Raw genomic sequence first — 109,357 nt, 5'->3', positions numbered from 1 at the left:
CGCCTTCGAGAACAAGTGGGCGTCCGCCGAGTCCGAGCGGCGCAAGCGCTACGGCGAGCACGCGCTCGGTCAGGCGCTCATCGCGCTGGCCGAGGTCGGGCTCCCGGCGATCATCCGCCCCTCCTTCACGATGGGCGGCACGGGCGGCGGCATCGCCTACAACCGCGAGGAGTTCCTCGACATCGTGGAGCGCGGCATCGATGCCTCGCCCACGAACGAGGTGCTGATCGAGGAGAGCGTACTCGGCTGGAAGGAGTACGAGATGGAGGTCGTTCGCGACAAGAACGACAACTGCATCATCGTCTGCTCCATCGAGAACATCGACCCGATGGGTGTCCATACCGGCGACTCGATCACGGTCGCGCCCGCGCTGACGCTCACCGACAAGGAATACCAGGTGATGCGCGACGCCTCGCTCGCGGTGCTGCGCGAGATCGGCGTCGAGACCGGCGGCTCGAACGTGCAGTTCGCGATCAACCCCGAGAACGGGCGCATGATCGTGATCGAGATGAACCCGCGCGTCTCACGGTCCTCGGCGCTCGCCTCCAAGGCGACCGGCTTCCCGATCGCGAAGGTCGCCGCCAAGCTCGCGGTCGGCTACACGCTGGACGAGATCGCCAACGACATCACGGGCGGGGCGACGCCGGCCTCGTTCGAGCCCACGATCGACTACGTCGTCACCAAGATCCCGCGCTTCGCCTTCGAGAAGTTCCCGGGCGCCGAGCCGACGCTGACCACCGCCATGAAGTCGGTGGGCGAGGCCATGGCGATCGGGCGCTGCTTCGCCGAATCCCTGCAGAAGGCGCTCCGCTCCCTGGAGACGGGCCTCACCGGCCTCGACGACATCGAGATAGAGGGGCTGGGCAAGGGCGACGACCACAACGCCATCAAGGCCGCGCTCGGCACGCCGACCCCGGACCGCCTGCTGAAGGTCGGCCAGGCGCTGCGCCTCGGCGTCAGCCACGAGGAGGTGCACGCCTCCTGCAAGATCGATCCGTGGTTCCTGGAGCAGCTCCAGGGCATCATCGACTTGGAGAACCGGGTGAAGGCCCACGGCCTGCCCGGCACCGCGGGCGCCTTCCGCCAGCTCAAGGCGGCGGGCTTCTCCGACGCGCGCCTCGCGGTGCTGGCCGGCCTTGAGGAGGCGGAGGTGCGTGATAAGCGCCGCGCGCTCGGCGTGCGCCCGGTCTTCAAGCGCATCGACACCTGCGCGGCCGAGTTCAAGTCGCCGACCGCCTACATGTACTCGACCTACGTGGCGCCGTTCGCCGGAACGGTCGTGGACGAGGCGCTGCCCTCGGACAAGAAGAAGGTCATCATCCTGGGCGGCGGGCCGAACCGGATCGGCCAGGGCATCGAGTTCGACTATTGCTGCTGCCACGCCTGCTTCGCTCTGAGCGACGCCGGCTACGAGACCATCATGGTCAACTGCAACCCGGAGACGGTCTCGACCGACTACGACACCTCGGACCGGCTCTACTTCGAGCCGCTGACCGCCGAGGACGTGCTGGAGATCATCGAGACCGAGCGGCAGGCGGGCACGCTGCACGGCGTGATCGTGCAGTTCGGCGGCCAGACACCGCTCAAGCTCGCGCGCGCCCTGGAGGCGGCCGGCGTGCCGATCCTCGGCACCTCGCCGGACGCGATCGACCTCGCCGAGGACCGCGACCAGTTCAAGCGGCTCCTCGACAAGCTCGGCATGAAGCAGCCGAAGAACGGCATCGCCTACTCGGTCGAGCAGAGCCGGCTGGTCGCCGCCGACCTCGGCCTGCCCTTCGTGGTTCGCCCGAGCTACGTGCTCGGCGGGCGCGCCATGGCGATCATCCGCGACGAGACGCAGTTCGCCGACTACCTGCTCGACACGCTGCCGAGCCTGATTCCCTCCGAGGTCAAGGCCCGCTACCCGAACGACAAGACCGGCCAGATCAACACGGTGCTGGGCAAGAACCCGCTCCTGTTCGACCGCTACCTCTCGGACGCGGTCGAGGTTGACGTGGACGCGGTCTGCGACGGCCAGGACGTCTTCATCGCCGGCATCATGGAGCACATCGAGGAGGCGGGCATCCACTCCGGCGACTCGGCCTGCTCGCTGCCGCCGCGCTCGCTCTCGCCGGAGATCATGGCCGAGCTGGAGCGCCAGACCAAGGCGATGGCGCTGGCCCTGAAGGTCGGCGGCCTGATGAACGTGCAGTACGCGATCAAGGACGGCACGATCTACGTGCTGGAGGTGAACCCCCGCGCCTCCCGCACGGTGCCCTTCGTCGCCAAGGTGATCGGCGAGCCGATCGCCAAGATAGCCGCGCGCGTGATGGCGGGCGAACCGCTGGCCAGCTTCGGCCTCAAGCCGAAGGTGCTGCAGCACATCGCCGTGAAGGAGGCCGTGTTCCCCTTCGCGCGCTTCCCCGGCGTCGACGTGCTCCTCGGACCGGAGATGCGCTCGACCGGCGAGGTGATCGGTTTGGATGCCGGCTTCGGGGTCGCCTTCGCCAAGAGCCAGCTCGGCTCCGGCACGCAGGTGCCGAAGGCCGGCGCGGTCTTCGTCTCGGTGCGCGACGGCGACAAGGAGCGGATCCTGCCGGCCGTGCGCCTCCTGAAGGATCTCGGCTTCACCGTGCTGGCGACCAGCGGCACCCAGCGCTTCCTCGTCGAGAACGGCGTGCCGACCGAGCGCATCAACAAGGTGCTGGAAGGCCGCCCGCACGTGGTGGACGCCATCAAGAACGGCGAGATCCAGCTCGTGTTCAACACCACCGAAGGGGCCGGCGCGCTCTCCGACTCCCGGTCGCTGCGCCGGGCGGCCCTCTTGCATAAAGTGCCGTACTACACCACTCTAGCCGGCGCGATGGCCGCGGCCGAAGGGATCCGTGCCTACCTCGAAGGCGATCTCAAGGTCCGCGCCCTGCAGGAATATTTCGCGGCCTGAAGCTCCGGCTCGCCGGCCGCGAACAGCCGATCCGACCTCTGGCCCGGAGGGAGCGACACCGCTCCCGTCCGGGCCTATTCATTGTGGCGTGAGACGATGAGCATAGACAAGGTTCCGATCACGACCCGCGGCTACGCAGCCCTCGAGGAAGAGCTGAAGCACCGCCAGCAGGTCGAGCGCCAGCGCATCATCCAGGCGATCTCCGAGGCCCGTGCTCTCGGCGACCTGTCGGAGAACGCCGAATACCACGCCGCCAAGGAGGCGCAGTCCCACAACGAGGGGCGTGTGATGGAACTCGAGAGCATGATCGCGCGCGCCGAGATCATCGACGTGACGAAGCTCTCCGGCAGCAAGATCAAGTTCGGCGCCACCGTGCAGCTCGTGGACGAGGACACGGAGGAGAAGAAGACCTACCAGATCGTGGGCGAGCCGGAGGCCGACGTGCGCTCGGGCCGCGTCTCGATCACCTCGCCGATCGCCCGCGCGCTGATCGGCAAGGGCGTGGGCGACACCGTCGAGGTCACGACGCCCGGCGGCGGCAAGTCCTACGAGGTCGTCGCCGTCCGGTACGGCGGCTGAGCGGGCGATGGCGGGATCTACCCTGAGGCGATTCGCGGCGCTCGTCGCGGGCTCGGTCGCGCTCGGCCTGAGCCTGCTCGCGCCGGTCAACGCGCAGCCTGGCGCCGATGCGGGCCAGTGGACGCCCGCCTTCTCGGACGTGCAGGTCGACGTGCGCCCGCTTCTGGCCCAGGGCGGCGGCCTGCCGGCCGAGGCCCTTCGGGCGGATCTCACGGCTGCACTGCGGCGCAGCCTCGCCGACCGTATCGGCGGGCGCGGCCCGCGCCTCGTGGTGCGGATCACCGGCCTGTCGCAGCGCGCCTATGTGGGCGGCAATGTCGGGCGCGGCGGCCTCGGCGGCGGCAACCAGAGCGACTATCTCGACGGCGAAGCCCTCTTGGTCGATCGCGGGGGCACCGTGATCGCTCGCCACCCGCAGCTCACCGCAATGCCGTCGAGCTACGGCGGAGCGTGGTACGACCCGGCCAACGAGCGGCGCCGGATTGCGGTCATCGCCGACATCTACGCCCAGTGGCTGGGCCGCGAGCTGCCCGGCCGGTGACAGTTCAGCTGGAAACCGAGGCGGTGAGCGGCGCGCTCGCCGGCACGTACGCCTGGATCGTCACGGACGGCAAGGCCGGAGACGAGAACCAGTGCGTCGGCATCGCGGAGACGCTGGGCCTCGCCTACGAGCTGCGCCGCGTGCCCGCCAACGGTGTCTTCGGCTGGACCGCGCCCTGGGGGCCGATCGACCCGCGCCAGGGACCGCATCGCCGGAAAGGCGCGCTGGCCGGCCCCTTCCCGGACATCGTGATCGCCTCCGGGCGCAGGTCCGTGCCCTACATGCGGGCGGTGCGCCGCGCCACGGAGGGGCGCACCTTCACGGCCTTCCTGAAGGATCCGCGCACGGGCCAGGACAGCGCCGACTTCATCTGGGTGCCGGACTACGACGACCTGCGCGGCGAGAACGTCTTCACCACGCTGACCGCCCCCCACCTCGTCACCGCGGCGCGGATCGCGGCGGCGCGTGCCGAGCCCGACCCGCGGCTCGCCGGGTTGGAGCGCCCGCGCGCGGCCGTGCTGATCGGCGGCGACAGCCGGCACCTCAGCTACCGCAAGGCCGACATGCTGCGGCTGACGAACGACCTGCGCAAGCTCGCGGGGAGCGGCTGCCGCCTGATGGTCACGGTCTCGCGCCGGACGCCGAACCCGCTCCGGGATTCTGTGAAGGCGCTCGCCCACGAGACCGGCGGATTCCTCTGGGACGGCACGGGCCGCAACCCCTACGTCGCCATGCTGGCGCTCGCCGACGCGATTGTTGTGACCTCGGACTCGGCCAACATGGTGAGCGAGGCGGTGAGCACCGGCGCGCCGGTCCTGCTCTTCGACCTACCGCGCACCTATATCCGGCACAGGCGGATGTTCGCCGGCCTCGCGATCGCCGGGGCGCTGAAGCCCTTCACCGGGCGTTTGGAGGCGCTGAGCTACAAGCCGATCGACGCGACCCCGGTGATCGCGGCGGCGCTCGCGCGCCGCTACGCGGAGCATCGGTCGGCGCGACCGGCGGCATGAGGTAGGCTGGCGCGAACCGGCCCGCCGCAGACTTCGAGGACTCTCATGGCCCATACCCACGCCAAGCTCGTGATCATCGGCTCCGGCCCGGCCGGCTACACGGCGGCGATCTACGCGGCCCGCGCCATGGTGGAGCCGCTGCTGATCTCGGGCTTCCAGCCCGGCGGCCAGCTGATGATCACGACCGACGTCGAGAACTATCCGGGCTTCGCCGAGGCCATCCAGGGCCCCTGGCTGATGGAGCAGATGCGCGCCCAGGCCGAGCATGTCGGCACGCGGATCGTCTCGGAGTACATCACCGCGGTCGATCTCAAGACCCGGCCGTTCCGCCTCGTGGCCGATTCCGGCGAGACCTATTCCTGCGACGCGCTGATCATCGCGACCGGCGCCCAGGCGAAGTGGCTGGGGCTGCCCTCCGAGGCGAAGTACCAGGGCAGCGGCGTCTCGGCCTGCGCCACCTGCGACGGCTTCTTCTTCCGGGGCAAGGAGGTAACGGTCGTCGGCGGCGGCAACACCGCGGTCGAGGAGGCGCTGTACCTCGCCAACATCGCCAAGCGGGTGACGGTGGTCCACCGCCGCGACGGATTCCGCGCCGAGCGCATCCTGCAGGAGCGTCTGTTCAAGCACCCGAACGTCGAGGTGGTCTGGAACCACGCGGTCGAGGAGGTCTGCGGCACCGAGAAGCCTGCCCCCACCGTGACCCATCTGCGCCTGAAGGATGTCACCACGGGCGCGATCCGCGAGCACCGAACGGACGGCCTGTTCGTAGCGATCGGCCACCAGCCCGCCACCGCGATCTTCGAGGGCCAGCTCCCGATGCGGCAGGGGGGCTACCTCACGGTGCGGCCCGGCACGACCGAGACCGAGATTCCGGGCGTCTACGCGGCAGGTGATGTGACCGACGACGTCTACCGGCAGGCGATCACCGCGGCCGGCATGGGCTGCATGGCGGCCCTGGAGGCCGAGAAGTTCCTGGCGAACCTTGAGATCGGCGAGAAGCCGCAGCAGGCCGCGGCCGAGTGATGCGCGCCCGGCGGGACTCGCCCTGTCCCGCCGTCCACCGGATTTGTGCCGCAACCCACAAAAACCTGCCTGCACGCCTTGCGCGGATCCGCGTCCTGCACGCATGAGTTATGTGCTGGCGACAGGGCCGCACCGCGGCCCTGCGGCACCGGCATGGGCGCGGTCGGCCGACCGTGCCGCTCGCGTTGCTGGATTGGGACCGCGCCGTCGCGCGGGCGTTCTGGGCTGGTGGGGGCTGCTCGCCGTGGATTGGGACAAGATCCGGATCTTCCTCAACGTCGCCGAGGCGGGAAGCTTCACGAAGGCGGGCGACGATATCGGCCTCAGCCAGTCCGCGGTGAGCCGCCAGATCAGCGCCCTGGAGCGCGAGTTGAAGGCGCCGCTGTTCCACCGGCACGCCCGCGGACTGATCCTCACCGAGCAGGGCGACCTGCTGTTCCGCGCCGCGCGCGACATGAAGCTGAGGCTGGAGAACACGAAGGCCCGTCTCGTCGAGACGAGCGAGCGTCCCTCCGGCGACCTCAAGGTGACGACCACGGTCGGCCTCGGCTCGGCTTGGCTCTCACAGCGGGTCGCCGAGTTCCTCGACCTCTACCCGGACGTCCGCATCGAGCTGATCCTGACCAACGAGGAACTCGACCTCGCCATGCGCGAGGCCGACATCGCCATCCGCATGCGCCGGCCCGCCCAGCCCGACCTGATCCAGCGCCGGCTCTTCACGGTGCACTACCACGCCTTCGCGAGCCCGGATTACATCAAGCGCTTCGGCGAGCCGAAAACCTTCGAGGATCTCGACAACCATCGCCTTGTCTCGTTCGGCGGCAACGAGCCTTCCTACCTGCTGGCCGCCCACTACCTGGCCGATATCGGGCGCGAGGGCCGCGAGCGCCGTCCGGTGCACTTTACTGTCAACAACGTAGCGGCACTGCAGAAGGCGATGGAGACGGGCTGCGGGATCGGCATTCTGCCGGACTACGCGGTGGATGGCGGCGACGCCCTGACCCAGGTGCTGCGCGACAGCGAGATGCCGACGCTCGACAGCTACCTCGTCTACGCCGAGGAGATGCGGACCGTGGCGCGCGTGCAGGCATTCCGGGACTTCCTCGTCACGAAGGCCCAGCGCTGGACGTATTGATCCTGCGGCTCTCCCGCGCCCACTGGAGAGAAGCGGGAGAGCCCGCGCGTCACACGAACAGCCGCTCCTTCTCCAGCCCCTTGTAGAGGCCGGCGACCTGCTCGCCGTAGCCGTTGTAGATCAGCGTCGGCACGCGCTGGTCGGTGCCGAGCACGCGCTCACTCGCCTGACTCCAGCGCGGGTGCGGCACGGCCGGATTCACGTTCGCCCAGAAGCCGTACTCGGAGGATTGCAGGCCCTCCCAGAAGGTCTTGGGCCGTTCGGCCACGAACGAGACCTTGGTGATCGACTTGATCGACTTGAAACCGTACTTCCACGGCAGGGCGATCCGGATCGGCGCACCGAACTGCTTCGGCAGCGGCTTGCCGTATACGCCCGTGACCACGAAGGCGAGATCGTTGCCGGCCTCCGCCAGCGTCAGCCCCTCGACATAGGGCCAGGGGTAGAAGAACGCGCGCTGGCCCGGCGCCATCGCCTTGTCGAGGAAGGTCTCGAAGCGGACGTATTTCGCCCCGGAGGTCGGGTTCGCGAGCGCCAGGAGCTTCGCCAGCGGAAATCCTGTCCAGGGCACGGCCATCGACCACGCCTCGACGCAGCGGTGCCGGTAGAGCCGCTCCTCGAGACCCACCTTCCGGATCAGGTCATCGACACCGATCTCGAAGGGCTTCTCCACGAGGCCGTCGACCTTGACGGTCCAGGGGCTCGTCTTCAGGGCCTCGGCGGCCGGCATCACGGTCTTCGAGGTGCCGAACTCATAGAAGTTGTTGTAGTCGCCGCTGTAGCGCTCCGGCGTCACCGCACGGTCGAGCGTGTAGGCCCCGTTGCGCGGCGCCGGATAGGGGCCGCCCTCGGCCGCGACTCCGGGCCGGCCGGCGAGCATAGTGCCGGCCGCGAGGCCCGCGGCGCCGCCGAGCAGAGCGCGGCGGTTCAGGAAGACCGATTCGGGCGTGGCGCGGCTCTCGGGGATCTCCCAGCCGCGGCTCTGCTTGATCAACATGGGGCACGTCCTCCGCGATACCTCGCCCCGGGACATCGCGCCCCGGAGGGCGCGGGACAAGCCGGGGATCGGGGGCCCATTCGTCGCGGAGGACGCGCGGGTTACGCGGCCGGAACGTCGTCGCGCAGGGCCCGGCGCAGCACCTTGCCGACATTGGTCTTCGGAAGGGCCTGCCGGATCACCACCTGGCGCGGCACCTTGTAGCCGGTGAGCTGCGAGCGCGCGTAGGCGCGGATCGCCTCGACCGTCAGCGACGGGTCGCGCAGCACCACGTGGGCCACCACCATCTCACCCGCATCCGGGCAGGTCGCGCCGACCACCGCGCATTCGAGGATGCCGGGATGGAGCGCCAGGACGTCCTCCACCTCGTTCGGGTAGACGTTGAACCCGGAGACCAGGATCATGTCCTTCATCCGGTCCACGATCCGGACCTGCCCGTCCGGCTGCATCACCGCGACGTCGCCGGTGCGGAAGAAACCGTCCGGCGTCGTTACCTTGGCGGTCTCGTCCGGGCGGTTCCAGTAGCCCTTCATCACCTGGGGCCCGCGCACGCAGAGCTCACCGGGCACGCCGAAGGGCACCGGCATCCCGTCGGCGTCGCGGATCGAGACATCGGTCGAGGGTACGGGGAAGCCGATCGTGCCGCTCCACTCTGGCAGTCCGTAAGGATTCACGCAGACCACCGGCGAGGTCTCCGACAGGCCGTAGCCCTCCACGATCGTGGATCCGGTGATCTCCTTCCAGCGCGTGGCTACCGATTTCTGCACCGCCATACCGCCGCCTACGACGTAATCCAGCTGCGAGAAGTCGAGCAGTGGGAAGCGGGGGTGATTGTTCAGAAGGTTGAACAGAGTGTTCACGCCCGACATGTGCGTGAAGCGGTGCTTCGACAACGTTTTCACGAAGCCGTCCGCGTCGCGCGGATTCGGGATCAGCAGGCAGGTGCCCCCAGAACGGATGAAGAACAGGAAGCAGCAGGTCAGCGCGAAGATGTGGTAGAGCGGCAGCGCCGTCACCATCACGCGCACCGGGGCGTCCGGATCGGTCGCCCGCAGCCAAGTCTGGCTCTGCACCACGTTGGCCAGCACGTTCCGGTGGGTCAGCATCGCGGCCTTGGCGACCCCCGTGGTGCCGCCGGTATATTGCAGGAACGCGAGATCGCCCTGCGCCACAGATACCGACCGCAACGGCCGGCCGCGGCCGGCCTTCAGCGCCGCGGTGAAGCGGGTAGCGAGCCCCTGAGGCAGGGCATAGGCCGGCACCGCCTTCTTGATATGGCGCGCCGCGAGGTTGATCAGCGCGCCCTTGGGCCCCAGCCCGTCCCCGGGGCCTGCGATCACCACCCGATCGACGGAGAGGTTCGGCAGCGCCTGCGCGACCGTGTGGGCGAAGTTCTCCAGCACCACGAGGGTGCGGGCGCCCGAATCGTTGAGCTGAGCGGCGAGTTCCCGCGGCGTGTAGAGCGGGTTGACGTTGACGACCGTCGCGCCCGTCAGCAGCGTGCCGAACAACGCCACCGGGTAGGCCGGGACGTTCGGCATCATGATGGCGACCCGGTCGCCCTTGGCGATCCCCTGCCCTTGGAGCCACGTGGCGAACGCGCGGGCGAGCGCGCCGAGCTGGGCGTAGCTCAGCGAGATGCCGAAGCAGATCACCGCCGTGCGGTCGGCAAAACGCGCCGTGCTCGCCTCGAACATGTCGACGAGCGTGCCGAGCCCGTCCACCTCGATCTCCGCCGGCATGTCGGCCGGATATGATGCGAGCCACGGCTTGACGGCTCTCTGTTCCTCGATCACGGCGTACTCCCTGAACCGCGGCTTCGTGCCGGCCGCGCTGTCTTCAAGATCGCTCCCCTTGCTGGCGAAAGTGGGCGATATGCCGGCCGCGAACAAGCTGCGGCGCGGGGCGGCTTGGGACAGAGCGGGGGAAGCGTCGGCCGGCGCTCAGGGGGCCCGGACGGCGAGCACCGCGACGAGCGCCAGAGCCAGGACCAGCGAGACGAGCTTCCAGAACAGGACCGGGTTTCGCTCCAGCAGCGCCGCATTGCGGACGCCGGCGAGCGACGGATTCGGGTGTCGCAGGTCGTAGGTGAAGGCCGAGAGCGCCTCGTAGCGGAGCGCCGGGTTCGGGTGGACCGCCTTGCGCAGGGCCCCATCGACCCAGACGGGCAGGCCCGGCCGCGCGGCCGAGAGCGGGACGTAGCGCAGCCGGCGCGCCCGCGCCTCGGTGAGCGCGCGGGCGGCCTCTGCCCCATAGGGCAGCTGCCCGGTCAGCATCTGGTAGGCGACGACACCGAGCGAGAATACGTCGGAAGCCGGCGTTCCGGGCTGGCCCGCGAGGTATTCGGGGGCGCTGTACTGCTGGGTCCCGAGCACCTGCTCCTCGGGCGCGGTCTCGGCCACGCCCGCAACCCGGGTCGAGCCGAAATCGATGATCCGCACGGTGCCGTCGGCGTCGATCAGGACGTTCTGCGGACGTAGGTCCTGGTGCACCATCTCGCGCCGGTGAAAGGCCTGCAGCCCGCGGGCGATCTGCTCGACGAGGCCGCGCACCGTCTCGAGGTCGGGCGCCGAGTTGTCGCGCATCCACTGCGCCAGCGTGCATCCCTCCACGTAATCCATCGCCGCGTAGAGGTGGCTGCGCCGGCGGGCCTGGGGTTGCGCCTTCAGCACGTGCGGGCTGTCGATGCGCCGGGCGATCCACTCCTCCATCACGAGCCGGCGGAGCTGCGCGGGGTCGTCGCGCGCCTCGGTGGACGGAACCTTGAGGGCGATCGTCGCGCCGGTCTCCACATCCTCCGCGAGGTAGACGTGGCTGCGGTGGCTCGCGTGGAGCGCGCGCAGCACACGGTAGCCGTCGAAGGTCGTCGGCGGATCGAGCAGGGGCGCCGGTGTCAGATCCTCGACGCGCCCGGCGAGATCGAGCGGACCGGCCTCGGGTGCTGCCTCGATACGCACGATCTGCACGGTGAGGTTGTCGTCGCTGCCGGCCTCGTAGGCATGTCTGACGATTTCGCGCGCAGCCCTGTCCAGATCGGCGGCATGTCGCGCGATCAGGCCGGTCTGTGTCTCGGGCGAGACGTGCTCGTGCACGCCGTCCGTCGTCATCACGAAGACGTCGCCCGGCTCGGTCCGCACGCTGGCGTGGTCGATCTCGACATGGGCGCCCGCGCCGAGCGCCCGGCCGAGATAGGATTCGTGCTCGGAGAGGACGAGGCGATGGTCCTCGGTGAGCTGCTCCAGGGAGCGGCCCGCGACCCGGCAGATCCGCGCGTCGCCGACGTGGAAGACGTGGGCCGTGCGTCCCTTGAGGACGAGGGCGCTGAAGGTGGTGACGTAGCCGCGGTCGCGCTCGTGCCGGCTGCGCCGCGTCTCGGCGTGGAGCCAGGAATTGGCCGCCGCGATCACGCGCTGCGCGGCGCTCTTCACCGACCACGTGTCGGGCGTGTCGTAGTAGTCGGTGAGGAAGCTCTTGACCGCCGTCTCGCTGGCGACGTGGCTCACTGCGCTGCTGCCGATCCCGTCGGCGATGGCGAGGGCCGCGCCTTTGAGCGCCAGCGCCGGCTGCTCGGGGATGAGTGCCCCGTGAAAGTCCTGGTTGGCGTCCTTGCGGCCCGCCTCGCTGTACTGGCCGAGGGCGAGCCTGAGATCGTTCGGCATGCTGGCGGTCGCGCGCGAGGGTACCCGTGCCCTTGCGGCGCGGGCCCCCGTCGGGTCAAGCGCGGATCAGGCGGCGAGGCGGCGCGCCTCGCCCGGGACGGCGCGCTTGGGCGCGGTGCGGACGTGGGTGGTGTAGAGGGTCAGGCCCGTGAAGGCGAGGCCGCCCACGAGGTTGCCGAGCACGGTCGGGATCTCGTTCCAGAAGAAGTAGTCGCCGATCGAGAAGTTGCCGCCCATCATCAGACCGAAGGGGAACAGGAACATGTTCACCACCGAGTGCTCGAAGGTCATGTAGAAGAACACCATGATGGGCATCCACATGGCGATGACCTTGCCGCTCACCGTGGTCGAGATCATCGCGCCGACGACACCGGTCGAGACCATCCAGTTGCACAGCATGCCGCGCATGAAGATCGTGAACCAGCCGCCGACGCCGTGCGCCGCGTAGCCGACGGTGCGGCGCTCGCCGACATGGGCGATGAACTCGCCGACCTTGTCGGCCGGCGCGGTGAAGCCGAAGGTGAAGACGAAGGCCATCATGAAGGCGACCGTCAGCGCGCCCATGAAGTTGCCCAGGAAGACGAAGCCCCAGTTGCGCAGCACGCCGCCGACGGTCACGCCCGGCCGGCGATCGAGGAGCGCGAGGGGCGCCAGCACGAACACGCCGGTGAGCAGGTCGAAGCCCAGCAGGTAGAGCATGCAGAAGCCGACCGGGAACAGGGCGGCGCCGAGGATCGGGATGCCGGTCTGCTGCGTGATGGTGACGGCGAAGACCGCCGCGAGCGCCAGGATCGCGCCGGCCATGTAGGCGCGGATCACGGTGTCGCGGGTCGACATGAAGATCTTGGATTCTCCGGCGTCGACCATCTTGGTGACGAATTCGGAGGGCGCGAGGTAAGCCATACGGGTTTCCTTGTGGCGGCCGGAAATTCGAGAGGTTCGCGATCGACCCCGCCTGGATGTCAGGGCGTCTCCGGTCCGACGTGCTGTGCGACGGGGCGGGGCTGCCCGCTCCGGTCGGCCGCGCAAATGCAAGAAGCGAGCCTGTCGTCGGCCGATGCTCCGCCTGGGGAGCCGAGGCGCGACGGCATCGCAGGACGCGGCATCGGACGTCGCCACGTCAGCTGCGATGCCGGCAGCGTCCAGGAAGCGTGATCCGGGCCACGATACGAACCGAGGCGGGGCCTCTGAAGGCTGGGATGTTCCTGAGGATCGAGCCGCTTGGCGGCATTTGCTTCTTCGGGCTCCGGATCACCTTCCATTCCCGTCCCTGGCGTCCCGGCGGCAGGCTACCCGCAGCTTCGAGGCCACCATCGATGGGCCCGACGTCACATCGGCCGCAGGCGGTCCTTGAGCGCGGTTCTGCGCGCCGGTTCGGGCCGGACCGTGCGGAACAGGCAGACGAGGGCGTGCGGCAGGGTCGCGGCAAGGACGACGAGGCCGGCCCGGAGAGCCTCCTCGGCCGTGAAGGGCCGCCGTGGCCAAGGTCCGATGCCGGCCTCCCGGGCGAACCCGAGAATCGCGGCGCCGAGCCACAGGGCGAGGAAGCTCAGAGCCGCGGTCACGAGGATGCGCCGAAGGCGCCGCCCAAACCTCTCCGGGGCGCGGCGCCGTAGCGTCGCCAGCGCGATCGGCAGGCCCATGGCGAGACCGAACACCAGGGCCGCGACCGCCGACCCGATGGCGTAGGCGCCCCAGAGCGGCGTGTTGGTGAGGAAGGCCATGCTGCCGCTGCCGAAGCCGGCACGCAGCACGAGGCCGCCGAAGGTCGGGTAGAGCGAGACGATGAGCAGAGCCGCGAGTCCGGCGAGGCCGAGCAGCCCCCGCCGGACCGGCGAGGCCGGCCCGGGAGCGGCGACCGCGCAGACGATCCGCACGAGCCCGTAGACGAGGGCGAAGGCGAAGAGCGGGTAGCGGTCGAGGAAGAAGCCGTAGACGAAAGGCTCGACGGGCGCCGGCAGGGCCGAGCGCTGGCTGAGGCCCGTGGCCGCCACGAGCGCCAGGGCGGCGAGCGCCGTCGCGACGGGGGGGGCGGCCAGAAGAATGGGTGCTCCGCGCATGACTCGGGTACTCTACAGGTCCGCAGGGCAGGACACGAACCCGTGTCATACCCCCTCACCCCGTTGCGGGGGAGGGAAAGAAGCGGGGCAGCCCCGCTCTCAGGCCCTAGCGCCCCTCGTAATTGTCACGCACCAGACGGTCGAGCAGGCGCACGCCCCAGCCGGCGCCCCAGCTGCGGTTGATCTCGTTCGGGGTCGAAGACATGCCGACGCCCGCGATGTCGAGATGCGCCCAGGGCGTGTCGTTGACGTAGCGCTTGATGAAGGCCGCCGCCGTGGCCGCGCCTCCGTGCCGCCCGCCGGTGTTCTTCATGTCGGCGAATTTCGAGTCGATCGCCTTGTCGTAGGCCGGGATCAGCGGCATCCGCCAGACCTTCTCGGCGGTCGCCTCGCCGGCCGCCGTGATCTTGGCGGCAAGGTCGTCGTCGTTCGAGAACAGGCCGGCGATGTCCTGGCCAAGCGCCACGATGATCGCGCCGGTGAGCGTGGCGAGGTCGATGATCGCCTTCGGCTTCTCGGTCTGCTGCACGTGCCAGATCACGTCCGCCAGGACGAGACGGCCCTCCGCATCGGTGTTGATGACCTCGATGGTCTGGCCCGACATGGAGGTGACGATGTCGGACGGCCGGTAGGAGGCACCGTCCGGCATGTTCTCGACGATGCCGATGGCGCCGACCACGTTCACCTTGGCCTTGCGGGCGGCGAGCGCGTGGAGCGTGCCGACCACGGCGGCGGCCCCACCCATGTCGCCCTTCATGTCCTCCATGCCGCCGGCCGACTTGATCGAGACGCCGCCGGAATCGAACACCACGCCCTTGCCGATCAGCGCCAGCGGCGCCTCGCCCGGCCGGCCGCCGTTCCAGCGCATCATCACGACGCGCGGCTCGCGGACCGAGCCCTGCGCCACCGCGAGCAGGGCGCCGAAATTCAGTTCGCGCAGGCGCGCCGGCTCCAGAACCTCGACCGCGACGCCGAGCTTGGCAAGCTCCGCGGCGCGGGCCGCGAACTCGGCCGGCGAGAGCACGTTCGGCGGCTCGTTGATCAGATCGCGGGCGAGCGTGACGCCCTCGGCGACCGCGCGGGTCTCGCCCGCTGCCGTCTCCGCCTCGGCGTGGCCCGCCAGCATCAGGGTGAGCGTCGAGCCGGTCTTGTCCTCGGCGTCGGGCTTCTTCTTCGTCTTGTAGCGGTCGAATGTGTAGGCCCGCAGGCGCGCGCCGAGGGCGAAGTCGGCGGCGTCGCGCGCGGAGAGAGCGGCGCCCGGCCAGTCGAGCACCACGCGGGCGGTGCGGCCCGAGACCTTGCCGGCCGTGAAGCCCCCGAGCACCGGCCACTCGATCTTGGCCCGGTCCTTGTCGGAGCCGAGCCCCACCACGACCAGCCGGTCGGCTTCGACGCCGGCCGGCGCCGGCAGGGAGAGCGCGGTCAGATGGCGGCCCCGGAACTGCTCGGAGGCGGCGGCCCGCGCCACGAGGTCGGCGCCGGCCGTGCCCAGAACCTCGCGGGCGGCCTGGCCCAGCGCGAGGTCGTCGCCGACGAACACGACGAGGTCGCCCCCGCCGGCCCGGCTCACCGGAGCGAAGGTGATGGTGATGCCGTCCGCCATGTGGTTGCTTTCCGAGCTTGGCTGCTGTTCCTGGCACGGGGCCGGCCCCGCGCGGGAGCGTCCCTGCGTTGTCCGCCCTGTGTAGCCGCTGAGGCGGAGAACGCAACGCGGCGCAGATGCTCTTGAAACCGCCTCACTTCGCGCGCCATGCCGGTGGCGCGAGCCGGCAAAGGAAGGTCTAGGGGCGAGCGGACGCGATGACCCAGATCGAGCGCTACATCTTCCGCATCGCGCTCGGCGCCTGCCTCGCCTGCCTGATCGGGCTCACCGGCACGATCTGGGTGACGCAGGCGCTGCGCGAGCTGGACCTGATCACAGCGAAGGGGCAGACGCTCCTGATCTTCCTGTTCGTAACCGGGCTGTCGCTGCCGACGCTGGTGGTGGTGATCGCCCCGATGGCGCTGTTCATCGCGGTGATCTACGCCTTGAACCGGCTCAACGGTGATTCCGAGCTGATCGTGATGTCGGCGGCGGGCATGAAGCCGCGGGCGATCCTGCGCCCCTTCCTCACGCTCGCGCTGTTGGTGAGCTTCCTGGTCGGCTTCCTGACGATCGTGGTCATGCCAGCGAGCTTCCAGGAGCTGCGCGACGTGATCACGCGGGTGCGCGGCGACTTCATCGCGAACGTCGTCAAGGAGGGGCAGTTCACCAGCCTCGACAACGGGTTGACCTTCCACTTCCGCGAGCGCGGGCAGAACGGCACCCTGCTTGGTCTGTTCATCCAGGACGCGCGCGAGGCCGGCAAGAACAAGGTCTACCTCGCCGAGCGTGGCAACGCGGTCGAGGTCGACGGCCAGAGCTACCTCGCGCTCGAGAAGGGCAGCGTGCACCAGCAGCAGAAGGACAGCCGCGATTCCTCGATCCTGACCTTCGAGCGCTACACGATCGACCTCGCCGCCTTCGCGCCGCCCGATTCCGAGGTGGTCTACAAGCCGCGCGAGCGCTCGACCACGCAGCTCCTCTTCCCCGACCGTGACGAGGTCTACTTCAAGATCCAGAAGGGCCGCTTCCGGGCCGAGCTTCACGACCGGCTCTCCTCCTGGCTCTATCCCCTCGCGCTCGCCTTCATCGCCTTCGCGGCGCTGGGCGACCCGCGCACCACCCGCTCGGGGCGTGGCGTGGCGGTGGCCGGAGCGGTGCTGGCGGTGGTGCTCCTCAGGATCGCCGGCTTCGCCGCCGTCAGCGCGGCCGCCCGCAGTCAGGCCGCGGTCGCGGCCGTCTATGCGGTGCCGCTGGCCGCGATCGGGCTATCGGCCCTGGTGATCTTCCACGGACCGAAGGTCCGGGCCTTCAACGCGCGGCTCGCCGCGCTCGTTCGGGGACTCGCTCCGCGCGTCCCCCGCCTCGCGCGGGGCTAGACCAGCGTGCTGATCGGCCGGACACTCGGGCTCTACTTCGCCAAGCGCTTCGCCCGCACGGTGCTGGGCGTGTTCCTCACCGTCTTCGCCCTCGTCTACACGCTCGACTTCGTGGAGCTTCTGCGCCGCGCGGGCGACGCGGAGGGCGCCTCGGCCGGGCTGATGGCGCAGCTCTCGCTCTACCGCACCCCCGCCGTCGCCGAGGGCGTGCTGCCCTTCGCGGTGCTGTTCGGATCGATGGCCGCCCTGCTCCAGCTCTCGCGCAAGCTGGAGCTGGTGGTGGCGCGCGCGGCCGGCATCTCCGCCTGGCAGTTCCTGCAGCCGGGCGTCTTCGTGGCCCTCGCGATCGGCAGCCTCGCGATCGGAATCTACAACCCGGTCTCTGCCGCCCTGAAGCAGCGCTCGACCGAGATCGAGGCGAAGATCTTCGCCAAGTCGACCAAGGCCGGCTCCGGCAAGGCGCTCTACATGCGCCAGAAGAGCGTCGACGGCTCGGCCATCATCCGGGCCGAGACGGCCATCGAGGGCACCACGACGCTGGCGGGCGTGCAGGTCTTCACCTTCGACGACGACGGCGGCTTCGTCTCCCAGATCGTCGCGGCCCGCGCCGCGCTCCACGACGGGTGGTGGGAACTCACCGATGTGCGCCGTCTCACATCCGAGTCGCCGCCGGAGAGCTTCGGCACCTACCTGATCGCCTCGACCCTCGATCCCGGGCAGGTCCGGCAGCGCTTCACACCCCCGGAATCTGTGCCTTTCTGGCAACTTCCGGACACGATCGCCCGCACCGAACGGGCTGGCCTCGACGCTACGCGCTATCGCCTTCAGTACGACGTCCTCTGGGCGCGCCCGGTCCTGTTCGTGGCCATGGTGCTCGTCGCCGCAACCGTTTCCTTACGGTTTTTCCGCTTTGGTGGGGTCGGGAAGCTCGTCCTCGGGGGAGTCGCGGCGGGCTTCGCGCTCTACGTCGCCCGGCAGGTCATGGAGGGTCTCGGAGCTGCGGGTATCGTAGCCGCGCCAGTGGCGGCGTGGCTGCCGGCCGTGGTAGGAAGCCTTCTCGGTACGCTCACGCTTCTGTACCAGGAAGACGGCTGAACCCCGCTCGCCCGAGCGGGCCTCGGGAGGCGGTTTTGGTTGGGTTCGTGACGACGGACGTCACCGGAGTTGGGACAGGCGTTGCGTAAGGTCTCCGACATCGCGCGGATCGCCGGATTGCTGGCGCTGCTGACGGGCTCTGCCCTCGCGGCGACCCCGGCGCTCGCCCAATCGGGATCCGCCGCGAACCCGCTCGCCAAGAAGGCCGAGGGGAAGCCGGGCGACAAGCTGCTCGTCGAGGCCGACGAGCTGATCTACGACAACGACAAGAACACGGTGACGGCGAAGGGCAACGCCGAGCTGCACTACGGCCCGCGCACCCTCCAGGCCGACCGCGTGCGCTACGACCGCGGCTCGTCCCGCGTCTTCGCCGAGGGCAATGTCCGCCTGACCGACCAGGACGGCGCCGTCGTCACCGGCGAACGGATGGAGCTGACGGACGACTTCAAGACCGGCTTCATCGATAGCTTGCGCATCCAGCAATCGGTGCAGCGCCGCGGCGAGACCGTGCGCACGCGCTTCTCGGCGCCGCGCGCCGAGCGCATCGAGGGCGAACAGACCCGCTTCGACTACGGCACCTACACGGCCTGCGAGCCGTGCAAGGACAACCCGGAGGTGCCGCCGCTCTGGCAGGTGCGCGCCGCCAAGATCGTTCACAACAACGAGACCCACACGGTCTATTTCGAGGAATCGACGCTCGAGATCGCCGGCATCCCGGTCGCCTACCTGCCCTATTTCGAGGCGCCGGATCCGACGGTGAAGCGCAAGAGCGGCTTCCTGACGCCGCGCTTCATCACCTCGACGGCGGTCGGCACCGGCGCCTCAGTGCCGTACTTCTTCAACCTCGCGCCGGACTACGACCTCACGGTCTCGCCCGCCTTCCTGAGCCGCCAGGGCGTGCTCGGACAGGCCGAGTACCGGCAGCGCTTCGACAACGGCAGCCTCAACCTCAGGCTCTCCGGCATCTTCCAGACGACGCCCTCGGCCTTCCTGCCGGGGCCGCTGGGCGCGGGCGACCGCGACTTCCGCGGCTCGATCGAGAGCCGGGGCCGCTTCTACATCAACGACCGCTGGCGCACCGGCTGGGATCTCGTCGGCGTCACCGACAAGTGGTTCCTCGACAACTACCGGATCCGCAACCAGAACATCACGACCGACTACTTCCGCGAGGCCGTCTCGACCGCCTACCTGATCGGCCAGGGCGACCGCTCGTGGTTCGAGGCGCGGGGCTACTACTTCAAGGGCCTGTCGAGCTTCGACTGGCAGAAGGAGCAGCCGATCGTCGCGCCGGTGATCGACTACGACAAGCGGATCAACGGTCCGGGCGAGATCGGCGGCGAGGTGCGCTTCGAGGCGAACATCACCAGCCTGACCCGCGAGGCGACCGACTTCCAGGGCCTGCCGCGGACCTCGGCCTACCTGTTCAGCCCGAGCGTCAACGGGATCAGCTACCCGCTCTACGAGACCTGCTCGACCTTCAACCAGGCCTCATGCCTGATCCGGGGCCTTGCCGGCACGAACACGCGCGCCTCCGCCATGGCCTCCTGGCGGCGCAGCTTCATCGACGATGCGGGCCAGGTCTTCACGCCGTTCACGTATCTCAGGGCGGACGCGTTCTTCACCAATCCGAGCCTGTCGGGCTACCAGAACGCCCTGGTGCCGACGATCGCCAACGTCGGCGAGGGCTTCAACGGCCGCGTGATCCCGGCGGTCGGCCTCGACTACCGCTACCCCTTCGTCAGCGATTTCGGGCCGCTCGGCGTCCACACGATCGAGCCGATCGCCCAGATCATCGCGCGACCCTCCGAGACCCGGATCGGCCGCCTGCCGAACGAGGACGCGCAGAGCCTCGTCTTCGACGACACCTCGCTGTTCGAGTGGGACAAGTTCTCGGGCTACGACCGCGCCGAGGGCGGCGTGCGGGCCAATCTCGGCGGCCAGTACTCGGTGGTGACGGCCTCGGGCTGGTACACGAACGTGATGTTCGGCGAGTCGATCCAGGTTGCGGGCGTGAACTCGTTCCGCCGCGGGGATCTGGCGAATGTCGGCCTCGAATCGGGCCTGGAGACCCGCCGCTCCGACTTCGTCGGACGGTTCCAGGTCTCTCCGAACCAGAACATCTCGTTCATCAGCCGGGCGCGCTTCGACCAGGCCGACTTCAAGGTCAACCGCTTCGAGGCGGGCGTGACCGCGCGCTTCGCGCCCTTCCTGCCGCTGACGCTCTCGACCTTCTACTCCTACTACGAGGCACAGCCGCTGCTCGGCTTCAGTCATCGCCGCGAGGGCGTGACCGCGAGCGCGACCTACAACATCACGCCGAACTGGTTCCTCACCGGCTCCGCGCTGGTGGACCTGACCCACTACCTCGACACCCGCGACCTCTACGCGACCGCGCTGGCGAGCTACTTCGCCAATCCGACCGGCACCCTGCCGGTCTACCAGAACCCGGGTCGGTTCTACCTCTCGGGCCTGAGCCTCGGCGGCGGCTATCAGGACGAGTGCACCACCGTCTCGCTCAATTACATCGTCTCGCCGATCGCCACCGCGCTCGGCACGCGCGAGCGCAACCAGACCGTGCTGCTGCGCGTCGAGTTGAAGACGCTCGGCGAGGCTGACCTGCGCCAGAACGTCGGCACCGTCACGACCAACGACGGCATCGCCTCCGTGCGCTGAGCCCGCGACTTGCGCGCGGGCCGGATTCCCTTAGATCGCCCGCAAGAGCGCCGCGTCGCAGGCCGCGCACGCCCGCGCATCGTCAGGCCCGTCCATGCCCCCTCTCGCCCTCACCCTCGGAGACCCGGCCGGGATCGGCCCCGAGCTCGCCCTCGCGGCCTGGCTCGCCCGCGGTGGCGCGAACCCGCTGCCGCCCTTCTTCCTCGTCGCGGATCCGGCCTTCGTGGAGCGCGCCGCCGACCGGCTGGGCCTGCCGGTCCCGGTCGCGGAGATTGATCCGGAGACGGCCGCCGAGGTGTTCCCGCGGGCCCTCCCCGTGGTGGCGCTCCCGAGCGGCGCCACCATCGCGGCGCTGCCGGGCCGGCCGGATTCAATCCACGCGGGCGCGGTGATCGAGTCGATCACCACCGCGGTCGGCTTCGTGAAGGCCGGCCGCGCCAGCGCCGTCGTGACGAACCCGATCGCCAAGTTCGTGCTCACGCGGGCCGGCTTCGCGCATCCCGGCCATACCGAGTTCCTCGCGGCGCTGGCGGTCCCGCCCGGGCTGGAACCGCCGAAGCCCGTGATGATGATCTGGAGCGAGACGCTCTCGGTGGTGCCGGTGACGATCCACGTGCCGGTGCGCGACGTGTCGGCCCTGCTTACGCAGGACCTCGTCGAGGAGACCGCCCGCATCGTCGTGCGGGACCTGCGGGTCCGCTTCGGTCTGGCGAACCCACGCCTCGTTCTGGCCGGGCTCAACCCGCACGCGGGCGAGGCCGGCACGATCGGGGCCGAGGACCGCGACGTGCTCACCCCGGCCGTGGCGCGACTGCGGTCGGAGGGCATCGACATCAGGGGGCCGCTACCGGCCGACACCCTGTTCCACGCCCGGGCGCGGGAGACCTACGACGTGGCGCTCGCCCCCACCCACGATCAGGCCCTGATCCCGATCAAGACCATCGCCTTCGACGACGGGGTGAACGTGACGCTGGGTCTGCCCTTTATCCGCACCTCGCCGGACCACGGCACCGCCTTCGACATCGCCGGCCAGGGCCTCGCCCGGCCCGACAGCCTGATCGCCGCGCTCCGCCTCGCCGACAGGCTCGCCCGCAATGCCGGGATCGGGCGCCCCGAGAGCGCCGAGGTGATCCCGCTCAGCCTCTATGCCGGACGCCGGACCGACATGCGCCACTTCGACCCCGACGACGAGCTGTGAGCGCACCGGATGGGCTGCCGCCGCTGCGCGACGTCGTCGCGCGGCACGGCCTCGAGCCGAAGAAGGCCCTCGGCCAGAACTTCCTCTACGACCTCAACCTCACCGGCCGCATCGCCCGGGCGGCAGGCCCGCTGGCGGGCGTCACGGTCGTAGAGGTCGGCCCCGGCCCGGGCGGTCTGACCCGCGCCCTGCTCGCCGAGGGGGCGGAACGGGTCGTCGCGATCGAACGTGATCCCAGGGCATTGCCCGCGCTCGCCGAGATTGCCGCGCATTATCCCGGCCGGCTCGAGGTGGTGGACGCGGACGCCCTCGCATTCGACCCGCGCCCGCTGATCGGTGCAGGTCCGACCCGGATCGTCGCGAACCTCCCCTACAATGTCGGCACGCCGCTCCTGACCGGCTGGCTCGACACCGAGGCGTGGCCGCCCTGGTGGGACTCGCTGACCCTGATGTTCCAGCGGGAGGTGGCTGAGCGGATCGTGGCCGACGAGGGCGACCGGGCGAATTACGGCCGGCTCGGTGTGCTCTGCGGCTGGCGCACGCAGGCCCACATCCTGTTCGACGTGAGCCCCTCCGCCTTCGTGCCGCCCCCGAAGGTGACGTCGAGCATCGTGCAGCTGCTTCCCCGCACCGATCCCCTGCCCTGCCGGGTCGGCGCGCTTGAAGCAGTCACGCGCGCGGCCTTCGGCCAGCGCCGGAAGATGCTGCGCCAGAGCCTGAAGGCGCTCGGCAGCGATCCGGCGCCGCTGCTCGCGGAGGCCGGCATCCCCGAGACCGCCCGGGCCGAGGAGGTGCCGGTCGCAGGCTTCGTCGCGCTGGCCAATGCCTGGGACCGCTCCCGCGGGCGCTGAGGCGCAAAGTAGAAGGCCGGCACCGCCTCCGCGGTGCCGGCCTCGATCATCTTCCCAACCGCGATCGCGATCAGGCGGTCTGCTGGATCGCCGACAGGATCCACGGGCGACCCGGGCGGCGGACGAAGGTCCACAGCTCGATCGCCTGCGGGGCGCCGGTCTCGACGACCTGATTCGAGCGGCGGTCGAGGGTGACGTCCTTCAGCGCGTAGCGCATCGCCACGGTGGCGTACTCGTCCGAGCCCTCGCCCCAGGCCTCCGACAGGTCGCCCTGGAGGAGCTTGACCTCGCTGACCCGGTTGACCACGCCGCGCGCGGCGTTCGCCTGGAGCTCTTCCTCGAAGTAGCCGGCCATCTCCGGCGTCGCGAGGTTGCGCAGGCCGACCTTGTCCTCGTGCGAGTAGGCGTCCTGGATCTCGCCGAGCAGGCGCTCGAAGGACTGGAAGTCGTTCGGACCGATCTGGACCGGGCGCTGCTGGACGGGACGCGGCTGGCCGCCGAGCATGCCGCCCATCGGCCCGGAGGACGGGCCGCCGGCCCCCATCGGGTTCTGGTTCGGCCCCTCGTTCAGCGCCTGACGTGCGTAGGGCGCGCCGGCACCGGCGGGCTGCTGCTGCTCGTTGCGGCGGCGGAACCAGCGCACCGCGAAGGAGACGAGCAGCACGACGAGGCCGATCTGCAGCATCAGACCCAGGAAGGAGGCGATGCCGCCGAGGCCGCCCGAGAAGCCGGCGCCGAGGAGCGCGCCGATCAGGCCCGCGCCGAGGAGGCCCGCCATGAAGCCGCCGCCGAAGCGCCGACCCTGCTGCGGCTGCATGCCCGGATTGGTCATGCCGGGCTGAGCCTGCGTGCGCTGCATCGGGGCCGCGGTGCCGGGCGCGGTCTGCGTCGCGGAGGGCGCGTTGAAGGTGCGGGACCCCCGCGAGCCGACGCTGCCGCCGCCGCCGGGACGGGCCTCGGCGATGGGAGCTGCAACGGTCAGCGCCGCGGCCAGCGCCAGGAAGGTCGCCGTGCGCTTACGGCGCTTGGTGGAGGTGAGCATCGAGAGCCTCTGCAGGAGAACCGAACGCGAAGACGGATCGGTGCGTCTTGGAACGCCCCGATGATATGGAGACGGCTGAGCGGATATTTTAGTCCGTGCCCGGCCGCGCTTTCACGGTCCGCCCCGTGATCGGCCGGTCAGGCGGCGTCGCGCCGGGCCGCGGCCGGAAAGACCAACCGCACCTGGGTGCCCTCGCCCGGACGGCTGTCGAGGCTGATCGTGCCGTTCTGTCGCTTCATCAGGCCGTGCACGATGGCGAGTCCCGCCCCGCGCCCGGCCTCGTGGCTGGTCGCGAAGGGGGCGAGCGCGCGGGCCAGCATCTCGGGCGACATGCCGGACCCCGTGTCGGAGACGGTCAGGCCGACCGCCCCCTCGCTCGGATGCTGCATCGAGCGCTCGCCCGGCGCGATACGGAAGGTCGCGAGCGCGATCGTACCGCCGTCGGGCATCGCCTCGCAGGCGTTGGCGACGAGATGGCGAAGCGCGAGTTCGACCTGAGTCGGGTTGGCGACCGCCCAGGGCAGGTCCGGCGTCGTCGCCACATCGAGCCGGATCCGATCGGGCAGCGTCGCCCGGATCGCGGTGGCGGCGTCCGCCACCACGGCGTCGAGATCGATGGCGCGGACATCTGGGGCGATCCGGCGCGAGAAGGCGAGGAGCTGGCGGGTCAGCACGGCGGCCCGCTCGGTCGCGTCCGTCGAGCGGCTCATGGCCCGCTGGACGAAGGGCTCCGGCCGGTCGCCGAGCCGGCGCTTCAGACCGTCGATGTAGCCGATCAGGATCTGCAGGAAGTTGTTGAACTCGTGCGCGACGCTGTTCGTCAGGAGGCCCAGGGCCTCCCGCTGGCGCGAGAGCGCGAGCGCGCCCTCGACGTCCCGGCGCCGCGTCACGTCGACGACCTGTCCGAACCGCAGGGTGCTCCCGGCCACGGGCGTGAGCGTCAGGCAACCCCAGAAGGTCGAACCGTCGAGGCGCGCGCCGAGGAACTCCTGCGCCTCGCCCTCCGAAGCGGCGGCCCGCTCGCCGAGGAGCGGGCGGAGATCGCCGCCGACGATAGCCTCGGCCGGATAGCCGGTGAGCACCAGGAAGGCGGTGTTGGCGTAGACGATGCGCGCCTGTCCGCCTGTCCCGTCGAGCAGGAAAGTGGGCACGGCGGCTGCGTCGAGCAGGGCCGCGGCGGCCGGTCGGATCCCGTCCGGCATCCGGTCGCCGCCCGCTGCTACGGGCTCCGCCATGTCATGACCTGGCATGTCGTCATCCGGCCGGGGCGGGCCGAGCCCGCGTCTCGCTCAGCGTTAACCGCACCCGGATCGATGGCCAAGCCTCGCGCGACCGGGCCTATTGCCGGATCCACATCACCCGGGCGATCCAGGCGATCTCCCCGACGTTGAGGACGCGATCACCGTGGTCGGGATTGAGCGAGACGAGCTCGACCGTGCGAGCGGTGCGGCGGCGCAGTTCCTTGGCCAGGACCTCGCCCGTGTGGGTGCGGACGACCACGCGGTCGCCCTTGCGTACGCTGGCCGAGGGCGAGACGATCAGCACGTCGCCGTCGCGGAACAGCGGCATCATCGAATCGCCCTGCACCTCGAGCGCGAAGGCCCGCTCCTCGCCGAGATCGGGGAAGTCGATCTCCTCCCAGCCGGCACCGCCGGTGGGCATGCCCTCCTCGGTGAAGAGGCGGCCGACGCCCGCCTGCGTCATGCCGATGAGGGGAACCGTGGAGCGCACCGGCCCCTCGCGCGCCTCGATCAGGCGCAGGAATTCGTCGAGGCTCGCGCCCGTCGCCGCCAGCACCTTCGAGACCGACTCGGTCGAGGGCCAGCGCTTGCGCCCGTCAGCGCCGATCCGCTTCGAGCGGTTGAAACTCGTCGCGTCCAGGCCGGAGCGGCGGGCGAGGCCCGAGGGGGAGTACCCGTGGCGTTCCGCCAAGCGGTCGATGGCGGTCCAGATCTGCTCGTGGGACAACATCTGTCGGGCTCTGTGCCTCAACGGGCCGCAGTAACGCACGGCCTAGTTGTAGGAAAGTAGAACTACGAGGCGCGGAACGCAATCACTCATTGTAGGCGCGGACCCTTTTTGAGGGGGATGCGCGCCGCCTGCGGGACCAACCGCAGCGCGCCGGAATGGTTGTCAGAAAGCGGTGCCGCGCCGTATCGACGGCACGCAACGATCGGACGCGCGCATGCCCCTCATCTACAAGATCTGCCCCCGCGAGCTCTGGCGCGAGGCCGAAGCGTCGGGCCGGTTCAGCGGGGCTCCCGTGGACGCGGCGGACGGCTTCATCCACTTCTCCACAGGCGCCCAAGTGCCTGAGACGGCAGCGCGCCACTTCGTCGGGCAGCGCGACCTCCTCCTCGTCGCCGTCGAGGCAGAGGCGCTGGGCGACGCCCTGCGATTCGAGCCCTCGCGCGGCGGCGACCTCTTCCCCCACCTCTACGCCGACCTGCCGCTCTCCGCGGTGCGCTCGGTCGCCGAATTGCCGCTCGGAGCCGACGGACGCCACGTTTTCCCGGTGGAGATCGGGGCATGATCGAAGTCCTGTTCCCCCTGGTCCGCCCGGTGCTCCACGGCCTGGATGCCGAGCAAGCACACAACCTGACATTGAGGGCTCTGGCAGCGCTTCCGGTGCGCCGCCCGCCTGCCGACGACCCGCGCCTCGCGGTGGAGATCCTGGGTCGACGCTTCCCCAATCCGGTCGGCCTAGCCGCCGGCTTCGACAAGGGCGCCACGGTGCCGGACGCGCTGCTCGGCCTCGGCTTCGGCTTCGTCGAGGTCGGCGGGGTGGTGCCGCGCCCACAGCCCGGCAACCCGCGCCCGCGGGTGTTCCGGCTGAAGGCGGACGGGGCCGTGATCAACCGGTTCGGCCTCAACAGCGAGGGGCTCGACGTGGTGGCGGGCCGCCTCGCGGCGCGGGTCGGGCGGGCGGGCCTCGTCGGCGTCAACATCGGCGCCAACAAGGAGGCGGTGGACCGGCTGGCCGACTACGTCGCCTGCACGGCGCGGCTCGCTCCGCACGTCGCCTTCGTCACCGTCAACGTCTCCTCGCCGAACACGCCGGGCCTGCGCGACCTCCAGGGCGAGGCCTTCCTGGACGAGTTGCTCGCCCGCGTGGTGGAGGCGCGGGACGGGACGGGGGGGCGCGCGGCGGTGCTCCTGAAGATCGCCCCCGACATCACCCTCGACGCCCTCGACGCGATCTGTGCCACCGCCTTGCGCCGCGGCGTGCAGGGGCTCGTCGTCTCGAACACCACGGTGGCCCGCCCGCAGAGCCTGACGGAGACGGCCCTGGCCCGCGAAACCGGCGGCCTCTCAGGGCGCCCCCTCTTCGGTCCGGCAACGAAGCTGCTGGCCGAGACCTACCTGCGGGTCGGGACCAAGGTGCCGCTCGTGGGCGTGGGCGGCGTCGATTCGGCAGAGGCCGCCTGGACGAAGATCCTGGCTGGCGCGAGCCTCGTGCAGCTCTACTCGGCGCTGGTCTATCAGGGGCCGGGCCTCGTCGGCACGATCAAGCGGGGCCTCCTCGAACAACTCGGCCGCGCCGGGCTCCCGAGCCTCGCCTCGGCCGTGGGCCGGGATGCCGCAAGCTTGGCGAGGGACTGACCCCCCTCCCCGGCTCCCTCCACGGGAGCCGAAGGGGTTTGGCGGTCGGCCCCGGTGACCGACGGGCTAGGCCGTCAAGCGCCGACCAGCCCGCGCGCCGCCTCCATCCGCGCGCCGGCGAGCGCGAGATCGATGTCCGGCGCCCGGCGGCCGATGGCGAGCCCTTCATCAAGGATCGCGCAGGCCTCTGCCCAGATCGCCGGCAGGAAGACGGCCGCACCTTCGGCCACCTCGGCAGCGCAGCGCGCGTCCGTGCCCGCCCGCCCAGCGGCCATCGCGGTCCGGGCCACCGCGGCCGCCCGCGCGCCCTCGACCCAGCGGCGCGATTCGGCAGCGCTCTGCGCCCGCGCGCCGCCGCCCCACTCCGCCGCCCGAGCGGCGGCGCGCGCCGCCGCGAGATCCCGGGCCTCGGCGCAGCGCGCCGCGAGATCGTCGAGGCCGGCCAGCGCGCAGAGGGGCGCCAGGATGCGCCGGACGCTCGCCTCAGCGAGATGGTCGGTCCGAGCCGCCTCGATCTCCGGCTGGTCAGCCGAGCCGGAGAGACGCAGCACGAAGGCCATCAGGCGCGGGCGCTCGGCATCGGGCATCGCGTCGTTGAGGCCGAGCGCGTAGGCGGCCAGCGGCTGCGAGAAGCAGGGCGGGCAGTCCGCGCTGGAGCGGATCGCCCGGTAGGGCAGGCCTGCGGCGACGATCGCCGCCTCGTTGATGCAGGTGCCCCCGTCCGGACCCGGGAACGGGTGCGAGCCGGCGAGCAGCCGCCAGTTCAGGATCGGATCGAAGCCGCGCAGATCGAAACCGGCCATGCTCGCCTCGGCGCTTCGGGTCCCGCCGCGGCAGGAGAGGAGCGAAACGTGCCATGTTGGAACGGGTTTGGCGAGGGCCGGCTCAGGCGCCGCCGGCACCGAGGGCGAGACCTGTCAGCATCGCGAGGCCGAGCACCAGCACGAAGGCGGCGGCCAGGAGTTCGAGGCCGGCGACAGTGATCGAGCCGGCCTGCCCGCGCCCGCCCGCGAGGCGAAGCGCCGCGCCCTTGGCAAAGACCGCGAGGCTCGCGAGCGCGCTCGTGGTGAGGGCGGTGCCGAGCGCCATGGCGAGTACCGCGAGCATGCCGGCCCCGAGCATCCCCTGCGACAGGGCAAAGACGAGAAGCAGCACCGCGCCCGCGCAGGGGCGCGAGCCTGCGGCCAGCACCACGCCGGCCCGCGTGCGCCAGCTCTCGCCGTCGCGGGGCGGCACGACACCGTGGGCGCAGTCCGGCCCGCAGCCGAGGGCGCCGGAGCCGGCGAGCCGCCCGGCCTTGCGCCACGTCAGGGCCAGCCCGACGAGGGCGACCATCGCGAAGCTCGCCGTCTCGATCAGGGTGCCGGCCTGCGACATGCCGGCCGCGGTGGCGCCAAGGATCAGGCTGCCGACGCCGACGATCCCGATCGCGACGCCCGCCTGGAGCAGGGCCGCCGCGAAGCTCAGCGCGCAGCCGCGCCGCAGCGCCCGCTCGCCCGCTACGATGTAGCCGGCGATGACCGCCTTGCCGTGTCCGGGGCCCGCCGCGTGGAAGACCCCGTAGGCGAAGCCGATGCCAATGAGCGGCCCCCAGCCGCCCCCGGCCTTAACGGCCGAGAGCGCGGCCTGGAGGCTGCGGGAGAAGCTCGACTGCACGGCGAGCAGCCAGCCGCCGAGCCCGGTAGCGGCCGGAGCGGCCTCACGGAAGCCGATGCCGAAGGGCGAACGCGGCGGCGGCGCGACCATGGTGGGGGCGACGAGCCAGGACAACGCGGCGACGACGAGGCCCGCAATCAGGACGGCGCCCGCGACGAGCGCCAGCCGCAGGGCGAGGCGGCCCCGGAGCGGCGCCCCAGAGAGGGCGACGCCTACGGACACGCGACGAGGACCCGCTGGGCGTATTGCAGGCCATAGTTCGAGGCCGCCGTCAGCGCCTCGAAGAAGGCTTCGGTCATGCCGGGCTTGGCCGCATCCACGGTCTTGGCCTCGGGCGCCTTGGGCCGGGTGATCGTCGCGGCGCAGCCGGCCGGCGCGCCCGCGAGCTTGGCGGCGTCAGCGCCTTCCGCGAGGCCGAAGGAGACGAAGTAGGTCGGGTCGTAGACTTCCAGCGCGACCACGCCGCGACCCTGGGTGACCGGGGCTTTCAAGGGCAGCAGGAAGCTCATGGTGAGGGCATCGCCCTCCATCGCCATGCGGGGGTCTGCCGGGTCCGCGAAGGCCTGCTCCTTGCCGCCGACCTTGAGCTTGGTGAAGTAGCCGAACTCGGCCAGCCCCTTGGTGTTCTCGGCCGCGAGGTCGGCCAGTTCGTCCGGGCTCAGCTTGCCGTCGCCGTTCTTGTCGAGCCCCTGGGTCACGAAGGCCGAGTAGGCCGGATCGAAGCTCCAGCTGTGGCGGATGCCAGTGACCTGTCCGGAGGCGTAGTCGATCTCGGCCCTGGCGGTCACCCAGACATGCGGGTGGGCCACGGCCTGGCTTCCCGCAAGGGCGAACAGCGCGACGAGCGCGGGCAATCGGAGGGCGGGCGCGGCATTCGGCATCGGGTCGGACGCTCGCGGGCTCTGGTGAAGGATCGGTTAACGCCGATGCGCGCTCTCTGGGGCGAAAGCGAGGCGTGGCGATCCCCACGTGGCGAGGCCTTCCCAGGGGTTCCCCCTGGACCCGCGAGAGGCCTCGGGCCTCTCGACACCGTGACGGGGTGCCCCTTCAGTGCTGGAGGATCTTCGACAGGAAGGTCTGGGCGCGCTCGGAGCGGGGCTTACCGAAGAAGTCGTCCTTGTTGGCGTCCTCGACGATCTCGCCGCGATCCATGAAGATCACCCGGTCGGCCACCTTGCGGGCGAAGCCCATCTCGTGGGTCACGACCATCATGGTCATGCCCTCACGCGCGAGCTCCACCATCACGTCGAGCACTTCGCCGACCATCTCGGGATCAAGGGCCGAGGTCGGCTCGTCGAACAGCATCACCACCGGGTTCATGGCGAGCGCCCGGGCGATGGCAACGCGCTGCTGCTGGCCGCCCGAGAGCTGGCCCGGGAACTTGTGGGCGTGGGCCGAGAGGCCGACACGGGCGAGAAGGTCGAGGCCGCGCTTCTTCGCGTCCTCCGCCCCGCGGCCCAGCACCTTTCGCTGGGCGATCGTCAGGTTGTCGGTGATCGAGAGGTGCGGGAACAGCTCGAAGTGCTGGAACACCATGCCGACGCGCGAGCGCAGCTTGGGCAGGTTGGTGGACTTGTCCATCACCTTGGTGCCCGCCACCGTGATCTGACCCTTCTGGAACGGCTCGAGCGCGTTCACGGTCTTGATCAGGGTGGACTTGCCCGAGCCCGAGGGACCGCAAACCACGACCACCTCGCCCTTGGCGACGCTGGTGGTGCAGTTCGTCAGCACCTGAAAGTCACCGTACCATTTGCTGACGTTGTCGATCGCGATCATCGTCTCGCCCGTGCGGGCGGCGGGCGCGGTCAGGTTGCCCTGCTGCAGGCCCGCATCGGCGGGGGCCTGGCCGGCGGGGGCGGCGGGGGTTCCGGCGGTCGGGGCCGGCATCGGCGTGGAGGTCATGGGCGATCCCCGGGAAGGCGGCGCTGACGGTCAGCGGATGATGGCGACACGGGCCTGGAGCCGGCGCACCAGGAACGAGGCGAAGAAGCAGACCGCGAAGTAGACCACGGCCGCGAAGATATACATCTCGACGAGGCGCCCGTCGCGTTGGGCGACCTTCGAGGCCGCGCCGAGGAAGTCGGTCAGCGAGAGCACGTAGACGAGCGAGGTGTCTTGGAAGAGCACGATCGTCTGGGTGAGCAGCAGCGGCAGCATGTTGCGGAAGGCCTGCGGCAGCACGACATTCTGCATCGACTGCCAGTAGTTCATCCCAAGCGCGGAGGCCGCGGCCGTCTGGCCCTTCGGGATCGACTGGATGCCCGCTCGCATGATCTCGGAGAAGTAGGCCGCCTCGAACAGCGTGAAGGTGATCAGCGCCGACGGGAAGGCGCCGACCTGGATCGGCGTCGAGGAGCCGGTCACGTAGGCGCCGATATACGGCACCAGGAAGTAGAACCAGAAGATCACCAGCACGAGCGGCAGCGAGCGCATCAGCTCGACATAGACCTTGGCGACGTGCTTCAGCCCCGGGACACCGGAGAGCCGCGCCATCGCGATCAGGGTGCCGAGCACGATGCCCATGCCGGCCGCCATCGCGGTCAGCGAGACTGTGAAGACCATGCCCTGCCCGAACAGGTAGGGCAGCGACGAGGTGATGACGCTGAAGTCGAAATTCGAGAGCATCAGCGCTGTCCCGGCACGGCCACGGAGCGCTCGATGAACGAGGCCGCCGTGATCACCACGATGTTGATGAGGACGTAGAGGAGGGTGGCGGCCGTGAAGGCCTCGAACACCTGGAAGGAGAATTCCTGCATCGAGCGTGCCCGGGCGGTGAGTTCCAGGAGACCGATGGTGAGCGCGACCGAGGTGTTCTTGAGGTTGTTCAGGAACTCGGAGGTCAGCGGCGGCAGGATGATGCGGTAGGCGTTCGGCAGGAGTACGTAGCGGTAGGTCTGCGCCACGGTGAAGCCCATCGCGGTGCCAGCCATGCGCTGGCCCCGCGGAAGCGCCTGGATGCCGGCCCGCACCTGCTCGGCCACGCGCGAGGCGGTGAAGAAGCCGAGGCAGACCACGCCGGTGTAGAAGGGCGCGTTCGGTAGCTGCTTCAGCCAATTGCCCCAGGATTGCGGCAGCACCTCCGGCAGCACGAAGTACCAGAGGAACATCTGCACGAGCAGCGGGATATTCCGGAAGAGCTCGACATAGGCCGTGCCGACCGCGTTGGCCGCCTTGTTCGGCAGGGTGCGCAGGACGCCGATGATGGAGCCCAGGCAGAACGCGATCACCCAGGAGCAGAGCGCGGTTGCGATCGTCCAGAGGAGCCCCGAGAGCAGCATGTCGGCGTAGGTGCCGGCGCCTTCGGGCGAGGGCTCAAGGAAGATGCCCCAGTTCCAGTTGTAATTCATCGCGCTACAGGCTTCGCCGCATCGGCCGGGAAATCGAGGTTCAGTCGAGCAGGTCTCGCGTGCATTCGCCCGCGAAAACTCCGACCCGACCCGCGTTCTGCACAGGAACCTCGCGCGGGAGAGGCCCGCGCGAGGTGTTTCAGGCGGGTCGCCTCAGTAGGCGGCCGGATCCGGGCTGTCGCTCGGGGTCTTGAACTGCTTCTCCATCGCCTCGGTCATCGGGAGCTTCAGGTTGATGTCGCGCGGCGGGATCGGCTTGGTGAACCACTTGTCGTACAGTGCCTTGCCCTCGGGGCTGGTGTAGAGCGCCTTGGTGGCGGCGTCGGCGACTGCCTTGAAGGGCGCGTCGTCCTTGCGCAGCATGATGCCGTAGGGCTCGGGCTTCGAGAGCGCCTCGGTCGAGATCACGTAGGCGTCGGGCGTCTTCGAGGAGGCGGCGAGCGAGGCGAGGAGCACGTCGTCCATCACGAAGGCGACGGCGCGGCCGGTCTCGACCATCAGGAACGCCTCGGCGTGATCCTTGGCCGGCAGGATGGTCAGACCGAGCTTGCGCTCGGTGTTGGCCTCGTTGATCTGCCGGATGTTCGTGGTGCCCGAGGTCGAGACCACAGTCTTGCCCTTCAGGTCCTCGATCGTCTTGAGGTTGGCGTCCTTCTTGGCGACGTAGCGGGTCGCCGTGAGGAAGTGCGAGTTGGTGAAGGTCGCCTGCTTCTGGCGGTCGGCGTTGTTGGTGGTCGAGCCGCACTCAAGGTCGATCGTGCCGTTCGCGATCAGCGGGATGCGCGTCGCGGAGGTCACGGGATTGAGCTTGACCTCCATCTTGTCGAGCTTGAGGTGCGCCTTCACCGCGTCGGCAATCTTGTAGCAGATGTCCATCGCGTAGCCGACGGGCTTCTGGTCGGCGCCGAGATAGGAGAACGGCACGGAGGAATCCCGGTAGCCGATCGTGATGGCCCCGGTGTCCTTCACCTTCTTGAGGGTTCCGGTCAGCTCCTCGGCGACGGCCGGGGCGGCGAGCAGTGAGGCGCCGAGGGCGAGGCCGAGCGCCAGTCCGCGACGGTCGAAACGAACCTGCATTGAAACGAAACTCCTGATCATGCCGGGCGGGCGTCGGCCCACAACGCGGGCGCGCTCGGCCTGCCGACGCGCCTTCGCAATGATGGTGCCGATTTGTGAAAGGGAAAACACGCCGGGGAGCCCGGCGCGGCGGTGGCACACGGGAAAGCTTGGCCTTTTCGGAGGCCCGACGAGAGTACGGCCGCTACGGCTGGCGTCGGATCTGCCCAAGACTTCCACCCTGATCGTCCGCTGGCCGCGGCCGGACCGGACTTTTCGCCCGTGCCCTGTGCATCTTGCACATTCCTTGGGCGGGCGCATCGGGCATCTCGCGCTGCGCAAGCGACGTTCCCGGGCCATTGTAGGGGCTCGGACCGCATACTACGCGAGAACGCCGCCCCAGGGGTCGCGGGGCGGCGCGCCTGTCGGCCGGGGCGGCGGCTTACTGCGTGACCTCGTTGCCCGCGTAATCGACCACGCCCTTGTCGTTCTTCTTCCAGGTGTACATCACGTAGTCGGGTTTCGTGATATCGCCCTTCTTGTCGAAGCTGATCGGGCCCAACACCGTCTGGAACGGCTTGCCCTCGCGCATGAAGGCCGCAACCTTCTTGGCGTCGGCGCTGCCCGCGCCCTCGACGGCCTGCTTGTAGATCTGCACGGCGGCGTAAGCGTAGAGGGTGTAGGCTTCCGGATCGATGCCCTTGGCCTTGAAGCCCGCGACGACGTCCTTCGCGCTCGGGTTCTTGCGCGCATCCGGCGGGAAGGTGGTGAGCGTGCCCTCGGCGCCCGGGCCCGCGATGGCCACGAGTTCCTTGTCGACCATGCCGTCGCCGCCCATCAGCGGCGCCTTCAGGCCCTGGTCGCGCATCTGGCGGATGATCAGGCCGGCCTCGGTGTAGTAGCCGCCGAAATAGACCACATCGATGCCGTTCTGCTTCAACTTCGAGACGAGCGCCGAGTAATCCTTCTCGCCCGGGTTGATGCCCTCGTAGACGGTCTCCTTGCCGCCTTTGGCCTTGAAGGCCTTCAGGGTCTCGTCGGCGAGCCCCTTCCCGTAGGGGGTCTTGTCGTGGATGATCGCGACCTTCTTGCCCTTGAAGTTCTTGGTTAGGTACTCGCCCGCGACCGCGCCCTGCTGGTCGTCGCGCCCGCAGGTGCGGAAGGTGTTCCAGAGGCCGCGCTCGGTGAACTTCACGTTGGTGGAGGCCGGCGTGACCTCGACGATGCCGGCATCGGCGTAGACGTCGGAGGCCGGGATCGAGACGCCCGAGTTGAAGTGGCCGACCACGAACTTCACCCCGTCCGAGGCGAACTTGTTGGCGACCGACACACCCTGCTTCGGGTCGGAGGCGTCGTCGCCGACCGCGAGCTCGAGCTTCTGCCCCTTGATGCCGCCGGCCTTGTTGATGTCCTCGACCGCCTGGGCGGTGCCGTTCTTCAGCTGCGCACCGAAGGCGGCGCTGTTGCCGGTGATCGGTGCGCCGACGGCGATCTTGAGCTGCGCCTGCGCCGAGCCGGCAGTCAGGAGGCCCAGCGCGAGGCCCGCCAGAAGTGTTGCTCTCATCCCGGTCTTCTCCCTCACGTCACACGCGACCGCGCTCTCGTCGGCGCGGCGTGTCCCATGCGTCGGGCTTGGCTGGAGCGCTGAGCCCCGCCCGCCCGCGCGATCATGACCGCTCCGAGGCCGCCCCGGAAGGGCGCTCGCGCCAGGTGAGCGGCGAGGTCCGCTCGTAGAGCCAGCGGTACTGCGTCGTCATCTGGCGGGTGCGGGTGTAGCGGTAGCCTGCCGCGCCGATCAGCATCACCACCGCCGCATCGACGAGGTAGTACTGCGCCGACAGCAAAGTCCCGCCGAACAGGGCGAAGTGGATGAAGCGCACGGCAGCCGCGACGAGGAGGAGTGCGAGCGCCGCGTAGGGGAACGGCCGCCACGCCTTGGCGACCGCGCGGGCCGCCATCCAGCCGGCCCAGCCGCCCATCACCACGGTGACGAGCCCGAAGAGCCAGACCGACTCCTCCTCGAAGAGGATGCCCTGAAGCGCGCTCACGCCGTCGCCGCAGCGCCGTGGCCGCCCTCCAGGTAGGCGGCCTTCACGGCCGGGTCGTCGAGAAGCTGGCGTCCCGTACCGCTCATGGTGACGCGGCCGTTGACCAGCACGTAGCCCCGGTGCGCGAGCTTGAGGGCGTGGTAGGCGTTCTGCTCGACGAGGAAGATCGTCATCCCGTCCTGCCGGTTGAGGTCGCGGATCGCGTCGAAGATGCCCTTCACCACCAGCGGCGCGAGGCCGAGCGAGGGCTCGTCGAGGAGAAGGAGCTTCGGCCGGCTCATCAGGGCACGGCCGATCGCCAGCATCTGCTGCTCGCCCCCCGACATGGTGCCGGCCCGCTGCTGCAGGCGCTCCTTCAGGCGGGGGAACAGGGCGCAGACGCGCTCCAGGTCTTCCGCGAAGTAGCGGCCCGCATGCAGGCTCGCACCCATCTGGAGATTTTCGAACACACTCATGCGCGGGAAGACGCGCCGGCCCTCCGGGGACTGGGCGAGGCCGAGCCGGGCGATCCGGTGCGTCGGCAGCTGCGTGATGTCCTCACCGTCATAGCGGATCGTCCCGGAGCGCGCCCGGGGTGCTCCGAAGATCGTCATCATCAGGGTGGACTTGCCGGCCCCGTTGGCACCGATCAGCGTGACGATCTCGCCCCGTCCGACCGTCAGGTCGACACCTCGGAGGGCCGCGACGCTGCCGTAATAGGTCGAGACGTTCTCGACCGCGAGCAGAGGCTCACCGGCCCGCGCCTGGATGGCCCGGGTCTCCTCGACCAGGACGTTGATGCCGGCGACGCTCATCGGCCGGCCTCCGGATGCGCGATACCCACCTCGGCCTCGACCGCCTCGACCTCCTCGTCCTCGACGCCCAGATAGGCGGCGATCACGCGCGGGTCGGCCCGCACCGCGTCGGGCGTGCCGTCGGCGATCTTCACGCCGTAATCGAGCACCACGACGTGGTCGGAGATCTGCATGACCACCGACATGTCGTGCTCGATCAGTAGCACCGATGTGCTGTGCCGGTCGCGGATCAGGCGCAGGAGGTCGTTGAGTTCCTGGCTCTCGCGCGGGTTGAGGCCGGCCGCCGGCTCGTCCAGGCAGAGCAGGACCGGATCGGTGCACATCGCGCGGGCGATCTCGAGGCGCCGCTGCGCTCCGTAGGGCAGCGCGCCCGCCGGCTCGTCGGCCCGCCCCAGAAGGTCGATCCGTTCGAGCCAGCCCTTGGCCTTCTCGATCGCGGCGCGCTCGGCCGCCCGGTAGCCGGGCAGGCCGAGCAGGCCCCCGATCGTGAGGCCGGAGGCGCGCATCAGCGGGTTGTGCTGGGCGACGAGCAGGTTCTCCAGCACGGTCATGCCGGGGAACAGGCGGATGTTCTGGAAGGTGCGGGCGACACGGGCCGTGCGGTTCACCGCGAAGTTCGGCAACCGCTCCAGCAGATGCACCGTGCCGTCCGGCTGGACGAGCCGCAGCATGCCCTCGGTCGGCTTGTAGAAGCCGGTGATACAATTGAACACCGTGGTCTTGCCGGCCCCGTTCGGGCCGATCAGGGCGGTGATCTCGCCGGTGCGCGCCTCGAACGAGAGGTCGTTCACCGCGGTCAGCCCGCCGAATCGCATGGTGAGGTGGGCGACCGAGAGCACCGCGTCGGCGGACGCCTCGATCCGGGTGGCGGTCTTCGGCGTGGACGAGAGAAGCGCGCTCATCTAGCCGTGCCCCTCGCTCACATGCGCGCCGGAGATGCCGCGGGCACGACCCAACGAGACCGAGGGCTGCCGCTCCGAGATCAGGCCGCGGGGGCGCCAGACCATCATGGTCACCATGGCGAGGCCGAAGAGCAGCAGGCGGTACTCGTTCGGGTCGAAGCCCTCGCCGAAGACGGCGCTGAGGAAGCCGAGATTGCGCAGCAGTTCCGGCCCGCCCACCATCGCGACCGCGGCGATCGCCACGCCGATCTGGCTGCCCATGCCGCCGAGCACCACGATTGCCAGGATGATGGCGCTCTCCAGGAAGTTGAAGCTCTCCGGGCTGATAAAGCCCTGGCGCACGGCGAAGAAGGAGCCGGCAAAGCCCCCGAAGGCTGCGCCCAGCGCAAAGGCGGTGAGCTTGGTGGCGGTGGTGTCGATGCCGAGCGAGCGGCAGGCGATCTCGTCCTCGCGCAGCGCCTCCCAGGCGCGCCCAATCGGGAGCCGGCGCAGCCGCAGGGTGACGAAGTTCGTCAGCAACGCGAGCGCCAGGATCAGGTAGTAGAGGAACACGACCCGGTGCATCGTATCGAAGCCGAGGCCGAAGCGGGCCGCGAACCCGTCCTCGTCGGCGGTGAACGGGATGCCGAAGAAGGTCGCCCGGGGGATCGAGGAGATGCCCGCCGCACCGCCGGTCACGTCGGTCCAGTTGATCAGCACGAGCCGGATGATCTCACCGAAGGCGAGCGTGACGATGGCGAGGTAGTCGCCGCGCAGGCGCAGCACGGGAAAGCCCAGCACCATGCCCCAGAGGCCTGCGAACAGGCCGGCCAGCGGCAGGCAGACCCAGAACGACAGCCCGAAGGTCGTGGATAGGAGGGCGTAGGTGTAGGCGCCGACCGCGTAGAAGGCGACGTAGCCGAGATCGAGCAGGCCAGCGAGGCCGACGACGATGTTCAGCCCCCAGCCGAGCATCACGTAGGTGAGGATCAGGATGCCGAGATCGATCCAGTAGCGGGCCGGTCCGAGGCCGCCGCTCGCCAGCGTCGCGATCACCGGCAGCGTCAGGGCGAGGCCGAGGAAGGCCCAGAGGGCGAGGCCCGAGACCTTCTGGCCGGCCGCGGGCTCGGCGTGGACGGCCTCCGTCGCCTGTGCGGGCGCCGGCGTCAGGGCGCGGCGCGCGTCCCGGCGGGCGAGCACGAGGCGCTGGAGCAGCCGGAGCCCGAAGATCGCGGCGCAGAGCAGGCCGACGAGGGGCCAGCGCGGCAGGAGTTCCAGCCCGGCCGGGCCGGCCTCCGTGCGGTAGCTGACGATCGGCACGCAGAGCGCGAAGGCGACCAGGGCGTAGAGGCCGGCATCGCGGAGGATGTCCGGCAGACCGGGAGCGCGGGCCTGGGCCATCAGACCTTCTCGACCTCGGCGCGGCCGAGGATCCCGGAGGGCATGAAGATCAGCACGATGGCGAGGATCGAGAAGGCCGCCACGTCCTTGTACTCGATGGAGAAATAGGCCGACCAGAACACCTCGATCAGCCCGATGATGAGCCCGCCGAGCACGGCGCCCGGCAGCGAGCCGATGCCGCCGAGAACGGCCGCCGTGAAGGCCTTCACGCCCGGCACGAACCCGTCCGAGAACGAGACCGTGCCGTAGTAGAGGAGGTAGAGCACGCCCGCGACCGCCGCGAGGGCCGCACCCAGCACGAAGGTCAGCGAGATGGTGCGGTCGACGTCGATCCCCAGGAGCGCGGCCATCTTGCGGTCCTGCTCGCATGCGCGCTGGGCCCGGCCGAACGGCGTGCGCTGGACGAGGTACCAGAATCCGGTGAGCAGCACGGCGGTCACCGCCATGATCAGACACTGCTTGTAGGAGAGAAAGACGGTGTAGCTCTCCGACTCCATCAGGGTGATGCCGCCCGAGAGCAGCGGCGGCGTCGATTTATTGCGCGCGCCCTGCGCCACCTGCACGAAGTTCGACAGGAAGATCGAGACGCCGATGGCCGAGATCAGCGGCGCGAGCCGGAACGAGCCGCGCAAGGGGCGGTAGGCCACCCGCTCGATCGCCCAGCCCCAGAGGCCGGTGAGGATCATGGCCACCACCAGTACGATCAGGAGCGCCAGCGCGATCGAGCTGATCCCGAGCCAGGCGGTGAGGATCAGGAAGACGATCAGCGCGATGAAGCTGGACACCATGAAGACGTCGCCGTGGGCGAAGTTCACCATGCCGATGATGCCGAACACCATCGTGTAGCCGATCGCGATCAGGCCGTAGATCGACCCGAGGGTCAGCCCGTTGATCAGCTGCTGCAGGAAGACTTCCATCGCGCCCGTGCCGCTCCGTGACCGTTTCGTCCGCAACCTGTCAGCAAGAGGCGTACCGTACCGCCGCGCTTGCCGCCAGGGGCGGGAGGTTACGACGCCACCGGATCGGAACCGCCCTCCCCTGCCGCCTTCGGCGCAATGCCGGCCCGCGGCACGACGTGCTGGGTCTCCTGCTTGTCGATCCAGGACAGCGCGGTCACGCGTGACGGCCACGCGACGGCCGTGAAAGGGCGGATGCCCGAGTCGACAGGCCCCAGCTGCGAACCAACACCGACCACATCGAGCCGCGCCACGCGGCCGCACAATGGCTGGTGGCGCGCCTGAGCGGCGGGGTTGCCGCCGCCGGCTCCGGCATGTCACGGCTCGGTTCGGAGGTCGGCATGGACGTTCTGGTGGTCGGGGCAGGCGTGGTCGGCCTGGCAGTCGGGCGGGCGCTTGCCCTGCGCGGCCACGCGGTCGTGGTGGCGGAGGCAGCAGACGCCTTCGGCACCGGGATCTCTTCGCGCAATTCCGAGGTGATCCATGCCGGGCTGTACTACCCGACCGGGTCGCTGCGCGCCCGCCACTGCGTGGCCGGCCGGCGGATGCTCTACGATTTCTGCGCGAGCCGCGGCGTCGATCACCGGGCCTGCGGCAAGCTGGTGGTGGCCACCGACGCGGCTGAGGCGGCCAAGGTCGCGGCGATCCGCGACCAGGGCGAGCGGAACGGCGTCGAGGATTTGGCCCTGCTCGACGCCGAGGAGGCGCGGCGCCTCGAACCGAACCTCGCCTGCACGGCGGCGCTTCACTCGCCCCGGACCGGCATCGTCGACAGCCACGGCCTGATGCTGGCGCTGCTCGGCGAGATCGAGGATCACGGCGGTGCGCTCGCCATCGGCACTCCGGTGGAACGCCTCGTGCGCGGGCCAGCCGGCTGGGTCGCGCATTTCGGCGGCGCGGACCCCGGCACCTACCCGTGCGACGCGGTCGTCAACGCGACGAGCTTCGGGGCCCAGGCGCTGGCCCGCGCCACCGAGGACTACCCGGCGGAGCGCGTGCCGCCCCTGGTGCTGGCCCGCGGCAACTATTTCGGCTGCTCGGGCCGGCCGGCCTTCGGCCGCCTGATCTATCCTGCGCCCGTCGAGGGCGGCCTCGGCATCCATCTCACCCTCGATCTCGCCGGGCGGATGCGCTTCGGGCCCGATGTCGAGTGGACCGACAGCCTCGACTACCGGGTAAATCCCGAACGCGGCGCGGCGTTCTACGCTGCGATCCGGCGATACTGGCCCGGTCTTCCGGATGGCGCCCTGGTGGCGGACTACGCAGGCATCCGTCCGAAGCTCTCCGGCCCTGGTGAGGCAGCGCAGGATTTCCGCATCGACGGCCCGGCCGAGCACGGCCTGCCCGGGCTCGTGCACCTGTTCGGCATCGAGAGCCCCGGCCTCACCGCGAGCCTGTCGCTCGCCGAAGACGTCGCCGACAGGCTCGAGGCCTGAGCCGGTTTCGAAAGGCCCGAGGCCTTTCGCGAGTCCAGGGCGGAGCCCTGGTGGCGTGGCAAAGCCACCGCGGGGCGCCGCCCCGAAACCCCGCCCAAGGGTCGGGGACCCTTGGGAAACCCGTTACGTGAGGACGTGGAGCGCCAGGGGCACCGCGATCGCGGTCAGGAAGGCGTTGAGGCCCATGGCGATGCCCGCGAAGGTGCCGGCGACCTCGCTGACCTGGAAGGCCCGGGCGGTGCCGACGCCGTGGGCCGCAAGGCCCGCCGCGAAACCGCGGGCGCGCATGTCGCGGATGCGCATGAGCTGCATCAGGGGCGTGACCAAGATGGCGCCGACGATGCCGGTGGTCATCACCAGGACGGCAGTGAGCGTCGGGTCGCCGCCGAGCGCCTCCGAGATGCCCATGGCGACGCCGGAGGTCACGGATTTCGGGCTGAGCGAGACGATGACCGGTTCCGGGATGCCCAGGAGCCGGGCGAGGCCGACCGCGGTGGCGAGGGCGGTGGCGCAGCCGGCGCAGAGCGCGGCCAGCATCGGCAGGGCCGCGCGCAACACCGTGGCGCGGTGCTCGTAGAGCGGCAGCGCCAGCACCACGGTCGCCGGCCCCAGCAGGAAGTGCACGAACTGCGCGCCCGCGAAATAGGTCGGATACGGCGTCTCGGTGAACTTCAGCACGCAGGCCGTGATCGCGATGGCGATGAGCACCGGGTTCGCTACCGGGTGGCGCCCGGTCGCGATCGAGATCCGGTCGGCCACGAGATAGGCGGCGAGCGTCACCGTCAGCCACAGCAGCGGCGTGTGCGAGAGGTAGACCCAGAGAGCGAAATCGTCGCTCACCGGGCGCGACCCCGGTCGAGCAGGCGCTGCATGCCGACGAAGGCCAGAACCGTCGCGACGAGCGCCGCGCCGGTCGAGACCACGATGACGAGGGCGAGCTTGAGGCCCTGCGCCTGGACCACGTCGAGCCGCCCGACGATTCCGGCGCCCGCCGGCACGAACATCAGCGAGAGGTTGGCCAGGAGGCCTCTTCCGGTTCCCTCCAGCGTCCCGTCGAGGAGGGGCTTGGGCATCAGCCGGAGCAGCGGTCGCGGACCCCGGTCACGCAGGACGAGGAAGGCGAGAAGCAGCGCCATGCCGATGACGGGGCCCGGCACTGGCAGGCCTGCCCCGCGGGCGAGCGCCTCGCCGGCGAGCTGCGCCAGCAGGATCAGGGTGAGGCTCGCGATCATCGGGCGGCGCCCGAGCCATCGGGTGTGATGCGGTCCGGTGTCACGCCGTCGGGTGTCCGGCAGGTGCGTGCTCGCGCGATCGCCGCCTCGTCGAGGCCGAGCAGCGCACCCAGCCGCCAGACGAGCGCCTCCTCGAACTCGCCGACCTCGCCGTCCGCGCCCGCCACCGCCCAAGCCATGGCGAGGAGGCGCTCACGCTCGATCTCGTCCATCCCGTGCGGGATCATCTCCACCAGGTCGGCGACGTCGCGCGTCTCCGCATCGAAGGCGCTCGCTCGGCCGACCAGGGCGCGGGCCGCCTCCGGATCGGCGGCGTAGCGGCCCTGCACGAGGCGGGCGAGGCGGTCCGACTCGGCGGGCGCGAGAACACCGTCAACACGGGCGACGTGGACGAGGAGCGCGGTCGCGGCCAGATGCGTGTCGTCCACAGGCTCCGCGCTCCCGGCCACGCCGAGAGCTTCGGCGGCGTAAGCGCGCAGACGTGCGAGGAGCGGCATCGTAGACCCCCGAGGACGGATCTGCCACAGTTCCGGGCCACCCCGGCGCGGTCAAGCCAGTCCCGAAACATGGGCGCCCTGCACCCCCAGCGTTGCAGTGCGGCAGCGGCCCGCGATGCCGGTGAAGCCCATCTTGCCAAGCGGAGTCGGGGCGGCTAAGAGCCTTCCACCGCGCGGATCGCCTCTTGGCTGCCGTGCCGCCGCAATAGCTCAGCTGGTAGAGCACCTCATTCGTAATGAGGGGGTCGGGGGTTCGAATCCCTCTTGCGGCACCACCACTTAGCACCTCCTACGCTTGCCCCAAATCTTGCCTGGGAAGTGCATGGGAAGTGCAGCGCTAGCGCCTAAACCCGACGCTTTCTGAAGCGGCCTACGGTCGTCCTCAACGCTCCATCCCCCTCCCGGCTCGGCTCCGCTGCTTCGATTTTGGCGCGAGGTCGCCCAAAACGATTTCGGTGAAGCAAGATTGCCGAGGGGGGTGAAGACATGCACTTGGGCACGCATCGTGCAGGGTGATTTTGGGGTGGCGTTGCACGCGGCGCTAGCCGTTTCGACGCGATCACCTGCGCCGAGACGCGCCCTCTCCGGCGGAGAACGCCCCGGCCAGGGTATCGTTGGCGCTTTCGGCCTCGAACCCGTCAGCGCGGACAGTCGCCGAAGCGGCCGCACAGCTCTTCGGGAACGAACCGGTCCCGCGAGAGCGGGGTGGCCGCCCCCGCCGATTCGGCGGCGATCTGCGGGGCGGCCTCGGAGACGGGCGGATCGGTCAGAATCGTCAGCCAGAACGCGGCCGTGGCGAGCGCGAAGGCGGCGAGGAAGAGAGCGAGCCTCGACATGCGCGTCACTCCAGAGATGACGATGAGAGGAGGATGCACGATTCGCTTCAGCACCGCATGACCCGAACGGATGAAGCGTGACGATCCTGGGACGATCATCTGATAAAGATGCCCCGGCATCCGCCGCCTTATTTTGTATGCAGCGTAGATTTGCGCATAGGCCGGTCATCACGAGCGCGCGATATCTTGCTCTGACTTGATTCAGACCTTGACGCGTCGGCGCGGCGCTGCTGATCTCGCTATCCTCTCGAACGACGCGAGCGCTCCGGGGTACAGGAGCCGCATCGGACCGGAGGCGCTCATGGACCCCAGCCCGAGTTCCGCCACCGCAGAGATCGACCGCTACATCGAGGAAGGCCGTCGGCTCATGGCCCGCGCCGAGGCAGGCTACCGGGCCCTGGCCGAGCAGGGCGCCCCGGAGGGCCACCTGCTGATGGCCGGGCGCACCATCACGGCGATGAACCGCGTCCAGGCCACCCTGCTGCGGCAGCGCGCGACGCTGCAACAGGCGGTCGAGGCCGCACAGGCGCCGGCCGTCATCTTGGTGGCGCGCCCGCCACGGCCCTGGTGGGCGCTCGTCGGACGCCTGAGGAGCGAAGCCCGGCCCTCCTGAGAAGTCGGGCTGCGCGCAGGCCGGGTCCCTCAGGCCGCGGACGCGGTGAGGCTGCCGCGGCGCTCCTCCTGCTCCAGATAGGCGTGCGCCTCCTCCTTGCGCTCGAAGATGTGAGGGGCGAGCCCCCGTTTGCTCAAGGCCTCCTGCATCTTCAGGCGCAGGAAGGCGCTCGTCGCGTAGCGGGTCGTCGTCAGGTAGTGGTAGGCGCAGAGATACTCGATCATCTCCGCGTAGGCGTCGTAGAGGTTCTCGCTGATGCGGAACCCGTCGTGGTTGACCACCGAGTTCACCCGCTGGCCGGCCTTCAGGCAGGCGGTCTCCAGCACCTGCCGCAGGGCGTCGATGTCGCCCTTCGAGCGCACCTGCCAGCCCTCCAGGTTCACGAAGAGCAGGTTGCGGTCCTTGTCGTAGCTCACCCGCTCGGCGAGGTTCAGGTTCAGGAGATCGGCGAGGAGCTCCATCGGCTCGTCGCGGAAGATGCGCCGGTCCATCGGGATCGGGTTCTCGATCACCGGCATGAAGTCCATGTGAGCGAGGATGTCGCGGCCGATATCGATGCCGGGCGCCACCTCGATCAGTTCGAGCCCGCGCTTCGTCAGGTTGAAGACGCAGCGCTCGGTCACGTAGAGCACCGGCTGGCCGCGCTCCTGCGCGAAGGGGCCGCTGAAGGTGTTCTGCTCGACCTGGGCCACGAACTTGCGCTGACGCCCCTCCTGCAGGATGCGCAGGCGGCCGTCCTCGACCTTGGTGACGAGGCCGCCCGCCGTGAAGGTGCCGGCGAAGACGACCTTGCGGGCGTTCTGCGAGATGTTGATGAAACCGCCGCAGCCGTTGAGGCGCCCGCCGAAGCGACTGGTGTTGACGTTGCCCGCCCCGTCGCACTCGGCCATGCCGAGGCAGGTCATGTCGAGGCCGCCGCCGTCGTAGAAGTCGAACATCTGGTTCTGGTCGATGATGCAGTCGGCGTTGGTCGCCGCGCCGAAGCTCGACCCGGAGGCCAGCACGCCGCCGACCGCGCCCGCCTCCGTCGTCAGGGTGATGAAGGGGGTGACCTGCTCCTCCGCCGCGACCGAGGAGATGCCCTCGGGCGCGCCCACCCCGAGATTGACCACGCCGTTCGGCGGCAATTCGAAGCTCGCCCGCCGGGCGATGATCTTGCGCTCGGACAGCGACATCTTCTTGATGCCGGTGACCGGCACGCGGATCTCGCCCGCGAGCGCAGCGTCGTGCATCACGCCGTAATTCATCCGGTGCTGCTCGGGCTCGGCCACCACCACGCAGTCGATGAGCATGCCGGGTACGCGCACGTCCTTCGGCTTGATCGAGCCCTGCTCGACGATGCGCTCGACCTGGGCGATCACGATGCCGCCGTTGTTGCGCGCCGCCATCGCCTGGGCGAGGTTGTCCAGCGTCAGCGCCTCCTTGGCCATGCAGAGGTTGCCGGAGGGATCCGCCGAGGTGCCGCGGATGAAGGCCACGTCGATCTTGGTGGCGGTGTAGAACAGCCACTCCTCGCCATCGACCTCGACGAGCTTGACGATCTCGTCCCGGGTCACCGTGTTGACGCGCCCGCCGCCGTGGCGCGGATCGACGTAAGTCTTGAGCCCGACCTTCGTGAACAGGCCGGGCTGGCCGGCCGCGCAGGCGCGGTAGAGCTGCGAGATCACGCCCTGAGGCAGGTTGTAGCCGAGGATCTTGTTCTCCTGGGCGGCCTGGGCGACCTTCGGCATCCGGCCGAAATTCGCCGCGATCACCCGGCGCAGCAGCCCGTCATGGTGCAGGCGGCCGGTGCCGAGCCCTTTGCTGTCGCCCGCCCCCGCCGTCATGATCAGCGTGAGGTCGCGCGGGGCCCCGCTGTCGACGAAGCGCTTCTCCAACGCGGCGTGGAGCGCCTCCGGGATGCAGCTCTGGACGAAGCCCGTCGTGGTCACGACGTCGCCGTCGCGGATCAGGGCGATGGCCTCGTCGGCGGAAATGACCTTGTTCTTCTTCATGGGCGTCGTTGTCCGTCCCTGCCGCCCCCTTCGGAGGTCGTTGACGGCCGCTCCTCCCCAGGTCGCCCTTGGCGGGTCTCCCTCGGCGCTGCCGGCGGGCTCGGGCTGCCGGCGCGCGCGTGCGGGGGCGCGGCGCGGCCGGCGCCTGTTGCTTCGAAGCCGCGGGCCCCGCGAAAACGCGGATCCCGATGCGGATTCGGTCGAGCCAGTCTTGTGCAGAGTACGAGCGGCGACCGAACCCCTGCAACCGAAGATTATTTGGGAAGCCTTTGAATTTCCCTGAGCGATGACTGCACCGCACCATTTTCCTGTATCTGGTATTCCAGTCGATCGTGCCAGAGCTTGTCCGGACGGACCTATCCAGCGGCCGGCACCGCGCGTAACGCTGCCGGCCGGTCCGGAGCGCCCGGGCCGCGAACGCCCGTGAGAGCATGACGCCCGCATCCCGCTCGACCACCCGCCTGATCCTCGTTCTGGCGGTGGCGGGTTTCGCCAGCACCTTCGCGGGCCGCTCGGTGGAGCCGCTCGTCGGCGTGCTGGCCCGGGACCTCGCGAGCGACCCGCACCGGGCCGCCCTGCTCTCCACCGCCTTCGCGCTGCCCTACGCGCTGATCCAGCCCGTGCTCGGCCCGGTCGGCGACGCGCTCGGCAAGGAGCGGGTGATGACGGCCTGCCTCGCCGTGCTGGCGGCAGCGCTCGGGGCCTGCGCGCTGGTCTCGCAGATCGACCTGCTGTTCGGCCTGCGCATGCTGGCGGGCGCGGCGGCGGGCGGCGTGGTGCCGCTGGCGCTGGCGCTGCTCGGCGACCGCGTGCCGATGGAGCGGCGCCAGGTCGCGATCGGTCGGTTCCTCGTGGCGATCGTCTTGGGGCAGCTCTCGGGTTCGACGTTCGCGGGCCTGCTGGAGGCCGAGATCGGCTGGCGCGGCGTCTTCGCCGCGACGGCGCTGGGGGCCCTCGTCGCCGTTGTGGCGACCGGCTTCGGGTTCGAGCGCGGTCTGGCGGGCGCCCCGCGCCGGCCGGATTTCCGCACGGCGCTGGTGCGCTACCGCGCCATCGTCGCCAACCCGCGGGCGCGCGTGCTGTTCTCGGCCGTCTTCATCGAGGCCATCGCGGTGTTCGGCATCTTCCCGCACCTCGCGCCGCTGATCGAGGCGCGCGGCGAGGGCGGCCCGCGCGAGGCCGGGCTGGTGCTCGCGGGCTTCGCGGTGGGCAGCCTGATCTACTCGGCCCTGGTCGGGGTTCTGGTGCGCCTGCTCGGCCTGCGCATGCTGGCGGCAGGTGGCGCGACCTGCGCGGGCGCCCTGCTGACCATCGGGCTCGCCGGCACCTGGCAGGCCGACTGCGCCGCGATGGTGGCGATGGGGCTCGGCTTCTACATGCTGCACAACACCTATCAGGTGCAGGTGACCGAGGTGGCGCCGCAGGCCCGCGCCTCTGCGGTGGCGCTGCACGCCTTCTCGTTCTTCTGCGGGCAGGCGCTCGGCGTCGCGCTGATCGGCGGCGCGCTCCAGGCGGTCGGCCAGCTCTGGGCGCTCGCCGCCTGCGGGGTCGCCATCCTGCTTCTCGGCTTAGCGACCGCGCACCTCCTGGCGAAGCCGGCGCCCCACGCTGCGTAGGATGTCCTGCGCGACATCCCTCAGTGCAGATGCCTCGGTGCAGATGCCTCAGTGCAGATGGAACTCGCCGTTGACCGTGCGCAGTTCCGCCGGTCGGATCAGGCGGCTGTGGGCGACCCGCACGGCGTGGACCTGCCCCTCGATCGAGTCCCGCCAGAAGGCGAGGAAGCGCCGCAGCTCCGGGAAACCCGGGCAGAGGTCGTGGTTCTGCCAGACGAAGCTCTGCAACAGGTGCGGATGGTCGGGCATCCGGTAGAGGATCTCGGCGGTGGTCAGGCTGTAGCCCTCGAGCTGGCGACGAAAGGCGGACGACACGCTCATGGATCCTCGCTCCCAAATCCGACCGGCCGAGCTTGACCCGGAGCCGCGTCTCGATCAAGAGGACGCCGCAACGATTACTGTTTTCCTTACAACAGCTTAGCACTCGTTTGCCGGCATTGCTGCCAAGGTCCGCGTCGCGGCCGGCGCGCCATCCACACCGGTTCTGCGGCGCGACCCGGGCGCAGCTTCCGCCCGGCTCGGAATCACGGCACTCTGCGCGGGGTTAACCGGAGGTCGGGGCTTGGCAGACGGCTTGGCACGCGCGGCGCTCGGCCGGTCGCTGCTGCTCGCGGGCGCGCTCGCGGCACCGCTCGTCCCCGGGGCGGCGCGCGCCGAGATCGCGATCTCGGCCGCCAAGATCACCGGGGGCGAACTCTGGGTGCTGGGCTCGACCGACGAGACCGACGCCGAGATCAGCCTGGACGGGCGGTTCACCGGACGCTCGGACGGGCGCGGCAATTTCGAGTTCCGGCTGATCTACCATCCGGCGAGCTGCATCGTGACCCTGCGGGTGCGCCAGCAGGAGCAGCGCGCCGTGGTCGGCGAGTGCGGCCAGCAGGGTCCGCCCGGCCCGGCGCCCGCAGCCAGCACCGTCGCGGGGCCGCCCGGGCCGCCGGGTCCGGCCGGTCCTCCGGGCGCACCCGGCCCCCAGGGTCCGCCCGGCGCGCAAGGTGCCCCGGGTACCCAGGGAGCGGCAGGTCCTGCCGGTGAGCGCGGCCCCCCTGGCGAGCGCGGCCCGGCTGGCGCGCCGGGCGGGACAGGACCGGCCGGTCCGGTCGGAGCGCGCGGCGAGCCCGGCACGCCGGGCCCTGCGGGACCTTCGGGGCCCATCGGACCGTCGGGACCGCCCGGGCCCCGTGGGGAGACCGGGGAACAGGGGCCTCAGGGCGAAGCGGGACCCAGAGGCGAGCCCGGCCCCGCAGGGCCACCGGGTCCGGCCGGCCGGCCCGGTCCGCGTGGGCCCGCGGGGCCCGTAGGGCCGCCCGGCCCGCGCGGAGCGGCCCCCGCGCCGCAGCCGCGCGCCGCACCGGCCCGCACGCCGCGCCCGGCCGAACCCGAGCCGATCCCGATCCAGCCGCCCGCCGGATCCTCGACGGGCGTGCCGTACTGAGGGCTACAAGCTCTCGGCCTCCTGCGTCTCGCCGGCGAGACGGATCAGCACCTGCCGCAGCCAGCGGTGAGCGGGGTCGTCGTCGTAGGAGGCGTGCCACACCATCGAGACGGCGACCTCGGCGAGCGGGACCGGAACTGGGCTGACGGTCAGCCCCAGCGCGTTCGCGAAATAGTGGGCCAGCCGCGCGTGCATTGTGGTGATCACCGGCGCGCCCCGGACGAGGAAGGGCACCGCGAGGAAGCGCGGGGTCGTCACCGCGAGCGTCCGGCCGAGCCCGCGCTCGGCCAGGGCGTCGTCCACCACGCCGTGGGCGGTGCCGCGCAGACTGGTCAGCACGTGGGGGAAGCGCAGGTAGTCCTCCAGCGAGATCGGCGGCTCCAGCCCGACCTGAGCCTTGTCGAAGAGGCAGACGTAGCTGTCGCGGTAGAGGAGCCGCGTCTTATGGTGGAGCTGGCCCTCCGGCGCCAGCGCGATAGCGAGATCGATCCGGTCGGTGTCGAGGTCGTCGAGCATCGTGGTCCGGTCGAAGCCGCGCAGGAGAAGCCGCACGCCCGGCGCCTCCGCCCGCAGATAGGCCAGCAGGCGCGGGCCCAGCAGTACCTCCGTGCTGTCCGGCAGGCTGATCGTGAACTGGCGGTCGACCGTCGCCGGATCGAACGCCTCCTTCCGGCGCACCAGGGCCTGGACCTGCCGCAGGGCGGTGCGCAGCGGCTCGGCCAGCGCCAGCGCCCGGGGCGTCGGGCGCATCCCCTCGGGCGAGCGGGTGAGCAGCTCGTCGTCGAAGAGGCGGCGCAGGCGCGCCAGCGTCGCGCTCATCGCCGACTGGCCGAGCCCGATCCGCGCCGCCGCCCGGGTGACGCTGCGCTCGGCCAGGAGCGCGTCGAGGGCGACGAGGAGGTTCAGATCGACCCGCGCTAGATCGACATGATCAATAGTCATTAGCAACGCGATCGGTTTGGCAAATGACGCAGCGCAAAATACATCCGCTCCATCGCCGGGGCAGAGGGCCCCGCCCTTTCAGGTAGGACCGGAACCATGACCGTTCGCAAGATGATCTTCCAGACCGCGCTTGCGGCCGCCATCCTCCTCGGCGTCGGCCTTGGCTCGGCGGGCGCCGCCGAGATCGGCCCGGGCGGTGCCGCCAGCATCGATCTCGGCTCGCTCTCGGGCGTGGCCTACTACACGCCCGAGGCGCGGGGCTACCGGGTGGTCGTGACCCTGGCGCCCCGTGCGGCCGCACCGGCCATGCGCTTCGAGGCGGTGCTTGGCGCCGACCAGAGCATGACCCTCTCGACGCCCCGCGCGCCGGGCGACGCGACGGACGCGATCGAGATCGCCCGTGTGGGCGACAGCGTGCAGGTGAGAGCGCGCCGCACAGGCGACCTCCGGCAGGCCGCCGCCCTCGACTGAGCCGCCGGCCACGCCGGCCCGTGCCGCGATGCGGCGCGGGCCGGCGCGGCGGGTCTCGGTGCTTCTCTCAGTGCCTCTCCTCGGCCGGGCTGTGAGTCTGCGGCCGGTGACCTTCCTGGCCGGGATTGTTGTGCTTGTGGTGGTCGCGGCTCTCCTGCTGCGACGTGCTGCGCGGCTCCCGCGGCGGGCTGTTGCGGATCCGCTCGCCGCCGCCCGTCGGCACGTTCGGCCCGTCCTTGTGCTCGATGATGCGCTGCTGTTGGGCGTGGGTCTTGTCGCCGTGCGGCTTCTCGCCGGCCATGCGCGGCCTCCCTCCTGACAATGTGCCCCGTTCCGCCAACCGGGGCGCGTACGGCGCCGTTCCGGCGACGACGGACGGGAAGGCCGGACGTGTCCCCATTGACCCGGCCGCCGCCAACCTGTACCGATCGGTACAGAGATTCGTCGAGGTGCCGATGTCCGAGAGCCGCCCGCCCCTGCCGCCCTTCACCCGCGAGACGGCGATCCGAAAGGTGCGCGCCGCTGAGGACGGTTGGAACGGGCGCTCGCCCGAGAAGGTCGCGCTGGCCTACACGCCGGACAGCCGCTGGCGGAACCGCCACGAGATCTTCCAGGGACGCCCGGCCATCGTCGAGTTCCTAGCGCGCAAATGGGCGGGCGAGCACGAGTACCGGCTGATCAAGGAGCTGTGGGCCTTCACGGAGGACCGCATCGCGGTGCGCTTCGCCTACGAGTTCCACGATGAGGCGGGGCAATGGTTCCGCGCATACGGCAACGAGAACTGGGCCTTCGACGGCAACGGCCTGATGCGCGCGCGGCACGCCAGCATCAACGACCTCCCGATCGGCGAGGGTGAGCGGCTGTTCCGCTGGGACCGCTCCGGCCCGCGCCCGGCGGATCATCCGTCCTTGAGCGATCTCGGCCTCTGAGCCGCCGATGGCGGCCCCGGACTCCGATCCTGACCCGGGATCCCCGGATCACAGGATCCGGAGCGCCGCGGCGAGCCGCGACGACCTCGTCCCGGCGCTCGCCGAGGTGTTCCGCGAGCACGGCTTCGAGGGCGCGAGCCTCGCGCTGATCGGCGCGCGCCTCGGCCTGGGCAAGGGCAGCCTCTACCACCACTTTCCGGGCGGCAAGGAGGAGATGGCGGCCCGCGTCCTCGACGCGATCGAGGCCTGGTTCGAGGCCGAGATGTTCCGGCCGCTGCGCGAGGACCCGGACCCGGCGCGGGCCGTGCGGGCGATGCTCGCGGCGAGCGACGCCTATTTCCGCTCCGGACGCCGGGTATGCCTCGTCGGCGCCTTCGCGCTCGGCGCCGTGCGCGACCGCTTCGCCCGCCGCATCGACGCCTACTTCGCGGCGTGGCGGGACGCCCTGGCCGACGCCCTGGAGCGGGCCGGCGCGCCGCGCGCCGACGCCCTCGACCTCGCCGAGGATGCGGTGACGGCGATTCAGGGCGCGCTCGTCACGGCGAGCGCGCTGCAGGACCCGGATCTGTTCGGCCGCACCCTGAGAAGGCTCGGGAAGCGGCTGGACGCGGCGATGGCGCGGACGGCATGAACCGGCCTCAGCCGCCCGATATCAGCCGCGCGCGAGTGCCCCTTCGATCAGCCGCGCGACGGCGAGCGCCCGCCCGTCGTCGCCGAAGCGGGCGACGACCTGCACGCCGACCGGCAGGCCGTCGCCCGGCACCGGCACGTTCACGCAAGGGACGCCCATCAGCGTCCAGAGCCGGTTGTAGCGCGGGTCACCGGTCCCACCGAGGCCGGCCGGGGCCGGCCCCGCGGCCGAGTAGGTGAGAAGCGCGTCGAAATCCCCGAATAGGTCCTTCAGCACCCGGCGCGAGCGGTGCGCGCAGCGGCGCGCCGCGTCGTACTCCGCCGCCGTGATGGCGGCGGCCGCGTCGAGATGGCCACCGACCGTCGCGGGCAGCTCCGCCCGGTGGGCGGCGATCTCCCAGGCGAGCGCCTGACGGCCCTCGTAATCCTGGATCACCCGGTGGAGCGCCCAGGCCTCGGGCAGCGGGTCGGGCAGCGCGACCGTGCTCACGCGGGCCCCCGCGCGCTCGGCGGCGCTGCGGGCGGCCTCCAGGGCTCTCTGCGCCTCCGGCTCCGCGGCGCCCGCGAAATCCTGCAGCACGAGGCCGATCCGCGGGTTGGCGGACGCCGCCGCACCGTCGATCTCTGGCCGCCCGGCGAGATGGGCCAGCGCGTAGGAGAGGTCGCGCACGCCCGCGCCGAACAGGCCGAGTGTGTCGAGCGCCCACGAGAAGGTCTTCACGCCGACCGTCGGCAGCAGGCGGAACGAGGGCTTGATCGCCGCGCAGCCGCAGAAGCTGGCGGGCCGGATCACCGAGCCGCCGGTCTGGGTGCCGAGCGCCAGCGGCAGCATTCCGGCGGCGACCGCCGCGGCCGAGCCCGCCGAGGAGCCGCCGGGCGTATGCCCCGGATCGTGGGGATTGCGCGTCTCGGTCGGATCGATGCTGGCGAAGGGCGAGGTCGTAGTCTTCGCGAGCACGCAGGCGCCGAGCGCCCGCAGGCGGCTCACCACCGCGGCGTCGGCCTTCGGGCGCCAGCCCGCGTAGATCGGCGAGCCCATCTGGGTGGCGAGATCGGCGGTGTCGATGATGTCCTTCACGCCGACCGCGATGCCGGCAAGCGGCCCCTCCGCCGGGATGGCGGGCGCCTCCGCGATGTAGGCCAGCGCACCGACCGCCGGCTCTCGCGCCGCGATGGCATCGCGGGACAGCCGCACGGCCCCCTCGGGGGTGAGCGTGCCGGCCTCGATGCGGGTGCGGATGTCGACGAGCGAGAGCATGGCATACCAGTCCGATCCGGCACCGTCGCTGTCAACGCCCGCGCGGCGCATGGGCCGCCGGAATCCGCTCCGCGCGTCCGCCGCGCATCGTTGACGAAGGCTTTACGGACTCGTGCGCATCGTCCGGATCATGTGGCGTAGCGTTCTCGCGTTCTCCGCCCTTGCGCTCGCGGGCGCGGGGCTCACCGGCTGTGCGCTCAACAAGTTCGAGCGCCGCGACCCCTGGCGCGATCAGGCGGAGCAGATGTGTCTGTCCCGCAAGCTGGTCACCACGACCGAGTTCATCACGCCGGCGCGTGAGATCGACGGGCCCGGTCCCTGCGGCATGCAGCAGCCCTTCCGGGTAACCCGGCTCGGCAACGGCACGGTGGTGCTGAAGCAGCGCATGACGCTGGCCTGCCCGGCGCTCTCGGAGGCCGAGGCTTGGCTCGCCGACACGATCCAGCCCGCGGCCGAGCTCTATTTCGGCCAGCCGGTCGCCGAGATCAACGCCGGCTCCTACGCCTGCCGCGGGCGCAACAACCAGGCGGGCGCCAAGCTCTCTGAGCACTCCTTCGGCAACGCCGTCGACATCATGTCCTTCAAGCTGGCGGACGGCTACGTCATCACCGTCAAGGGCGGCTGGCGCGGCACCGAGGCCGAGCAGGGCTTCCTGCGCGAGGTCTTCCTCGGCGCCTGCCAGCGCTTCACCACGGTTCTGGCGCCCGGCTCGAACGTCTTCCACTACGACCACATCCACGTGGACCTCGCCCGGCACGACCCGCGCGGGCTGCGGCGGATCTGCCAGCCGCTGATCAAGTTCACGCCGCAGATCGGCGCCGGAGGCGCGCGTCCGCTGTCCCGCCCGCTGCCGCCGCCGCGCCAGCCCGCCCCGCCCCAGGCGCCGGTCGATGTCGAGGAGGACGATCCCTACGGCCTCACGCCGATGTCCCAGAGCCGGTCCGCGACGCAGGTCGCCCGCGCGCCCGTCCACCATCAGGCGCCCGCCGCCTACACCTCGGCCCTACCCCAGCGCCCGCTCGCGCCCCGGCCGCCGGCGCCGCGCACGGCCTCAGCCCTGCCGGACGAGCCCGTCGGCGACGACGTGCCGCTGTCGCTCAGCCCGCCCGGCCTGTCGCCGGGGCCGCTCTACTGAGGCACGGCCGACGCGCGAGGTGTCACCCCCCGGACGCACAGCGGCGCGAAACGTCCGGCCGCACGAGCCGTATCGCGGCGGGCAAGCTTGACTTGCGCGCCCCCGCGGCCATCGTCTCGGCATGCACGACACCCAGCGGACGAGGCGGCCCCTGTCGCCCAAGAACTCGCTCAGGAACTCGCTCATGACAGCGTTCACGCCCTCGCGGATGCGCGCCGCCCTCGGGGCCGGCCTCGTGCTGCTCGCGGCCGCCCAGCCGGCGCTCGCCCGCTCGGCCCGCGAGGAGATCGAGCCCGCCGAGGAGCGCACCTTCCCGTTCAACGCCGACATCCCGGGCTGCCAGGACCCGAGCGTGCTGGAGAAGGTCTCGAGCCGGTTCGCCGAGAAGGAGGCAAAGTTCTGGAACTCCTCCCTCACCATCGTGGCGATCGACCGGATCGAGCGCACGGCGTGGCGGCCCTGGGGCCTCGACTACTACCCGCGCCGCTTCTGCTCGGCCACGGCCACGACCTCGGATGGGGTGCGCCGCAAGATCGACTACTCGGTGCGCGAGAGCCTGGGCCTCCTCGGCGACCAGTGGGGCGTGGAGTTCTGCGTCCACGGGCTCGACCGCGACCTCAGCTACGCCTACGCCACCGCCTGCCGGATGGCGCGGCCCTGACCGCACCGGCGCGGCGCTTCGACCTCCGGGGGGACGGGTCATGCGGGACGGGCAAAGGAACGGTCGCGGAAACGGCGAAGGGCGCAGCAGGGCGCGCGGCCTGAGGACGGGGATCGCGGCCCTGCTCGCGACGATCCTGACGGGTCCGGGCGCTGTCGCGCAGGAATACGGCGGCTTCCGCGGCGGCGACCGGCCCGGATCCTTCGACTTCTACGTCCTCTCCCTGTCCTGGTCGCCGACCTATTGCGAGACCGCCGCGCGGCCGGACCAGCGCCAGTGCGCACCCGGGCGCGACCTCGGCTTCGTCGTGCACGGGCTCTGGCCCCAATACGAGCGCGGCTACCCGCAGAACTGCTCCTCGGTGGAGCGTGCGCCCACCCGGCAGGCCATGGAGATCGCCGGGGAAGTCTTCCCGAGCGAGGGGCTCGCCCGCTACGAGTGGCGCAAGCACGGCACCTGCTCGGGCCTCGACCCCGCCTCCTACTTCCGCGCGACCCGCGAGGCCCGCACCGCCGTCACCATCCCGGACGCCTTCCAGGGCGGCGGCCCGGAGCGGCGCCTCGCCCCGATCGAGATCGCCCGCCTGTTCGTCTCGGCCAACCGCGGCCTGCGGCCCGACATGATGCAGGTGGCCTGCGCGCGCGACGCGCTGCAGGAGGTCCGCATCTGCCTCTCGAAGGACCTGCGGGGCTTCACCCCCTGCCCCGAGCTCGCCCGCCAGAACTGCCGCGCCCGCGAGGTCACGGTCGGGGCGGCGCGCTAGCTCTGCGCCCGCGCCGCGGGTAAGCCGCCCGGATGAACTATCGGCACGCCTTCCACGCGGGGAACTTCTGCGACGTCCTCAAGCACCTCGTCCTCGTGCGGGTGCTGGCGCATCTGCGCCTGAAGCAGACCGCTTTCCGGGCGATCGACGCCTTTGCGGGGCTCGGGCTCTACGACCTCGACGCCGACGAGGCCGCCCGCACCGGCGAGTGGCACGACGGCTGGGGCCGGCTCGATGCGCCCTTCGCCGAGCCGGTCGAGGCCCTGCTCGCCCCCTATCGCGAAGCGGTGGCCGCCGTGCGGGCGCGCCACGGGGCCGCGACCTATCCGGGCTCGCCCGCCCTGATCCGCGAGGCGCTGCGGGCGGGCGACAAGGGCGTCTTCGTCGAGTTACACCCGGTCGATCACGAGATCCTGCGGGCGCGCTTCGCCCGCGACGCCCGCACCAAGGTGCTCCACCTCGACGGCTGGACCGCCCTCAACGCGATGATCCCGCCGCCGGAGCGGCGCGGTCTCGTGCTGATCGACCCGCCCTTCGAGGTGCCGGGCGAGATCGAGCGCCTGGGCGCGCATCTGGCAAAGGCAGTGGCCAAGTGGCCGACCGGACTCTTCCTGGCCTGGTACCCGATCAAGGACGTGGCGGCGGTGGAGCGCATGGCAGCCGCCCTCGACCGCGACCTGAAGCGGCCGGCGCTCCGCCTCGACCTCGTGGTCGATCCGCCCGACCCCACCCGCCTCACCGGGACAGGGCTGATCGTGGTCAACCCGCCCTGGCGCCTCGCCGAGGAGGCCGCCCTGTTCCTGCCGGCGCTGGCCGAGCGCCTCGCCCGCGGCGCCTACGGCGCGTTCCGCTGCGCGCCGTTGGGAGCGCCCGCCTGAGCGCGACGCGGGCCGATTTCCACGCCGTAGATCCCGAAGACCTCCGCTGCTCCCAGGCTCGGGCGGACATCACGCCGGATGACCGCACATCCGCGGCGTTCTGTATCACGCCTTAAACGCAGGTCAGCACCTCCGGAGCACACTCGGCCAGAACCGAGCCTGTCCACAGAGAGCCCCCATTGATGACCGCGCTGCGTCGCCTCGCAGGGCCGTTGCGTTCGCCCTGGGCCTGGACCCTCCTCGGCATGCTGGCGCCGATCGGCATGCTCGTCGTGTCCGGACTCATGCTGCTCGACCTGCGGCGGGATGCCTGGGACAAGGCCGAGCAGACGTCGCGCAACCTCCTCCAGGTGATCGAGCGCGACGTTGCGCGCAACGTCGAGATCATCGACCTCTCGCTGCAGGCCATCGTCGAGAACCTGAAGGCACCGGACCTGGCGGAAGCCAGCCGCGAGCTGCGCCAGCTCGTCCTCTTCGACCGGGTGGTCGCCGCGCGGGATGTCGGCGTGGTCCTCATCCTCGACGAGCGCGGCGACAGCATCATGGACGCCGCCTCCGCGATTGCGCGCCGGACCAACAACGCCGACCGCGACTACTTCAAGGCGCACGCGGCGCGGTCCGATCTCGGCCTCTCCATCAGCCACCCGGTCGTCTCGCGCCTGACCGGCGCGCCCATCATCGTGCTCAGCCGCCGGATCAACAAGCCGGACGGCTCCTTCGGCGGCGTGGCCCTGGCCAGCCTGTCGCTGTCCTACTTCAGCCGCCTGTTCGATCGGATCGATCTGGGGCAGCAGGGAACGATCAACCTGTTCCACCGCGACGGCACGCGCATCGTGCGCTATCCGACCCCGGATCCGCTCTCCGCCCCACCGCCGAACTTCATCCACACCACGAACTTCCAGCGCTTCCTGCGCCAGGACAGGGGCACCTTCGTCGGCACCACCTTCAGCGATGGCGTCGAACGGCACTACACCTTTGTCCAGTTCGCCGACCTGCCGCTGGTCCTCAACGTGGCCGTAGGGACCAGCGAGATCGACGCCGAATGGCGCCGGAAAGCGCTCGTGCTCGGCGGCATCCTGCTCGCCCTGGGGGGCCTGACGGCGGGCCTCTCGCTCCTGTTCGGGCGGGAGCTGCGCCACCGCACCGCGATCGAAGCCGAGCTGGCGCGGCTGTCCCGCACCGACGTCCTCACCGGGCTCACCAACCGCCGCGGCTTCGACGAGGCTCTCGGCCCGGCTTGCGAGCGGGCACGCCGCACGGGGCGACCGCTCTGCCTCCTGATCGTCGATGCCGACCACTTCAAGCGCTACAACGACCAGTACGGCCACGCGGTGGGCGACGCGGTGCTCAAGGGTCTGGGGCGCAGCCTGTCGGCGAGCGTCCATCGGCCTGACGACCTTGTTGCCCGCCTCGGCGGCGAGGAATTTGCTGTCCTCTTGCCCGAGACTGATGCGGCCGGCGCGGCCCACATCGCCGAGAGCATCCACGCCAAGGTGGCGGAATTGGCCTTCGAGGGCACCGGGATCCAGGCGGGAATGGTCAGGGTGAGTATCGGCCTCGCCTGCGGCCCGCCCGACACCGCCGCCGCGGACCTCTTCCGGCTCGCGGACGCCGCGCTCTACAGTGCCAAGGAGACCGGGCGGAACCGGACCTGCTGCGCCCCGATGCCGGAGCGTCCGGCGGTGCGGCCGCGCGCCTCCCAGGGGGTGACCCAGCCGTAGCGGGGATCGCGAGCCCGGCACCCGGGTGCGGCGGCCGCGCGTGAGGCGATCTTGCGCCGGGACCGGCCCGACATACCTCGTGGGTAAGGCCGGACGCCCCGTGGGCGGGCGTCGGCGCCGAAGGCAAGGCGATGCTCTCCTCCGATACCGACATCCTGACCGCTGCCGCCTCCTGGCGGCGCGACGGCCGCGGCGTGGCGCTCGCGACCGTGATCGAGACCTGGGGCTCGGCCCCGCGCCCCGTGGGCAGCCACCTCGTGATCGACCAGGACGGCAACTTCCTGGGCTCCGTCTCGGGCGGCTGCGTCGAGGGCGCGGTGATCACCGACGCGCTCGACGTGATCGCGGATGGGGGCCCGCGGGTGCTCGAGTTCGGCGTGGCCGACGAGACCGCGTGGCGGGTCGGCCTCTCCTGCGGCGGGCGCATCCGCGTCCTCGTCGAGCGGGTCGACTGATGCGCACCGAGACGCTCGAGGCCCTCAACACGGAGCGTGCGGCGCGCCGGGCTGCCATTCTCGTCACCGACATCGCGGATGGGGCGCAGCGCCTCGTCACGGCCGAGGCGATCGGGGCGGATCCCCTGGCGCCGCAGCTCCGCCGGGCGCTCGCCTCCGGCCGCAGCGGCCTCGTAGAGGCGGAGGGCCGGCAGCTCTTTCTCACCGTGCAGGTGCCGCCAGTACGCCTCGTGGTGGTGGGCGCCGTCCATATCAGCCAGGCGCTCGCCCCGATGGCCGCCGCCCTCGACCTCGCCGTCACGGTGATCGACCCACGCACCGCCTTCGCCGCGCCCGAGCGCTTCCCCGGCATCGACCTCGTGGCGGCGTGGCCCGACGCGGCGCTCGGCGGCTCCGTTCCGCCCCTCGACCGCTACTGCGCGCTGGCGGCGCTGACGCACGACCCGAAGATCGACGACCCGGCGCTCGCGGCGGCCCTTCGGGCAGGCTGCTTCTACGTGGGCGCGCTGGGCTCCCGGAAGACGCACGCGGCCCGGCTCGCGCGCCTCGCGGAAGCCGGCCTCACCGAGGCCGAGACCGCCCGCATCCGCGCCCCGATCGGGCTCGACATCGGCGCCGTGAGTCCGCCGGAGATCGCGGTCGCGGTGCTCGCGCAGATCGTCCAGGCGCTGCGCCGGCCGGAGACCGCCGCGTGAGGTTCGGGCGCGTTCCGGTTTCGGAAGCCGCGGGACTCGTCACCGCCCACACGGTGCGGGCCGGTGGCGCGACCCTGCGCAAGGGCCGCGTCGTCACGCCCGAACTTGCCCGCCAGTTCTCGGAAGCCGGCCTCGGCGACCTCATTGCCGTGCGCCTGGAGCCCGGCGACGTCGGCGAGGACGCGGCGGCACGGTGTCTCGCCGAGCGCCTTGGCGACCGGACGCTGCGCGTCGCGGAGCCCTTCACCGGCCGCTGCAACCTGTTCGCGGACGAGGCCGGCGTGCTCCTCGTCGAGCGTGCCGCCATCGACGCCCTCAACGCCGTGGACGAGGCGGTGACCGCCGCGACGCTGCCGCCCTACCGGCCGGTCGTCGCAGGCGAGATGGTCGCGACCGTCAAGGTCATCCCGTACGCCGTCGCGGGCGACGTTCTGGACCGCGCCTGCGCCGCCGTCCCCGAGCCGCCGCTGCGGGTCGCACCCTACCGGCTCGATCGGGTCGGCGTTGTCTCGACGCGGCTGCCGGGGCTGAAGGAGAGCACGATCGACCGCACCCTGGAGGTGCTGACGGAGCGGCTCGCGCCGACCGGCGCCCGGATCGTCGCCGAAGAGCGCGTTCCGCACGATTCGGCAGCGGTCGCGGAGGCGCTCGTCCGGCTGGCGCGGGAGGGCGCGGAACTCGCGATCGTCTTCGGCGCCTCGGCTATCGCCGACCGCCAGGACGTGATCCCGGCAGGGATCGAGCGCGCGGGCGGCCGGGTCGAGCATCTCGGCATGCCGGTCGATCCGGGAAACCTCCTGCTCGTCGGGAGCCTCGCGGCGGTGCCGGTGATCGGCGCGCCGGGCTGCGCCCGTTCCCCGAAGGAGAACGGGTTCGACTGGGTGCTCCACCGCCTCCTCGCAGGCCTCGCCGTGACCCGCGCCGACATCGTGGCGCTCGGGGTCGGGGGCCTGCTCACGGAGATCGTCTCCCGCCCTCAGCCGCGGGCCGGCGGCGCGCCGGACGAGGCCGATGCCTGAGCGCGAACCGAAGACCGTGCAGCGGATCGGCATCGTGCTGCTGGCGGCCGGGCGCGGCACGCGCTTCGGACCCGAGCCGAAGCTGCTCGCCGACCTCGACGGCCGCCCGCTCGTGCGGCACGCGGCCGAGGCCGCCCAGGCCTCGGGACTCGGTCCCGTGGTCGCGGTGCTCGGCGCGCACGCTCCGGCCGTGCGCGCGGCGCTGGCCGATCTCGATCTCCGCTTCGTCGAGAACCCGGCCTACGCGGACGGGCTTTCCACCTCGCTCCTGACCGGACTCGCGACCCTGCCCAAGGCCTGCGCGGGCGCCGTGGTGATGCTCGGCGACATGCCGTGCGTCGGCCCTGCCCTGATCCGCCGGCTCGCCGGAGCCTTCGACGGGCGGGCCGCCGCGATCGTACCGGTCTGGCAGGGACGGCGCGGCAACCCGGTCCTGCTGAACCACCACCGCCTCGCGACGGACCTCGCGGGCCTCACCGGCGACCGCGGCGCCGGCCCCATGCTGGCCGGCCGGACGGACGTGGTGGAGATCCCGGGCGATGCCGGCAACGGCCTCGACATCGACACGCCGGCGGCGCTGGCAGGGCTTTAGGAGATCCGGCTCAGAGGCGCCGGGCCGGCGCTGCGCCCGGCCGCGCCGCATCGCGGTGGAGATACGCGGTCGCCTGCGCGCCGAACGTGCGCATCTCGTCCAGCGTGTCGGCGAGATCGTGGCGCAAGTTCGCCCCATTTCGGCGGATGTCCTCCGCCTCTCGCATCAGGCGCCGGCTCTCCCGGATGGACTCCGTCGCCCGGTGCCACAGTTCGTCGGACATCGCCCTGCCCCCCGATCAGGGGCCGATGAGGCCCCGATCGCCGCAGATTTGCAACCGTAAATTGAAGCCCGATGTTGGAAATTCCGGATTAGGCCGGATGCGGCCGAACGGGGCGCCGGTCCTCATCCGGGTGCAGGATCGGGACCTTCGGCATCGGCCGGCGCGACGCCGCGCCCGCGCCGCGCCTCCGCGCGGCAGCGGTCGGAGCAGTAGCGCACCTCATCCCAGACGCGCTCCCACTTCTTGCGCCACGCGAAGGGTCGGCCGCACTGCGCGCAGATCTTCTCCGGAAGGTCGCCCTTGCGGCGCATCCGAGGCATCGGCTCAGGCCCTCACCGCCCGATCCGCGCCGCCTCGGCGAGGCCCACCGGCGACCAGCGCGTGAGCTGGACGAAGCCGTCGCGGGCCGCGATCACGAGGTGGCGGCGATAGCGGTGCACCACGGTGCCGGGCGCGTGGCCGTGCGCCTCATGCCAGCCGGAGGCTTCGGCCACGAAGATGCGGGCCTCGTCAATCCGCGCGATTGTCTCGATCGCCCCGAACGCCCGGACGCGCCTGAGCACCGCATCGACCCCGGCCCGGAAATCCAGCGTGCGGTCGGCGTCGCTCGCCCGCGGCCAGTAGGAGCCATCGCCCTGCGGCTCGGGCCGGCGCCAGCGCTGGGGCAGCTCCCGGGCGATCGGGCCGGCGGAGAGGCGGCTGGCGGCCATCTGGCACTTGGCCAGCAGGCTCTCGTGGTTCTCCTGCGGCCCCAAGCGGAACAGGTCCTGGGCCAGGATGTCGCCGGTGTCGAACCCCTCCTCGGCGAGCACGTGGGCGGTGACGCCCCAGGTCTCGTAGCCCTGCTCCACCGCCCGGAACAAGGGATACGGACCGCGCCCTGTCGGCAGGGGCGAGGGGTGGAAATTCAGGCCGTAGGCCGCATAGGGGCGCCAACCCGTGATCAGCCAGGGATAGCCCGCCACGACGAGCGCCCAGTCCCGCCCGTGCGCCGCCCGCAGGGCCTCGAGATCCTGCACCCGCAGGCGCGAGAGCTGGACTGGCACGCGGGTCTCGCGGGCGCGCGCCAGAACGACCTCGTTGTGGTCGTAGATCCCGTCGCAGGGTCGGCTGAACAGCTTGATCGGAGTCCAGCCGGCGGCGACCAGCGCCTCGAACACGCCGCCGAGGAAATCAATGCCCGCGAAGGCGAACTTCATGGTGTCAGCTTCATGGTCTCGATGTCACGGGCCCACCGACGGCTGCAACGCCTTGAGCGGGAGTATGGTGGATCGGTGCGGCCTCGCCGCCGAAGCGGCCCGCCATACCTTGAGCCGCTCCACGGCCGAGGCAAGGGAAATCAGTGGGAAATCGATGCGGCGCGTTCTGATCTACGGCGGCACCGGAGGGATCGAGCACGCCACGGCCCAGGCGCTGCGCGGGCGCGGCTACGCGCCCCACCTCGCCGCCCGCAACGCGGGCCCGCTCGACGCGGCAGCCGCCGAACCCGGCGAGACCACGGTGAGCGCGGAGGATGTCACCGACCCGGACTTCTTCGCGCGAGCGACGCGGTGGCGCACGTCCCTCACCCGCACTCCGCTCGCCGCCGGTATCACCGACAACGCGAGCTTGGCGCAGGGCAGCGCCGGTACGCACGCCCTCCAGCGACTGGGCGAGCCCACCGATGTCGGGCGCCTCGCGGCCCCTCGGATCTCGGACGAGGCCGCGTGGATCACCGGCCAGAACATCGGCGCCGATGGCTGTCACTCGACGCTGCGCACCGAGGGCTGGGGCCGCCCTCCGGCCGATCCCGCACGGGACGTCCCCGACGGGGCGTATCTCCGCTACAGCGGCCTCCAGGCGGCGAGCGTCAGATAGGGCCCGGGCCGGCGGCCCGTCTCGAGCTGCACGCCGACGGAAGCCCGGAGACTGAACACACCCAGCGCGAGGTCCGTCGCGTGCAGGCCGAGGTTCCACTTCCGGTACGCCGTCCGGTCCACGAAGAGGCTCGCCTCCGGCCCCAAGTAGGCGCCCCAGAGGCGGTAGCCCCAGGCAAGCCGGCCCCAGGCATCCGCCCGTGACGAGCCGAGGATCGCGGTGGCCTGCAGCAAGGTCTCGGCGGTCGGCCGCGCCCAAACCTCACCGTGCAGGCGCAGGCCCCAGCGCGCGGGCAGCGCCAGGTCCCCGGCGGACCCGCTCAGCATCTCGGCCGATCCCTCCGGCCCGGCGAGGAGGGCGACCACACCCCAGTCGTGGGACCACTGGTAGCCCACGACGGCGGCGCCGAGCGCGGTGGTGCGTGTGAGGCTCGCGACCACCGGCAGGCGTGCGCAGGCGCACACGCCGCGCTCGCGCCGGTGCCCCGCACCCACGCTCGCCAGCAGGATGAACCCGTCCCGCCCGGCGCCGCCCGGCGCAACCTTACCCCCGGCGCTCAGGAAGGTCGCGGCGCCCGCATCCAGGCTCCCGAATAGGACCGTCTCCCATCCCTCCGCCGCAGCGGTGGGTCCAGGGGCCAGCATCCCGCCCAGGAGCGCGACCCAGCCTCCGGGGCCGCGGGCTCGTCGAAGGGGTACGACCGAACGAACGCTCAACGAGCGATCTCCCCGGTTAATCGCGCCTCGCGCAAACCTGGAATGTGGTAAGAATCCTACACAAATGCGCTCGAAATAACCAGAGGTTAATTCCACAACCGAAGATTATAGACCTTGGGTACGACGATCGAGACTTGCAAATCTCAAGTAAGAAATCGTCGATTTTAATACCTAAGGTTATGCTTGCCGCCGATGCTGCCGGCCGAGCGCGAAGGCTGGCTCCGTGCGGTGCACGCCACCCGCCGCGGGCATCGCGCGCTTGGCGTGATCGGCGAAGTCCGTTAGAGCCGCGCCGGGACAGCAAACAACGGCCGAGCCTTGTATTCCGGTGCACGAACGTCCGAAGTCCTCACCGTGCTGGCCAGCCAGGACGGTGAGCGGCTGACCGTCGGCGACATCGTCGCGGTCCTGCGCGATCGGGCCTTTGCCTTGCTGGTCGTGCTGCTCGGCCTGCCGAACTGCCTGCCCATGCCGCCGCCGATCCCCTTGGTCTGCGGCCTGCTGCTCCTGCTCGTCGCCGTCCAGATCGCGGCCGGGATGTCGGCACCTTGGCTGCCGCGCCGCCTGCTCGGCCGCTCGATCGCGCGACAGGATGTCGAGCGCGCGGTGCGCCGCGCCGTGCCGATTCTGCAGCGCCTGGAGCGCTGGTCGCGCCCCCGGATGCGTGTGTTCGAGAGTGCCCTGGGCATGCGCGGCATGGGCCTCGCGCTGCTGACGCTCGCCATGGCGCTGATCGTCGCTGCACCGATCATCGGCCAGATCCCGCTCGGTCTCGCGGTCTGTCTCGTCGGGCTGGGGCTGGTCGAGCGCGACGGCGTGGTCGTGATCGCGGGCCTCGTCATCGGAACGATCGGCGTCGCACTCAACGCGGGCTTCGTCTACGCGATCGTGGCGGGTCTGATGAGCCTGTTCGGTCTCTAGCACCCCGCGGGCCGGGCGGCCGACGCAGGAACGAACGCGGCCCGGGCGGGAACCGCAACCGGTTGTCGCTCGGGCGCGCTTGTCCCGGCCAAACCCGAATTTGGTTCGGCCGGGCCAGCCCTTAGCGTCGCAGGATCTTCGTGACGAGGCGCCCGATAGGCGTGCTCGAATCGGCGTTGCGCGTATCGCGCGCGACGACGCGATCCTCGTTGCCGAGCAGTTTGGTGACGATGCGTCCGATCAGGCTCATGAGACAATCCTTTCGCGGAGTGCCGCAGCCCCGCCGGCTGCGACGGCACAGCTTCTGATACCAACGGTCAGTCCGGGCAGCCGTTCCCGGCAGGCTTCGCTTACGCTGGAGCGCGGACAACGGACTGTGCCGTCACGGCGAATGTGGTCGGCCGACAGCAGGGTCCAGCCTGACATCCGCATCCGAGCCAGATGCGTGGCCGCCAAACGCCTTGCCAGGAGCGGGCGCGGACGGTACAGCACCGCCACCTTGTCCAACCGGCCCAGGCGCGAACGCCAACGGCGTCGTCCCGGAGCACAGGCGAGGTCTGGAGGGGTGGCCGAGTGGTTGAAGGCGCACGCCTGGAAAGTGTGTATACCGGCAACGGTATCGCGGGTTCGAATCCCGCTCCCTCCGCCAGCTATTCAACCTAAGTGCCTTACAGTTCGCTGCTTTTTCGGCCAAGCCATACCAGCAGCCCTCAGTTTACCCCACATTTTTCATCGACTTGCAACGTACCCCGCCGTACCCCAGCGGACGATTGCCTCACTCGAATCGATAAGGGCGACTGGCTCATTTCCGTAGGATAGGTCGCTCGGCCAAGCGTTTGCGGCCTCGGCCACACGCGGCCGAAACCGCCGTGCTGGATGGTTTGCGATACCGCTGCCGTTCCCCGCGCCCTTTCGCCATCGTCATCTTCAGGCGGGCCGCTAGGTCCTTCCCGAACCGCAAATCATCAAGCCACCAGGATCTCCCATGGCCGGCCTCAAAGACAAGCGTGGCTTCATCGATAAGGACCGACTCGATCTGTCGGAACGCAAGGCTGTCGAATTTTGGATGAAGCGATGGGGTGTCACGCAGGACCAGCTTACGGCAGCGCATCGGAAGGTCGGCCGAATGACGAAGGATATCGCCGCCGAGTTGGGCAAGAAGCGTTAGGCGCGTGCTCGCCGCGACGGGACAAACCGTAAGGAGATGTCGTCGCGGGGCGTGGCAGCCTGATGGATCAGTCCGGGGACGGGAAGGGGCTGCGCGGATGCCGGTCAGCAGGATAGACCTCGCGGGCGCAAGCTCGCCGGAGGCGCTCGTCAAACGCATCCTACAGGCCGAGCCGAACCTCCCGGTGCCCGTGCCGATCCAAGAGCTGTGCGCGCGCCTCGGCATCCTCCGGATCGAGGACCTCGACGCTGACGAGTTCGAGGGTGGCCTCGTTACCGACGCGAAGCGATCCGAAGGCACCATCCTCGCCAAGCGCGGGGGCGAACCGCGTCGCCGCTTCACCATCGCGCACGAACTCGGCCATTTCCTGATGGCGCACCACATTCCGGATAAGCCCGGCCGGTTCCTGTGCAAGAGCTCGGACCTGCTCCGGCTCACGGCCAAGGAGGGTGACCAGCGGCAGCGCAAGGAGGTCGAGGCCAACCGCTTCGCTACCCTCTTGCTGATGCCCCCGCACCTGTTGCGGGGAGCCATGGCGGCCTTTCGCGAGCCTGATCTGCAGCACGTTCTTGTGCTCGCGCGCGACTTCGCGGTCGGCAAGGAGGTGGCGGCTCGGGCCTACGTGCAGTACCACCCTGAGCGGATCGCCATCGTCGTGGCCGGCAAAGGCCGGGTGCAGCGGTGCTACCGCAGCCTCTCGTTCCCGGACATCATCTGCGGGGTCGGCAGCTCGGTCCCGACAGGCTCGCTCTATCAAAGCACTCCGCTTCGGCCGAACGTGGCGAGCGACATCGCCGCGTGCATTCCCGATGTCTGGATCGATGTAAAGCGCGACCTCCGCGCGCCGTCCCTCTACGAACAGGTGTACCTCCAGCAGAACGGCTTCGCGATGATCCTCCTGCGTCTGGAACCCGTTCCGGAGGAGACCGCGGCGGAGCGCAGGCTGGATGAAGGCTGGCGTCACCGCTTCCACTCGGGGCGGCGGTAGGCGAAGCTCAGCTCTTACGGAACAGCCCTGACGGCCATAGCCTGACTTATCGTCGGAGAGCCGGCTGCACCGCCTTCGCGTGGCTGATTCGGCGCATCCCTGAGGCCGGTAGAGGGTAAGGAGGGCCGCCGATGGCAGAAACGGACGAGTATCTGCGGATGCTCCTCAATCAGGCTGCGGCAGAGGAAGCGTTCCTCAACCGTGTCGGCCGCGCCGAGGACACCAAGCCAAACGAGACTGCTACCATGCCTGCAACGTCTCCTGCCGTGTCGTTGATGATCACGAACCGTCAACGAACGGAGCTGCGGGACCTTGGCTTTTCCAATGAAGCCATTCGGGAGATGACACCCGCCGAGGCACACGAGAAGCTCGGGCTGACCAGATAGAACGGCCCGCGCGTGTAAAGGTCTCCGACATGCTCGACGATGGACGTCGCTTCCGCGTCCTCGTCGTGGTCGATGACTGCACGCGGGAGTGTCGTCGTCGGTGATCTCGGCGGCCTTGCGGAAGTCGCCCATGGTCTTCTGATCGGCCATGGCGCACCGCAAAATCGAAGCTTTTCGGAGAGTAAACGGAGAGCGGCGTCTCTAAAAACGGCTGTGCCGCCTGTAAGTATCTGATGCTATTGGTGGGCGGTGACGGGCTCGAACCGCCGGCCCTCTCCGTGTAAAGGAATGGTCCTCTCCCGCCCTCCTCTGCATTCCTCTACGGGATCGACCGTTTCTTGCCCTTCCGTGCCCGTCCCTGCCCCTGGTTTCCGGAGAATAACCGGAGCAACGTTCTTGAGCCGTTCCAGCGATCGGATTGGCTACCCTGCGTGGTCAGCGGGGAGTGTTGGCGCCAGCTTGATCGGACGCGTTGCTCCCAAGGGGAGTGGAAGCTGGAACATCCCTGCAGCCGACCCTGCCAGCACACGATCAGGCTTCAAGCGATGGCTCGAAGCGCCACCGAACGATCATACCGGTCCGTTCCAGGCGTTTCGGCTGCGTCGCGCGGGGAGGCATCCTTAACAGTTCGCGCCTCCTGGCTCATAGCGTTTGCCAGCAGTTGCGCGCGGTTGGCCCAAAGATCTCGTTCCCCGCGGAGCTTTTCCAACTGCTCCTGCTGAAGGGCGAGCACGACCCGCACCTCGTCGAGGTCGTTGCGCAGGTCGGTCGTGAGCTGCCGTTCCTGTGCGAGAGAGGCCCGAAGGACGGCGAGGGTGACATCGGTCTTGGCTGCCTGCGGAGGCTCGTCCTTTGCCGCCCGACGCATAACCGCTGGCTCAGCGGTCGAAACCAAGTCCGCATCGGGCGCGGCATGCGGCTCCCGCCCAAGCTGCGGCAGCTCAGCCCGGACCCGCTCCACGTCCATTCCCGAGCTGGGCTTGGCGGCCTGCCGGACCGGGACCGCCGCGGTGGCCGGAGCGGATATCGGGGCGGCCGGCAGGCCCTCCTCCTCCAGGACTAATCCGTGCAGCATGGCGAAGACGGCGTCGCCGTCGAGGCGCGTCAGATCGAACCCACTCTGCGCCGCGAGGCCTTCCCAGCTAGCGCGTCCCTGCTCGGACTGCCCGACGAAGGCCATCGACCAGTTGACGAAGGTGCGCTCCTCGACCGAGCCGCATTGCAGGACCGTGACATCGCCGTGGCGCGGGTCGCACTGGATGCGCTCGAAGGTGGTCTCGACGCCCTCTCGCGGCCCTTCCAGCACCTGCGCGAAGGCACCCGCGTTGAACATCAAGGCACCCGTGACCGCCACGGCGGCGTTGTTGCGCTGTGAGGCCGCTAGGATCTGCGAGACTGCCTCAGCGATCTCGGCCTCCGAGCCCTGCAGGAGGTTCTTACTGGCGTAGACGAGGCGGTACAGTTCACTCACGAGGGAATTTCTCCAGCCAGGCGGGCGGTTGAGTCTGTCGGTTCAGCGCACGGCAGTGATGAAGTCCAGAACCTCGGCAGCCGGGATCGGCCGGCTAATGAGGTAGCCCTGCACGTCGGTGCAGCCTTCGGCCCGGATGCGCTCCATCTGGTCGATGGTCTCGACCCCCTCCGCGACGGTCGTCATGCCGAGGCTCTTGCCGAGCCCGGCGATCGCCCGGATGATAGCCTCGCCGTCGCGCTTGCCTGAAAGATCGCTCACGAAGGAGCGGTCGATCTTGATTTTGTCGAAGGGGAAGCTGCGCAGGTAGCTCAACGACGAGTAGCCCGTTCCGAAATCGTCCATGGACACGCGCACGCCGAGCTCGCGCAGACGGTGCAGCGTCTGCAGGGTCTTCTCGCTCTCGTGTAGGAGCACGCCCTCGGTGATTTCCACCTCCAGGCGGGTGGCGGGCAGCCCCGAGGCGGCCAGCGCCGACATGACCATCTCGACCAGACGCTCGCTCTTGAACTGAGCCGGGGAGACGTTGACCGCCACGGAGAGCGGCGCGGGCCAGGTCGCCGCGTCGCGGCAGGCCTGTCGCATGACCCACTCGCCGATCGGCACGATGAGGCCGATCTCTTCGGCCAGCGGGATAAAGTCGAGGGGCGAGACCGTGCCGCGCACCGGGTGCTGCCAACGGATCAGCGCCTCGCAGCCCACCAGGCGATTGCCTTCCAACTGGAGCTGCGGCTGATAGTGCAGATGGAACTCGCGCCGCGCCAGCGCCTGGCGCATGTCGAGTTCGAGCCGGCGGCGCGCCTGCATGCGCGCATCCATCTCCGGCTCGAAGAAGCGATAGGTGGCTCGTCCGTCCAGCTTGGCCCGGTAGAGGGCCAGATCAGCGTTCTTCAGAAGCGCGTCGGCCTCCGTGCCGTCGCCCGGCGCCATCGCCACGCCGACGCTAGCTCCGATGGTGAGCAGATGCCCGTCGACCATGTAGGTCCGGCCGATCAGGTCCACGAGGCGACGGGCGAGCGCCTGGGTGTCGGACGCCTCGCGCACGCCCGTCTGCAGGATGACGAACTCGTCGCCGCCGATCCGCGCCACAGTGTCGGTCGGCCGCACAGTCGAGCGCAGGCGGTCTGCCACCTTCCGCAGTAGGGCGTCGCCCATCGGGTGGCCCAGCGTGTCGTTGACAGGCTTGAACCGATCAAGGTCGATTAGCAGGACGGCGCACGCCTCACCCGTCCGACGCAGACGCCCCAGCGCATCCCTGAGGCGCTCGCGCAGGAGGAGGCGATTGGGGAGGCCTGTCAGAGGATCGTGCCGAGCCATCTCGTCGGCCTGGGCCTCGGCCGCGCGCCGCGCCGTCACATCCTCAAACGCGACAGCCCAACGGCCACCCTCCACTGGTTGCAGGTGCACCTCAAGCCGCTGTCCCTGGAGCGTCACCTCGATGGTGCCGTCAGCGTGCTGGGCGAGGAGACGCACCAGTTGCGCCCGCACCTGCTCCCATGTCCCGCGTGACTGGCTGCGCACGAGGCGTAGGAGGTGCCGAAGCGAGGCTCTCTCGGGCATCGCCGCGTCCCGACCACCGAGAAGCTGCAGGGCTTGACCGCAAGCGAGGATGATGTTCCCGCGCTCGTTGATGAGCAGCAGGCCGTGGCGCATCGCATTCAGGTAAGGCAGCAAGGCCGCTGTGGGCGATGGTTCGGGCACAGCGGTCCCGATGACATCCGCAACAACACCCTGACCGTCGATAGCGGAATGGTTGCGTGAAGGTGCGGCCATTGTCGACGCAGTCCGATGCCACAACCGAGATCACTTCGGCCAAGCTGCCAGATGGTCTGGCTGCAAATAGCTAAATTTCCACTAATGATTGGAAACGCCATGACGCGCGGATGCTCGGAAAATTTGCCGCGTCAGCTCGTATGCAGCCCTAAATATCCAAGAAGCCTTTCTCTTCGAGCAAGTTTGCATACGACCAATCCCGGCCTCTTCTGTGCTTGCCTGCTCAATCCCTGATACCCTACCGGCAGCCTCCATGGCCCATGAAGGTGCCGGCAAACAGCTGGCCCGGACGCAAGCTACCGCCGCCGCGATACGCTCTCGACCACGCTCAACAGATGCTCGGGGCGATGGTGGCCGGAGACCTGCTCCACGACCTTCTCCGTGGTCCCGAGCGCCATCGCGACCTTGCTGAACGGCACGCCGTCCATGACGACCCACGTCGCGAAGGTGTGCCGGAGGATGTGCGGGGTCACCTCCTCGCCGAGCCCGGCTGCCTTCCGAGCCGTCGTCCAGGCGCGCCTGAGCCGGTCGATCGGCCGCCCCTCGAACTCGACGACGTGCGCGACGCTCTGCGGCCGCCACCGCCGCATGTGCGCGCGCAGCCGCTTCGAGAGCGGGACCGGCGTGCGCCGCTTCGAGCTCTCCCCCTCCGCGAGGCCGCGCCGGTAGAGGATGCCGGAGCGGAGATCGACCAAGCCGCCCTGCGTGGTGGGCAGCCACTTCAGACGCACCCTGCTCCCTGAACGCGTCGAGGCGGCGTATCTCCGCACAGCCAATTCCATCGGCCGCGAAGCACGGCTCGGGTCGAGCGGTGCCTCATCGACGCAGCGCCCTGCGGATACGGCTCTCGCACCTACGCATTCTGCGCAGGATGGAAACTTCGCGGTGGGGCACAGACTTTTGTAGGCAATCCGACGAGATCGCTCCTATCAGACTATCTCGACTCGCCGTATCCTGCCTCGCGCCTGCAAGGTTCCAAGAAGGGGACCGCCTGCGGAAAGATCATAGGTGTTCGCCATTATGGCAGATGACGGAACAATTACAGGCGTCAGCATCAAAGAAAAAATCGGCAATCTCGCCCGATCGATAGAAGAACTCGCCAAATCTCTCGATCTGAAGAGAGAAGCTGGCATCGATCCCGCGGAAACAGAGAGTCTGGTGGCGACGTTGATGCAGCTGCAGTCAATGAAGGAACTTGGCGTTGATACGCCTGACCATGAAACGATCGAGGCGATCGAGCGTATGACGGCGGCTCTCAAGCAGGCCGCCACAGACCAGCGGAAGGTCCGACTTGGTCGTACGCAGGATTGCGATGTCGAGGCGGATTGAGCGGACGCTTGCGGCCGATTCGCCTCGCGGTCCGACCGTCGCTCCGACGCCATGCAGGATGCCGCGAACGTCAGAGACAGGGAGACAATCGAGGCAGGGCGATGGACAGCCTCGCACAAGCGCGGAATGCGGACCTTGCCCGGACTATCGGACTTGAGGGCACGATTCGATGCCCAGCCGATGCCTCGGCGCAAGGGGGACCCATGCAAGAACTCGATCTTGAAGATCAGGCGGCGGCAGATCGCCTGAGGGCGTTCCTTGTCGGCGAGATGTATCGGTCCGTCGCACAGGTTCTGGCCCAATCGGATCCATCCGTGGCGGATGCGCTGTTCCGGCGCGTTGAAGCGATCGTTGCGACGACGCTCCGCCGCATCAACCTTGAGCAGGCCGAAGGGCCGAACTCCACGGCCATCGTTCTGTCGGTGTGCAAGGATATCGGCACGTTGCTGAAGTCCGCGCACGATCGGTCGGCGCGGTCAATCGCCGACACGAGGGTCGCGGAGCGGAGCCCGGGTGGGCGAGTGGCGCCCAGCCTGTCCGCCAGAGCGGCCTGAGGGCGCAGGCCCGGAACGCGCCTGTCCCGTTATGGCCGCGCCCCCGGGTCTCGGTACGATGCCTGGCTCTCACCGGCTGCATAACGGCGCCGCTGTGCATAGGGAGGTTCCGCTTCACACCTGAGCGCTCCGGTCTCTCACGGATGCTTGTGGATCGGATCGACCCAGTAGACGGTCTCAGGCACCTCGGCCGCCGCAACGTCGGGCAGGTTGACGACGACCGCCTCGTTATCGGAGCGCACCAGCACGCAGTGCAGGGGCTCGTCGGTGGAGGCGTTGATCTCCTGGTGCGGCACGTAAGGGGGGACGAAGATGAAGTCGCCGGGCCCCGCCTCGGCCACGTATTCGAGCCGTTCGCCCCAGCGCATGCGGGCGCGGCCCGAGACGACGTAGATCACGCTTTCCAGCGCGCCGTGGTGGTGCACCCCGGTCTTGGCGTCGGGCTCGATCGCCACGGTGCCGGCCCAGATCTTCTGCGCGCCGATCCGGGCGGCATTGACTGCCGCCTGCCGGAACATGCCGGGTGTCTGGGCGGTGTTCGGGTCGAGCCGGTCGCCCGGAATCACCCGCACTCCGTCGTGCTTCCAGCGCTCGGACGCGGCGTCCTGCCCGTGCGCGGGGACGTGCGCGCCATCTTCTCCGTGCTCATGACCCTGGTGATGCGTGTGGCCGTCGCCGATCGCGTGCATCCTGTTTCCTCCGGATCCCATCATCGAACGGCCGCGCGCGGGGCGCATCCGGTACCGCGTGCGGTACCGCTTGTGTGAGTGCGACGAAGGCCAGCACCATCCCCGCAGCCGTCAGGCTGACCGTGCGACGTCGTCGCATGATCGAATCGACGATGGCGGCGTGATCCCCCTGTCCGGCTGCTTGGTCACGACGGATCTGGTCTACAAGGATCAGGGTGTTGCGGATCGGGATGCGCGACGGCGCGATTAGGACAAAGCTCGCCTTGAAGCCGAAGAGGTGGCAAGGGAGCAGCAGCGTCGGCGCCCCTCCGACGAGCCCAGCTGGGCGATTGTGCCTGCAGCGGCCTGAACGAGGCGCGGCCCTGGCATACACGGCCTTCCCCGCTCGCGAGCAGACCGCGAGGGCCAAGCTGGTGAGACCGATTACCCCATCTCGCATCCATAGCCTGTTCTCCATCGCCCGCTGAGTTCGGGAGCGGCACTATGAAAATTATGCCCGTCATTTATAGGTGGGGGACTTTCACGCCCTCCGGTTGACGGCTCAGCGAAATTCCAGGTCCGGATCTTGAGCGGGCGGAGCCGTTGAGGCCGGATACGGCGAGACGTCCTCGACGCTCAGGGTGATGCCATGTCCGTGCCGCTATCCCGACCGTCGCGACGCGCGGTCGTCGTGTCTTCCCTGGTCGGTGGGACCTCGGGCATGCTCATCCCGCGCAGCTCAGCCGAGGGTTCGCACGCCACGGCAGGCCGCATCGGAGGCCCGAGCCCACCGCCGAGCGATCGCAAGGTCACCGTCGAGCGGCGCGGCTCGATCTGCCTGATCGGTCTCAACAGGCCCCAGATTTATAATCGGGTCGATCCCGAGGCGTTCGGTGCCCTGGCGCGAGCCTATGCCGCCTACGATGCCGACGACGACCTTCGAGCGGCGGTTCTGTTCGGGCACGGAGCGAACTTCTCACGCGGCATCGACGTCGATGCCTTCGCGGCGTTCCTTAAAACGGCCAAGGCGCGCGCCCCCGCTGCGGACGGGATCGATCCGCTGGGACGGCGCGCCCTTTTGCGCAAGCCGATCGTTGCGGTGGTGCATGGTGATACCTGGGGTGTGAACCGGACCAAGGCGTTGCGAGGGTTTTGGTTTTGTGATTCACCGCCGCCGTTTGCAGCACGGAGGCGGCGATGGCGGATCTGTTCTGGCTCTCGGACGACCAGTGGGCAGTGATCGAGCCGTTCATGCCGAAGGACCAACCTGGGCCCGAGCGCAAGGACGACCGGCAGGTCATCTCGGGCATCCTGCACGTGCTCACCTCGGGCTGCCGCTGGCGCGACTGCCCGGCCGCGTATGGCAAGCGCACAACCGTCTACAACCGCTTCAATCGCTGGTCCCGTCGTGGCTTCTGGCGCGCGATGCTCTCTGCCCTGGCTAAGGCCGGATGGGCGGGTGACGCTGCGGCCATCGACAGCAGCTACGTCCGGGCCCACCGCTCGGCCCACGGCGGCAAAGGGGGGCTCGCGCGCAGGGCATCGGCCCGTCGCGCGGCGGCCAGACGACCAAGATCCACGCCCTCACCGACGTGCTCGGGCGCCCCGGCGTCCTCCTGCTGACGCCGGGAAATGCCAGCGACGTGACGACCGCCCCGGCGGTGCTCGCCGAAGCGCCGGGGCGTATCCGACGCTTGGCCGCCGACAAAGGCTACGACGCCGACTGGCTGCGCGCCGACCTGCGCGGTCAGGGCATCACCCCGGTCATCCCAGGCAAGCGCGGCCGCAAGCGCAAGATCCATCATGACAGGCGCCGCTACCGCGAACGCTGGCGGATCGAGGCCACCTTCTGCCGCCTCAAGGACTTCCGCCGCGTCGCGACCCGCTACGACAAGCTCGCCCGCAACTACGCCTCGGCTCTCGCGCTGGCCGCCGTCATCACCTTCTGGTGCTGATCGAGTCCAAACCCTGGAACATGGGCCACGAACTTTTCCTCGTCGCAGACATCCGCATCGCCGCCGCCGAGACTCGCTTCGCCCAGGACGAGAACACGCACGGGCGCTTCCCGGGAGGAGGCTCCACGGTGCGGTTTCCGCGCGAGGCCGGTTGGGGCAACGCGATGCGATACATGCTGACCGGCGATCATTGGGGAGCCGAGGAGGCGCGCCGCATGGGACTGGTGCAGGAGATCGCTCCGGATCCGCGCGCCGCCCTGGAACTCGGCTTATCGATCGCGGCCAAGATCGCACGCTGCGGACCGCTGGGCATCAGGGCGACCTTGGATTCCGCCCGCATCGCGGTCGGCCAGTCGGAAGCGCAGGCGTTCCACAACCTCGCGGAGCAGTATCGAGCCCTCTACGGGACGGAGGATTTCCTCGAAGGTCGCAAGGCCGAGGCCGAGGGACGGGAGCCGGTCTATCGAGGGCGGTGAGCGCTTTCGCTCCAGTCTGCCACGCATCGGACTGCGTCCCTAGATCGTGAGGCACCCGGGCGGTTGCGCACCGCCGCGCGGGTCATTATAGGTTTATATCAACTCTTATTCCAGCGAGGACAGCGGCGCGGGGAGGCCCGTTTCGCAGACCCGAGACATCCCGGCCGCCACAATCCCCAAGCTGAGGACCCGTGCTTCATGAAGCTCGAAGATCATCCTACGGTGAGGCGGCTGCGCGCGGCGGGACTGGCGGACGGACCGGCCGCTGCGCGCAGGCCCATCGGTGCGGTCGAGCTGAGACAGCTGGCCCTCACATGCGGCGCCGACGATGTCGGATTCGTCGAGATCGGCCGGGCTGAGCTTGAGCCTCAGCGGGACGAGATCCTGCGCCACTATCCCTGGACGCGCTCCCTCGTCAGCATCGTCGTCAAGATGGCGCAGGCACCGGTTCGCGGAACGCCGCGCTCCGTCGCCAACCTCGAATTCCACCGGGCCGGCCACGACACCAACGCCATCTGCGCCGCCATCGTCGCCCGCCTTCAGGACCGTGGCATCCGAGCCGTGAATCCCTCCATGGGCTTCCCGATGGAGATGAACCAGAACCCCGGGAACGCGATCTGGATCGTGGCCCACAAGCCCGTGGCGGTCGCGGCGGGCCTCGGCCGGATGGGCATCCACCGCAACGTCATTCACCCAAAGTTCGGCAACTTCATTCTGCTGGGCACGGTCCTGCTCGATCAGGACATCGACGTTCCAGACGCGCCCATCGACTATAATCCTTGCCTCGAGTGCAAGCTCTGCGTCGCGGCCTGCCCGGTCGGCGCGATCAAGCTCGAAGGCGCGTTCGACTTCCAGGCGTGCTTCACCCACAATTACCGGGACTTCATGGGCGGCTTCACCGACTGGGTGGAGCAGATCGCGGATTCGCGCGATGCGCTCGACTATCGCAGGCGTGTCAACGAGCCCGAGACCGCCTCGATGTGGCAGAGTCTGACCTACGGCGCGAACTACAAGTCGGCCTACTGCATCGCCGTCTGCCCGGCGGGCGAGGACGTCATCGGCTCGTACCTGAGGGACAAGGGCGCGCACCGGCGGGAGATCCTCAAGCCGCTCCAGGACCGGCCTGAGCCGGTCTACGTCGTGGCCGGCACGGATGCCGAGGACATCGCCCGGCGCAAGTGGAAGCACAAGACGGTGAAGCCGGTCGGCAACGGCATGACGCCGCGCACCATCTCCGGCCTCCTGACCTTCATGCCCATCGTGTTCCAGCGGGCGCAGGCGCGCGACCTCGACGCGGTCTTCCATTTCACGTTCACGGGGGCGGAGAGCCGCCAAGCGACCGTTACCGTCCGCGACGGGAAGATCGCCGTCCGCGATGGCCTGCTCGACAAGCCCGACTTGCGGGTGGTGGCGGATTCCAAGACGTGGCTCGGCTTCCTCGCCAAGGAGAGGAGTCTGGTCTGGGCTCTGGCGAGGCGGAAGATCCGAGTCTCAGGCGATCCCAGGCTCCTGCTGGCCTTCGGCAAGTGCTTCCCGTCGCCCGAGATCCGGCGCAAGCCCGTCGAGATCGTGCCCGAGCCCTCGCTGCTTCGTCCCGCGATCACGCCCTATGCGGGGAACGACGAGGAGACCGGGAAGGTGCGGTGGTTCGGCGAACTGGCGTTGCGGGACGTCGAGCAAGTCACCCACGAAGTCAGGACGTTCCGCTTCGTCGATCCGAACGGAGGCGAGATCCCGTTCCGCCATGTCGCCGGGCAGTACCTGACGTTGGAGATCACGCGACAGGGCATACCGATCCGCCGCTCGTACACCATCGCCTCGTCGCCGACGTGGCGGGACCGGGTCGAGATCACCGTCAAGCGCGAGGAGCACGGCGCGGTCTCCCGGTGGCTGCACGACGATCTTCGGCCCGGCGACCGCATCAAGATCGAGGCGCCGAGCGGCGGCTTTGTCTTCTCCGGCACGGAATGGCCGACGATCGTGCTGGTCGGTGGCGGCGTCGGAATCACGCCGATGATGAGCAGCGTGCGGTACCTGACCGAGACGGAGTGGCCCGGCACGATCTACCTTCTGTTCAGCTTCAAGAGCCCGCGCGACTACATCTTCAAGGACGAGATTGAGACGCTGAGGAAGCGGAATCCCAGGCTTCACGTCTCCGTCACGATGTCCGCGCCGGACGGCGAGGCCTGGACCGGCCATGTCGGTTTCATCGATGCCCGCTTCGTCACGGCTGCCGTGCCGGACATCGCGCTCCATCGCGCCCATGTCTGCGGACCGACGCCCATGATGGACGCCGTCAAGGCGATCCTGCTCGATCTGGGCGTCCCGGCTGGTCAGATCCGGACGGAAGCCTTTGGGACGGACCGTCGCGATCCGACCCGAAGGACCGGTCCGGTTGTCGGCAAGGTAAAGTTCCTGAACTCCGGCAAGACGGCCCAGGCCCGGACAGGCGAGTCGCTGCTCGACCTAGCCGGCGAGACGAAAGTCCGCATCGACAGCGCCTGTCGCTCCGGGACTTGCGGAACCTGCATGGTGAGGCTGACAGCCGGCAAAGTTCGCATGTCGGTGCAGGACGCGCTCAGCGATGGCGACAGGGAGGATGGCTACATCCTCGCCTGCCAGGCCGAGCCCGAGGGCGACGTGGAACTCGAAGTGTAGCCCGCACTGCGTAGGAGCGACGGCCGCCGACGGATCACCGTGTCGTCACACGGCCCGCAATCCTTCCTTGGTTCCGCTCATTGTCCATGCAATTGAGCGGCGTACGTCGCTGGGTCAGACCGCGCATTTCAGGGCGAACCGCTCGGTGCCCAGGCGCTTCTGGATCACCTGCACGACGTGCTCGGCGTCGCGCCCGACCGCCCCGAAGCGGCCCGATCCCCAGGTGTTCAGCCAGGGCAGGCCGATGAAGTAGATGCCGGCCTCGCTCGTGACGCCGCGCTTGTGCTTGGGGTTGCCCGCGCCGTTGAACACCGAGGCGTCGAGCCAGCGGAAGTCCGGCGTGAAGCCGATGCACCAGACGACGCTGGTGATGCCGGAGCCGTCGAGGGCCAGGCTGAAGACCGGCTCGCCCGGCTCCCAGACCGGGGTATAGGGCTCCTGCGCCGGAGCCTCGATGCCCTTCTCGGCGATGTGCTTGTCGATGGCCGCGTTGATGCCGTTGTAGGTCCGGTCGGCCCCGTCGAGCGAGCGCCTGAGGTTGTCGCGGAACTGCAGCGCGCCGTCCCGGCAATCCTCCAGCAGGCCGTAGAGCGCCATGCCCTCGCTGGCGAAGCGGCGCAGGTCGATGTCGCGCCCGCCGTCGCGGCCGGTCACGTAGTGGTTGGTGTTGTCGCGGACGCCGTCGCGCAGCGGGTGGTCGTCGACGGTCATCTCATAATAGCCCATGTCGGCGAGCCATGTGACGACGTCGCGGCCGCGGTAGAAGCGGGCGCAGCGGGGCGCGTCGCCGACCGCCAGATGGACCTTGCGGCCGGCGAGATGCAGGTCCTCGGCGATCTGCGCGCCGGACTGGCCCGAGCCCACCACCAGCACCTCGCCCTCGGGCAGCTGGGCCGGGTTGCGGTACTGGTTCGAGTGGACCTGGGCGATCGAGCCCGGCAGCTTCTCGGCCATGCGCGGGACGATCGGCGTGTGGTAGCCGCCGGACGCCACGACGACCTCGGCCGCGGTGTAGTCGCCCTCCGAGGTCTGCACCGCGAAGAGGCCGTCCGCGCGCCGCGCGACGCGGGTGACCGCGACGCCCTCGCGGATCGGTGGGCTCACCTTGGCGACGAACGCCTCGAGGTAGGCGACGATCTCGTCCTTCTTCATGAACCCGTCCGGGTCCGGCCCGTCGTAGCGGTGGCCGGGAAGGTCGCACTGCCAGTTCGGCGTGACGAGGCAGAACGTGTCCCAGCGCTGCGTCGCCCAGGTGTGGGCGGCGGTGTGCTTCTCGAAGACGAGGTGCTCGATGCCGCGCTGCTTGAGATGGTAGCTGACCGAGAGGCCGGCCTGGCCGCCGCCGACGACGACGACGGGAACGTGACGGGTCGTTGAGGTCATGGCGCCGGCTCCGTGACGGTCGGGGAAAGGCTCTGGCTCAGGGCTCGAAGGCCTCGACGGTGACCCGGCCGCCGGGGGGCAGCCGCGCGGCCGCGGTCTCGATCCGGGCGAGTTGGTCCAGGGCGGACGAGCAGGCGAAGCCGTACTTCTCGCACACCCGCTCGCTCGCGATGGTGAGGGCCGTGCGGGACTTCTCGACGAAGTCGTCGAGGGCGTAGCTCTCGCCCGGCGTGAGGAAGTCCTTCACGACCAGGGAGGGCGAGTAGCAGGCCTCGCGACGGCCGTCCGGCCAGCGGACGTGGAAGCGCATCTCAGGCATGGATCGGCTCCTGAAGGGTGCGGGCGCAGGCCGCGTAGGTCTCGCGGTGGCGCTCCGCGCAGGCGCGCCAGGAATGGGCGGCGGCCCGCGCGAGGCCCGCGATCCGCAGCCGCTCGCGGTTCTGCGAGACCAGGGCCGCGGTCACCGCGTCGGCGATGGCCGCGGAATCGGCCGGATCGACGAAGAGGGCGTCGGTCGGCGCCAGGTACTCGGTGAAGGGCGGCTGCCGGGACACGATGACGGGCGTGCCGCAGGCCATCGCCTCCAGCACGCAGAGGCCGAAGCCCTCCTTCCAGGACGGGAAGGCGAGAACGTCCGCGGCGCGGTAGAGCGCCGGCATCTCGGCCTGCGGGACGGGGCCCGTCTCGATCACGGCCGAACCCGGGCCGATCTTCAGCCCCGCGGACGCCAGGGCCGCCTGGCAGCGGGCGCGGTAGGCGGCGTGATCGAGGAGCGAGGCGCCGCCCGCGATCACGAGCTGCGCGTCCGGGTGGCGCGCGCGCAGGCGGGCGAAGGCCTCGATGATGCGCAGCGTGTTCTTGCGCTCCTCGAAGCCGCCGACGCTGAGGACCACCGGCCCAGGGCCGAGGGCCCAGCGCGCCCGCACGGCCGCGTCCGCCTGCGTCGGCGCGGGTCGATAGACCGAGAGATCCACCCCGTTCCCGACGACGACAGCCTCGGCGCCGAGGTCGCCCCTGATCCAGTCGGCCCAGCTTCGGCTGACGCAGACGAGGCGCGCCGCCTCGCGGATCGAACGGTCCTGCCACTCCGCGAGCAGCGGGTCGGCGAAGCTGTCGACGTGATGGACCGTGCGCACGAAGCCCGGGATCAGGCGCCGGTGCTTCAGGGTCGCGAGCGCGTTGCCGCCGATCCCGTCATGAGCGTGGAAGACGTCGAAGTCGCAGGCCGCCGGCGTCGCGAAATGGCGCAGGTAGTCGTTGATGCGGGCCCGTACGAGTTCGGCGGTCGTGCCGCCGGGCGGCTTGGCGCCCACAGACTCGGTGGGGCAGGCAGCGTCCCGGAAGAAGCCGCGGCCGGTCGGGTCGGGCGCGTGGACCACCGCCTCGTGGCCGAGGGTGCAGAGCGCCTCGGCCAGGGCGAGGCAGTGGGCGACGCCGCCGCGCGGGTTGGTGGAATGGGTTAGGATCGCGATGCGCAAGGGCGTCATGGCGCTGCCCCCGATCCGTCCCGGCCGCAGCCGATGAGGGGGCCGGCCGCGAAGTCCCAGGCCACGGCCTCGGCGCCCGCGCCGTCGCGCACCCGCGCGACCCGGCTCGCGTCGAGGCGGCCGATCCCGACGGCCGCGATGCCGCGCTCCGCGAAGCGCGCGGTGACGGCCGGCGTGCGGTCCGGGCGCACGCTCAGGAGGTAGCCGAAGCTCGGAAAAGCCGTCAGCCAACGCGCGAGGGGAACGTGCTCGGGCCGCGGGATCGCGTCGAGGTCTATGACGCCTCCGACATTCGAGCATTCGAGCAGCATCAAGGCCGTGCCGACGACGCCCGCCATGCTGATGTCCTTGGCGGCATCGGCCAGCCCGTCCTCGGCAAGGCCCGGCAGCAGCGCGAGATCGCCGCGCAGGCGCTCGCCGGGGGCGCCGGTCGAGGCGTCCCAGTACGGGTGCGGCTCGCGGAAGCGTCCGCGCAGGTCGATGGCGGCGACGAGGTCGTCGCCCACGGCCGCGTCGAAGCTCGTCAGGAGGCGTTTTCCCGCCCGCCCGAGCACCGCGACCGCGAGGTTGCCGGCCTCCGCGCGGGTGTTGGTGTGCCCGCCGACGACCGGGACGCCGTAGAGCGCGGCCGCGTCGGCCAGGCCCGCCAGGATCGGGTCCGCGGCTGCGGCGTCCCGGCTCCAGAGCGCATCGACGACGGCGAGCGGGCGACCGCCCATCGCGGCCACGTCGCTGAGGTTGACCATGATGCCGCAATAGCCCGCGAAGTACGGGTCGGCGGCGACGAAGCTGTCGAGGAAGCCCTCGATGGCGAAGAGCAGGTGGCCGTCGCCGTCGGGAATGGCGGCGCAATCGTCGCCGACCGGCACCGCTGCGTGCCGGCTGCCGAGCCCGAGCCGGGCCACCACCGCGTCGATGTCGCGCTTGTGGCGCAGGCCCCGCGCGTCCCGGATCTGACGGGCCAGGGCCTGGATGTCGAAGGCGGCCGTCATCACGCGGCCTTGGCGAGTGTTGGGATGAGGGGCTTGGCGAGGGTCACGAGCCCGCGCTCCGGGTCGTGCATCGGCGGGTAGGCGGCGAGGCACGCCTGCATCCGGTGGTGCGGGTGCCCGTGCAGTTCCACCGCGTCGAGGTTCGTCCAGTGCAGGGCCTGGAACAGCGGCACGTTGCGCTCCTGCACGTGGGCGAGGAAGCGCGTGCAGCCGCGCGCATGGGCCGAGGAGACCGCGACCTGGATCAGCCCGGCCCCGAGCGCGGCCGTGCCGCGGAAGGCCCTGGCGACGGCGAGCCGGGAGCCCCACCACTCGCCGGGCCGCTCCGCCACCTCGTGGATGCGCACCGTGCCGACGACGGCGTCGGCCTCGCCCCCAAGCGTCGATAGGGCACAGATCGGGATGGCGTGCGCGTCGATCGCGTCGCAATCGTCACCTTCGAAGATGCCCTGCTCGGTGCAGAAGACCTGGCGGCGCAGCGCCGCGCAGGCGCGCAGCTCCCAGGACTCCACCGCGAACTTCACGCGGAAATGGCTCGGCCGGAACGGCGGGACGGGTTCGATGATCATGCCGCCCCCGCGCGCTCGTAGGTGGAGAGCGCCGAGCAGGCGCCGCAGCGCGCGCAGCCGGCCTTGATGTCGGTCGAGCGCAAGGCCGCGCCGGCCAGCATGACGGCCAGCGGCCCGAGGATGGCGTGCATGAAGTCGGGCGAAGGCGCCGGGTGGCTCTCCAGCGGCGTGCCCGAGATCGGCACGAAGGGCACCACGAAGGGATAGACGCCCATCCCGACGAGGCGCTCGGCCATCGCCAGGATGGACTCCGGCGCGTCGCCGAGCCCCGCCAGGATGTAGGTCGAGACCTGGCCACGCCCGAAGACCGGCACGGCCGCCTCGAACGCCGCGTAGTACCGCTCCAGCGGCACGCTCGCCTTGCCGGGCATGATGCGGGCGCGGACCTCCGGGGTGACGGCCTCCAGGTGCATGCCCAGCGCATCGATGCCGGAGGCCTTCATCCGCTCGAACCAACGGTCGTCGTTGGGTGGCTCGCACTGCGCCTGGATCGGCAGATCGACCGCCGCCTTCACCGCGAAGGCGCTCTCGCAGAGCACGGCGGCGCCCCGGTCGGTGGCGTTCGGCGTGCCGGTGGTCATCACCATGTGCTTGACGCCGTCGAGGAGCACCGCCGCGCGGGCGACCTCGGCCAGCTGCGCGGGCGTCTTGTGGGCGACCGTGCGGCCGGCGGCGAGGGACTGGCCGATGGAGCAGAACTGGCAGGTCTTGGTGCGGCTCTGGTAGCGGATGCAGGTCTGCAGCACGGTGGTCGCGAGCACGTCGCGCCCGTGCAGCACCGCGATCTTCGAGTAGGGCACGCCGTCGAGGGTCGAGAGCGCGTAGAAGCGTGGGCGGCCCGGGAAGGTAACGCGGCCGATCACCGTGCCCGCGTGCTCGATCAGCGAGACCCCGTCGGCGTCCGGGCGGCGCACCAGGAAGGGCGAGTCGAAGGCCGCCTCGGTGTGGACCGGCACCATCACGGTGCGGCCCGCGATGGTCATGGCCTTGTGGTCGGAGGGGCCCGCCCCGCCGCGGCGGCTGGGCGCCCCGGCGCGGGCATCGGCGAGCCTAACGCCGTAGGATTGCAACGCGTTGATCAGGCGCTCCGTCGGCATCCCGACCAGGCCTGCCGCGACCGGCGGGAGCGAGGGCGGGCTCGTCAGCGGGCTGCTGCTCATGGTCGAGGCTCCGGGAAACGGGCTGGGCTTCGGGCTGGGCTTCGGGCTGAGAACGGGTCGGCCGGTGCACGAACGAGGCCGGACGGTCGTCGTGGAGGAGGCTGAGCAATTCGGGCCGCGCGTAGTGGCCGACGGAATCCATCATCCGCTTGCGCTTGGTCACCAGCGCGAGGTCCATGTCGGCGACGAGGATGCCCTCGCCCTCCCTCAGCGGCTCGGCGAGGTGCTTGCCCTCGGGCGAGACGATGGCGGTGCAGTTGCCGCCGCGGCAGGCCCCGCGCAGGCGCTCGTCCGGGCAGACCTGCGCCACCTGCTGGTCGGTCAGCCAGCCGGTGGCGTTGACCACGAAGCAGGCCGCCTCCAGCGCGTGGTGGCGGATCGTCACCTCCATCTGGTCGGCGAAGATCTGGCCGACGAGCGAGCCCGGGAACTGTGCCGCGTGGATCTCCTCGTGGCGCGCCATGAGGGCGTAGCGGGCGAGCGGGTTGTAATGCTCCCAGCAGGCGAGCGCCCCCACGCGCCCGACGGCCGTCTCCACGACGTCGAGGCCGGCGCCGTCGCCCTGACCCCAGATCATGCGCTCGTGGTAGGTGGGCGTGATCTTGCGGCGCTTCAGCTTCAGGCTGCCGTCCGCATCGAAGATGAGCTGCGTGTTGTAGAGCGAGCCGTGGTCGCGCTCGTTCACGCCGAGCACCACCACCGCGCCGTGGCGGCGCGCGGCGGCCGCGACCGCCTGCGTCACCGGGCCGGGCACCGCCACGGCCCGCTCGTAGAGCTTGAGGTGCTCCGCGCCCTGGAGCGCGGGCGGTAGCACGAAGGAGAAGTAGGGGTAGTAGGGCAGGAAGGTCTCGGGGAAGACCATGAAGCGCGCGCCCTTGGCGGCGGCCTCGTCGATGGCGTTGAGCACGCGCTCCAGGGTGCCGTCCGGCCGGTCGAGATTCGGCGCGATCTGGACGGCGGCGGCCCGCACGATCCGGTTCTCTGACATGAATGAGCCTCCGGCTGTGACGGCGGCCGCGTCGCGCGCGGCCGCCGGATGCGACCTCTCGGTCGACGGACCCGAGGGCCCGCTCAGACGGTCCAGGTGTCGATGATCACCGCGTTGTCGCGCTTGTGCAGGAGGATGCAGTCGAGCACGTCGAGGGGGTTGATCATGCGGATCCCCTCAATGAAGGCCGCCTCGCCGTGCCCGTAGAGCGCCTGGGTCGAGAAGCGGCAGGCATAGACCTTGCCGCCCTCGGCCATGAACTTCTCGAGCTGGTTGTTGAAGTTGAGGTGGCCCGGGAACGCCTCATCGCCGAGCCGCGGGAAGCCGCGCTGGACGCCGAGCGTGATGCCCGGGCCGTAGAGCAGGATCGAGGTGTCGAAGCCCTTGCGCTGCAGGCGGGTGGCCTGGAGCAGGTTCACGAGGCCGATCGAGCCCTCGAAAGCGACGGTGTGGAAGGTGACGAGAGCCTTCTGCCCCGGCTCCGCCTTCACGTCCTCGAAGACCTTCTCCTCGTAGTCGACCAGGAAGTCGCCCTTCTTGTGGGGTTCGCGGTTCACGGCAGGCATGGCTCTCGCTCCTCGAAGGATGGGACCGCGACAGGCGGAGCTGCGGGCGGTCTCACGCCGAGGATGGCAAGCGGTGTGCCAGAGGCACGGCGATCAATGTGCCGGTCAATGCTGCGGAGAGAAATACATACATGTATGCGATCAATTATTGGATCGTCGGTGCTGGGGGTCCGCTGCAACGAGGATCTTTTTGACAGCATATCGTGCACAGATATTAATCGTCAGATGCACGACCGGGGGTCGATGATTGTCTGTATTGTATGGATATATCGTACAGACTTCGGAACTTTTCTTCGCGGTACGACGCTTGCTAGCCATACAATCCGACATTGATCGTATGTCGATGGTGCAGGCACGGAGCGCATGAGGACGACGAGGCTTGGAGGGTCGGCGAGCCCTCCGGATGGCATGATCGTAGGTTGGACGCCGGACCTGAAGCGGTGGGGCAAGCCGCACTACCTGGCGATCGCGGAGGCCCTGGCGGACGACATCCGCACGGCGCGGTTGACGCCCGGGACGCGCCTGCCGACCCAGCGGGCGCTGGCCGAGGCGCTCGACCTGAACTTCACGACCGTGTCCCGCGGCTATGTCGAGGCGCAGAAGCGCGGCCTGATCGAGGGGCGCGTCGGCCAGGGCACCTTCGTGGTCGATCCGGCCCTCTCCACCCGTCCGAGCGGCTCCACCGGCGCGCCACGGGTCGGGCCGGTCGACTTCACCATGAACCTGCCGCCCGAGCCCGACGTGCCGGCCCTGCGGGCGCGCATGCAGGCCGCGTTCGCCGACCTCTCCGGCGACCTCGCCAACCTGCTGCGCTACCAGGGCTTCGGCGGGACCGACGCGGACAAGGAGGCGGCTTTGCGCTGGCTCGCGGGCCGCGGGGTCGAGACGACGCGGGAACGGCTGCTGATCTGCCCCGGCGCGCACAGCGCCCTGTCCAGCGTGCTGGGCCAGGTCGCCCGGCCGGGCGACACCATCTGCGCCGAGCACATCACCTATCCGGGCATCCGCGCGCTCGCGGCGCATCTCGGGCTGCGCCTCGTCGACCTGCCCATGGACCGGCACGGGGTCGATCCCGACGCCTTCGCGGCGGCCTGCACCCGGATCGCGCCGAAGGCGATCTACCTGAACCCGCTGCTGCAGAACCCAACCACCGCGACCCTGCCCCGGGCGCGGCGGGAGGCCGTGATCGCGGTGGCGCGGCGCTACGCCGTCGCCATCATCGAGGACGACGCCTACGCACATATCTGCCCGGCTCCCCCGCCGAGCTTCGCCGAACTCGCGCCCGAGATCACCTACTACGTGGCAGGGCTGGCGAAATGCCTGGGCGCCGGGCTTCGCCTCGCCTTCCTGGTCGCCCCGAGCGCCCGGTCGGCCCTGCCGCTGGCGGGTGCGCTTCGCGCCGCGACCGTGATGGCCTCGCCGATCTCGACCGCCCTGGCGACACGCTGGATCATGGACGGCACCGCGGACGCCGTCGTGCAGTGCGTTCGCGAGGAATCGGCCGCGCGCCAGCGCATCGTAGCCTCGCGGCTCCCGGCCGGGACCTACACCGCCGACCCCAACGGCTTCCACGTCTGGATCACGCTGCCCGAGGGCTGGACGCGCTCGGCCTTCGCCAGCCAGGGGCGGGCGGCCGGGCTCGGCGTCGTCGGCAGCGATCCCTTCTGCGTGGCCGGGACCCCGCCCGAGGCCGCGCGCCTCTGCCTCGGCGGTCCCTCGACCCGGCAGCAGATCGCGCACGGCCTGGACGTGCTCGCCCACGCCCTCGAAGGGTCGCCGGCCCTCGCCTCGACCTACATCTGAGACGAGCGGCCATCACAGGGCGGCCCGCCTCGACGCGGCCAGAGGACGGGGCGTCAACCGGCCTTCAGCCAAGTCCTCAGGATGCCGGCGACGATCCCGAGCGAGAGGACGCTGCCGGCCCACAGGGCGGCGAACCACACGAGGCGGCGCCACAGGGGAGCGGTGTGCCGGGAGGCGGAGGCGGGGCCCATCAGTGATACCCCGCCGAGTCGACCTTCCCGCGGAAGACCCAGTACGCGTAGGCCGTGTAGGCCAGAATGACCGGGATCAGGACGGACGCACCCACGAGCAGGAAGATCTGGCTCGACGGCGGGGCCGCCGCCTCCCAGATCGTGATCCGGCCCGGCACGACGTCGGGGAAGATGCTGATCCCGAGCCCGACGAAGGACAGCAGGAACAGGCCGAGCGCCAGCAGGAACGGTGCTCTCTCCGCCCCGCCGCGCAGCAGGCGGAAGAACAGGAACGACGCTACCGCGACGAGGAGCGGCACCTGGGCGGTGAGCAGCACGCCCGGCATCGAGAACCAGCGCTCCCAGTACTTGCCCTCCAGGAAGGGCGTCGCCGCGCTGACCGCGGCGATCACCCCGACCGTGGCCGCACCGAGCCGGAGTGCGAAGGTGCGTGCCCGCTCCTGCAGGCTCCCCTCCGTCCGCATCACCAGCCACGTGGCACCGAGCAGGGCGTAGCCGCAGACGGTGCCGAGACCGACCAGCAGGCTGAAGGGCGTGAACCAGTCCCACCAGCCGCCCGCGTAGGCGCGGCCCTCGACCTTGATGCCCTGCAGCAGGGCACCGAGCGTGATGCCCTGGGCGAGGGCCGCCACGACCGAGCCCCCGGTGAAGGCGACGTCCCAGAGCGCCCGGTGGCGCGGGTCGCGCCAGCGGAACTCGAAGGCGACGCCGCGGAAGATCAGCCCGAGCAGCATCGCGATGATCGGTGCGTAGAGGGCCGGCATGATGACCGCGTAGGCCAGCGGGAAGACCGCGAACAGGCCGCCGCCGCCGAGCACCAGCCACGTCTCGTTCCCGTCCCAGACCGGCGCGATGGAGTTCATCGCGGTATCGCGCTCGTGCCCCGGCCGGAAGGCCGGGAACAGGATGCCGATGCCGAGGTCGAAGCCGTCCATCACGATGTAGGCGAAGACCGCGAAGGCGATGATGAGCGCCCAGACGACCGTCAGGTCGATGTGGTCGAGCATGACGGGCTCCCTACTCTGCCGGTTGCGGGCTGCGGCCGAGATCGACCGACGGCGCGGGCGTGATGCCAGCGGTGCGGATCGGCGCGCCGGGCTCGATCCCGTGCTCGCCCCGCGTCGGGGACTTCGCCATCAGGTGCAGGATGTAGAGGATGCCCATCCCGAAGACAGCGAAGTAGATCAGCACGAAAGCGATGAGCGACGAGGCGACGGCGGGTGCGTGAAGCGGCGAGGCCGATTCCGCCGTGCGCAGGATCCCGTAGACGGTGAAGGGCTGGCGTCCGACCTCCGTGGTGATCCAGCCGGCCAGGACGGCGACGAAGCCGGCGGGCCCCATGGCGAGGGCGAAGCGGTGCAATCCCGCCCACTGGTAAAGCCCGCCCCTGTAGCGGGCGAGCAGGCTGAGGCAGCCCAGCAAGAGCATCAGCAGGCCGAGCCCTACCATCACCCGGAAGGACCAGAACACCACGGGCACCGGCGGCCAGTTCTCCCGCGGCACGGTGTCGAGTCCCTTCAGGGGCTCGTCGAGGCCGTGCTTCAGGATCAGCGAGGACAGTTTCGGCACCTCGATCGCGTAGCGGACCGTGGCGGCCTCCTGGTCGGGCAGGCCGAACAGGATCAGCGGCGCGCCGTCCGGGTGGCTCTGGAAGTGGCCCTCCATGGCCATGACCTTGGTCGGCTGGTGCTCCAGCGTGTTCAGGCCGTGGGCGTCGCCGGCCAGGATCTGAATCGGCGCCACGACGGCGATCATCCACATCGCCATCGAGAACATCGTCCGCGCGCCCTCGTTGGTGCGGTCGCGCAGCAGGTGCCAGGCGCCGACCGCGCCCACAACGAGCGCGGTGGTCAGGTAGGCGGCCAGGACCATGTGGACGAGGCGGAAGGGGAAGGATGGGTTGAAGATGATGGCCCACCAGTCGGCCGGCACGAATTGGCCGGCCGCGTTGACCGTGTGCCCCTGCGGCGTCTGCATCCAGGAGTTCACGGACAGGATCCAGAACGCCGAGAAGAAGGTGCCGATGGCCACCATCAGGGTGGCGAGGAAGTGCAGGCGCGGCCCGACCTTTCGCATGCCGAACAGCATCACCCCCAGGAAGCCCGCCTCCAGGAAGAAGGCCGTGAGCACCTCGTAGGCCATCAACGGGCCGAGCACGGGACCCGTCTTGTCGGCGTAGACCGACCAGTTCGTGCCGAATTGGTAGGACATGACGAGGCCCGACACGACGCCCATGGCGAAGCCGATGGCGAAGATCTTGATCCAGTACCGGAACAGGTCGATGAACACCTGCCGGTCGGTCGCCAGCCACAGACCCTCCAGCACCGCCAGGTAGCTGGCGAGGCCGATGGAGAAGGCCGGGAACACGATGTGGAAGGCCACCGTGAACCCGAACTGCCATCTCGCGAGCAGCAGGGCGTCAACGTTCGCGAGCATGGCGGTCACCTGTTGTGCATCTTGGTAAAGCCAAGGAATGGCGTTGCGGTTCATTAAGCCTTCAGCAAGATCTCGCCCCAGACCAGGGGCGAGCGAACTTCGAGGCGCGCTCTTACAGATTGTCTGGCGGGTTCCACGTCCTCCCACACATGGCCGAGTTCGAAGGGGCTGTGACATCCGAGCGGCCTGCTGACGCCATGGGCACAAACTTGACCTGACCGGCTGGTTTTGGACCGGGCTGATTGAGAGGATCAGCCAGGACCGAAGGCGTCGGACATGCGGCGAGGACAGAAGACGCGCGCGGAGCAGGTCGTGCTGAAGCTGCGCCAGATCGAGGTGCAGACAGCACAGGGCAAGAGTTTGGCTTTGGCTCCGCTCAGGAGGCAGAGATCTCTGCGCAGAGCTATTACCCCTGGCGCAAGGTGTACGGCGGCCTCCAGGTCGATCAGGCCAGGAAGATGAAGGATCTTGAGCGCGAGAATGCTCGGTTGCGCCGCCTCGTGGCCGATCTATCCCTGGAGAAGCAGTGCTGGCGGACGTCGCTTCGGGAACCTTGGTTCGCCCCCGAGCGACGCCGGCAGGCGGTGGCCGGCATCCGGGAGAAGTATGGCCTCTCGGAACGTCACGCCTGCCGGATCGTCGGCCAGCACTGGGGCACGCAGCGCTATGTGCCAACCCTGCTGGCCGACGAAGATGAGCTGACCCACGCCGTCATTGGCTGAAGCTCGAACTGCCCCATCTGGATGACATGACCGGCAAGAAGGTGGTCCGGCTCTGCCTGACATCGGAGACCAAGGGCAACAACCACGGCATCACGGTCCTGAGCGACAACAACCCGCTGGCCCGTTGTCCCGTCTCGAACGTCCGCCAGGACGGAAGCGAACTCACCTTCGACATCGCTTGCGAGGGCAAGAACTCGGCCCACGCGAGCGCGCGCTACCTGCTGGCGCCGACCTCATTCCGCGGCCGCATCGCCATGCAGATGGGCGGCAAGAACATGACCATGACGGAGGTGCAGTCCGGACGCCGGACCGGGACCTGCGACGTCAACAAGATGCCGGTGCTGTGACCCCGCCCTCTCTTTCCCGACCGACACGACGGGGCGGCGTTGCGGGTATGGTTTTCTCTAGCTGCGGCGAAGCGGACCTTGGAAAGGGCAGCGTTGAACGTCTGGAAGGCACCAGGAGTTTGCGCTCAACTTGTTCAGCTGTGCGCCATGAGCAGACATCAGTTCGTTGCCCGAAACCGGACCTTCTTCGCACCCATCCTGGTCATGCGTCGATACGCACCGTTCGTGCCAAGAGCGGACCTGGCCTTTAGCGGCGTGAGCACCCTCTGGCGGAAGAAAATCGTCGCCGTCAAATGGCGGTCAACGGGAACGATCGCCTTCGTCTGGCCGAAAGTTCGGCAACCCGTACTCTTGATGCTCCTCAGTAATTTTGGGTACAAAGACGACCACTAATCATTGAGATCACTCTGAAAAGCCAGCGCCGTGCCTATATCGACCCGTCGCGTCTTCCTGTCCGGCGCCCTGGCCTTGAGCATGGGATCGGCTCGAGCCGCGTCGACGCCACTGCGGGTCGTGGCGTCCTCGGTCCCACATGCGGAAATCCTGGAATTCGTGACCGAGAAGCTTGGTCCCGAACTGCCGCTGAAGATCATCGAGATTTCGGGCGACCTTCGTCCCAATGCCCTGCTGCGGGACCGGGACGCCGACGCGAACTTCTTCCAGCATGTGCCCTTCCTCCGATCGGAAGAGGCCGCGATGGGAATGCGCTTCGCCGTGGTCGCGGCGGTGCATATCGAGCCACTGGGCTTGTACAGCCGGCGGGTCAAATCGCTGGCGGACGTGCCGGCCGGCGGGATCGTCTCTCTCTCGAACAGCGTCTCAAATACGAGCCGCGGCCTATTGCTGTTGCAAGCCAACGGGCTGATCCGGCTGCGTTCTGCGGAGCCCGGTGTCAACCTCACCCTGGACGACGTCGTCGAGAACCCAAGGAGCTTTCGCTTCGTCGAGATCGCGCCCCCGCAATTGCCGCGCTCCCTCGACGACGTCGTGCTCGCAGTGATCAACGGCAATTACGCGCTGGAAGGCGGGTTGGAACCCGCGCGGGACGCGCTGGCCCTCGAAAGGGCCGATGGCAATCCGTATGCGAATGTTCTCGTCACGACGGAGGGCTTAGCCAAGGACCCTCGCGTGTTGCGACTCGCCTCGCTGCTGACCTCGGCCGAGGTCGCCGCCTTCATCCGCACCCGCTACCGCGGCTCGGTGATCCCCGTCCGCGCGACCTGACCGGTGCCGGGTGGCCGAGACCGCCGTCTTCCCTCCGACCTGACCACGCTGCACCGGCCTCGCCGCGGCGGCAGACCGGAGCCCACGACCGATGCGTTTCCTGAAGACCCTCGCCATCGCCTTGCTCTGCACAGGTGCGATGGCAGCCCATGGGCCGGCCGGGGCCAAGACCCTGAAGATCGGCACCGTCCCGGGCGCCTACAGCGACGCCGTCACGGCCGCCTCCAAGGAGGCCAAGGATTAGGGCATCGATGTGAAGGTCATCGAGTTCAGCGACTGGACGACGCCCAACGTCGCCCTCGACGCCGGCGATATCGACGTGAATTTCTACCAGCACCGGCCTTTCATGGAGAACGCATCCAAGCAGAAGGGCTACCACTTCGACATCGTCGGCGCCGGAATCCTGCAGAATATCGGGCTGTTCTCCCTCAAGCATAAGAGCTTCGATCAGATCCCGGTAGGCGGGAAGGTGGCCATCGCCAACGATCCGGTCAACCAGGGGCGCGGCCTGCTGCTGTTGCAGAAAGCCGGGCTCATCAAGCTCAAGGACGGCGTCGGACTCCTTGGCACCATCGACGACATCACCGAGAACCCCAAGAAGCTGAAGTTCACCGAGGTCGAGGGCCCGCAGCTCGTGCGGATCACCGGCGATGTCGATCTCGCCCAAGGCTACCCGCATTTCATCGTCGCGGCCGGCACCTTCGACCCGACGAGCGGGCTCATCTATTGCGGCATCGAGGATAAGCCGGTCGCGGTGAGCTTCGTCACCAAGGAGTCGCGCAAGGACGATCCGATGATCAGAAAATTCGTCCAGATCTTCCAAAAATCCGAGGCCGTTAAGCGGCAGATTCACAAATCCTTCGCCGGCAGCGATAAGCTCTACCTGCTCGCGCGGCAGAATTGACGATGGTCGGCTTGGCTTTGGACAGTCTCGGGGCGGCACCTCCGGTCGCGTCGATCGCGGCCGGCCCACAGGCGACTCCCGCCACCTGGGCGAGCGCGGACCCTCAGGGCAGCGGAACGGTACGATTCGATCGCAACTCCAAGACCTATAGCTCGGCGGGCGGCGAGATTCCGGCCCTCGACGACGTGAGTCTCGAAATCCCGTCCGGCGCGGTCTTCGGCATCATTGGCCGCTCGGGCGCGGGAAAATCGACCCTGCTTCGCACCGTCAATCGGCTGGAGGAGCCGAGTTCCGGCCGCTTGTTCATCGACGGTGAGCCCATCGCCGTTCTCGACACGGACGGGCTCGTGGCGCTGCGCCGCCGCATCGGCATGATCTTCCAGCACTTCAACCTGCTCTCGGCCAAGACCGTGCGGTAGAACGTGGCCCTGCCGCACACGGTGGCGGGCGTGGAGAAGCGCGAGATCGCCCGGCGGGTGGAGGAGGCGCTGCGCCTCGTCGGCCTGGAGGGCAAGGCGGAGACCTACCCGTCGCGCCTGTCCGGCGGCCAGAAGCAGCGGGTCGGCATCGCCCGCGCCCTGGTGAGCGATCCGGAGATCCTGCTCTGCGACGAGGCGACCTCTGCGCTGGACCCGGAGACCACCCTCTCGATCCTGGGGCTCCTGCGGGACATCAACCGGCGGCTGGGGCTTACCATCATCCTCATCACCCACGAGATGAGCGTGATCCGCGAGATCTGCACAGACGTCGTCGTGCTGGAAGCCGGCAGGGTCGCGGAAGCAGGGCCGGTCTGGCGGGTCTTCGGCGCGCCGGAGCACCCAGCGCCACGGGCGCTGCTCGCACCGCTCACCCGCGACGTGCCGGACGATCTGGCCGCGCGCCTGAGGCCGCACCCGGTGACGGGCAGGAAGGCCGTCCTGCGGATCACCTATTCCAGTGCGAGGCCGCCCGATCTCTCGGCCCTCGTCGCGGCGACGGGCCGGCCGGTGCACCTCCTGCAGGCGGGCGTCGAGCGCATCCAGGGGCTCACGGGCGACACCGTGGTGCGGAGGCTCCGCGCACGATGACCTCTGCCGCCAAGCAGATCAGGCTCAACGCGTTCAACATGAACTGCGTCGGCCACATCAACCACGGCCCGTGGACCCATCCGCGCGACCGTTCCAGCGAGTACAACACGCTGCCCTACTGGACGGACCAGGCGAAGCTCTTGGAACGCGGCCTGTTCGACGGGCTATTCATCGCCGACATTCTGGGCGTCTACGACATCTACGGCGGCGGCATTGACGTGACGGCGCGGGAGGCCGTGCAACTGCCGGTGAACGACCCGACGCTCATCGTCCCGGCCATGGCGGCGGTGACGGAGCATCTGGGCTTCGGCATCACCGTCAACGTCTTCGCGGAGACGCCCTACACCTTCGCCCGGCGAAGCTCGACGCTGGATCATCTTACCGGCGGCCGGGTCGGCTGGAACATCGTCACCGGCTATCTGGAGAGCGCCCATCGCGGACGGGGCGAGGCGCTGCCGGCCCATGACCGGCGCTACGACTATGCCGACGAGTACCTCGAGGTGCTCTACAGGCTCTGGGAGGGAAGCTGGGACGACGACGCCGCGCGCCGGGACCGCGACGCGCGGGTGTTCAGCGATCCGGGCAGAATCTGCCCCATCTCCCACCGTGGCGAGTTCCTGGCGTTGGACGGCTATCACCTCTGCGAGCCTTCGCCCCAGCGGACGCCCGTGCTCTATCAGGCGGGCGCCTCCGGCCGGGGCCGGGTCTTCGCCGGGCGACACGCCGAGTGCGTTTTCATCTCCGTTCGGGATAAGCCGTCGGCCCGCGAGGCCGCACGCTCGATCCGCGCCGAGGCCGTCGCCGCCGGGCGCGACCCGCAGGACTCGAAGGTCTTCATCGGCATGCCGCTATCCCTGGCCGCACCCGCGCCGAGGCCGAGGACAAGCGCGCCGAATATATGCGCTACGCCAGCGCCGAGGCCGGCCTCGCGCATTTCTCCGCCTCGACGGGCATCGACTTCGCCCGTTACGGCCTCGACGAGGCGATCCCCTACGCGCCGGGCAACGCGATCCAATCGGCCACCGCCGTCGCCGCCAAGCGGGGGCTGACCAAGCGCGACCACTTGGCGGAAATGGGCCTGGGCAGGCGTTACGCCGTGCTCACGGGCGACGCCATCTCCATCGCGGACGAGCTTCAATCCTGGGTCGCGGAAGGTGAGGTGGATGGGTTCAACCTCAGCCGCATCGTCGTACCGGAGAGCTTTTCGGACTTCGTCGACCTCGTAATCCCCGAGCTTCAGTACCGGGGCCTGTACAAGACCGACTATGCACCCGGCTCCCTGCGCAGGAAGCTCTTCGGCGAGGGAAATCGCCTTCCCGCCCGCCATGCCGCCAATGCCTTTCGGCACGCGGCCGGTCCCACTTCCGTGTAATGGACGAAAAAGTTCTCTGGATCGCCAGATCGATAAAAGACTCGCTTGGCATCGAACAAAACTAGAGTTTCTAATGCTTTTGACGGCGGATTGAACGGGGGCATAAATATCCGCAGCTGCTCACCCAGCGTATTCCTCAAAGGATTATCGTCGAACGATGCCCCGCCCGGCGGCATAAGCCGTTCTCACCGCTTCAGATCTTGCCGGGGCGATCGCCTTATCCGCCTCCGTCGTTGCGCGTGGGTGCGGCAAGCTCCGACGGTTGCATAGCTCCCCTCGTCATCGATCTCACCCAAAGGAGCCTTCGCCGTGACCACGACAAGACGCCGTGCCGCCACCCGTCTCGGATTCCTGGCACTCGGCCTTTCTCTGGGAGCCGGCGCCCTGGCGCAGAACGCCCCTCAGGAATTGAGGATCGGCTATCAGAAAGTCGGCCTCGTCGTCGTCGCCCGTCAGCAGGGCCTGATTGAGAAGCAGCTGGCACCGCAGGGCGTTGCCGTGCGCTGGGTCGAGTTCCAAGCCGGGCCGCCTCTGCTGGAAGCGCTGAACGCAAGCGGAATCGATTTCGGCTATACCGGCGACGCCCCGCCCATCTTCTCACAGGCGGCCGGGGGCAACCTCGTCTATGTCGGCGCGGCGGCACCGACCCGCGACGGTGAGGCCATTCTGGTCAAGGCGAATTCGCCGATCCGGTCGGTCGCCGACCTGAAGGGCAAGACCGTCGCCGTTGGGCGCGGGACGAGCAGCCACAATCTCCTCATCGCCGCCCTCGAAAAGGCGGCCCTGAGCTTCTCCGACGTTAAGCCGGCCCACCTGCTGCCCTCCGACGCTGGCTCTGCCTTCGCGAACGACAGCGTCGATGCCTGGGTGATCTGGGATCCCTATCTGGCCCTCGCGCAATCGCGCGGCGAGACGCGCGTGCTCGCGACCACCGGGCAGACCCATGACGTCGCGTCCTTCTTTCTCGCCAACCGGACCTTCGCCGAGAAGAATCCAAGCCTCATCGCCGGCGCTCTGTCGGGTCTGACCGAGGCGGCGGGCTGGGCGCGGGCGCATCGCGACGAGGTCGCGCAATCGCTCGCGGCCGTGACCGGCGTTCCCTATCCCGTTCAGAAGGTCGCCGCCGACCGGACGGAGTTCGCCGTCCGCCCGCTCTCGGACGAGATCCTGACCGCCCAGCAGACCACCGCCGACCGGTTCTTCCGGCTCGGCCTGATCCCTCGCCCCATCAAGGTGCGGGACATCGTGTGGTCCCAGCCGAGGACGTGAGCGCCCTTTTGTCATCCCATCTCCCCGCAGAGGAGTCTTCTCGATGAGTGCCGGTCTCCATTCCCTCCATCCCTCCGCTCCGGCTTTGGACATCCGCCGCGTCGCCGGGCGCATCGGTGCTGAGATCCGCGGCGTCGCGCTCTCCGGCGACCTCGACGCCGCGACGGTCGCGGCGATCCGGCAGGCGCTGATCCGGCACAAGGTGGTGTTCTTCCGCGATCAGACCCTGGACGAGGCTGGTCACGAAGCCTTCGGGCGGCTTCTCGGAGATCTCATCCCGCACCCGACCGTGCCCTCCCTCGACGGCACGGCGGGAACCCTCGACATCGACGGCAGCCGGGGCGAGCGTGCCAGCTCCTGGCACACCGACGTGACCTTCGTGCCGAACTACCCGGCGATCTCGATCCTCCGCGCGGTGACGCTTCCCGCCTATGGCGGCGATACGCTCTGGGCCAACACGGAAGCGGCCTATGCCGAGTTACCGGAGGCCCTGCGTGATCTCGCGGACCGGCTCTGGGCCGTGCACTCGAACGTCTACGACTACGTGGGCGGACGGGTGAACGCGTCCGATGCCGGACGGCGGCGGTACGACGAGATCTTCACCCGCACCGTCTACGAGACCGAGCACCCATTGGTTCATGTCCATCCGGAAAGTGGCGAGCGCTCGCTGATCGTCGGGCATTTCATCCAAAGGATCCTCGGCCTGACGACCTCGGATTCGCAGCACCTGCTCGCGATCTTCCACGATCACGCGACGCGGCCCGAGAACACCGTCCGTTGGTCCTGGCGCCAGGGTGACGTGGCGATCTGGGACAATCGGGCGACGGTACACCGGGCCGTCGACGATTACGACGACGAGCCCCGCGTGGTGCGGCGAGTGACGATCCGGGGCGTTGCTCCGGTCAGCACGGACGGACGCCGCAGCCGGGCCCGCGAGACGCAGGCGGGCAAGGCTGCCTGAGGCCTGTCCCAGCGCAAGCGCCCCGCGTAGACGCTGCCGCGCGACCGTGGCAGGGCGGGCTCGCCCGTCCTCTCCGACCTGTCGTTCGATGCTCATGGTGAAAACGAAAATTCGTCTATAAATCGTCCGCACGGCAAAATATAATACCTCTTTGTCGGCGAAATGTAATACTTAATCTCATTGACCGCACAGCATTCACAGGTCAAATCTCCATCTCGCTTTTGTGATCGCCATGCGTTGTTGCGGCACGGCGAGGCCAGAGAAAATCGACATGCTTCTGTTGCGACGAAACTTCGTGTCGTATGGGCGGGTCGCCGCACTGATCGGCGGCATCGCGCTGACCGGCTTGCTGGTCGGACCGGCAGCGGCGGTGGAGGGCCGGCTGCGCATCGCCAAGCAGTTCGGCGTCGTCTACCTGCTCCTCAATGTCATTGAGGATCAGAAACTCGTCGAGAAGCACGGCAAGGAAGCTGGTCTCGATATTGCGGTCGAGTACGTTCAGCTCTCCGGCGGCTCGGCCGTCAACGATGCGCTGCTCTCCGGCGCCGTCGATATCGGCGGCGCGGGCGTGGGGCCGCTCTTCACCCTGTGGGACCGCACCCGCGGGCGGCAGGGCGTGAAGGGTGTCGCCTCGCTTGGAAACTTTCCCTACTACCTCGTCAGCAACCGTCCGGGGGTGAAGACCATCGCGGACTTCACCGATGCCGACCGCATTGCCGTGCCGGCGGTCGGCGTATCGGTCCAGTCGCGCATCTTGCAATGGGCGTCGGCCAAGCTCTGGGGCGACAAGGACTTCGCCAAGCTCGACAAGCTGACCGTCGCCATCCCGCACCCCGAGGCGACGGCGGCGATCGTCAAGGGCGGCACTGAGGTGACCGGCCACTTCGCCAATCCGCCCTTTCAAGATCAGGAACTCGCCGAGAACCCGAACGCCCACGTCGTTCTGAACTCCTACGATGTCCAAGGCGGCCCGTCCTCCTCGACGGTGCTGTACGCGACCGAGCGCTTTTACACGGAAAGTCCGAAGACCTACGCGGCCTTCGTCGAGGCCCTTGAAGAGGCGGCAAAGTTCGTCACGGCCAACCCCGAGAAGGCCGCCGACATCTACCTCAAGGCGACGAACAGCAAGCTCGACCGGGAATTACTGCTCAAAGTGATCAGGAACCCGCAGGTCAGCTTCAAGATCGAGCCGCAGAACACCCTCGGCCTCGGCCAGTTCATGCACCGGGTCGGAGCGATCAAGACCGAGCCGAAGAGCCTGTCGGACTACTTCTTTGCCAGTCCGCGTACTGCCACCGGCAGTTGAGCAGGCGCATGACCCTCTCGGAAACAAGCGTCCGCGCCGTGCCGCCGGAGCCGGAGACGGCGGATTGGAGCGGCCCGGCCATGGCGGCTCCCGCCCTGCCAGACCCACTCCTGCGCATCTCGGGCGTCAGCCTCGAATACCGCACTCCGGCGCGGGTCGTGCGCGCCACGCATCGCATCAACCTCGACGTGTACGAAGCGGACCGCTTCGTGTTGCTCGGCCCATCGGGCTGCGGGAAGTCCACCCTGCTCAAGGCGGTGGCGGGTTTCATCCCGCCGGTGGAGGGCGATATCACCCTGGACGGCGTGCCGGTGCGGGGCCCGGGTCCGGACCGCATCGTCGTGTTCCAGGAGTTCGACCAGCTGCCGCCGTGGAAGACGGTTCTGCAGAACGTCACCTTCCCCTTACGCGCCTCCCGCCGCCTCGGCCGGCGCGAGGCCGCCGAGCGGGCGCGCCAAGTCATCGATACGGTCGGCCTCACCCCCTTCGCCGACAGCTATCCGCATCAGCTCTCGGGGGGCATGAAGCAGCGCGTGGCCATCGCCCGGGCGCTCGCCATGCAGCCCCGGGTGCTGCTGATGGACGAACCCTTTGCGGCTCTGGACGCGCTGACCCGGCGGCGGATGCAGGAGGAATTGCTAGCCCTCTGGGAAGAGGTCCGCTTCACCCTGCTGTTCGTGACCCACTCCATCGAGGAGGCGCTGGTCGTCGGGAACCGGGTGGCGCTGCTTTCGCCCCATCCGGGGCGGGTGCGCAGCGAGATTAACAGCCACGCCTTTGATCTCACGAGCCTCGGGAGCCGCGACTTCCAGGCCGCCGCCCTGCGACTCCACGAGCGCCTGTTCGAGGCTGACGGGAGCGCCGCATGACCGCGTTCGCCACGACGTCGCGCGCACTGCCGCCAATCCGCCCAGAGGTCGACCAGGTTCTGCCGCCCTTCGTGGAGGCGCCCGTCATCCGCGCCCTGCCAGTCGGCGCGCGCCTCTGGCAGCAGGGCTGGCTGCGCAAGGCGCTGATCCTCGCGATCCTGGCAGCGGCCTGGGAGGGACTGGCGCGGGTCAAGGACAACGATCTCCTGCTGCCAAGCTTCACCGCGACCCTCTCCGCACTCGCGGAGGGACTGGCCGACGGCGAGCTGATCGAGCGCGTGCGCATTTCCCTCGCCGTGCTGGCACAGGGCTACGCAATCGGCGCTCTCCTCGCCTTCGGGCTGACGACGCTTGCGGTCTCGACGCAGTTCGGCCGCGACCTGCTCTCGACCCTGACAGCGATGTTCAATCCGCTCCCGGCCATCGCGCTGCTGCCGCTGGCGCTGCTCTGGTTCGGGCTCGGCAACGGCAGCCTCGTCTTCGTGCTGGTCCACGCGGTCCTCTGGCCGCTGGCACTCAACACCTTCGCCGGGTTCCAAGGCGTGCCCGAGACCCTGCGGATGACGGGCCGAAATTACGGACTGACCGGGCTAGCCTACGTCTGGCAGATCCTGATCCCGGCGGCACTGCCGGCGATCCTGTCCGGCCTCAAGATCGGCTGGGCCTTTGCATGGCGCACCCTGATCGCCGCCGAACTCGTATTCGGCGCGGCTTCCGGCAAGGGCGGCCTCGGCTGGTACATCTATCAGAACCGCAACGAGCTCTACACCGACCGGGTCTTCGCGGGCCTGCTCGTCGTGATCCTCATTGGCCTCTTCGTGGAGAACGTCGTGTTCGCCACCCTGGAGCGAATGACGGTGCGGCGCTGGGGCGTTGTCCGCTGACTCAGGCATCCGATCCAAGCCCGGCCCCTCTTCTGCAAACTGTCATTCTGATCAGACCGTTCATGACCCAACGCAGCCTGAGCCTTGGTGCGTTCTTCTACGCGACGGGCCACCACATCGCCGGCTGGCGGCATCCGTCGAGCGAGGCGGATGGCGGGATCACCCTCTCACGCTATGTCGACTGGGCGCAGAAGGCGGAAGCCGCCAAGTTCGACCTCGTGTTCCTCGAGGACGGAACCGGCATTCGCGACACCAACCTCCGCTCCAGCGAGCGAACGGCGCGTTCCACTCATTTCGAGCCGGTGACGCTGCTCTCGGCGCTCGCCGCCGTCACCAGCCGGATCGGCCTCGTGGCCACGACCTCCACGAGTTTCAACGAGCCCTACAACGTCGCCCGCCGCTTCGCCTCGCTCGACCATCTGAGTGGCGGCCGGGCGGGCTGGAACCTCGTCACCTCGGCAACCGACGCGGAGGCCGCCAACTTCGGAAACGACCGGATCGCGCAGCATGCCGACCGCTACGAGCGTGCCGAGGAATTCGCCGACGTGGTGCTCGGCCTCTGGAACACCTGGGACGACGACGCGGTGCTGATCGATCGCGCGAGCGGCCAGTTCTCGAAGCCGGACGGCTTCCGGCCGCTGGACCACCGGGGCAAGCATTTCGAGGTCCGCGGCCCCCTCAACATCTCGCGCTCGCCGCAGGGCCAGCCGGTTCTCGTCCAGGCCGGCTCGTCGGGTCCGGGCAAGGACCTCGCGGCCCGCACCGCCGAGATCGTCTTCACGGCCAACCAGACGCTCGACGAGGCCGTGGCGTTCTATGGGGATCTGAAGGCCCGCATGGCCGGTTTCGGCCGCGCGCCCGACGACCTGAAGGTGATGCCGGGGCTGTTCCCGGTGGTCGGGCGCACGGAGGCCGAGGCCCGTGCCAAATTCGAGGAATTGCAGGACCTGATCGATCCGGTGGTCGGGCTGGCGCTGCTGGAGCGTATGATCGGCGGCTTCGATCTCTCCGGCTTCGACCCGGACGGGCCGGTGCCCGAGTTGCCGGAGGCCAACGGCGCCAAATCCCGTCAGCAATTGATGTTCGACCTCGCCCGCCGGGAGGGGTTGAGCCTTCGCCAGCTCTATCTGCGAATCGCCGGGGCACGCGGGCATTCGCAGATCGTGGGGACACCCGCCCAGATCGTCGATGAGATGGAAGCTCGCTTTCGGGCAGGAGGTGCCGACGGGTTCAACATCATGCCGGCGACGTTGCCCGGAGGCCTCGACGACTTCATCGAACTCGTCCTGCCGGAACTGCGGCGCCGTGGCCTGTTCCGGGAGGATTACGAGGGTCGGACGCTACGCGGGCACCTCGGCTCACGCCCGCCGCCCGGTTTCGGCACGGACCGCTAGTCAGGGCTTCGCATCCGGCCTCGGGTCCGAGACGAAGCCGTCCCGGGTTCGGCATCTGGACGGCCGAGAGCGATCGGAAATCGAACACGGCGTCCTCGGGCGCGAGCCCGTTCGGGTGCAGGACGTAGCCCGAGACCGCGTAGACGTCGTCGTCGCTGAGCGATTGCGGGGCGTTCATCGGCATCGCCCGGCGGATATAGCCGAACCGGGTCGGCGCGTAGGTAGGGAACTCATACAACCAATTGCGGTCGCTTGCGTTTTCTTCCTGAGTTTGGGTCTTCCAGCGCAGGAGGATCGCGATGGCACGGCTGTTCTGGCTCTCCGATGAAGCGTAGGGGCGGATCGAACCGCACCTGCCTCACGGCCACGTCAGACGCATGGCCTACGCGTCCGAGGCCTTCCGGCGCGAGGCCGAGGGCGCGGCGTCCGAGGTCGCCGGCACGGTCCGCCTCAGCGTCTCGGACTTCGTCGGCATCGAAGTCGTGCCGCCGATGCTGGCGGCTCTCCGCGAGCGCCACCCGCGCCTCGCGATCGAACTGCTCCTTACCAACGCCAACACCGACCTACCCGGCCAGGAGGCGGACGTGGCGGTGCGCATGGCACGGCCGAGCCAGAACTCGCTCGTGGCGCGCCACGTCGGCAGCATCCCGCTCGGGTTCTTCGCGTCGCCGCCCTACCTCGACCGGAACGGCGTTCCCGAGACCGTCGCGGACCTCACCCGGCACGCCATGGTCGGGCCGGACCGCATGCCGGCCTACGTCGCGATCCTGGACGCCCTGAGCCGCGAGGCGGGTGGGCCGTTGCATGTCGCCCTGCGCAGCGACAGCCATCCTGCGCAACTCGCCGCCGTGAGGGCCGGCCTCGGCATCGGGGTGGTGCAGGTGCCGGTCGGCGAGCGGGACCTCGTGCGCGTGTTTCCGGAGCGCGTGGTGCACGACCTCGACACGTGGATCGTGGCGCACGAGGACGTGCGGCGCAGCGCCCGCATCGACGCCCTGTTCAACCACCTCGTCGAGGCCTTCCAGGCCTACTGCTCCCGGTAGTACGGGGCCGGCCGTCGCATGGTTGGACGCGAGCGGCACCGCGCAGTGCTCCGTCCGGATGCCGGCCTGCCAGACCGCGGACCGCCCTCAACCGCGGGGCCCCGACGACACCAGGAGATCCCGCAACCACGCCTGGGCCGGATGCACGTCCGAGCGCCTGTGCCAAAGCAGGTGGAACTCCACCGGTTCGAGTTCGACGGGGCAGGGCCTAACCGTGAGGCGAAATGCCATGCCCGAGCCAGTCACGACTCCCTCCATCGGCGTAGCGACGAGGTCCGTGCGTGCCACGAGCGCCGGTGCCGCGTACATCTGGGGAAGCACCACCCCGAGCCTTCTGCGAAGTCCCAATTCGGAAAGGGCTTCGTCGACGGCGCCGAACCCATCGCCCTCGGGGGAAACCAGGACGTGCCGGCCTGCGGCGAAGGCCGCCGCGTCGCCGAAACATCCGGCCGCCGGCGAGCCGGACCTGGCGACGCACACGAAGCGCTCGCGGAACAGGGGCCGCGCCAGGATGCGGGCCTCAGTGCCGGGAGACACGCCCACCGCCGCATCGGCCAAGCCTTCGTCCAATAGGCGGACCGCCTCGTTCCTGTTCGTGAAGCCTCGGACGCGTAGGTCCACTCCCGGCGCCGCCGTCGCCAACGCTTCCGCGAGCGCCGGCAACAGGACGTGGGTGGGGTGCTCGGAGAGGGCCAGCGTCTGATGCCGGCGCGCCCGGTCGCGGGCGAACGGCCAGGGCCGTCGCGCGGGCTGTCGCGGGAGCCGGCATCGGGCGAGGGCCGCTTCGACCTGCCCATGGGGCGCCGGCGCCTGACGGGGCTCCTCGCGGCCGTGTCCGGGATAGGCGCCATCGTGCTCGTCGTCGGCGGCGCCTTCCTCGCTCTGGGCGCCCTCGCGATCCTGCGCGACCTCCTGCGCCGCGGCCCGGTCGTCCCGGCGGTGTCGGCGCACGGCAGGGAGCGGCTCTAGGAGCAGTCCGGCGCGTCCGGGATCGCGTCGAACAGCTGCGGTCCGGGCTCGGCACCGGCGCGGACGACGAGGCGCACCGCGACGCGGCAGTCGCCGGCCCGCACGAGGAAGCGCTCGCCATCCGCGCGCTCGACCGCGTCGATGGGGCGGTTCCCGAGGACGCGCGCGGCCGCCTCGACGACGGCCTGGAAGGCGTGCACCCGCGGCCAGGACGGCGGCAGGGCTGCCAGGGCGGCGACCGGCAGGAGCAGGAGAGCGGCCGCCAGCGGCCCGCGCGACGCGGCCATCATGATCCAGTCCTTCAATGCGGGGGCGTGAAGGCGTCGTCGCCCACGAAGATCATGTCGCGGTCGATCGCAGGCGGATCCCCGTGGGAGGCGAAGGCGAAGAACAGGCGCCGCACACGGCCGTCCGGCGCCGTCAGGGTCAGGGTGTGCCGGTCGAAGGCGTAGCGCCCGCCCTCCGGCGCGCGGCGGCCGGAGACGGCGGAGCCGACCCCGCTCGTCGCCCCCGAATTCGTGGCACCCACCGAGCCGCCCCGGCCGTAGGTCCCGTCCGCCCGAAAATCGTAGCGGTTCGAGACGGCGATCATGACGTCGCCGCCCATGGCGGTGTTGCCGCCGCCCGACAGGTTCCGGTAGCTCCGCGCGACCGTCTCCCCCGCACCGGCCGGGAAAGCGCGGAAGAAGCGGCCGTCCTGCAGCTTGTAGGTGTCCGCGCGGCCCCTGACGTCGGTCAGCGTGAACGTGTCGCCGGCCTGCGTCCAGCGGCCGAACCGGCTGGGCTTGGCGACGCGCTCGGCCGGCAGATCGACATCCTCCAGCGCCGCCGCGGCGACCTGGTAGGTGGTGCCGTCGCGCAGCAGGATCAGGGGCTCGAAGCGCATGATCATCATGCCGCCGACCCCGACGCCGTAGGCGGCGCGGAAATACACGCCCTCGACGGTCGCCCAGTTCCCTGGAAAGCGCGGCTCGGCCGGCAACTCGGGCTCGGGCGGTGTCGTGCGGGCGGCCCCCCGGGGCGCCGAGGCGGCGGGCGGCGCCGCGCGCGCCCGGGCGCCCCGCGGCACCAATCCGTCATCGGTCATCGCGAGGGTGCGCAGCGTCGCCGGCGCGAGGAGGTCGCTCGGCAGCGTCGCGAGGAAGCGCGGCAGCGTTCCGGCGCGCTTGGCCGCCTGCCAGCCCGCGTGGTGCAGGACCGCGCGCAGCTTCACCTCCTCGGCGAAGGTCGCGCGCGGGCCGGGCAGCGACAGGGGCGGCTTGGTCGCGAGCGGCACCGCGAACTGGCGGCGGATCGCCCGCAGGGCCGCCGGGCTCGGCTCCATCATCGCGTCGTTGGCGACCATCCACTGGAGGACGATGAAGGCGGCGAGCACATCGCCCGCGTCGGTCTCGCGCAGCGCGGTCCCGGCGAGGAAGCCGCGGAAGATGGCATCGTAGTCGTGCTGCGCAAGTTCCCGGGCAGCCACCGCAGCGCCGAGGGGATCGGCGACCTGCATCCGCCGCACCCGCTCCGCCACCGTGCGGGCGCGCAGCTCGGGCGTGGAGGCGAATGGCAGATCCGACCCCGCCGGATCCGGAGCGTCCGCATCGGACCCCGCCTCGGACGGTCGGGCGTATCCGGGCGCGGCCTCGCGAAGGCTGTCGGGAGCCGGCGCCTGCGCCGCGGCGGCGGCCGGGATCAGCAGGAATCCGAGAAACCCAAGACGTCCGCGCATGCGCGTCTCCCTGTTCAGACGGTCCGATCCGGCCTCAGCGAACCGCGAAGACGGAGGCCGAAGCACCGTGGCGGCGGTCCCAGCCCTCCCAGGCGATGTCGGTCGGTCCCAGAGCGAAATCGACGACCCGCCAGCCGGCTCCGTCCTGACGCAGGAGCGCGGCGTAATCATCCGACGCCAAGTCGGCGGCGGCGCGACCGAGGGGACGGCCGTCGGGCCGCTGCATCCGCGCGAAGAGGAAGGCCCAGGGTCCGTCCCGGTTGAGGGCGTGCACGACGAACCGCACCGGCTGGCCGCGCCGGGCCTCGGCGGGGCCGCGGGCGGCATCGAGGAGGGCGCGCCGCGCCGCGTCCTGCGGCGTCCCGGCCCGGACCTGCGCCGGCTGGTCGCCCCCCTCCCCGCAGGGCCGCCAGATCCGCTGGGCGCCCAGCTCGCCCGGCCGCCCGTGGCACCAGCCCGCGGCGGCGAGCCGGCGGTCGATCGCGTCGCGCCGGTCACAGGCCGCCCGCGTGCGCGGATCGTCGCCGGAGCCCCCGCGGCAGAGGCCGTTGAGCGCCGTCCAGTCCTGCAGAAGCTTCGGGACCGCCTCCGCGCGCGCCGTCAGCGGCGCGGCCGTGATCAGGGCTCCGAAGGCGCCGGCGAGAATCGTCCGCATGGTCAGGCCTCCGACGCAGATCGGAGCACCGCCGGGACCAGAAGCGGCAAGCCCGGCAGCGTGGCGAGGCACAGCGGCGCGACGGCGGGGCGGCGTCACCGCAGCGCCAGGGAGGCGGCGACGCGCTCGATCCCGTCCAGGGCCCGCGTCTGGTCGGGGCCGGCGACGCCGAGGAGGCGCAGGTAGCCGGATTTGGCGAACAGCATCGTCTGGGTCACGCGCAGAGGCCGGCCGGAGCGCGAATCCTTGGCGGTACCCCGGAGGCGAACGACCGTGGCACCGTCGCGGACCGATCGCTCCTCCCCGGTCACGGCGATGTCCTTGATCTGCGGCAGGCCGCCGAGGAGGGCCTTCCGGGCGAGGGCGGCCTCGCCATCGACGGGCACCGCCACCTGCCCCATGGACGGCGTGACGATGGCGAGCGCCTGCGTTCCCTCGGGGTCCACGTCCTTCGGGCCGTCGGTCAGCAGGAGGCCGCTGCCCATGAAGACGCGCACGGGACGCAGTCCCCCGAGATCCCCGACCGTGTAGGGCAGAGCGGCGATCTGGTCGGACAGGCTCGCGGGGGCCCGGAAGCCGATCGTGCGCAGCGCCGCCTCCACCGCCGGTCCCGGCACCTGCGCGTCGGCGGCCTGCGGCACCTGCACGGTCACGAGGCCGGTGCCCGGCGCGCCGCGGACGATCGCGACCCACTTCGTGTAGGTCAGGCTGTTCGCGGCCTGGCTGCCGCGCAGGATGCGTCCCTCGCCGCCCGCGACGGCGAGGGGCTCGCCGGCCCCCCGGGCCTCGAAGCCGGTCGCCCGCAGGGCCTCCGGGGTGAAACGCTCCACGAGTTGCGGGTAGGCCTCCGGCGGCATCTCGGCGATGACGATGGAGGCGCCGGAGCGGTGCTCGAAGCCGGCGAAGGTCCTCGCGGGCGTCATGCCGGGCGGCGGTACGAGGCCGACAGATGCGTTGGCCGGGAAGACCGGCTCGGCGGCGCGGGCGGCGAGCGGCGCCGTCAGCAGCGCGAGGAGCGCGGCGAGCCGTAGGAGGCGGGGCGGGATGAGATGAGCCATCGGCAGTCCCTGACGGAGTCGCGGAGTTCAGCGCGTCGCGATGCGGCGCACGACGATGGTGTTGCCGGAGAACTGGACCTGCCCCGGCGCGCTCATATGGTCGAGCATCAGGCGCAGGTTGCGGGTGAGGCGGGCGGAATCGGAGCGCGTCTCGTACCAGTACTCGGCCGAGGCGCCGCCGGCGCGCACCGGGCGGTGGTGCTCATAGCAGCGGAACGCCGCCATGTACTCCTCGGCCGCCTGCACCTCCTGGGGCGAGAAGCCGTCGAGGCGCACCGTGTAGGCGGTGGGCAGGCCGCCGCAGCCCTCGCCGCCCGCGGCCGGCCCGGCCCCCGTGACCGGGGCGGACGGGGCGGCGTCGCCCGCGGGCGCTCCCGCATCCGGCGCGCGGCGGGGCGCGACGAAGCCGTCGAGCTTGGCGGTGAGCGCGGCGGCGACATCCGCCGCGATCGTCTTCGCCTCGGCGCCGACCCGCTCCAGCAGGCACTCGCGGTCGCAGCCCTGCGGCAGGGGCGGCAATTGCAGGCCCGCGACCTCGAAGGCGCCGAGCGATTGTCCCGTCCGGACATTTAGCAGGCGGCCGGGAATACGCACCTGCGGGCGCACGATGTCCGAGTAGGCCGACTTCGAGGCCGAGGCGTAGATCTGGAAGATCGCCACAACGTCGAGGGGCGGATTCGACACCGCGCGGGCGACCTCGATCAGCTCGGCGTCCCGGCGCCGGACCCGGTTCGGCTGGGTGAAGCCCATGGCGACCGCGGTCTCGTCGTAGACGTTGTAGCCGCGCAGGTTCATCGTCTCCGAGAGTTCGGCGACGACCCGCTGGAAAATGCGGTTGCCCCGCGGCACGGCATCCTCGTCGGCATCCTCGCCCATCACCACGACGTTGGGCTTGGCCTGCGCCTGCGCCGGAGCGGCCGACAGGGCGAAGGCGAGGGCGAGGGCGGCCGACACGGCGGCGGAAAGCGTGCGCATGGGTTAGGCTCCTGTCTCGGGTCGCGGGGATCGGCGGAGGGTCAGTCGGCGCAGGGGAGCGGCGTCGGGGCCGCGTCGAAATCGTCGAGATCGAGGGCGAGGCGGCGCCGGGGATCGGCGAGGCCCGGCCCTGGGCAGCCGGCCTCGGCGAGAACGGGCAGGCTCCAGGCTCCCCGGGAAGCATTGCGGGGGGCTATCAGGCTCACCTCGACCCGGCGGTTGACCCGGGCGAGCGGCGCGTCCGGATCCTTGAGACGTCCGGGACCCCAGCCGTGCACGCGCAGGCGGCCGGGATCGATCCCGTAGGTCGCGACGAGGTGCGCCCGCACCGCCCGGGCCCGGGCCAGCGACAGGCGCCGGTTGTACGACCAGCCCCCGGCCGCATCGGTGTGCCCGGCGATCAGGAACCCGTGGCGGGCGAGTTCGCCCGAGCGCAGCGCCTGACCCAGAGGTTCGAGCTGGATGCGCGCCTCGGGCGTCAACCGGGCGCTGTCGTAGGCGAAGAACACGGTGAGATCGACGGCCCGCGCCGCATCGACCCGGATCGGCACACCCCCGTCGGCGGGCGTGACCGCCAGCGGCCGGGCCGGCGCGCCCGGGTTGCCGTCG

The 109,357-nt window shown here is 69.9% G+C and carries 110 protein-coding genes, 2 tRNA genes and 5 pseudogenes (2 of these 117 running past the window's edge); 57 read left to right on the top strand and 60 right to left on the bottom strand.

Features of this window, described 5'->3' with window-relative positions; genetic code table 11:
• The 6 genes from carB to DK427_RS10245 form a co-directional block, all read left to right on the top strand.
• Positions 1 to 2,923, top strand: the 3' portion of a protein-coding gene (carB, locus tag DK427_RS10270; RefSeq protein ID WP_109951172.1) for a carbamoyl-phosphate synthase large subunit. It extends 551 nt beyond the left edge of the window; 2,923 of the gene's 3,474 nt are visible here — the last part of the coding sequence; its start codon lies beyond the left edge, outside the window; its stop codon occupies positions 2,921 to 2,923.
• A 102-nt stretch (positions 2,924 to 3,025) separates the two neighbouring features.
• Positions 3,026 to 3,502, top strand: coding sequence for a transcription elongation factor GreA (gene greA, locus DK427_RS10265; protein ID WP_197430725.1), 477 nt, complete (start codon positions 3,026 to 3,028; stop codon positions 3,500 to 3,502).
• 7 nt (positions 3,503 to 3,509) lie between these two features.
• Positions 3,510 to 4,043, top strand: coding sequence for a hypothetical protein (locus tag DK427_RS10260; RefSeq protein WP_109951171.1), 534 nt, complete (start codon positions 3,510 to 3,512; stop codon positions 4,041 to 4,043).
• Positions 4,040 to 5,053 carry a mitochondrial fission ELM1 family protein gene (locus tag DK427_RS10255; protein WP_245930875.1) on the top strand — a complete coding sequence of 338 codons (1,014 nt, stop codon included), beginning with the start codon at positions 4,040 to 4,042 and terminating at the stop codon, positions 5,051 to 5,053. The genes DK427_RS10260 and DK427_RS10255 overlap by 4 nt, the downstream gene beginning before the upstream one ends.
• A gap of 45 nt (positions 5,054 to 5,098) precedes the next feature.
• Positions 5,099 to 6,076, top strand: a complete 978-nt coding sequence (gene trxB / locus DK427_RS10250) for a thioredoxin-disulfide reductase (RefSeq protein WP_109951169.1) — start codon at positions 5,099 to 5,101, stop codon at positions 6,074 to 6,076.
• A 244-nt stretch (positions 6,077 to 6,320) separates the two neighbouring features.
• Entirely contained in the window at positions 6,321 to 7,211 is an 891-nt protein-coding gene (locus tag DK427_RS10245; protein ID WP_109954096.1) for a LysR family transcriptional regulator, read from the top strand.
• Positions 7,212 to 7,260: 49 nt separating this feature from the next.
• Here the strand turns inward: DK427_RS10245 and msrP are convergent, their stop codons facing one another.
• From msrP to DK427_RS10215, 6 genes are all read right to left on the bottom strand, one after another.
• The gene (gene msrP / locus DK427_RS10240) at positions 7,261 to 8,208 is read right to left on the bottom strand and encodes a protein-methionine-sulfoxide reductase catalytic subunit MsrP (RefSeq protein WP_109951168.1); all 948 of its coding nucleotides are present in this window, start codon (positions 8,206 to 8,208) and stop codon (positions 7,261 to 7,263) included.
• Positions 8,209 to 8,309: 101 nt separating this feature from the next.
• Positions 8,310 to 10,004 carry an AMP-binding protein gene (locus tag DK427_RS10235; protein WP_109951167.1) on the bottom strand — a complete coding sequence of 565 codons (1,695 nt, stop codon included), beginning with the start codon at positions 10,002 to 10,004 and terminating at the stop codon, positions 8,310 to 8,312.
• Positions 10,005 to 10,151: 147 nt separating this feature from the next.
• On the bottom strand, positions 10,152 to 11,867 hold the full coding sequence (locus tag DK427_RS10230) for a bifunctional protein-serine/threonine kinase/phosphatase (RefSeq protein WP_109951166.1): 1,716 nt from the start codon (positions 11,865 to 11,867) through the stop codon (positions 10,152 to 10,154).
• Positions 11,868 to 11,933: 66 nt separating this feature from the next.
• On the bottom strand, positions 11,934 to 12,770 hold the full coding sequence (locus DK427_RS10225) for a formate/nitrite transporter family protein (RefSeq protein WP_109951165.1): 837 nt from the start codon (positions 12,768 to 12,770) through the stop codon (positions 11,934 to 11,936).
• A gap of 425 nt (positions 12,771 to 13,195) precedes the next feature.
• The gene (locus DK427_RS10220; protein WP_204165299.1) at positions 13,196 to 13,927 is read right to left on the bottom strand and encodes a hypothetical protein; all 732 of its coding nucleotides are present in this window, start codon (positions 13,925 to 13,927) and stop codon (positions 13,196 to 13,198) included.
• Positions 13,928 to 14,033: 106 nt separating this feature from the next.
• A complete protein-coding gene (locus tag DK427_RS10215; RefSeq protein ID WP_109951164.1) occupies positions 14,034 to 15,530 on the bottom strand; it encodes a leucyl aminopeptidase in 1,497 nt (498 codons plus the stop codon).
• Positions 15,531 to 15,727: 197 nt separating this feature from the next.
• Here DK427_RS10215 and lptF point away from each other — a divergent pair, with 197 nt between their 5' ends.
• From lptF to rsmA, 5 genes are all read left to right on the top strand, one after another.
• Positions 15,728 to 16,888 (top strand): LPS export ABC transporter permease LptF, encoded by a 1,161-nt coding sequence (lptF, locus tag DK427_RS10210; protein WP_109951163.1) that lies wholly within the window; start codon positions 15,728 to 15,730, stop codon positions 16,886 to 16,888.
• A 6-nt stretch (positions 16,889 to 16,894) separates the two neighbouring features.
• Positions 16,895 to 17,983, top strand: a complete 1,089-nt coding sequence (lptG, locus tag DK427_RS10205; RefSeq protein ID WP_109951162.1) for an LPS export ABC transporter permease LptG — start codon at positions 16,895 to 16,897, stop codon at positions 17,981 to 17,983.
• A gap of 81 nt (positions 17,984 to 18,064) precedes the next feature.
• Positions 18,065 to 20,656, top strand: a complete 2,592-nt coding sequence (locus DK427_RS10200; RefSeq protein ID WP_109951161.1) for an LPS-assembly protein LptD — start codon at positions 18,065 to 18,067, stop codon at positions 20,654 to 20,656.
• 94 nt (positions 20,657 to 20,750) lie between these two features.
• Positions 20,751 to 21,854 (top strand): 4-hydroxythreonine-4-phosphate dehydrogenase PdxA, encoded by a 1,104-nt coding sequence (gene pdxA, locus DK427_RS10195; protein WP_109951160.1) that lies wholly within the window; start codon positions 20,751 to 20,753, stop codon positions 21,852 to 21,854.
• Positions 21,851 to 22,705, top strand: coding sequence for a 16S rRNA (adenine(1518)-N(6)/adenine(1519)-N(6))-dimethyltransferase RsmA (rsmA, locus tag DK427_RS10190; RefSeq protein WP_109951159.1), 855 nt, complete (start codon positions 21,851 to 21,853; stop codon positions 22,703 to 22,705). The genes pdxA and rsmA overlap by 4 nt, the downstream gene beginning before the upstream one ends.
• A 70-nt stretch (positions 22,706 to 22,775) precedes the next feature.
• On the opposite strand, the gene DK427_RS10185 is transcribed toward rsmA, so the two are convergent.
• The 3 genes from DK427_RS10185 to DK427_RS10175 form a co-directional block, all read right to left on the bottom strand.
• Positions 22,776 to 23,747 (bottom strand): TIM44-like domain-containing protein, encoded by a 972-nt coding sequence (locus DK427_RS10185; protein WP_109951158.1) that lies wholly within the window; start codon positions 23,745 to 23,747, stop codon positions 22,776 to 22,778.
• A 137-nt stretch (positions 23,748 to 23,884) separates the two neighbouring features.
• Positions 23,885 to 24,982, bottom strand: a complete 1,098-nt coding sequence (locus DK427_RS10180; protein WP_425452594.1) for an ATP-binding protein — start codon at positions 24,980 to 24,982, stop codon at positions 23,885 to 23,887.
• Positions 24,983 to 25,085: 103 nt separating this feature from the next.
• Complete coding sequence (locus DK427_RS10175) at positions 25,086 to 25,718, bottom strand: S24 family peptidase (RefSeq protein ID WP_109951157.1); 633 nt, start codon at positions 25,716 to 25,718, stop codon at positions 25,086 to 25,088.
• 214 nt (positions 25,719 to 25,932) lie between these two features.
• Between DK427_RS10175 and DK427_RS10170 the strand changes: the two genes are divergently transcribed.
• The gene (locus DK427_RS10170) at positions 25,933 to 26,280 is read left to right on the top strand and encodes a DUF952 domain-containing protein (protein ID WP_109951156.1); all 348 of its coding nucleotides are present in this window, start codon (positions 25,933 to 25,935) and stop codon (positions 26,278 to 26,280) included.
• Positions 26,277 to 27,350 carry a quinone-dependent dihydroorotate dehydrogenase gene (locus tag DK427_RS10165; RefSeq protein WP_109951155.1) on the top strand — a complete coding sequence of 358 codons (1,074 nt, stop codon included), beginning with the start codon at positions 26,277 to 26,279 and terminating at the stop codon, positions 27,348 to 27,350. Before DK427_RS10170 ends, DK427_RS10165 begins: the two co-directional genes overlap by 4 nt.
• Before the next feature lie 74 nt (positions 27,351 to 27,424).
• On the opposite strand, the gene DK427_RS10160 is transcribed toward DK427_RS10165, so the two are convergent.
• The 14 genes from DK427_RS10160 to DK427_RS26265 form a co-directional block, all read right to left on the bottom strand.
• Positions 27,425 to 28,153, bottom strand: coding sequence for a hypothetical protein (locus tag DK427_RS10160; protein WP_109951154.1), 729 nt, complete (start codon positions 28,151 to 28,153; stop codon positions 27,425 to 27,427).
• An 82-nt stretch (positions 28,154 to 28,235) separates the two neighbouring features.
• Positions 28,236 to 29,228 carry a nickel/cobalt transporter gene (locus DK427_RS10155; protein WP_109951153.1) on the bottom strand — a complete coding sequence of 331 codons (993 nt, stop codon included), beginning with the start codon at positions 29,226 to 29,228 and terminating at the stop codon, positions 28,236 to 28,238.
• Positions 29,219 to 29,887, bottom strand: coding sequence for a DUF1007 family protein (locus tag DK427_RS10150; protein ID WP_109951152.1), 669 nt, complete (start codon positions 29,885 to 29,887; stop codon positions 29,219 to 29,221). The genes DK427_RS10155 and DK427_RS10150 overlap by 10 nt, the downstream gene beginning before the upstream one ends.
• A 166-nt stretch (positions 29,888 to 30,053) precedes the next feature.
• A complete protein-coding gene (locus DK427_RS10145; RefSeq protein ID WP_204165331.1) occupies positions 30,054 to 30,782 on the bottom strand; it encodes an amino acid ABC transporter ATP-binding protein in 729 nt (242 codons plus the stop codon).
• 156 nt (positions 30,783 to 30,938) lie between these two features.
• Positions 30,939 to 31,631 (bottom strand): amino acid ABC transporter permease, encoded by a 693-nt coding sequence (locus DK427_RS10140; RefSeq protein WP_109951150.1) that lies wholly within the window; start codon positions 31,629 to 31,631, stop codon positions 30,939 to 30,941.
• Positions 31,631 to 32,353 (bottom strand): amino acid ABC transporter permease, encoded by a 723-nt coding sequence (locus DK427_RS10135; protein ID WP_109951149.1) that lies wholly within the window; start codon positions 32,351 to 32,353, stop codon positions 31,631 to 31,633. Before DK427_RS10135 ends, DK427_RS10140 begins: the two co-directional genes overlap by 1 nt.
• A 153-nt stretch (positions 32,354 to 32,506) precedes the next feature.
• Positions 32,507 to 33,430, bottom strand: coding sequence for an amino acid ABC transporter substrate-binding protein (locus tag DK427_RS10130; protein WP_109951148.1), 924 nt, complete (start codon positions 33,428 to 33,430; stop codon positions 32,507 to 32,509).
• Positions 33,431 to 33,851: 421 nt separating this feature from the next.
• Complete coding sequence (locus tag DK427_RS10125) at positions 33,852 to 34,973, bottom strand: branched-chain amino acid ABC transporter substrate-binding protein (RefSeq protein ID WP_109951147.1); 1,122 nt, start codon at positions 34,971 to 34,973, stop codon at positions 33,852 to 33,854.
• A 103-nt stretch (positions 34,974 to 35,076) separates the two neighbouring features.
• The gene (locus tag DK427_RS10120; protein ID WP_342772545.1) at positions 35,077 to 35,457 is read right to left on the bottom strand and encodes a DUF6867 family protein; all 381 of its coding nucleotides are present in this window, start codon (positions 35,455 to 35,457) and stop codon (positions 35,077 to 35,079) included.
• Positions 35,454 to 36,251, bottom strand: coding sequence for an ABC transporter ATP-binding protein (locus DK427_RS10115; RefSeq protein ID WP_109951146.1), 798 nt, complete (start codon positions 36,249 to 36,251; stop codon positions 35,454 to 35,456). The genes DK427_RS10120 and DK427_RS10115 overlap by 4 nt, the downstream gene beginning before the upstream one ends.
• Positions 36,248 to 37,066 (bottom strand): ABC transporter ATP-binding protein, encoded by an 819-nt coding sequence (locus DK427_RS10110; RefSeq protein WP_245930999.1) that lies wholly within the window; start codon positions 37,064 to 37,066, stop codon positions 36,248 to 36,250. Before DK427_RS10110 ends, DK427_RS10115 begins: the two co-directional genes overlap by 4 nt.
• 87 nt (positions 37,067 to 37,153) lie before the next feature.
• On the bottom strand, positions 37,154 to 38,533 hold the full coding sequence (gene livM / locus DK427_RS10105) for a high-affinity branched-chain amino acid ABC transporter permease LivM (protein ID WP_109951144.1): 1,380 nt from the start codon (positions 38,531 to 38,533) through the stop codon (positions 37,154 to 37,156).
• Positions 38,533 to 39,450, bottom strand: a complete 918-nt coding sequence (locus DK427_RS10100; RefSeq protein ID WP_066923832.1) for a branched-chain amino acid ABC transporter permease — start codon at positions 39,448 to 39,450, stop codon at positions 38,533 to 38,535. Before DK427_RS10100 ends, livM begins: the two co-directional genes overlap by 1 nt.
• 89 nt (positions 39,451 to 39,539) lie before the next feature.
• Complete coding sequence (locus DK427_RS26265; protein WP_162559767.1) at positions 39,540 to 39,743, bottom strand: hypothetical protein; 204 nt, start codon at positions 39,741 to 39,743, stop codon at positions 39,540 to 39,542.
• A gap of 87 nt (positions 39,744 to 39,830) precedes the next feature.
• Here DK427_RS26265 and DK427_RS10095 point away from each other — a divergent pair, with 87 nt between their 5' ends.
• Entirely contained in the window at positions 39,831 to 40,925 is a 1,095-nt protein-coding gene (locus tag DK427_RS10095) for an NAD(P)/FAD-dependent oxidoreductase (protein ID WP_109951143.1), read from the top strand.
• A gap of 123 nt (positions 40,926 to 41,048) precedes the next feature.
• Here DK427_RS10095 and DK427_RS10090 read toward each other — a convergent pair whose 3' ends face one another.
• From DK427_RS10090 to DK427_RS10080, 3 genes are read right to left on the bottom strand one after another with little or no spacing between them, the layout of a single operon-like run.
• Positions 41,049 to 41,765 carry an LrgB family protein gene (locus tag DK427_RS10090; RefSeq protein ID WP_109951142.1) on the bottom strand — a complete coding sequence of 239 codons (717 nt, stop codon included), beginning with the start codon at positions 41,763 to 41,765 and terminating at the stop codon, positions 41,049 to 41,051.
• The gene (locus tag DK427_RS10085; RefSeq protein WP_109951141.1) at positions 41,762 to 42,157 is read right to left on the bottom strand and encodes a CidA/LrgA family protein; all 396 of its coding nucleotides are present in this window, start codon (positions 42,155 to 42,157) and stop codon (positions 41,762 to 41,764) included. The genes DK427_RS10090 and DK427_RS10085 overlap by 4 nt, the downstream gene beginning before the upstream one ends.
• The gene (locus tag DK427_RS10080; RefSeq protein WP_109951140.1) at positions 42,154 to 42,654 is read right to left on the bottom strand and encodes a tellurite resistance TerB family protein; all 501 of its coding nucleotides are present in this window, start codon (positions 42,652 to 42,654) and stop codon (positions 42,154 to 42,156) included. The genes DK427_RS10085 and DK427_RS10080 overlap by 4 nt, the downstream gene beginning before the upstream one ends.
• Before the next feature lie 199 nt (positions 42,655 to 42,853).
• Between DK427_RS10080 and DK427_RS10075 the strand changes: the two genes are divergently transcribed.
• A tRNA-Thr gene (locus tag DK427_RS10075) sits at positions 42,854 to 42,929 on the top strand.
• 363 nt (positions 42,930 to 43,292) lie between these two features.
• Here DK427_RS10075 and DK427_RS26260 read toward each other — a convergent pair.
• The gene (locus DK427_RS26260; protein WP_162559766.1) at positions 43,293 to 43,610 is read right to left on the bottom strand and encodes a hypothetical protein; all 318 of its coding nucleotides are present in this window, start codon (positions 43,608 to 43,610) and stop codon (positions 43,293 to 43,295) included.
• A gap of 181 nt (positions 43,611 to 43,791) precedes the next feature.
• On the opposite strand from DK427_RS26260, the gene DK427_RS10065 reads away from it, so the two are divergent.
• A complete protein-coding gene (locus DK427_RS10065; RefSeq protein WP_109951138.1) occupies positions 43,792 to 44,103 on the top strand; it encodes a hypothetical protein in 312 nt (103 codons plus the stop codon).
• Between the two features lie 29 nt (positions 44,104 to 44,132).
• Here the strand turns inward: DK427_RS10065 and DK427_RS10060 are convergent, their stop codons facing one another.
• Positions 44,133 to 46,097: an acyl CoA:acetate/3-ketoacid CoA transferase gene (locus DK427_RS10060; protein ID WP_109951137.1), complete on the bottom strand. Its 1,965-nt coding sequence runs from the start codon at positions 46,095 to 46,097 to the stop codon at positions 44,133 to 44,135.
• Between the two features lie 431 nt (positions 46,098 to 46,528).
• On the opposite strand from DK427_RS10060, the gene DK427_RS10055 reads away from it, so the two are divergent.
• The gene (locus tag DK427_RS10055) at positions 46,529 to 47,713 is read left to right on the top strand and encodes an MFS transporter (RefSeq protein ID WP_109951136.1); all 1,185 of its coding nucleotides are present in this window, start codon (positions 46,529 to 46,531) and stop codon (positions 47,711 to 47,713) included.
• A 48-nt stretch (positions 47,714 to 47,761) separates the two neighbouring features.
• Here the strand turns inward: DK427_RS10055 and DK427_RS10050 are convergent, their stop codons facing one another.
• The gene (locus DK427_RS10050) at positions 47,762 to 48,034 is read right to left on the bottom strand and encodes an usg protein (protein WP_109951135.1); all 273 of its coding nucleotides are present in this window, start codon (positions 48,032 to 48,034) and stop codon (positions 47,762 to 47,764) included.
• A 241-nt stretch (positions 48,035 to 48,275) separates the two neighbouring features.
• Here DK427_RS10050 and DK427_RS10045 point away from each other — a divergent pair, with 241 nt between their 5' ends.
• On the top strand, positions 48,276 to 49,145 hold the full coding sequence (locus DK427_RS10045) for a hypothetical protein (RefSeq protein ID WP_245930874.1): 870 nt from the start codon (positions 48,276 to 48,278) through the stop codon (positions 49,143 to 49,145).
• Between the two features lie 3 nt (positions 49,146 to 49,148).
• Here the strand turns inward: DK427_RS10045 and DK427_RS10040 are convergent, their stop codons facing one another.
• Positions 49,149 to 50,087: a LysR family transcriptional regulator gene (locus DK427_RS10040; protein ID WP_109951134.1), complete on the bottom strand. Its 939-nt coding sequence runs from the start codon at positions 50,085 to 50,087 to the stop codon at positions 49,149 to 49,151.
• A gap of 96 nt (positions 50,088 to 50,183) precedes the next feature.
• Between DK427_RS10040 and DK427_RS10035 the strand changes: the two genes are divergently transcribed.
• Complete coding sequence (locus DK427_RS10035) at positions 50,184 to 50,558, top strand: hypothetical protein (protein ID WP_245930873.1); 375 nt, start codon at positions 50,184 to 50,186, stop codon at positions 50,556 to 50,558.
• Positions 50,559 to 50,625: 67 nt separating this feature from the next.
• Here DK427_RS10035 and DK427_RS10030 read toward each other — a convergent pair whose 3' ends face one another.
• Positions 50,626 to 50,859: a hypothetical protein gene (locus tag DK427_RS10030; RefSeq protein ID WP_109951133.1), complete on the bottom strand. Its 234-nt coding sequence runs from the start codon at positions 50,857 to 50,859 to the stop codon at positions 50,626 to 50,628.
• 154 nt (positions 50,860 to 51,013) lie between these two features.
• On the opposite strand from DK427_RS10030, the gene DK427_RS10025 reads away from it, so the two are divergent.
• Positions 51,014 to 51,487, top strand: coding sequence for a nuclear transport factor 2 family protein (locus tag DK427_RS10025; RefSeq protein WP_109951132.1), 474 nt, complete (start codon positions 51,014 to 51,016; stop codon positions 51,485 to 51,487).
• 7 nt (positions 51,488 to 51,494) lie between these two features.
• Complete coding sequence (locus DK427_RS10020; RefSeq protein WP_109951131.1) at positions 51,495 to 52,118, top strand: TetR/AcrR family transcriptional regulator; 624 nt, start codon at positions 51,495 to 51,497, stop codon at positions 52,116 to 52,118.
• A 21-nt stretch (positions 52,119 to 52,139) separates the two neighbouring features.
• Here DK427_RS10020 and DK427_RS10015 read toward each other — a convergent pair whose 3' ends face one another.
• Positions 52,140 to 53,375, bottom strand: coding sequence for an amidase (locus DK427_RS10015; protein ID WP_109951130.1), 1,236 nt, complete (start codon positions 53,373 to 53,375; stop codon positions 52,140 to 52,142).
• A gap of 130 nt (positions 53,376 to 53,505) precedes the next feature.
• Here DK427_RS10015 and DK427_RS10010 point away from each other — a divergent pair, with 130 nt between their 5' ends.
• From DK427_RS10010 to DK427_RS09970, 9 genes are all read left to right on the top strand, one after another.
• Entirely contained in the window at positions 53,506 to 54,510 is a 1,005-nt protein-coding gene (locus tag DK427_RS10010; RefSeq protein WP_109954091.1) for an extensin-like domain-containing protein, read from the top strand.
• Between the two features lie 184 nt (positions 54,511 to 54,694).
• Entirely contained in the window at positions 54,695 to 55,171 is a 477-nt protein-coding gene (locus DK427_RS10005) for a hypothetical protein (RefSeq protein WP_245930872.1), read from the top strand.
• 40 nt (positions 55,172 to 55,211) lie between these two features.
• A complete protein-coding gene (locus DK427_RS10000; protein ID WP_109951129.1) occupies positions 55,212 to 55,934 on the top strand; it encodes a ribonuclease T2 family protein in 723 nt (240 codons plus the stop codon).
• Between the two features lie 32 nt (positions 55,935 to 55,966).
• Complete coding sequence (locus DK427_RS09995) at positions 55,967 to 56,812, top strand: 23S rRNA (adenine(2030)-N(6))-methyltransferase RlmJ (RefSeq protein WP_109951128.1); 846 nt, start codon at positions 55,967 to 55,969, stop codon at positions 56,810 to 56,812.
• A 182-nt stretch (positions 56,813 to 56,994) separates the two neighbouring features.
• Entirely contained in the window at positions 56,995 to 58,533 is a 1,539-nt protein-coding gene (locus DK427_RS09990; protein WP_109951127.1) for a sensor domain-containing diguanylate cyclase, read from the top strand.
• A gap of 131 nt (positions 58,534 to 58,664) precedes the next feature.
• On the top strand, positions 58,665 to 58,988 hold the full coding sequence (locus tag DK427_RS09985) for an XdhC family protein (protein WP_109951126.1): 324 nt from the start codon (positions 58,665 to 58,667) through the stop codon (positions 58,986 to 58,988).
• Complete coding sequence (locus tag DK427_RS09980) at positions 58,988 to 59,683, top strand: XdhC family protein (RefSeq protein ID WP_109951125.1); 696 nt, start codon at positions 58,988 to 58,990, stop codon at positions 59,681 to 59,683. Before DK427_RS09985 ends, DK427_RS09980 begins: the two co-directional genes overlap by 1 nt.
• Positions 59,680 to 60,702 (top strand): molybdopterin-binding protein, encoded by a 1,023-nt coding sequence (locus DK427_RS09975; protein WP_109951124.1) that lies wholly within the window; start codon positions 59,680 to 59,682, stop codon positions 60,700 to 60,702. The genes DK427_RS09980 and DK427_RS09975 overlap by 4 nt, the downstream gene beginning before the upstream one ends.
• A complete protein-coding gene (locus tag DK427_RS09970) occupies positions 60,695 to 61,294 on the top strand; it encodes a nucleotidyltransferase family protein (RefSeq protein WP_109951123.1) in 600 nt (199 codons plus the stop codon). The genes DK427_RS09975 and DK427_RS09970 overlap by 8 nt, the downstream gene beginning before the upstream one ends.
• 10 nt (positions 61,295 to 61,304) lie before the next feature.
• Here DK427_RS09970 and DK427_RS09965 read toward each other — a convergent pair whose 3' ends face one another.
• The 3 genes from DK427_RS09965 to DK427_RS09955 all read right to left on the bottom strand — a co-directional run bounded on the left by DK427_RS09965 (position 61,305) and on the right by DK427_RS09955 (position 62,716).
• Positions 61,305 to 61,517 (bottom strand): hypothetical protein, encoded by a 213-nt coding sequence (locus DK427_RS09965; RefSeq protein WP_109951122.1) that lies wholly within the window; start codon positions 61,515 to 61,517, stop codon positions 61,305 to 61,307.
• A gap of 122 nt (positions 61,518 to 61,639) precedes the next feature.
• Positions 61,640 to 61,837 (bottom strand): DUF2256 domain-containing protein, encoded by a 198-nt coding sequence (locus DK427_RS09960; protein ID WP_204165298.1) that lies wholly within the window; start codon positions 61,835 to 61,837, stop codon positions 61,640 to 61,642.
• A 12-nt stretch (positions 61,838 to 61,849) separates the two neighbouring features.
• On the bottom strand, positions 61,850 to 62,716 hold the full coding sequence (locus DK427_RS09955; protein WP_109951120.1) for a methionyl-tRNA formyltransferase: 867 nt from the start codon (positions 62,714 to 62,716) through the stop codon (positions 61,850 to 61,852).
• Positions 62,717 to 62,870: 154 nt separating this feature from the next.
• Here DK427_RS09955 and DK427_RS09950 point away from each other — a divergent pair, with 154 nt between their 5' ends.
• Entirely contained in the window at positions 62,871 to 63,374 is a 504-nt protein-coding gene (locus tag DK427_RS09950; RefSeq protein WP_109951119.1) for an SDR family oxidoreductase, read from the top strand.
• On the opposite strand, the gene bcsS is transcribed toward DK427_RS09950, so the two are convergent.
• Entirely contained in the window at positions 63,341 to 64,090 is a 750-nt protein-coding gene (gene bcsS, locus DK427_RS09945) for a cellulose biosynthesis protein BcsS (RefSeq protein WP_245930871.1), read from the bottom strand. The two genes, DK427_RS09950 and bcsS, sit on opposite strands and share 34 nt — an antisense overlap.
• Before the next feature lie 318 nt (positions 64,091 to 64,408).
• Between bcsS and DK427_RS09940 the strand changes: the two genes are divergently transcribed.
• Positions 64,409 to 65,011, top strand: coding sequence for an exopolysaccharide biosynthesis protein (locus DK427_RS09940; protein ID WP_281276986.1), 603 nt, complete (start codon positions 64,409 to 64,411; stop codon positions 65,009 to 65,011).
• Positions 65,012 to 65,132: 121 nt separating this feature from the next.
• Here DK427_RS09940 and DK427_RS09935 read toward each other — a convergent pair whose 3' ends face one another.
• Complete coding sequence (locus DK427_RS09935; protein ID WP_109951116.1) at positions 65,133 to 65,261, bottom strand: TFIIS helical bundle-like domain containing protein; 129 nt, start codon at positions 65,259 to 65,261, stop codon at positions 65,133 to 65,135.
• A gap of 309 nt (positions 65,262 to 65,570) precedes the next feature.
• Between DK427_RS09935 and DK427_RS09930 the strand changes: the two genes are divergently transcribed.
• From DK427_RS09930 to DK427_RS09915, 4 genes are all read left to right on the top strand, one after another.
• Positions 65,571 to 65,660: transfer RNA gene (locus tag DK427_RS09930), tRNA-Ser, on the top strand.
• A 336-nt stretch (positions 65,661 to 65,996) separates the two neighbouring features.
• On the top strand, positions 65,997 to 66,179 hold the full coding sequence (locus DK427_RS09925) for a DUF3606 domain-containing protein (RefSeq protein ID WP_003600567.1): 183 nt from the start codon (positions 65,997 to 65,999) through the stop codon (positions 66,177 to 66,179).
• A 97-nt stretch (positions 66,180 to 66,276) separates the two neighbouring features.
• Positions 66,277 to 67,167, top strand: coding sequence for an ImmA/IrrE family metallo-endopeptidase (locus DK427_RS09920; protein WP_109951115.1), 891 nt, complete (start codon positions 66,277 to 66,279; stop codon positions 67,165 to 67,167).
• Positions 67,168 to 67,298: 131 nt separating this feature from the next.
• Positions 67,299 to 67,553, top strand: a complete 255-nt coding sequence (locus DK427_RS09915; protein ID WP_109951114.1) for a hypothetical protein — start codon at positions 67,299 to 67,301, stop codon at positions 67,551 to 67,553.
• Positions 67,554 to 68,091: 538 nt separating this feature from the next.
• On the opposite strand, the gene DK427_RS09910 is transcribed toward DK427_RS09915, so the two are convergent.
• The 3 genes from DK427_RS09910 to DK427_RS09900 form a co-directional block, all read right to left on the bottom strand.
• On the bottom strand, positions 68,092 to 69,024 hold the full coding sequence (locus tag DK427_RS09910) for a BLUF domain-containing protein (protein WP_109951113.1): 933 nt from the start codon (positions 69,022 to 69,024) through the stop codon (positions 68,092 to 68,094).
• 42 nt (positions 69,025 to 69,066) lie between these two features.
• Positions 69,067 to 70,797, bottom strand: coding sequence for a putative bifunctional diguanylate cyclase/phosphodiesterase (locus DK427_RS09905; RefSeq protein WP_109951112.1), 1,731 nt, complete (start codon positions 70,795 to 70,797; stop codon positions 69,067 to 69,069).
• Positions 70,798 to 71,093: 296 nt separating this feature from the next.
• Complete coding sequence (locus tag DK427_RS09900; protein WP_245930870.1) at positions 71,094 to 71,528, bottom strand: tyrosine-type recombinase/integrase; 435 nt, start codon at positions 71,526 to 71,528, stop codon at positions 71,094 to 71,096.
• A 277-nt stretch (positions 71,529 to 71,805) separates the two neighbouring features.
• On the opposite strand from DK427_RS09900, the gene DK427_RS26255 reads away from it, so the two are divergent.
• Positions 71,806 to 72,126, top strand: a complete 321-nt coding sequence (locus DK427_RS26255; RefSeq protein WP_162559765.1) for a hypothetical protein — start codon at positions 71,806 to 71,808, stop codon at positions 72,124 to 72,126.
• A gap of 203 nt (positions 72,127 to 72,329) precedes the next feature.
• Complete coding sequence (locus DK427_RS09895; RefSeq protein WP_109951110.1) at positions 72,330 to 72,680, top strand: hypothetical protein; 351 nt, start codon at positions 72,330 to 72,332, stop codon at positions 72,678 to 72,680.
• Positions 72,681 to 72,817: 137 nt separating this feature from the next.
• Here DK427_RS09895 and DK427_RS09890 read toward each other — a convergent pair whose 3' ends face one another.
• Entirely contained in the window at positions 72,818 to 73,369 is a 552-nt protein-coding gene (locus DK427_RS09890) for a cupin domain-containing protein (RefSeq protein WP_109951109.1), read from the bottom strand.
• A 700-nt stretch (positions 73,370 to 74,069) separates the two neighbouring features.
• On the opposite strand from DK427_RS09890, the gene DK427_RS09885 reads away from it, so the two are divergent.
• From DK427_RS09885 to DK427_RS09870, 4 genes are all read left to right on the top strand, one after another.
• Positions 74,070 to 74,588 carry an enoyl-CoA hydratase-related protein gene (locus DK427_RS09885; RefSeq protein WP_109951108.1) on the top strand — a complete coding sequence of 173 codons (519 nt, stop codon included), beginning with the start codon at positions 74,070 to 74,072 and terminating at the stop codon, positions 74,586 to 74,588.
• Positions 74,546 to 75,303, top strand: a protein-coding gene (locus DK427_RS09880; protein ID WP_109951107.1) for an IS5 family transposase whose coding sequence is annotated in 2 segments (ribosomal slippage) — positions 74,546 to 74,876 and positions 74,876 to 75,303 — 759 coding nt in all. Because the reading frame shifts where the segments join, the coding sequence is not laid out codon by codon here. The genes DK427_RS09885 and DK427_RS09880 overlap by 43 nt, the downstream gene beginning before the upstream one ends.
• On the top strand, positions 75,297 to 75,779 hold the full coding sequence (locus tag DK427_RS09875; protein WP_245930869.1) for an enoyl-CoA hydratase-related protein: 483 nt from the start codon (positions 75,297 to 75,299) through the stop codon (positions 75,777 to 75,779). The genes DK427_RS09880 and DK427_RS09875 overlap by 7 nt, the downstream gene beginning before the upstream one ends.
• Positions 75,780 to 75,842: 63 nt before the next feature.
• On the top strand, positions 75,843 to 78,437 hold the full coding sequence (locus DK427_RS09870; protein ID WP_162559764.1) for a 2Fe-2S iron-sulfur cluster-binding protein: 2,595 nt from the start codon (positions 75,843 to 75,845) through the stop codon (positions 78,435 to 78,437).
• Between the two features lie 114 nt (positions 78,438 to 78,551).
• On the opposite strand, the gene DK427_RS09865 is transcribed toward DK427_RS09870, so the two are convergent.
• The 8 genes from DK427_RS09865 to DK427_RS09830 all read right to left on the bottom strand — a co-directional run bounded on the left by DK427_RS09865 (position 78,552) and on the right by DK427_RS09830 (position 85,582).
• Positions 78,552 to 79,820: an MSMEG_0569 family flavin-dependent oxidoreductase gene (locus tag DK427_RS09865; RefSeq protein ID WP_109951104.1), complete on the bottom strand. Its 1,269-nt coding sequence runs from the start codon at positions 79,818 to 79,820 to the stop codon at positions 78,552 to 78,554.
• A 37-nt stretch (positions 79,821 to 79,857) separates the two neighbouring features.
• Positions 79,858 to 80,139, bottom strand: a complete 282-nt coding sequence (locus DK427_RS09860) for an MSMEG_0570 family nitrogen starvation response protein (RefSeq protein WP_109951103.1) — start codon at positions 80,137 to 80,139, stop codon at positions 79,858 to 79,860.
• The gene (locus tag DK427_RS09855) at positions 80,132 to 81,307 is read right to left on the bottom strand and encodes an MSMEG_0565 family glycosyltransferase (RefSeq protein WP_109951102.1); all 1,176 of its coding nucleotides are present in this window, start codon (positions 81,305 to 81,307) and stop codon (positions 80,132 to 80,134) included. Before DK427_RS09855 ends, DK427_RS09860 begins: the two co-directional genes overlap by 8 nt.
• Positions 81,304 to 82,299, bottom strand: a complete 996-nt coding sequence (locus tag DK427_RS09850; RefSeq protein WP_109951101.1) for a sll0787 family AIR synthase-like protein — start codon at positions 82,297 to 82,299, stop codon at positions 81,304 to 81,306. Before DK427_RS09850 ends, DK427_RS09855 begins: the two co-directional genes overlap by 4 nt.
• Positions 82,299 to 82,868, bottom strand: coding sequence for an MSMEG_0567/Sll0786 family nitrogen starvation N-acetyltransferase (locus tag DK427_RS09845; RefSeq protein WP_109951100.1), 570 nt, complete (start codon positions 82,866 to 82,868; stop codon positions 82,299 to 82,301). The genes DK427_RS09850 and DK427_RS09845 overlap by 1 nt, the downstream gene beginning before the upstream one ends.
• Entirely contained in the window at positions 82,865 to 83,965 is a 1,101-nt protein-coding gene (locus DK427_RS09840; RefSeq protein ID WP_109954089.1) for an MSMEG_0568 family radical SAM protein, read from the bottom strand. The genes DK427_RS09845 and DK427_RS09840 overlap by 4 nt, the downstream gene beginning before the upstream one ends.
• Positions 83,919 to 85,016 carry a Nit6803 family nitrilase gene (locus DK427_RS09835; RefSeq protein WP_109951099.1) on the bottom strand — a complete coding sequence of 366 codons (1,098 nt, stop codon included), beginning with the start codon at positions 85,014 to 85,016 and terminating at the stop codon, positions 83,919 to 83,921. The genes DK427_RS09840 and DK427_RS09835 overlap by 47 nt, the downstream gene beginning before the upstream one ends.
• 83 nt (positions 85,017 to 85,099) lie before the next feature.
• A complete protein-coding gene (locus DK427_RS09830) occupies positions 85,100 to 85,582 on the bottom strand; it encodes an MSMEG_0572/Sll0783 family nitrogen starvation response protein (RefSeq protein ID WP_012452016.1) in 483 nt (160 codons plus the stop codon).
• A 408-nt stretch (positions 85,583 to 85,990) separates the two neighbouring features.
• Here DK427_RS09830 and DK427_RS09825 point away from each other — a divergent pair, with 408 nt between their 5' ends.
• On the top strand, positions 85,991 to 87,385 hold the full coding sequence (locus DK427_RS09825) for an aminotransferase-like domain-containing protein (protein WP_109951098.1): 1,395 nt from the start codon (positions 85,991 to 85,993) through the stop codon (positions 87,383 to 87,385).
• Positions 87,386 to 87,438: 53 nt separating this feature from the next.
• Here DK427_RS09825 and DK427_RS09820 read toward each other — a convergent pair whose 3' ends face one another.
• Genes DK427_RS09820 through DK427_RS09810 form a run of 3 tightly spaced genes read right to left on the bottom strand, consistent with a single transcriptional unit; the run spans position 87,439 to position 90,012 of the window.
• Positions 87,439 to 87,576: a DUF2474 family protein gene (locus tag DK427_RS09820; protein WP_109951097.1), complete on the bottom strand. Its 138-nt coding sequence runs from the start codon at positions 87,574 to 87,576 to the stop codon at positions 87,439 to 87,441.
• Positions 87,576 to 88,583, bottom strand: a complete 1,008-nt coding sequence (gene cydB, locus DK427_RS09815; RefSeq protein ID WP_109951096.1) for a cytochrome d ubiquinol oxidase subunit II — start codon at positions 88,581 to 88,583, stop codon at positions 87,576 to 87,578. The genes DK427_RS09820 and cydB overlap by 1 nt, the downstream gene beginning before the upstream one ends.
• 10 nt (positions 88,584 to 88,593) lie before the next feature.
• Complete coding sequence (locus DK427_RS09810; RefSeq protein ID WP_109954088.1) at positions 88,594 to 90,012, bottom strand: cytochrome ubiquinol oxidase subunit I; 1,419 nt, start codon at positions 90,010 to 90,012, stop codon at positions 88,594 to 88,596.
• A gap of 276 nt (positions 90,013 to 90,288) precedes the next feature.
• Between DK427_RS09810 and DK427_RS09805 the strand changes: the two are divergent.
• The 12 genes and pseudogenes from DK427_RS09805 to DK427_RS09750 form a co-directional block, all read left to right on the top strand.
• Positions 90,289 to 90,728 (top strand): annotated as a pseudogene (locus DK427_RS09805) (transposase); the annotation flags it as partial.
• A gap of 32 nt (positions 90,729 to 90,760) precedes the next feature.
• Positions 90,761 to 91,081 (top strand): DUF3617 domain-containing protein, encoded by a 321-nt coding sequence (locus DK427_RS09800; RefSeq protein WP_109951095.1) that lies wholly within the window; start codon positions 90,761 to 90,763, stop codon positions 91,079 to 91,081.
• 474 nt (positions 91,082 to 91,555) lie between these two features.
• The gene (locus DK427_RS09795; protein WP_109951094.1) at positions 91,556 to 92,305 is read left to right on the top strand and encodes a MetQ/NlpA family ABC transporter substrate-binding protein; all 750 of its coding nucleotides are present in this window, start codon (positions 91,556 to 91,558) and stop codon (positions 92,303 to 92,305) included.
• Positions 92,306 to 92,396: 91 nt separating this feature from the next.
• A pseudogene (locus DK427_RS09790) lies at positions 92,397 to 93,209 on the top strand (MetQ/NlpA family ABC transporter substrate-binding protein).
• Positions 93,210 to 93,211: 2 nt separating this feature from the next.
• Positions 93,212 to 94,276, top strand: a pseudogene (locus DK427_RS09785) (methionine ABC transporter ATP-binding protein).
• A pseudogene (locus DK427_RS09780) lies at positions 94,273 to 95,648 on the top strand (LLM class flavin-dependent oxidoreductase). Before DK427_RS09785 ends, DK427_RS09780 begins: the two co-directional pseudogenes overlap by 4 nt.
• A gap of 309 nt (positions 95,649 to 95,957) precedes the next feature.
• Complete coding sequence (locus DK427_RS09775; protein ID WP_109951093.1) at positions 95,958 to 96,917, top strand: sulfonate ABC transporter substrate-binding protein; 960 nt, start codon at positions 95,958 to 95,960, stop codon at positions 96,915 to 96,917.
• Between the two features lie 43 nt (positions 96,918 to 96,960).
• On the top strand, positions 96,961 to 97,878 hold the full coding sequence (locus tag DK427_RS09770) for a TauD/TfdA dioxygenase family protein (RefSeq protein WP_109951092.1): 918 nt from the start codon (positions 96,961 to 96,963) through the stop codon (positions 97,876 to 97,878).
• A gap of 271 nt (positions 97,879 to 98,149) precedes the next feature.
• The gene (locus DK427_RS09765) at positions 98,150 to 99,184 is read left to right on the top strand and encodes an ABC transporter substrate-binding protein (RefSeq protein ID WP_204165297.1); all 1,035 of its coding nucleotides are present in this window, start codon (positions 98,150 to 98,152) and stop codon (positions 99,182 to 99,184) included.
• An 80-nt stretch (positions 99,185 to 99,264) separates the two neighbouring features.
• On the top strand, positions 99,265 to 100,053 hold the full coding sequence (locus tag DK427_RS09760; protein ID WP_245930993.1) for an ABC transporter ATP-binding protein: 789 nt from the start codon (positions 99,265 to 99,267) through the stop codon (positions 100,051 to 100,053).
• Positions 100,050 to 100,937: an ABC transporter permease gene (locus tag DK427_RS09755; protein ID WP_109951090.1), complete on the top strand. Its 888-nt coding sequence runs from the start codon at positions 100,050 to 100,052 to the stop codon at positions 100,935 to 100,937. Before DK427_RS09760 ends, DK427_RS09755 begins: the two co-directional genes overlap by 4 nt.
• A gap of 62 nt (positions 100,938 to 100,999) precedes the next feature.
• Complete coding sequence (locus tag DK427_RS09750) at positions 101,000 to 102,331, top strand: LLM class flavin-dependent oxidoreductase (RefSeq protein ID WP_109951089.1); 1,332 nt, start codon at positions 101,000 to 101,002, stop codon at positions 102,329 to 102,331.
• On the opposite strand, the pseudogene DK427_RS27075 reads toward DK427_RS09750, so the two are convergent.
• Positions 102,332 to 102,560 (bottom strand): annotated as a pseudogene (locus DK427_RS27075) (c-type cytochrome); the annotation flags it as partial.
• 148 nt (positions 102,561 to 102,708) lie between these two features.
• Here DK427_RS27075 and DK427_RS09740 point away from each other — a divergent pair.
• Positions 102,709 to 103,374, top strand: a complete 666-nt coding sequence (locus DK427_RS09740; RefSeq protein ID WP_245930867.1) for a LysR substrate-binding domain-containing protein — start codon at positions 102,709 to 102,711, stop codon at positions 103,372 to 103,374.
• An 87-nt stretch (positions 103,375 to 103,461) separates the two neighbouring features.
• On the opposite strand, the gene DK427_RS09735 is transcribed toward DK427_RS09740, so the two are convergent.
• Positions 103,462 to 104,037, bottom strand: a complete 576-nt coding sequence (locus DK427_RS09735; RefSeq protein WP_245930866.1) for a LysR substrate-binding domain-containing protein — start codon at positions 104,035 to 104,037, stop codon at positions 103,462 to 103,464.
• Positions 104,038 to 104,076: 39 nt separating this feature from the next.
• Between DK427_RS09735 and DK427_RS27070 the strand changes: the two genes are divergently transcribed.
• On the top strand, positions 104,077 to 104,343 hold the full coding sequence (locus DK427_RS27070) for a hypothetical protein (RefSeq protein WP_245930865.1): 267 nt from the start codon (positions 104,077 to 104,079) through the stop codon (positions 104,341 to 104,343).
• Here the strand turns inward: DK427_RS27070 and DK427_RS09730 are convergent.
• From DK427_RS09730 to DK427_RS09705, 6 genes are all read right to left on the bottom strand, one after another.
• Positions 104,340 to 104,633 (bottom strand): hypothetical protein, encoded by a 294-nt coding sequence (locus tag DK427_RS09730; RefSeq protein WP_109954086.1) that lies wholly within the window; start codon positions 104,631 to 104,633, stop codon positions 104,340 to 104,342. The two genes, DK427_RS27070 and DK427_RS09730, sit on opposite strands and share 4 nt — an antisense overlap.
• Positions 104,634 to 104,644: 11 nt before the next feature.
• On the bottom strand, positions 104,645 to 106,060 hold the full coding sequence (locus DK427_RS09725) for a hypothetical protein (protein WP_245930864.1): 1,416 nt from the start codon (positions 106,058 to 106,060) through the stop codon (positions 104,645 to 104,647).
• Between the two features lie 34 nt (positions 106,061 to 106,094).
• Positions 106,095 to 106,715, bottom strand: a complete 621-nt coding sequence (locus DK427_RS09720; protein ID WP_109951087.1) for a hypothetical protein — start codon at positions 106,713 to 106,715, stop codon at positions 106,095 to 106,097.
• Positions 106,716 to 106,810: 95 nt separating this feature from the next.
• Entirely contained in the window at positions 106,811 to 107,773 is a 963-nt protein-coding gene (locus tag DK427_RS09715) for a hypothetical protein (RefSeq protein WP_109951086.1), read from the bottom strand.
• A gap of 27 nt (positions 107,774 to 107,800) precedes the next feature.
• Positions 107,801 to 108,748 (bottom strand): hypothetical protein, encoded by a 948-nt coding sequence (locus tag DK427_RS09710; RefSeq protein WP_109951085.1) that lies wholly within the window; start codon positions 108,746 to 108,748, stop codon positions 107,801 to 107,803.
• Between the two features lie 41 nt (positions 108,749 to 108,789).
• Positions 108,790 to 109,357, bottom strand: partial view of an OmpA family protein gene (locus tag DK427_RS09705; RefSeq protein ID WP_109951084.1) — the 3' portion only. It continues 230 nt past the right edge of the window; only the last 568 of its 798 coding nucleotides appear in the window; its start codon lies beyond the right edge, outside the window; it ends in the stop codon at positions 108,790 to 108,792.

Source organism: Methylobacterium radiodurans (assembly GCF_003173735.1).
Taxonomy (GTDB): domain Bacteria; phylum Pseudomonadota; class Alphaproteobacteria; order Rhizobiales; family Beijerinckiaceae; genus Methylobacterium; species Methylobacterium radiodurans.
Note: the sequence above shows the minus strand (reverse complement) of the source record. Positions and strands in the feature narration are given on the sequence as shown.

What these genes read in the sequence shown, in the direction of transcription:
- DK427_RS10260 (WP_109951171.1), top strand. Translation starts at nt 3,510, where the DNA reads ATGGCGGGATCTACCCTGAGGCGATTCGCGGCGCTCGTCGCGGGCTCG.
- trxB (WP_109951169.1), top strand. Translation starts at nt 5,099, where the DNA reads ATGGCCCATACCCACGCCAAGCTCGTGATCATCGGCTCCGGCCCGGCC.
- msrP (WP_109951168.1), bottom strand. Translation starts at nt 8,208, where the DNA reads ATGTTGATCAAGCAGAGCCGCGGCTGGGAGATCCCCGAGAGCCGCGCC.
- DK427_RS10230 (WP_109951166.1), bottom strand. Translation starts at nt 11,867, where the DNA reads ATGCCGAACGATCTCAGGCTCGCCCTCGGCCAGTACAGCGAGGCGGGC.
- DK427_RS10225 (WP_109951165.1), bottom strand. Translation starts at nt 12,770, where the DNA reads ATGGCTTACCTCGCGCCCTCCGAATTCGTCACCAAGATGGTCGACGCC.
- DK427_RS10220 (WP_204165299.1), bottom strand. Translation starts at nt 13,927, where the DNA reads ATGCGCGGAGCACCCATTCTTCTGGCCGCCCCCCCCGTCGCGACGGCG.
- DK427_RS10215 (WP_109951164.1), bottom strand. Translation starts at nt 15,530, where the DNA reads ATGGCGGACGGCATCACCATCACCTTCGCTCCGGTGAGCCGGGCCGGC.
- lptF (WP_109951163.1), top strand. Translation starts at nt 15,728, where the DNA reads ATGACCCAGATCGAGCGCTACATCTTCCGCATCGCGCTCGGCGCCTGC.
- pdxA (WP_109951160.1), top strand. Translation starts at nt 20,751, where the DNA reads ATGCCCCCTCTCGCCCTCACCCTCGGAGACCCGGCCGGGATCGGCCCC.
- DK427_RS10185 (WP_109951158.1), bottom strand. Translation starts at nt 23,747, where the DNA reads ATGCTCACCTCCACCAAGCGCCGTAAGCGCACGGCGACCTTCCTGGCG.
- DK427_RS10180 (WP_425452594.1), bottom strand. Translation starts at nt 24,982, where the DNA reads ATGGCGGAGCCCGTAGCAGCGGGCGGCGACCGGATGCCGGACGGGATC.
- DK427_RS10175 (WP_109951157.1), bottom strand. Translation starts at nt 25,718, where the DNA reads ATGTTGTCCCACGAGCAGATCTGGACCGCCATCGACCGCTTGGCGGAA.
- DK427_RS10170 (WP_109951156.1), top strand. Translation starts at nt 25,933, where the DNA reads ATGCCCCTCATCTACAAGATCTGCCCCCGCGAGCTCTGGCGCGAGGCC.
- DK427_RS10165 (WP_109951155.1), top strand. Translation starts at nt 26,277, where the DNA reads ATGATCGAAGTCCTGTTCCCCCTGGTCCGCCCGGTGCTCCACGGCCTG.
- DK427_RS10160 (WP_109951154.1), bottom strand. Translation starts at nt 28,153, where the DNA reads ATGGCCGGTTTCGATCTGCGCGGCTTCGATCCGATCCTGAACTGGCGG.
- DK427_RS10150 (WP_109951152.1), bottom strand. Translation starts at nt 29,887, where the DNA reads ATGCCGAATGCCGCGCCCGCCCTCCGATTGCCCGCGCTCGTCGCGCTG.
- DK427_RS10145 (WP_204165331.1), bottom strand. Translation starts at nt 30,782, where the DNA reads ATGATCGCGATCGACAACGTCAGCAAATGGTACGGTGACTTTCAGGTG.
- DK427_RS10140 (WP_109951150.1), bottom strand. Translation starts at nt 31,631, where the DNA reads ATGCTCTCGAATTTCGACTTCAGCGTCATCACCTCGTCGCTGCCCTAC.
- DK427_RS10135 (WP_109951149.1), bottom strand. Translation starts at nt 32,353, where the DNA reads ATGAATTACAACTGGAACTGGGGCATCTTCCTTGAGCCCTCGCCCGAA.
- DK427_RS10130 (WP_109951148.1), bottom strand. Translation starts at nt 33,430, where the DNA reads ATGCAGGTTCGTTTCGACCGTCGCGGACTGGCGCTCGGCCTCGCCCTC.
- DK427_RS10125 (WP_109951147.1), bottom strand. Translation starts at nt 34,973, where the DNA reads ATGAGAGCAACACTTCTGGCGGGCCTCGCGCTGGGCCTCCTGACTGCC.
- DK427_RS10115 (WP_109951146.1), bottom strand. Translation starts at nt 36,251, where the DNA reads ATGAGCGTCGCCGGCATCAACGTCCTGGTCGAGGAGACCCGGGCCATC.
- DK427_RS10110 (WP_245930999.1), bottom strand. Translation starts at nt 37,066, where the DNA reads ATGCGATTCGGCGGGCTGACCGCGGTGAACGACCTCTCGTTCGAGGCG.
- livM (WP_109951144.1), bottom strand. Translation starts at nt 38,533, where the DNA reads ATGGCCCAGGCCCGCGCTCCCGGTCTGCCGGACATCCTCCGCGATGCC.
- DK427_RS10100 (WP_066923832.1), bottom strand. Translation starts at nt 39,450, where the DNA reads ATGGAAGTCTTCCTGCAGCAGCTGATCAACGGGCTGACCCTCGGGTCG.
- DK427_RS10095 (WP_109951143.1), top strand. Translation starts at nt 39,831, where the DNA reads ATGGACGTTCTGGTGGTCGGGGCAGGCGTGGTCGGCCTGGCAGTCGGG.
- DK427_RS10085 (WP_109951141.1), bottom strand. Translation starts at nt 42,157, where the DNA reads ATGATCGCGAGCCTCACCCTGATCCTGCTGGCGCAGCTCGCCGGCGAG.
- DK427_RS10080 (WP_109951140.1), bottom strand. Translation starts at nt 42,654, where the DNA reads ATGCCGCTCCTCGCACGTCTGCGCGCTTACGCCGCCGAAGCTCTCGGC.
- DK427_RS26260 (WP_162559766.1), bottom strand. Translation starts at nt 43,610, where the DNA reads ATGCCGGGGCATCTTTATCAGATGATCGTCCCAGGATCGTCACGCTTC.
- DK427_RS10065 (WP_109951138.1), top strand. Translation starts at nt 43,792, where the DNA reads ATGGACCCCAGCCCGAGTTCCGCCACCGCAGAGATCGACCGCTACATC.
- DK427_RS10060 (WP_109951137.1), bottom strand. Translation starts at nt 46,097, where the DNA reads ATGAAGAAGAACAAGGTCATTTCCGCCGACGAGGCCATCGCCCTGATC.
- DK427_RS10055 (WP_109951136.1), top strand. Translation starts at nt 46,529, where the DNA reads ATGACGCCCGCATCCCGCTCGACCACCCGCCTGATCCTCGTTCTGGCG.
- DK427_RS10050 (WP_109951135.1), bottom strand. Translation starts at nt 48,034, where the DNA reads ATGAGCGTGTCGTCCGCCTTTCGTCGCCAGCTCGAGGGCTACAGCCTG.
- DK427_RS10040 (WP_109951134.1), bottom strand. Translation starts at nt 50,087, where the DNA reads ATGACTATTGATCATGTCGATCTAGCGCGGGTCGATCTGAACCTCCTC.
- DK427_RS10035 (WP_245930873.1), top strand. Translation starts at nt 50,184, where the DNA reads ATGACCGTTCGCAAGATGATCTTCCAGACCGCGCTTGCGGCCGCCATC.
- DK427_RS10030 (WP_109951133.1), bottom strand. Translation starts at nt 50,859, where the DNA reads ATGGCCGGCGAGAAGCCGCACGGCGACAAGACCCACGCCCAACAGCAG.
- DK427_RS10025 (WP_109951132.1), top strand. Translation starts at nt 51,014, where the DNA reads ATGTCCGAGAGCCGCCCGCCCCTGCCGCCCTTCACCCGCGAGACGGCG.
- DK427_RS10020 (WP_109951131.1), top strand. Translation starts at nt 51,495, where the DNA reads ATGGCGGCCCCGGACTCCGATCCTGACCCGGGATCCCCGGATCACAGG.
- DK427_RS10015 (WP_109951130.1), bottom strand. Translation starts at nt 53,375, where the DNA reads ATGCTCTCGCTCGTCGACATCCGCACCCGCATCGAGGCCGGCACGCTC.
- DK427_RS10010 (WP_109954091.1), top strand. Translation starts at nt 53,506, where the DNA reads ATGTGGCGTAGCGTTCTCGCGTTCTCCGCCCTTGCGCTCGCGGGCGCG.
- DK427_RS10005 (WP_245930872.1), top strand. Translation starts at nt 54,695, where the DNA reads ATGACAGCGTTCACGCCCTCGCGGATGCGCGCCGCCCTCGGGGCCGGC.
- DK427_RS10000 (WP_109951129.1), top strand. Translation starts at nt 55,212, where the DNA reads ATGCGGGACGGGCAAAGGAACGGTCGCGGAAACGGCGAAGGGCGCAGC.
- DK427_RS09995 (WP_109951128.1), top strand. Translation starts at nt 55,967, where the DNA reads ATGAACTATCGGCACGCCTTCCACGCGGGGAACTTCTGCGACGTCCTC.
- DK427_RS09990 (WP_109951127.1), top strand. Translation starts at nt 56,995, where the DNA reads ATGACCGCGCTGCGTCGCCTCGCAGGGCCGTTGCGTTCGCCCTGGGCC.
- DK427_RS09985 (WP_109951126.1), top strand. Translation starts at nt 58,665, where the DNA reads ATGCTCTCCTCCGATACCGACATCCTGACCGCTGCCGCCTCCTGGCGG.
- DK427_RS09980 (WP_109951125.1), top strand. Translation starts at nt 58,988, where the DNA reads ATGCGCACCGAGACGCTCGAGGCCCTCAACACGGAGCGTGCGGCGCGC.
- DK427_RS09970 (WP_109951123.1), top strand. Translation starts at nt 60,695, where the DNA reads ATGCCTGAGCGCGAACCGAAGACCGTGCAGCGGATCGGCATCGTGCTG.
- DK427_RS09965 (WP_109951122.1), bottom strand. Translation starts at nt 61,517, where the DNA reads ATGTCCGACGAACTGTGGCACCGGGCGACGGAGTCCATCCGGGAGAGC.
- DK427_RS09960 (WP_204165298.1), bottom strand. Translation starts at nt 61,837, where the DNA reads ATGCCTCGGATGCGCCGCAAGGGCGACCTTCCGGAGAAGATCTGCGCG.
- DK427_RS09955 (WP_109951120.1), bottom strand. Translation starts at nt 62,716, where the DNA reads ATGAAGTTCGCCTTCGCGGGCATTGATTTCCTCGGCGGCGTGTTCGAG.
- DK427_RS09950 (WP_109951119.1), top strand. Translation starts at nt 62,871, where the DNA reads ATGCGGCGCGTTCTGATCTACGGCGGCACCGGAGGGATCGAGCACGCC.
- DK427_RS09935 (WP_109951116.1), bottom strand. Translation starts at nt 65,261, where the DNA reads ATGAGCCTGATCGGACGCATCGTCACCAAACTGCTCGGCAACGAGGAT.
- DK427_RS09925 (WP_003600567.1), top strand. Translation starts at nt 65,997, where the DNA reads ATGGCCGGCCTCAAAGACAAGCGTGGCTTCATCGATAAGGACCGACTC.
- DK427_RS09920 (WP_109951115.1), top strand. Translation starts at nt 66,277, where the DNA reads ATGCCGGTCAGCAGGATAGACCTCGCGGGCGCAAGCTCGCCGGAGGCG.
- DK427_RS09915 (WP_109951114.1), top strand. Translation starts at nt 67,299, where the DNA reads ATGGCAGAAACGGACGAGTATCTGCGGATGCTCCTCAATCAGGCTGCG.
- DK427_RS09905 (WP_109951112.1), bottom strand. Translation starts at nt 70,797, where the DNA reads ATGGCCGCACCTTCACGCAACCATTCCGCTATCGACGGTCAGGGTGTT.
- DK427_RS09895 (WP_109951110.1), top strand. Translation starts at nt 72,330, where the DNA reads ATGCAAGAACTCGATCTTGAAGATCAGGCGGCGGCAGATCGCCTGAGG.
- DK427_RS09890 (WP_109951109.1), bottom strand. Translation starts at nt 73,369, where the DNA reads ATGCACGCGATCGGCGACGGCCACACGCATCACCAGGGTCATGAGCAC.
- DK427_RS09885 (WP_109951108.1), top strand. Translation starts at nt 74,070, where the DNA reads ATGCTCATCCCGCGCAGCTCAGCCGAGGGTTCGCACGCCACGGCAGGC.
- DK427_RS09865 (WP_109951104.1), bottom strand. Translation starts at nt 79,820, where the DNA reads ATGACCTCAACGACCCGTCACGTTCCCGTCGTCGTCGTCGGCGGCGGC.
- DK427_RS09860 (WP_109951103.1), bottom strand. Translation starts at nt 80,139, where the DNA reads ATGCCTGAGATGCGCTTCCACGTCCGCTGGCCGGACGGCCGTCGCGAG.
- DK427_RS09855 (WP_109951102.1), bottom strand. Translation starts at nt 81,307, where the DNA reads ATGACGCCCTTGCGCATCGCGATCCTAACCCATTCCACCAACCCGCGC.
- DK427_RS09850 (WP_109951101.1), bottom strand. Translation starts at nt 82,299, where the DNA reads ATGACGGCCGCCTTCGACATCCAGGCCCTGGCCCGTCAGATCCGGGAC.
- DK427_RS09845 (WP_109951100.1), bottom strand. Translation starts at nt 82,868, where the DNA reads ATGATCATCGAACCCGTCCCGCCGTTCCGGCCGAGCCATTTCCGCGTG.
- DK427_RS09840 (WP_109954089.1), bottom strand. Translation starts at nt 83,965, where the DNA reads ATGCCGACGGAGCGCCTGATCAACGCGTTGCAATCCTACGGCGTTAGG.
- DK427_RS09835 (WP_109951099.1), bottom strand. Translation starts at nt 85,016, where the DNA reads ATGTCAGAGAACCGGATCGTGCGGGCCGCCGCCGTCCAGATCGCGCCG.
- DK427_RS09830 (WP_012452016.1), bottom strand. Translation starts at nt 85,582, where the DNA reads ATGCCTGCCGTGAACCGCGAACCCCACAAGAAGGGCGACTTCCTGGTC.
- DK427_RS09825 (WP_109951098.1), top strand. Translation starts at nt 85,991, where the DNA reads ATGATCGTAGGTTGGACGCCGGACCTGAAGCGGTGGGGCAAGCCGCAC.
- DK427_RS09820 (WP_109951097.1), bottom strand. Translation starts at nt 87,576, where the DNA reads ATGGGCCCCGCCTCCGCCTCCCGGCACACCGCTCCCCTGTGGCGCCGC.
- cydB (WP_109951096.1), bottom strand. Translation starts at nt 88,583, where the DNA reads ATGCTCGACCACATCGACCTGACGGTCGTCTGGGCGCTCATCATCGCC.
- DK427_RS09810 (WP_109954088.1), bottom strand. Translation starts at nt 90,012, where the DNA reads ATGCTCGCGAACGTTGACGCCCTGCTGCTCGCGAGATGGCAGTTCGGG.
- DK427_RS09800 (WP_109951095.1), top strand. Translation starts at nt 90,761, where the DNA reads ATGACCGGCAAGAAGGTGGTCCGGCTCTGCCTGACATCGGAGACCAAG.
- DK427_RS09795 (WP_109951094.1), top strand. Translation starts at nt 91,556, where the DNA reads ATGGGATCGGCTCGAGCCGCGTCGACGCCACTGCGGGTCGTGGCGTCC.
- DK427_RS09770 (WP_109951092.1), top strand. Translation starts at nt 96,961, where the DNA reads ATGAGTGCCGGTCTCCATTCCCTCCATCCCTCCGCTCCGGCTTTGGAC.
- DK427_RS09765 (WP_204165297.1), top strand. Translation starts at nt 98,150, where the DNA reads ATGCTTCTGTTGCGACGAAACTTCGTGTCGTATGGGCGGGTCGCCGCA.
- DK427_RS09760 (WP_245930993.1), top strand. Translation starts at nt 99,265, where the DNA reads ATGGCGGCTCCCGCCCTGCCAGACCCACTCCTGCGCATCTCGGGCGTC.
- DK427_RS09755 (WP_109951090.1), top strand. Translation starts at nt 100,050, where the DNA reads ATGACCGCGTTCGCCACGACGTCGCGCGCACTGCCGCCAATCCGCCCA.
- DK427_RS09750 (WP_109951089.1), top strand. Translation starts at nt 101,000, where the DNA reads ATGACCCAACGCAGCCTGAGCCTTGGTGCGTTCTTCTACGCGACGGGC.
- DK427_RS09740 (WP_245930867.1), top strand. Translation starts at nt 102,709, where the DNA reads ATGGCCTACGCGTCCGAGGCCTTCCGGCGCGAGGCCGAGGGCGCGGCG.
- DK427_RS27070 (WP_245930865.1), top strand. Translation starts at nt 104,077, where the DNA reads ATGCCGGCGCGCCCGGTCGCGGGCGAACGGCCAGGGCCGTCGCGCGGG.
- DK427_RS09730 (WP_109954086.1), bottom strand. Translation starts at nt 104,633, where the DNA reads ATGATGGCCGCGTCGCGCGGGCCGCTGGCGGCCGCTCTCCTGCTCCTG.
- DK427_RS09725 (WP_245930864.1), bottom strand. Translation starts at nt 106,060, where the DNA reads ATGCGCGGACGTCTTGGGTTTCTCGGATTCCTGCTGATCCCGGCCGCC.
- DK427_RS09720 (WP_109951087.1), bottom strand. Translation starts at nt 106,715, where the DNA reads ATGCGGACGATTCTCGCCGGCGCCTTCGGAGCCCTGATCACGGCCGCG.
- DK427_RS09715 (WP_109951086.1), bottom strand. Translation starts at nt 107,773, where the DNA reads ATGGCTCATCTCATCCCGCCCCGCCTCCTACGGCTCGCCGCGCTCCTC.
- DK427_RS09710 (WP_109951085.1), bottom strand. Translation starts at nt 108,748, where the DNA reads ATGCGCACGCTTTCCGCCGCCGTGTCGGCCGCCCTCGCCCTCGCCTTC.